Genomic DNA, 89,806 nt, shown 5'->3' on the forward strand with positions numbered 1-89,806 from the left:
ACGTAATGGCCGTGTTGGCTGGGAGAGATTGTGGGAAGGATGGTTTAAATTGCAAACCATCCTTGAAGGTTATGAGCTAGCCAAGTCTCTTGATCTAGAAATGTGATCAAGAGACAGGCATGTTGCGGCCTTTTTCATTGCAGCCTCTTTTTCTAAAAATCTGTCATTTATTTGTTGGCACTATTATTGCTTTTATTAGTTTAGATAATTTTATTAGTAAGGTTAGTGTTATGGACAAAATGCTCTATATCGCAATGTCGGGTGCAAAGCAAAGCTTGCGCGGCGTCGCTATAAAGGCCAATAACTTAGCCAATGCCAATACCACAGGCTTTAAAGCTGACTTTGCGCAAGCGCGTTCCATGCAAGCCTTTGGTGAAGGCTTGCCAACGCGTGTGTTTGCCATGCAAGAGCGCCCTGGTACGAATATGACAGCAGGCCCCATTGTTGAGACTGGTCGTGATCTGGATATATCCGTCTCACAGAAAACTTGGATCAGCGTTATGGACCAAGGTGGCAACGAGGCATATACCAAAGTAGGTACATTTAACATTCGTTCCGATGGTGCTTTAGTAACCAGTCACGGCCGTCAGGTTATTGGCGAGGGTGGGCCAATTATTTTGCCTATCCCAGTTGATAAGGTGGTATTTAGTGACGATGGCTCTATTCAAGTTCGCCCTCAAGGGGCGCCAGCGAACTTTATGGAAGTAGTCGATAGATTAAAAATTATCGAGGCAGACAACGGCCAGCTAGAAAAAGGCAATGATGGTTTGTTTCGACCAAGAGAAGAAGAGCTTGTGAATGGCTTATGTGGGTTTTGTGATATTTCTCCTACCGCTCGCATTATGAGCGGCACCTTGGAGCGTTCAAACGTGAACCCAGTGCATGAAATGGTTGACATGATTAATCATCAGCGTCAATTCGAAATGCAAATGAAATTAATGAAGACCGCAGAAGAGATAGACGAACGTCATGTATCTTTACTGCGTATCGTCTAACCGAGTGAGGTAATAGTTATGAACCCAGCATTGTGGATCAGTAAAACAGGCTTAGATGCTCAACAAACAGATATTGCTGTTATTTCCAATAACCTAGCGAACGCCAGTACTGTTGGATATAAAAAGAGTCGTGCGATTTTTGAAGATTTGCTATATCAAAACATCAATCAACCAGGTGGTCGCTCATCGCAAGATACAGAACTTCCTTCTGGTTTAATGCTTGGCGCAGGTTCTAAGGTTGTAGCAAACCAAAAGAATTTTTCGCAAGGCAACATGCTTAGCACAGAAAATACATTAGATTGGATGATCCAAGGCCCTGGCTTTTTTGAAATCCAAATGCCCGATGGCACAACGGCATACACTCGCAACGGTCAGTTTACCACTGATGAAGAAGGGCGAATTGTAACCTCAGGTGCTGGCTTCCCGCTGCAACCACAGATGAACGTTCCAGATGACGCAAAGTCAATTACCATTTCACAAGATGGTGAAGTGTCAGTGTCGATATCTGGTCAAGCGGAAAATGTAGTCATTGGTCAATTGGTCATCAGTGACTTTATAAATCCATCGGGCTTAGAGCCAATGGGACAAAACTTGTACACTGAAACTGCAGTTAGTGGTGCGCCGGTTCAAGGTAATCCAAGTGTTGATGGATTGGGACTGATAGTTCAAGGTGCATTAGAAACATCAAATGTGAATGTAACGGAAGAGTTGGTGAATTTGATTGAAACGCAACGCGTTTATGAAATGAATTCCAAAGTGATTTCATCGGTTGATGAAATGCTTAGTTACATTAACCAACAGTTATAATTTTTAGGGGGCGGTATGCGTGATTTTAGCTTAGCCATTGTGGTAGTTACTTTGCTTGCAGGGTGTGTTTCTACTCAAAATAATGATGTGGTGCGCGATGATCCGTACTATGCGCCAATGTACCCTGAACAAGACGCTGAACCAATTGTAGCAACGGGTTCTCTTTTCAGTCAGCATTTGTCTAACGACCTATACTCAGACAAAAAAGCTTTAAGAACAGGTGACATTATTACGGTTGTTTTACGAGAAACGACAGCAGCGTCTAAAGCGGCTAACAACCAAACTGATAAAGAAACGGATGCAAAACTTAGTCCTATCACAGGGTTGGGTGGTTCAGCCATTAACATCGGCAAAGAAAGTATTCAGTTTGGCTTAGAGTCAGAATCATCTTTTAAAGGTGACTCGCAAGCAAATCAGTCAAATAGCTTATTCGGTAATATTTCAGTAAACGTGATGCGAGTGCTACCAAACGGTAACCTAGTGATCCGTGGTGAAAAGTGGCTAACTCTAAATACGGGTGAAGAATTTATCCGTTTAGAGGGCTTAGTAAGGGCGCAAGATGTCACAGCCGACAATACGGTGGAGTCTAATCGAATTGCCAATGCTAGGATCCAATATTCAGGTAAGGGTCAACATCAAGAGACACAAAGCCCTGGTTGGCTTGCACGTTTCTTTATGAGCACGTTATTCCCATTCTAATAAGGTCAAGATGATGAAAATATTTATTACAGCGTGCATGTTACTTGGGAGCCTTTTCTCCGCAGCAGCTACCGCTGAGCGTATAAAAGACGTCAGTATGATCGAAGGCGTTCGCTCGAATCAGCTTGTTGGCTATGGTTTAGTAGTGGGATTGCCAGGCACTGGAGAGCAAAGCCGTTTCACAGAGCAGAGCTTTAAAGCCATGCTAAGTAGCTTCGGTATTACCATGCCAACTAGTTTGAAGCCAAAAATCAAAAATGTGGCGGCTGTAGCGGTTCATGCTGATCTACCTCCTTTTGTAAAGCCGGGTCAGAAAATCGATATCACAGTGTCTTCTATCGGAAGCGCGGGTAGCTTGAGAGGCGGCACATTGTTACAAACATTCTTAAAAGGTGTTGATGGAAATGTTTATGCCATAGCGCAGGGAAGCCTAATTGTTGGTGGTCTCGGTGCTGAGGGTTTAGATGGCAGCAGAGTTGTGATTAATACCCCAACTGTTGGTAGAGTGCCCAACGGTGCTACAGTAGAACGTGCGGTTAAAAGCCCGTTTACGCAAGGGGATCATATTACCTTCAATCTGAACAGTCCTGATTTTACAACCGCCAAGCGCCTTGCTGACACCATTAATGCCTTGGTTGGTCCAAATAGTGCGAAACCAATGGACGCAGCTTCAGTACGGGTTATCGCACCAAGAGACCCTTCACAACGAGTTGCTTATTTATCAACGCTTGAAAACTTAGAGTTTAAGCCTGCGGATACAAATGCCAAAATCATAGTCAATTCGCGCACAGGCACCATCGTGATTGGTAAGAATGTTAAACTGCAGCCTGCGGCTATTACCCATGGTGGTCTAACCGTCACAATTGCAGAGCAGCAAAACGTATCTCAACCGCAAGCTCTGGGTGGAGGTGATACTGCCATTACACAGCAAAGCATCATCGATATAGACTCAGACGACTCTCGCGCTTTTGTGTTTGACCCAGGTGTAAGTCTTGATGATTTAGTCAGAGCAATAAACCAAGTTGGCGCGGCACCGGGCGACTTAATGGCTATTTTAGAAGCCTTAAAAGAAGCTGGGGCAATCAATGGTCAATTAGTCGTCATTTGAAGTTTTATTTTTAATCAAACAGTTAGCCCCGAAATGTCGGGGCTTTTTTTTGGCTCGCTTTTTGCATTTATATCAATATGAATTTTTACAGTGTGTCGTTGAGCAGATGAATACTAATCCGTTAGACAATCAGAACTTTTTTGACTTAGGAGATCTTAACTCTCTACGTCAAGACGCCTTGAAAAGCGGCACTGATCAGCAAGCGTCCAATGAAGCGCTAAAAAAAGCTGCGCAGCAATTTGAATCTATTTTTACTCAGATGCTGCTCAAAAGCATGCGTAAAGCCAATGAGGCGATGGAAGATAAAGATAGTCCGTTTAACTCAAGTAGCGTGAAGTTCTTTGAAGAAATGCATGATCAACAATTATCAGTGGAGCTTGCTAGCAAAGGTAACTTGGGTCTAGCCGAACTGATAGTTCAACAACTTGCGCCTAACGGCGAGGGTTATACGCCGGCATCAGTATTACGCACAAATGCGGACTTACAAAGTGACAGGTTAGTTAACGATAAAGTATCTGTTAAAGGAAAAGAAGCTGCAGTGAATTCATCACAGCAAAGTAGTAGTTTTGAGGATCCTGAGTCATTTGTCGGTGCCTTATGGGATCACGCAAAAGAAGCGGCACAAAAGATTGGTTTGAATCCTGCGGTAATGATAGCGCAAGCGGCTTTAGAGACAGGCTGGGGAAAGCATGTTGTTACCAAAGCTGACGGTTCAAGCAGTCATAATCTATTCAACATTAAGTCTGATAAGTCGTGGCAGGGTGAAAGTGCCAAAAAGCTGACATTAGAATTTGAGCAAGGTCTTCCTGTGAAGAAACAAGCACACTTTAGAGCCTATGACTCTATTAAAGAAAGTATTAGCGACTATGTGGATTTCTTGCAAAGCAATCCAAGGTATGAGCAAGCACTGAAAAAAGTGAAAGAACCGGCCCAATATTTAGACGCCTTGCAAGAGGCAGGCTATGCGACTGATCCTAATTATGCGCAAAAAATTAAAGGCGTACTTCAGCGTGGCGAGTTTAAGCAAATGTTGACGTCACTTATTCGTCAAGGAGTAAATTAAGATGTCTTTTGATCTTATGCAAATTGGTACCAGTGGCGTTCGAGCAAGCTCTGAATTGTTGCAAACAACCAGTAGAAATATCTCCAACTTAAATACCAAAGGCTATATTCGAGAGCGCACCGAGCATGCAACAACGGTTGGAAATATGGTTGGCCGCCCAGAAACTGTCCGATTGATTAATGATTTTGCGGCTAAGCAGCTAAATCGTGATATCTCAAATAAAGCCTATTACGATCAGTTTGTTACCGAGTCTTCTCGTATTGATACGCTTTTTGCTGAAGAGTCAAACAGCTTGAGTACCAGCATAAATACTATGTTTAATAGTCTGCAAGAGGCAATGAACCAACCGGCGTCAACAGTATCGCGTTCATTATTTATGAATTCTGCACAGGGCTTAGTTGAGCAGATGCATCGTTTATCAAATATTGTATTTGACCAAAAAAGCGTTGTTAATGAACAGCTCAGTCTCTATACAGATGAAGCAAATAGCCTAATTGAAAAAATCAGCCAGTTGAATAACAAAGTAGCATCTACCTATACGAGCGATGACCACACAGTTGCACTGTCGGTTCTAAATGAACGAGACCAAGCAATCCGAGATCTGTCTGCATTAGTTGATATTGAAACCCTTGATGGTTCTAATGGTGAAAAGCTGGTGTTTCTTGGCAGTGGTCAAGCCTTAGTAATGGAAAATGGGACATTCAATGCTTTTGCGTTAGATGGCGATCCAGATCCTAACGTTAAAGATTTAAAATTGGATGTTCGCAGTGGTAAAGCCATTGCGCTGGATGTTGATTTGGGCTCACTAAAAGGGAAAATAGGTGGGTTGATGGCATTTCGTGACGATATCCTACAACCGGCACAAAACCAGCTAGGCCAGATAGGCATCGCCATTGCGGATGCTTTTAACCAGCAAAATGCTTTAGGGATGAATTTAGATGGCAATTTGGGTGGAAATATTTTTAGTATTCCAACTGTGCAGGGCTATGCGTTTCAAAACAATACTGGTACGGGTGTCGTAAATGCGACATTAGAAACGGGCCTTGGTAGATCTTTGCCTGCCACTGATTTTCAGGTGACATTTTTAACTGCAACAACGGTTGAAATTTCTGCAATCGATAGTGAAGGAAACGTGATAGGTACGCCGTCAACTGCGAATGTCACGGCTGGTGCCATCAACTCTGGTACGATTACATCTGGTGAATCATTTGGTTTAGATATGACAGTGACAGGAGCGGCTGCCGCAGGGGATAGTTTTGTCGTGAAGCTTAACTCGATTGCTGCAGGTTCATTGGAGCTTGCAACACAAAGACCAGAACATTTGGCCTTAGCTTCCCCTATTCGAACCGAAGTGAGTGCGAACAATATAAGTACCGCAAGCATCTCGGCCGGAGTTGTGAGCAATACTAGTAATATCAATGCGGGCCCCCCAATTGCGTTGGCACAAGGTGATATCACGATTACTAAAACAGCTGTTGCTAACCAATATCAAATTGTGGATGGCAGCGGCACAAATTTAGTAACGATTACACCGCCCGCAAACAGTTTCTTGAATGCTGCCGGCGCTCCTTATAATGCTTACGGTTTTGATTTTAATATTGAAGGACAGCCTGCTACGGGTGATGTTTTCACCATAAAAGTAAATAGCAATGGTTTTGATGATAACCGTAATGGCTTAGCACTTAGTCAGCTAAAAGATGATGAGCTAGTAAGGCAAGGCGTTGTAGCAAGCGCGGATAACTTTAAAACATTTAACGAATCATATGCTGGTTTAGTGACAGAAGTTGGGGTGATTGCGAATCAAGCCAAAACCAATGGTGCAGCTTTTGACGCTTTGGCAACGCAATCAGAGACATGGTTTGAGTCGATTTCTGGTGTAAACTTGGATGAAGAAGCTGCCAATTTATTACGTTTTCAGCAGTCTTACTCAGCTTCAGCACAGATCATTTCGGCTGCACGTACTATATTTGACACCTTATTGAGCGCGGCGAGGTAACAGTTATGCGATTATCCAATAATTTAATGTTTAGAAATAACCTAAATACCATTTTGAGTAATCAAGAAGAAGTTAACCGAGCTCAGCAGCAAGTTAATACGCAAAAGCGTGTACTTACAGCATCAGATGACCCATCAGCGATCGCTAACTCAATGCTTTATACCGACAAAATTCAATCTAATGAGCAGTATGCCAAAAGCTCTTCGATGCTAAGTAGCCGCTTAGAGATGGAAGAAAGTGTGCTTGAAAATATTAAAGGTGCGATTTCTAAGGCGCAGGTTCTAACGATTCAAGCCGGTAATGGTGCGCTTTCTGATTCGGATAGAGAGGGGTTATCAGCTGAAATAAACTCACTCAAAGAGTCTATTTTTGAACTGATGAACTCAAAGTCAGAGGATGGTGGATACATATTTGCCGGTTACCAAGATAGCAAACAAGCGTTTGTGTATGATAGTGGCGCTGGAAAATATGTGTACCAGGGTGACCAAGGCCAGCATAGTATCAAGGTAGCTGAAGGAATAAGTATTAAGTCTAGCGATAATGGCTTTAACGTATTTGAAAAAGCCAGTAAGCGTTTAGATGTTGATAAAACTACGATAGTACCTGCTACAAGTAAGGTTTATGTGCAGCAGCAAGGTGCTTTTGATAACTTTCACAAGGCTAACTACAACGCTGATCCAACAGCGCCTGCGAATGCTAATACGGTAACAATCAATTTTACCTCAGCTACCACATATGACTTACAAGTAGGTGGAACGACGATTCAGTCGGGTACTTATCAAGGTAATAAAGTCAGCGTAAATGGCATGGATATTACTTTTACAGGCACACCTGCGAGTATTGACTTTGACTTAGAAGCACCTGCAAAACAAAACGTACTGAATACTTTGGATGATTTAGTTGCCATACTCAATACTCCAAATTTGGATCAAAATGACTATAAGCAAGCACTTGCAGATGCAAATGTCGGTTTAGATAATGCGAAGAATTTGGTATCTCAAACACAATCGGTATTGGGTGGCAGACTTAACACCACAAAGCGCATTGAAGCGGCAAACTCAGATCTTGATATCAACAATAAGTTGTCTAAAGCGAACCTAGTAGAGTTAGATATGGCAGAGGCCATCACTGAACTCACTAAACATGAAACAGCACTTCAGGCCTCACAAGCAACGTTTGGCCGTTTATCTAGCTTGTCCTTACTAGATTACATCAGATAATTGTTTGCTGCCAAAATTCTGGCAGCATTCACCTTTTTACATCAACTTTTTAAGACTTTTCTATATTAGTAATTGTTTTAATTAGTGAAAAACACTCATCTTTTAAAAGTAACTATTCCTGAATGCGTTCAAAGGTATATATATAACATTTTGATTTTTTCCATAAAAAACAAGGGATTAGTATTTTTTTTAAAAAAATACTAAAGGATTTTTTTTGCTGCCCGATAACTTAAGTAACCAAGCTGGAGAATAAAAACGAATTCGAAGGCTTAAAGTTTAAAGTTTAAAGTTTGAGAGTAAACACAAAGTTTACATTGGGAGAACTATCATGGCACTTTATGTAAATACTAACGTAAGTTCATTGAACGCACAAAGACAATTAATGAATTCTGGTAACGCATTAGATACATCATTTAAACGTTTATCTTCTGGTTTTCGTATCAACAGCGCAGCTGACGACGCGGCAGGCCTACAAATTACAGACCGCTTGAGCTCACAAATCAATGGTCTAAATCAAGGTAACCGCAACGCAAACGACGGTATTTCTCTTGCACAGACTGCTGAAGGTGCGATGGATGAAGTAACTTCAATGTTCCAACGTGTTCGTACTTTAGCACAACAAGCAGCGAACGGTTCTAACACTGATGAAGACCGTTTAGCGATTCAAGAAGAAATTCGCTCACTAGCGGCAGAAGTTAACCGTGTTGCAGCTGACACAACGTTTGGTGGTCAAAACTTACTAGACGGTTCGTATCAAGCCAGTTTCCAAGTAGGTGCTGATGCTGTACAAACAATCGGTTTCAGTATGAAAAATGTTGGCAGTACTGCTGCAGCAAATGGTATCTCAGCTAATAATGGTTTCACATTATCAGGTATCGCAGGTATCGCTAGTGCAGTAACGAGCAAAGGTTTAACAACGCTTGCGGCAGGTGTGTCTGATATCTCAAATGCAGCAATTGCGGCAACAGATGACTTCCAGACAAGATTCAGAGAAACTAGTATCAGTGTATCTTCACAAGCTAATGCTCAGTTCATTCTTGCTGGTATGGACGCGATGATTGCGGTAGTTGACAAAAAACGTGCTGAGCTCGGTGCGGTTCAAAACCGATTCCAGTCTACGATCCGTAACCAAGCTAACGTTTCGGAAAACTTATCAGCAGCAAAATCTCGTATCAAAGATACAGACTTTGCAACAGAAACTGCAAACTTAACTAAAATGCAGATTCTACAACAGGCAAGTCAGACTATCTTAAGTCAGGCTAACCAACGTCCTCAGGCTGCTTTAAGTCTTCTAGGATAATAAATAGGAAAGGTGGTGTCCGTACTTGATGGGGTATTAGCACGGACACCGAATTGGATGATAAAGCGGAGGAGCTTACAATCCAATAAGTTCATCAATTCAATGAACACATATTTACTAGCATAGACCGTGCCAATATCTATGCTAGTTTATTGACACTTACTCTCAAATTTCAATATAAGGGGCCGAAAGGCCCCTTTTTTTGTATTCCAAACTTTCTATTTCCTATGAATATTAAATTGGCCCGCCTTTTGCATTTACCTCCAGTAAGAAAACAAAATATGGTGCAAGTGGCAATTTTTTGCCCCGTCGCAAAATAATATGGCGACAAAAATAGCCGCTTTGTATTGAGTAATTTAAAGTCGAAGAAATTTGGCTTTAGCTTGAAATAGAGAGAAATAGTTATGGCTTTATTTGTAAATACTAACGTAAGCGCTCTAAACGCTCAGCGTCAATTAACGAATTCAGGTAACGACTTAGATACGTCATTTAAACGTCTATCTTCAGGTTTACGAATCAATAGTGCGGCAGATGATGCGGCAGGTCTACAAATTACCGACCGTTTGCAATCTCAGATCTTGGGTTTAGAACAAGGTAACCGAAATGCGAACGATGGTATTTCTTTAGCACAAACCGCTGAAGGTGCTATGGATGAGATGACATCTATGTTCCAACGTATTAGAACGTTGGCACAGCAGGCAGCAAACGGCTCGAATACTGATGAAGACCGACTTGCTCTGCAAGAAGAGGTACGTCAACTTGCTGCTGAAGTAAACCGTGTGGCAAGTGATACCACATTTGGTGGACAAAACTTACTTAATGGTTCATATGCAGCAAACTTCCAAGTAGGTGCGGATGCAATACAGACTATCGGCTTTAGTATGAAATATGTTGGTGGCACTGCAGCCGTAAATGGCTTGTCGGCAAATAATGGTTTTACCTTATCTGGTATCGCTGGTATTGCAAGTGCAGTAGGTAGTAAAGGTTTGACTACGCTAGCTGCTGGTATATCTGATATTTCTGGTGTAGCAATCGCAGCTACAGATGACTTTGCGACTAAGTTTAGAGAAACCAGTATTAGTTTATCTTCACAAGCCAATGCTCAGTTTGTATTTGCGGGTATGGATGCAATGATCGCTGTGGTTGATAAGAAACGTGCTGAACTCGGTGCGGTTCAAAACCGATTCCAGTCTACAATTCGTAACCAAGCTAACGTTTCAGAAAACTTAGCATCAGCAAAATCGCGAATTAAAGATGCAGACTTTGCATTAGAAACAGCGAAGCTGACGAAAAACCAAATTTTGCAACAAGCTAGCCAAACCATTTTAGGTCAAGCAAATCAAAGACCTCAAGCGGCGTTAAGCTTGCTTCAGGGATAAAATTAAAAAAAATTAAAATTTTTTATAAATAAAGCTAAAGCTTTCGCTTTATCAGACGATAAACGAGTTAGAGAACTATAAATCTAGGACTCTAACCATGAGTGGTTACAGGGTAGGGGTATCCCGTAACAACTCACTATAAATGATAAAGCGGAGGCTGTTATGGCTATTTATGTAAATACTAATGTGAGTTCTTTGAACGCACAGCGCCAGTTAGATAGATCTGGTAGTGCTTTGGATACTTCTTTCCAAAGATTATCTTCAGGTCTTAGGATCAACAGCGCAAAAGATGATGCTGCGGGTATGCAGATCACAAACCGTTTGACCGGTCAGGTTAATGGTTTAAATCAAGGTAACCGTAATGCGAACGATGGTATTTCTCTTGCGCAAACTGCTGAAGGTGCACTTGATGAGGTTACCTCAATGTTCCAGCGTGTTCGTACGTTGGCACAACAAGCGGCAAACGGCTCTAACACAGATGAAGACCGTTTAGCGTTGCAAGAAGAAATCCGCTCATTAGCGTCAGAAGTGAACCGCGTAGCGGAAGATACTACTTTTGGTGGCCAAAACTTGTTAGACGGTTCATATAAAGCAAGTTTCCAAATTGGTGCTGATGCAGTACAAACAATCGGTTTTAGCATGAAGAATGTTGGTAGTACTGCTGCAACGAACGGTATCTCAGCTAATAATGGTTTCACATTATCAGGTATCGCGGGTATTGCCAGTGCGGTAGGCGCTAAAGGTCTAACGACTCTAGCCGCTGGTGTATCTGATATTTCAGGTGTAGCTATTGCAGCAACTGATGACTTTGCAACCAAATTCAGAGAAACCAGTATCAGTGTATCATCTCAGGCGAATGCTCAATTTGTGCTTGCAGGTATGGATGCAATGATTGCTGTAGTGGATAAGAAACGTGCAGAGCTTGGTGCGGTTCAAAACCGTTTCCAATCAGCTATCCGTAACCAAGCAAATATCTCAGAGAACCTTGCAGCAGCGCGTTCTCGTATTCAAGATACTGACTTTGCAACAGAAACCGCAAACTTAACTAAAATGCAGATCTTGCAACAGGCAAGTAGCTCTATCTTGAGTCAGGCTAATCAGCGTCCTCAGGTAGCGTTGTCATTACTAGGTTAAGATGGTAATGCATTGCGTTAGGCTCAGATGTTACGCGTCTGAGTTTAACGTATGCTATATTTAAGGTAGTATCTGGAGGTCTATCATGAGCGATTTTGACGTTTCAAAAAGTAGTGTCGGCATTTTGACGCCCGCTATTGCAAAAGACAAAGATGCCAGTTCTGTAGCTTTTCAGCGTCCAGTGGAAAACACGGCTAAGCTGGCTAAACAGCAGCAAGAGTCATCTGAAAATTTAACACAAGAGCGTCAAGCGCTTTTGGATGACGTGAAGAAAAACTTAGATAAGTTGAATGAAGTATTGCCAATTACTTCAACTAATTTATCGTTTGAATTTGATGAGACAGGTAGCCCACCATTTATTCGTGTTATTGACCGTGGAAATGATGAGGTTATTCGAGAGATCCCATCAGAAGAGTTCCGTGAAGTAGCTAAAGCTTTGGACGAGTTTGCCGATAAACTAGCTAACAAGGGCTTTTTATTTAATGAAACGGCTTAGATTGCAGTAAGTTTGGAGGTAACTCATGCCATTAATCACACAAGCGGGTATCGGTTCAGGTTTAGACCTTGAAAGTATAATTCAAGCGTCTGTACAGGCCGAGAGTGCTCCTAAGCTTCAAGCCTTCCAAAAACGGCAAGACTCGCTAAAGGTTGAGTTATCAGCAATTGGAGAGGTTAAATCTGCAATTTCTAAACTTAAAGATAGCATTGAAAAACTTGCTGATCCCAAGAACTTCGGTAAGCGTGTTGCAAACATCACACAGCCTACATCGGGCGACATTATTAGTGTTACACCGACTAGCGATATTTCTGTCGGGACATTTGATATTGCGGTGACGCAGCTGGCTATGGGCAGTAGGTTAAACTCTACCGATGGTGCGTTTAGTGCTACAACTGATGTTGTAACGGCTTCTGGCGGTACGCTCACATTTGGTGCGGGAACAGGCAATAATTTTAGCGTGACACTTAATGCGGGCGCAACGCTTGCAGATTTGCGTGATGCTATCAACAGCTCAGAAACTAACTTTGGCGTAACAGCAAATATCGTGAACACAGGTGTTGTAGGTGTCGGCTCAAAGTTAGTCCTCACTTCAAATGTTACGGGTAACGGTAATGGACTTACAGTCACTTCTGACACGGCTGAATTAGATTCAGTGAGTACGTCGCCATTTGCGGGAGGGACCGCAGGGATGACTGAAACACAAGCGGCCCAAGATGCAATTATTACGGTAGACGGCTTAACAGTAAACAGCAGTACAAATACGTTTAAAGATGCTGTTCAAGATATGACGATTAAAGCGTTAAAGAAAAGTGAAGATGATGGCACGGGTAGTCCACAAAAAGCGAAACTTAATGTTGAATATGACAGAGAATCCGTAACCAAACTAGTCGATGATTTAGTCAGTACATATAACAACTTAATTGGCAACATTGGCTTTCAAACACGGATTGGTAAGCCGCTAAATGGTGATTCCACAATGCGAGGCCTGCGTGACCAGCTAATTAACACGCTTGGTAGAGAGATTACAGGAGCAGGCCCATTTAAATCGATCTTTGATATTGGGTTGACGGTCGATAATGATGGCTATTTAGAAAAGTCTTCATTGGTTCGAAGCCTTAATGAAGCGATGGACAATAATTTTGATGATATTGGCAAGGCTTTTGCAGGAGATAATGGTGTAGCTAAAGACTTAAAGACATTGCTTGGTAACTACATTGATTCAGGTGGTATTGTTAAACAGCGAGAAACTACGCTAAATGGTCAATTAGATGAACTGAAAGATGATGTAGATAGTTTCCAATACCGAATGAAGTCTTTCGAAGAAGGTCTTCGTAAAAAATATGCAGGCTTAGATGTATTGTTAGCACAAATGCGATCAACGCAGTCATATTTAGGTGCTCAGTTGGCGAGTTTACCAGGATTTACTAAATCTAAGTCTTAACGTTTTGGCAATTGTAAGATAACAGACGAATTTAAAGGTGAGTTATGTATAACGCTAAAGTAAAAAACTACCGCAAAGAAGCACTGAAAACACGTGTAGCTGGTGCGGATCGTTTTGAAATTATCCAAATGCTAATGGCGGGGGCTGTTGAAAAAATGGTGCTTGCAAAAGTTGCGATTGAAAAAAAACACCTTGAAGCAAAAAGCGAACACTTGTCTAAAGCGTCTGCGATCATATCAGCATTACGTGGTTGCTTGGATTTTGAAGTAGGTGGTGAAGTAACTGAAAACCTTTATGCACTATATAGCTACATGCTAGATAGACTACTTGATGCCAGTCTAGAGAATAATCCTGAAATTATTGACGAAGTCTGTGTGTTGTTAAAAGAAATTAAATCTGCTTGGGATGCGATTCCTCACGATATTCGAGAACAAACGCTTCGCGAAAATGGTGCTGATGCACATGTTGGCTAAGCAGCTTTCAGATCTTGAAGAGCAGCTTAATATGCTAAAGTTGCTTTTGCAAGATAATGATTTGGAAGGTTGCGCAAAGGCGTATAGTCAATTAGACAAAGACGTTCGTCGTGTGTTTCATGGCAAGCGAGACTTTTCAGAGTCTGATCTAGAGGCTTGTCAGCAATTTTACGATAATTTCACTCAAATCACTTCTACGATTGTTGAACAAAAAAAATCGTTGGCCAAAGATATCGGGGCGCATTTGAGCACCCAAAAGAAGTTGAACGTATATAAAAGCATGAAGTAGGTAATTAATGACCAACAACAATTCCGTCGAAGAACAGCTCGAATCGCTATCATCGAAGTTAGAAGAGACTGCCCTGCAGCAACGACGAGAACAAGAGTTCGCAGATGAGGCAAATCTAAAGTTTGAAGAAAACCTACTTGCCTTTAAAAAGTATTTTCCAGAAATTTTTGAAAAATATCTGCACTACGTGCCAAGCGAAAAGTTTCAGTTTATTCTCAATGATAACGGTACGGTAAATATCATCGATTACGATACTGGCGTACCAATGTATTCAGATGATCCTCTCACACAAGTTAGAGATCAAATAGAACAAAACCTTAAAAAGCCCACCTTAGGCAAAACAGATCATTCATCTGTCGCTAATTTAGAAAATGAGATTGGTTTTTCTCACATAGACTTGATGAAGAACATGGGCAAAGTTTTTGCTGATGTTAAAGGCAAGCTTGCCTCTAATGAACGATTGGATGAAACCCTCCCTAGCTGTATGCTCTTTGGCGTTGGCTTGGGGTACCATTTGGTCGAAATTTTCGAAAATAGAAAAGTTAGTTTTATCAGTATTTTAGAACCAAATGAAGACTATTTTTTTGCAAGCCTTTTTGTGGCAGATTGGAAACTAGTACTAGAGAAAATTGATGAAGACGGTAGTTTTCTTTACCTAGGGATCGGTAAAACCGAAGAGGAAATTTTTCGAGATATCTATGATAGAAGTCGAAACATCGGCATTGCATCTGTAAGTTACACTTGGTTTTATCAGCACTATCCATCTTCAAAAATGGCAAATTGGATTGAAGAGTTCAAGACTAATTTTCATCAGTTTTTTACCGGTTTTGGTTTTTTTGATGATGCCATTATGGGTATCGCACATACGCTAGGTAATCTTGATAATAACTTTAACCTCCTGGACAATAGGCAACCAATGGATAAATCCGTTGCAGATTTTCCAGTGTTTATTGTTGCAAATGGTCCATCCCTTGATCAAGAAATAGAGTTTATTAAAAGCGTACAAGATCAGGTCGTTGTTGTGTCGTGTAATTCTGCTTCTACGGCACTTGTTAAGCATGGAATTATTCCGGATTTCCATGTTGCTTTAGAAAGAACTGAGATGACTCACGACTTTTTACGGGATTTCTTGAGTGAAGAAGCTCGTAGCAAGATGAACTTGTTGATCACCAATGTTATGCACCCGTCTGTACAGAGTTTGTTTCCTTGGACTGGTTTTGGGTTGAAAGGAAACGAGTCATCGACTCAGCTGATACATTTAGCAGAGTTTTTAGATGGTAAATCAATTACTGAGGTTTTGTCGTATTGCAACCCCTTGGTAGGTAATACCGCACTCAGTTATGCCTGTCACTTAGGTTTTAAAAACATCTACTTGTTTGGTGTTGATAATGGTTATGTTGATGAAGAACATCACCATTCGAAATCGAGTTTTTACTATAAGAGTACCGGTGAAGTAGCTCATAAGCCGCTTAAGATAGGGAAGCAGATATCATTGCCAGGTAATTTCGCGCCATCAGTTCTTACTGACGAGTTCATGTGTGTTGGAAATATACAAATGGGCAAGTTGCTTAGTTATTTTAAACGCAAAGGTGTTCAGGTATTTAACTGTAGTAACGGTGCAAGAATTGAAGGAACTTTACCGCTACCCTCCGATTTATTGGTTTTAAACTCTACAAAGTTAGCAAAACAACAAGTTGTTGAATATGTTAAAAATGAGCGTTTTGTTGCGAGAGATTACAGTGAGAAAGTCGAGCCTTTACTACACTTTGATGAGTTTGCTCAGTTTTGCCAAACATTCGCAAATATTTTGCGAGAGCCTGCAAACGTTCGTTCAGAGGCGTTGGAAAATATGCTTAAGAGTATTCGCTATCTATACTCATTCAAGCACTCCGTTAATTATTTAAACCTATTCTTACTGCTTGAAGGTGAAGCGCTTTATACCACCTCACTACTCATCTCACTACTTTATAACTATGGTGATAAGCAAGAAATCATGCCGTTTTATAATCAAGCGTTAGGGTATTGGATTGAGTTTGTAGAAAATGCGCCAGATTTTTATCGCGATAACGTGAGAGTCTGTAAGTAACAATAAACTAAAACGAGATGGCAATCTCTTCGTTACCGCTTTGTACTAGATAGGCTGTTTTTAAAAAAGCGGTGAATTACAAAGCGGTCAATTCAACACTTTAACTTTTCTACAAAAATTATTGGCCAGTTATATATAATTATAAAGAGCGGTATGCTATTTGCTGTTAAATAGCATTGTGTGCTTGAGTTATACCGTTAAACAAAGGTATTTCAGCACAGTAAATAGCTATTTATTTTTATCAAAACTCCTTAAGCGAAGATTTAAGTATGACGTCAAAAAAACTATCTAAGAGCATTTCGCTTCAACACAAAGCAAAGTCTATTATTCCTGGTTTGACCCAATTATTGTCTAAAAGGCCTGATATGTTTAGTACGGATGTTTGGCCCGGTTATTTTTCAAAAGCAAAAGGTGCAAAAGTCTGGGATTTAGATGGCAGCGAATATCTTGATATGTCAATTTCTGGAATTGGCGCAAATATTTTGGGTTATGCAGTTGATGACATTGATAATGAAGTTATTGCCAATATTCGAAATGGCGTTAGCTCGAGCCTAAACTGTCCTGAGGACGTTGCGCTAGCTGACAAGCTAATAGAACTGCATCCTTGGGCCGAAGAAGTTAGGTATACACGCTGTGGCGGTGAGGCGATGGCTGTGGCCATAAGAATAGCGAGAGCATCGACTGGTAAAGATAAAATCGCGTTTAGCGGCTACCATGGTTGGCACGATTGGTACTTGTCTGCAAACGTCACCAGTGAAAGCAACTTAAATGACCATTTGATCCCCGGTTTATCCCCTAATGGCGTGCCAAAAGCGTTGGCGGGTACTGCATTACCTTTTGCTTTTAACGATATAAATGCGCTCGAAGAATTGGTGCAAAAGCACGGTTCTGAGCTTGGCGCAATCGTGATGGAGCCAATGCGTAATTTCAAAGCACCCGATGAGTATTGGCAGCAAGTGGAAGCGATCGCAAAACGGTTAGACATTCCTTTGATTATTGATGAAATATCAATGGGTTTTCGTATTAATTGCGGAGGTTCTCATTTAGCTTTAGGGATAAATCCGGATATCGCCGTTTTTTCGAAAGCGTTTGCTAATGGCTACGCAATGGCTGCTATTATTGGCAAATCAAAATGGATGGATGCGGCCCAAGTTAGTTTTATCTCAAGTACAATGTGGACGGAAAGAGTTGGACCTACAGCTGCTTTAGCAACAATAAATTACTATCAAAATAATAAAGTACATGAACACCTTGCTCATATCGGCAAACAGATAAAACAAGGGTGGCAACAATTGGCCGATAAGCATGGCCTGAAGATCCACATTTCAGGTATCGATGCGTTATGTCACTTTAACTTAGAATACGATAATTTCTTAACGCTTAAATCTTACTTTATAGAACAAATGCTTAAGCAAGGTGTGTTAGCAACGAATATGTTTTATTGCATGTATGCCCATAAAGATGAGCATGTTGGCCAATATTTAAGTGCAGTTGATAATGCATTTGCTGCATTGGCTATTGCACTTGAACAGCCAAGTGTTATGGCACATATCATTCCGTCAACATCAGGTTTTAAAAGGTTGAATTGATATGAAGACTCTCACATCTGAGCGATTCTTAATGCGATTTCTGACTCAAGATGATGCTACTGAGCAATATATCGGTTGGTTAACGTCACCCGTTAGTGAGTTTATAATTAACAAGCCTGTGTCAATTGCTGAGCTTAGACAATATATAAGCGAGCAAGAAGCTGATAGCAATGTGTATTTCTACGGAATTTTTACGTTAAATGACAGCAAACACATTGGTAATATCAAGTTCATTGTAAAAGAGGGCCTGTCACCGAGCTTTGAAATGGGCATATTAATAGGTGAGTTAGATTGGCATGGTAAAGGCGTGGCTAAAGAGGTGATTGAGTGTTTTGCAGCACATGCAAAAAAACGGCTTGGTATATCTAAAATGACGCTCGGAGTAGATCAAGCCAATAAATCTGCGGTTGTTGCGTATGAGAAAATTGGCTTTACCGCAGTAGATGATGGACGAACAGATAATGGTTTGACAATGAGCTGGGAGTTTTGATGAACAAAGTAACGGAGCCCAATAGCCTTATTAGTGCTTTGATGAAAAAAGACTTTTATATAATTATTCAAGCTAGAATGACATCAACACGATTGCCAAAGAAAGTAATGCTGCCGCTTGCAAAGCAAAGTATTTTAGAAGTTATGTTAGAACGCTTAGACGTTTTTAAAGAACGCATAGTGATTGCTACGACAAATGATGGTAGCCAGCAACCGATTGTAGATTTGTGTAAGCAACTTGGCATTAAATACGTTGAGGGAGACACGAATAATGTTTTGAGTCGTTACTTTTTGGCAGCTCAGTCTGTGAACGCAAAACCAAATACTGTGCTGGTAAGATGTACCAGTGATTGTCCGCTCATTGATAAAATAGAGTCTGCACGAGTCATAGCGCATTTTTTTGAGGTGATGTCTGAATACGACTATATTTCTGCCGGGCCTCACTGTGGTCTTCCGAATGGGTTTGATACGGAAGTGTTCACCTTTAGTGCCTTACAAACTGCGTATGAAAATGCTACGGAAGACTTTGAAAAAGAGCATGTTACCCAATATATCTGTCGTAATTTACGTGTTGCCCCGTACTCTAGAGAGCCAGATCTGAGCCATTGGCGCTTAACACTAGACGAACCGGCAGATTATCAAATGATAAATGAAATTTATAAACAATTTGAGTATAGAACCGACTTTGGCTTTGATGAATTAAAAGAAATGTTAGCCAAACATCCTGATATACTTAAAATAAATGAACACGTAGAACAAATTCAAGTTGGGTAACATGTTTAAAAAAGAGTTTAAGATTGATAATACGTGGGTGGGACATGATCATCCTAGTTATATCATCGCCGAAATGTCTGCAAATCATGGGCAGTCTTTAAGCCGAGCAAAGGAGTTAGTGTATGCAGCAAAAGAGGCAGGCGCTAATGCGATCAAGTTGCAGACTTATACAGCAGACACTTTGACCATGGACTGTGCCCTCGCGCATTTCGAGGCAACAGGGCCTTGGAAAGGCCAATACTTGTACGATTTATATAAACATGCATACATGCCTTGGGATTTTCATGCGGAGTTGTTTGAATTAGCAGAAAAAATTGGAATTACCTGTTTTTCATCTCCATTTGATAAAAGCGCTGTTGATCTACTTTCTCAGTTAAATGCGCCTGCGTACAAGATTGCGTCGCCAGAGTTAATCGATCATCAGCTGATCCGTGATGTTGCAGCAACCGGTAAGCCCGTCATTTTGTCAACAGGGGGGGCGACACTGGCGGAAATAGCGGAGTCTGTCAAAGTTGCTCAAGATGCAGGTATTACTGAACTATGTTTGCTCAAATGTACAAGTACCTACCCAGCGCCTGCTGAGTCTATCAATTTAAAGACTATCCCACATCTCAAAGAGGCTTTTCATGTTCCTGTTGGTTTGTCTGATCACACACTAGGGAACGATGTACCACTTGCGTCAATTGCTGTGGGGGGATGCATGATTGAAAAGCATTTTGTTATGGACAAGAAAGATAACACCGCAGACAGCTTTTTTTCGATGACTCCGGATGAACTAAAGGCGCTCGTACACGGTGTTAGACAAATTGAGCTAGCATTAGGTACCGTTCACTATCCCAGTGAGCCTTCAAAAGCGAGACGCTGTGTTTATGCGGCAAAAGATATCAAAGCGGGAGAAGTGTTAACAGAGTCTCATTTAGTGCAAAAGCGCCCAGGAGGTGGTGAGTTAATGCCCAAAGATCTGCCTTTAGTAATTGGGCGTACAGCTAAAAACTCGCTTCCAAGAGGAACGCAGCTAAGTTGGAAGGATTTATTGTAAATGAGTACACAAGCTCTCTATTGTTTCTTTCAAGATTTTTTTGAAACCAGAGGGGTAATATTGCCCGCTGAGATTGACGGTTATAACTTTATTACTAGTGGCGTATTAGACTCATTTGAAGTGTTGTCATTGATAATGCAGATTGAATTAGAGTTTTCGGTGTCTTTTTCACCAGAGGAATTACTTGATGAAAAAAATGCCACTATTGGTGGTTTGATCAGTAGTATTCAGGCGAAACTTTGATGTTTGCATTTCGAATTAATAGCAAGCAAGGCATCGGCCATTTTATGCGCTGTAAGTGGCTTGCGCTTGAATTACAGCATCGAGGTTATGAGATAATTTTTTTCTTGGATAATAATCCAGCAATAGAAGTGTTAGCTGAACAACTTCCTTGGCCTGTTTTATATTTACCTGCTTTATCCCAAAAAGAAGATGCACAAATGCTATTGTCGGCTTTGTCAGCAAACGCTGAGCAGTTTAGGATTGTAGTTGATAACTACGAACTTGGGGTCGAATGGGAAAAGGTCATAAAAGCGAGCAATGCAGAACTTATTGTAATTGATGATCTTGCGCGAGAGCACGTCTGTGATTGCTTAATAGATCAAAAATATACGACAGAGATGCACACTCGCTATCAAAATAAGGTGCCAGCTAATTGTAAATTGATACTCGGGCCTGAATATGCGTTACTTGCCCCCCAGTATCAGAATGTGGAATCTAAGCAAGCGTTAGCAAATAAGAATATTATGTTCTCACTTGGTGGAGGAGGAGATTGGTTGTTGCTGTCGGCTCTGATAGAGCAACTAGCCATGTCATTGGATAATACAGTTGAAATAACAGTAGTATTCGGTCCTCAAGCCATTAATAAAAATAGTGTATTGCGTCTTGTTGATCGGTTTACACAACTCAAGGTGGTTGACTCGCCAAATAGTTTTTTGCCATTTTACAAAAAAACACAGTTATTCGTAGGAGCATTAGGAACATCATTGTATGAACTAATGGCAACACGTACTCCTGCATTAACCTTCGCAATTGCAAACAATCAACAGAACATGAGCGAAGATTTAGAGCAGTTAGGGCACTATTTTCATCTTGAGCATTTGCTTAGTTTACCCGTTGAACGCCAGATCAAGTTGATAGAGACATTGTTAAGCAATCATAAGCGTATAGAAAAGCTAACGAGCAATGCATCTTTTAAAATAGATGGTTTGGGCGTTGAGCGCGTGGTTGATAAATTACTAGGCACTCATGATGTGAAAGAGGATGAGCACCATGCAAAAGCTGCCAGCTCAAATCAACAAATCATCATTGCTCACGATTTATCGTATAGGCCTGTGCAGGACATCGATATAATGGCCTATTTACGTGCGAGAAATAAGCCAAACAATGCTTCTAAAATGACAATTAGTAATGCAATTGAAGTTGATGAGCATATTTGCTGGTGGTTTAATAATCGTCGCCAGTCTTATGTTATCTATAAAGCGGCACAACCAATCGTATTTATTTGGCATCAAGAGTTAGAGCTGCAACAGCAGCAATATATAATCGGCGGCTGGTTTACAATTGACGAGGATGTTTCATTTCCTGAAGCTCTAATGATTTTGAAATGGCAGCTAGAATATACTCAAAAAGTGGCACCTGAAGCCAGATGGGTTGCAGTCATACATAAAGAAAACAAGTTTGTTAGGTTACTCAATCAATATATGGGCTTCGAAGATGTCTCTCCCCAAAGTGCAAGCTACAAAGCGATTGAGTTTGCTTTTCCCCATGCTACGCCACAATATTTTTACTACATTGACCGTGCACCTCATAAACAGGTGAAATAATATGAATAATATTTTCCAATTGGTTTATCAACAAAGTATAGAGCATCCAGACAAAGTAGCGATCATCTATGAAGATGAACAAATAACCTATCATGAATTGATAGAGAAGGTGCTTATATTAAGTGCTTACTTTAAGTCAAAAGGGTTGACTGCAGGGCAGAGAATCTCACTCTTTGCACCAAATGGGCCGCAATACGCAATAGTATTATTAAGTGCTGCAAAGTTAGGGTTGGCTGTGGTGCCTTTGCCTATCACATTAAAAGGGCATGCACTTGAAAACGCTATGAAGTCGATACCCGTAGCCGTAACAGTTGCCTGGTCAAGTGTGTCTCAACAATTGCTTGGAGCAGGGCTGGCGCAACCTGAAAATCTCATTACACTCAACCGTTGCATTAGTAGGGAAGCTCTATGGGATGACGTTATCGAAAGTAATATAAAGGATGATGAGCGCGTTGTTGTTGATACAACTGAGCTACCATTCATTTTAACTATGACATCTGGCTCTACTGGCTCACCAAAGCCGATTATTTTAACACAAGAGTGTAAAATAAAGCGCGCGTTTGACGCGACTATCAATTATTACAAGCTTACGAAAGATGAAGTGGTGCTTGTGTCTACCCCTCTTTATCATTCTCTTGCGCAAAGAGGCTTGCTAATGCCACTAATAATGGGAGCTACATCGGTAATTTTGCCAAAATTCAATGTTGCGAAGTGGTTTGACGTAATAGAAAAATATCGAGTTTCGTTTCTATTTGCCGTTTCTAGCCAGTTAGATATGTTGGTAGATAACATTGAATTAGCAAAAGATATGTCGAGTTTGAATTGTGTGGTTAGCTCATCGGCTGTGTTGGCTTTAGATACAAAAGAAAAACTGGTTAAACACTTTAATTGCCGATTACATGAGTGTTACGGCGCATCTGAAGTCGGTGTAGTGACAGACTTTTGTTTAAATTCACATAGAGATAAGCAAGGGAGTGTTGGTAAAGCGTTACCTTTTGTAAAACTAAAAATAATTGACGAGAAGAGTCGGTTGGTAGGCGTAGGTGAGGTAGGGCAGATTATGTGTCAATCAAAGACTGAGTTTGCAGGCTACCTCAAAATGCCCGAAAAAACAAAGTTAGCCTACGATGAGCAAGGTTATTTTGCAACTGGAGACTTGGGCTACCTCGATGAAGATGGCTTTTTATACTACGTTGGTCGTAATAACGATGTGATTTCATCGGGAGGGATCAATGTCTATCCACAAGATATCGAAAGTACTATCAAAATGCATCCTGATGTGGAGGACTGTGTAGCATTTGCGTATCCAGATAAGCAGTTTGGAGAGGTTATCAAAGTAGTATATACCACAGTGTCAGACACTTTAGATGTAAATGAGTTAAAAAAGCTTTGTCTTCATGAGCTTACAGATTATCAGCAGCCTCGTTATTTTGAACGCGTAGACTCGTTAGCTAAAAGTAGTCTTGGAAAAATACTAAGGCAATCAGTGAAAAGTCTATTTGGTGGTAAAGGGTAACTTTATCACCTTTAAAAACGAAGTATCTTCCATTTTGACGGCATAAACTGCACATTGAGAAGAGGTATCGTATTAATTAGAAATGAAATAATTAATAAAACATCGAAAATTCTTCAGTTTAAACTATACTTAACGAAAAAGTAACGTAAATGTAGGCTGGGGTAGATATGGACGAGAAGTTTTGGCAATGTTTTAAAGCTGTTGATGCGCAGCGCTATATCTTTGGTACAACTGCGGAAGCTCAGGTTCTAATAGATATATTTAAAGATCAAAACATTGCGCTAGAAGCGGTTGTCGACAACTTTTATAGTTCAGATTCATTCCACGGCCTACCTTGTATCAAACTCATTGATGTTCCAGATAACGCAGTTGTTATCAGCGCCGTAACTAACAGCCGCCCTATTGATGTTAATCAATTACTAAAAAATAAAGGCCTAACTTATTGTGATTACTTCTCTTTTTATAGAGAGTCTGGATTTGATTGTCCAAAGATTGATTTTTGGGAAGGTGCTAACAGTCACTGGGAATCAAATCAACGGGACTATGAAAAAGTTAAAAGCTGGCTGGCAGACGATGAATCCAAGCATACTTTTGATGCTGTTGTTGGTTTTAGGAATAACTATGACCTGACGTTTATGGATGGATTTAAGTTTGATATTACCAATATGTATATTGAACCATTTATCCTGCCTTTTGAAGAAGGTTCCATATTCTTTGACTTAGGTGCATATGATGGCAGTGATTCTGAGCGTTTTCTGAGACATGTAAATAAAGGGTGTGCTTATCTTTTTGAACCAATCCCAGAGCAGGTTGAAGTTTTACAAAAAAAATATCAAAGATCTAACTCGGTACAAGTTGTAGCTGCTGCGGTTGGAAGCTCTGAGAAAACTGTTTATTTTAATGTTTCTGGTACGTCTTCAAAAGTGGTTGAAAGCGGTGATGAACAGGGGGCAGTTGCTGTACAACAAACCTATTTAGATAAGTTTTGTAAGCAAAACGAATTACAGCCTGACTTTATCAAGATGGATGTAGAAGGTTTCGAAGTTGAAGTTCTAAAAGGTATGGAGAAGTTAATTCAACAACATAGACCAAAACTGGCGGTCAGTGTTTATCACCGTGTTGAGCATTTAACCCAAGTGCCTATCATGTTAAAAGCTCTGTGCCCTGAGTATAAATTTTATTTAAGACATTATACTCAGGGGTATAGCGAAACCGTTTTGTTCGCTGTTTAGTTAACAGGAATGGCGTAAAGAATAATTTCTAACCCAAAATCACCATGGCAATGTAGTCTAAACTTATAGTTGGGATTGAGCTCGTGTATTTGTTTAGCTATCTGCCATAAATGATCTGGTTTGTGGTAAACAGAAATTGCCAACAAAGGCGCCGAGGTTTGAATTATTTGCTTTGCGCCATCAATAGCTTGTGGTTCAGTGCCTTCAATATCCATTTTTATGAAATTCACTTTTGAACCGATACAAGTTTGATCAAGTGCAACCACTGGTAAAGATTTACCCAACTCAAGAATATTTTTAGTGTAGTCAAATTTCCCCTGAGATTGGCATGCATCAAAACTTAAAATTGTATTACTGTGCCAGACACCACATGGAAATAAGTATGTGCTGAAGGGTTTATCTCTGAGTTCGTAAGCTTTGTTCTGTAAGCTTGAGTAATTAGCCGGATCGGGTTCAAAACAAAGGATAGAGTTGATCTTAATATTCGCTTTGTCTAATGTTGCTACAACACTATCGAGTGTATCACCAATATATGCCCCACAATCAACAAAACTAATACCATCTTTCCAAAGTGGTAGTTCAAGCAACCAAGGCGGGAAGTACTGTATCAGCCAATCATTTTTTACATAATACTCACTGTTCAAAGAACGTCGATAAGCAAGAATATCATCCAAGCAACGCTTGCTTGGCTCATCGTCCAAAATTGATCTCAACCAAGCTAGTTCCTTGGCATCTTTTTCAACGCTTGAACTGAGTTTTTGTTTATCACTTAGACGTAAAAACTCATCTAGTACATAGGGATAATGTTCAATTATTTCATTCATGTTCATACAAGATTCAACCCCTTTTTGGAGCAGATCTTGTTTGATGGTTTCACTTATACATGAAACAGACACAAGCGTGAGTACTGATTTATCAGGGATTGCGCTTGGCCTATATATTGGGCATCCATCAAAGTCGCTTGCTTCACTGTATAGATCTATAAAAAACGCGACATTTATATTTTTTTGCTTAAGTGCACGGTAAACTTTCTGTCCGTTGCCACCGGCACCATATATAGCGACCTGTTGATTATCTTTCATGTAGCTCTCCCACTTTCTTATATTGTGACGTACTTGTTATTTTGAGATAACTTCCCACTGCTCCGACTCCACTGAGGCTTTTGCAGCACTAAACAAGTTTAACCCATCACTGGATTGATCGACGCCAAACACATAGCTGCTCTTTTCATCAGAATTAGACAAAAACTGAAGAAGTTCAGTGTGAATGTCACTATAAAGATTTGAAAAGGCCTCGACAAAGCCAGTTGGATGTCCTGGCTTCATACGGTTATACCTGAATTGGTTTGCGTATTGGCATTGACCAGCTCTGTCTAAAATTTCACGGCGGCCGTCATTGTAGTTCAACTCTAGTTCATCAGGGTTTAACTGTACCCAACAAGCACTACCTTGGTCGCCATAAACTCTTACTTTAAGGCCATTTCTATGACCGATTGCAGTTTTGGACATCCACATACTACCACGAATATTATTTGGGTATTTGAGCAGTAGGTATGCATCATCGACTAAATTTGGATACTGTGAGTGATTGGTAAACTGCGCAATTGTATGTGTGGGTTCAAGTTCCAATAAATAACTAGAAAGGTGGTGTAAATGTACCCCGAGATCCAAGCAGATGGTTGGAACTTCACAGTCTTTTAAGCGCCAAGCTTGCGGCATTGCGGGTTTTCCTGCAATGTCAGGCGGACGTCGAAACCCTTCTTGTGGCATTTCCAAATGGATTTTTTGGATAACACCTAATGTTCCTTTTTGTATCAGATGCTTAAGCTCTCTCACCATGGCGTAGCCACTATAATTGTAAGTGACGGCAAGGAAGTGCTTGGAACGGTTGTAGCACGACTGAACCCTTTTTATCTCACTTGGTCCAGTTACTAATGCCTTTTCACAAATAATGGGGATATCGGCTTGCAGGAGAGCTTCAAGTACTTCGATATGGTGTGGTGTTGGTGTGAGGACGACCATTGCATCTACATGGTTCTTTTCTGCTTTTATTAAATCTCGCCAACAATCGTATATACGTTCTGAAGATATACTCCATCGTTGTCCAGTGGCCTGATTTTCTTTGTGATCTCTAGAAAATGCGCCTGCTACAACTTCAAACTTGTTATCTAGCTGGCTGGCTGCGAAGTGGACATAACCAACCGCAGAGTTATTACCCCCTCCTATAAAAGCGAGTTTTAATCTTGTATTTTCTTTTTCGAGCATTGTTAGGGCCTTATCTAGGTATACTGGTTGTTATCGGCAGCTTGCTTAAAATGATAAGTAGATTTATTAGTTCCAAAGAGCTGGGTTGGTCAACTTCGGGTCATCAACAGCCATATTTATTAGTTCCTTTGGGTCTATAGTTGTTGCTTTTTGATATGCTTCAAGTATTTCGATGAGCTCTTGTTCTGAGTTTACACCTACTAGAATTTGTTTTATTTCAGGCTCTTTTACCACGTAAGCTAAACATAACGTCAGTAAAGAAACATTATGATGTTTGGCTTGTTTATGAAACATTTCCAGCTGCGCCAACCAAGGATGAAAGTAGGGTGTGAGTTGCTCAATTGGCATAAGTAGCAAGCCTTGTAAAAAACACGAGCGGGAGTGAATCTCCACGCCATGACTGGCCAATGCTTTCAGAGCTCCTGCCTTTTTAAAGTAGTCATCAAATACGTTAAAAGGCAACTGTACTAAGTTGATGAAATTCGATTCAAAAAAGAGAGAGATTGGTGTGCCAGAATAAATGGAAACGCCAAGCTTTTCTATCCGACATTTTTGTTGCTGCTTTACTAGGTAGTCGATCAATGGCTTTACACCTAGCTTAAAAGCGTCAGATGCTTGGTGAAAAAGCAGTGCCTTTAACGATGAGCATTTTAGATCTGAAAAACACTGCTCAACGTAACGAATATATAGCTCAACATCGGCTTGAGTAAACATATTTGCTTGCAAAGGTGGCAACTTAGTTACAATACTAAATTGGCTGTGAAGAGGCTGGTATTTTGCTAGTGATTGATGGCTTTCACCATAACCTAATGCCGTATCTAGCAGTTTAATATTTTCGGTATTTGCTAAGCGTAATATACGCTCAACCTCTGAAAGCGATGGTCGCCCGCTTTTGTTGCTAATACCGTAGTCCAGTCCGAACTGAACTGTTCCTAGAGCTAATCGCATAATGCTGTTTTGATAGTTTCGATGACAGTTTGCTGTTCATTCTGTGTTAGGTCAGGATAGAGTGGAATAGTCATCGCTTGTTGATAGTATTTTTCTGCATTTGGAAAGTCACCAACACGAAATCCAAGCTGTTGATAATATGGCTGAAGATGTATAGGTATATAGTGTAAATGACTCGTAATGCCTTGCTGTCTTAGTGTTGATATCAGCTTTGCATGCTGTTGTTTGTTATCAGATAGCAATCGAACAATAAACAAATGATAGCTAGAGTAACAGTTTGGATTTTGCTGTAAGTGCTCTATTGGGAGAGCTGTTAAAGCTGAAATATAGCTTTGTGCGAGTTGATTGCGTTTAGTCGTGAATTGGTCGAGTCTCGCAAATTGGCTTATACCAAGCGCGGCATGAAGCTCGGTCATTCGATAGTTATAGCCAAGTTCAATTTGCTGATAATACCATGGACCATGACTTGGTTCAGTCATTTCAACGGGGTCATTAGTTATACCATGGCTTCTAAGACGCTTCATTCGTTTGGCTAACAGAGCATCATTACAAGTGGCCATGCCGCCTTCTGCTGAGGTTATTATTTTCACAGGATGAAAGCTAAAAACCGTAATATCAGAGTATTTACAACAACCAACAGGGTTATTCTGATATTTTGCTCCAATTGCATGAGATGCATCTTCAATTATTTTAATTTGATATTGTTGTGTAAGCGCAAAAATGCGCTCCATATCACATGATTGGCCAGCTAAATGAACGGGAATAATAACTTTCGGAAGCATATTGTTTTGCTTTGCATGCTCAAGTTTAGCTGCTAGTTTTTCAACAGACAAATTACCCGTTGCTATGTCTATATCAACAAAATCAACTCGCGCGCCGCAGTAGACTGCACAATTGGCTGAGGCCACAAATGAGATTGGTGACGTCCAGACAATGTCATCCTTGCCCACATCCAATGCAAGGCAAGCTAGATGTAGCGCAGACGTAGCACTGTTGGTAGCACAGGCATATTTGGCGTTACAATAATTGGCTATGGCTACCTCGAATTCAGGCACCTTCGGACCTTGGGTCAACCAATCAGAACGCAATACATCTACAACTGCAGAAATGTCTTGCTCTGAAATATTTTGTTTTCCGTAGGGGATCATAGTCGGTAGTCTTTTTTATGGTAACGCTTTGTGATTAAACTCTTTAATTTCCTCAACACTTAAAAAATGAGGATTAGTTAAAGAATTATATTCAAAGCCCTGTGCGACTTTTTTGCCTTTTTCTCCTAACGCATTGACAGTGAAATCATTGCTTCGGCTACTAAATTTTATTCCCGGTGCGATAACAAAGTGATCATTGTACTCATAGGTCTCAAAGCATAAATCCGCAGGACACATAACTTCATGAAGCTTCTCGCCAGGGCGAATACCAATAATTTTAACAGGCAAATCAGGTGCCATAGCCTTTGCTAAATCGGTTATTTTAATCGAAGGAATTTTGGGAACAAAGATTTCCCCACCGAGCATTCTTGCAAAGTTAGTTAGTACAAAATCAACGCCTTGCTGTAAGCTTATCCAAAATCGAGTCATTTCATCGTGAGTGACAGGGATGTGGTCCCTCCCTTCATCGATAAACTTTTGAAATACAGGTACTACAGAGCCGCGAGAACACACCACGTTACCGTATCTGACAACCGAAAATGTAGTTCGACAGCCACCTGCCATATTATTTGCTGCAACGAATAATTTATCAGAAGCGAGTTTGGTCGCACCATATAAGTTTATTGGGTTTGCCGCTTTGTCTGTTGATAAGGCAATTACCTTTTCAACATTAGTATCTAACGCTGCCTCTATGACGTTTTCAGCACCGTTGATATTAGTTTTAATACACTCCATTGGGTTGTATTCTGCAGCTGGGACCTGTTTAAGAGCTGCAGCATGAATAACAAAATCAACGCCTTGCATGGCTCTGCGAAGTCTGCTCTTATCCCTAACATCACCAATGAAGTAACGCATGCATTTGTCGTTAAAGTCCTGCTGCATTTCAAACTGTTTTAGCTCATCTCGAGAAAAAACGATGATTTTTTTGGGTTTATACTTTTCTAATAAAGTTTTGACGTACTTTTTCCCGAAGGAGCCAGTTCCACCTGTTATTAGGATAGTTTTATTGTTGAACATACTTGCCTACCTTGAGGTGCAATTAAATCTTTACAGTTTCTTTTAAAGGAAATTTGCTTGCCTCTGTCAGAACCCATAAATCGAATACTAGTCAATACTTTATATCAGTTTTCTAGTTTTTGCAGTATTTATGCTTCGCACAGAGGAATTATTGATGTTTAGGTGACTTTTTGTGTAGAAAAGAGTATGGTTAAAACTAGTACCACTTGATGGGGGTAGGTATGAAAATCCAACCACAAAGTAGTATTTTTAATAAAATTGAAAATACTACTAACAAACTTAACCAACAGTTAGCATCGGGTAAGCGCGTTAATTCAGCCGCAGATGACGCAGCTGCATTGCAAATAATAGATCGCTTAACTTCGCAACAAGATGGCTACAGTCAGGCGATTCGTAACGCGAATGATGGCATTTCTTATGCTCAGACGGCAGATTCAGCGTTATCAGGTGTCAATGATGCGGTTTCTCGGATTAGAGAGCTGTCAATTCAATCTGGCAATGGTGCGTTAACAGACTCTGACCGTGCAGCACTTCAAGAGGAAGTGACACAACTGCAAACGCAAATTACAGAAACTTTCGAAAACTCAACATTTGGTGGCGCGAAGCTTTTCAATGGTGAGGATACGAGTTTTCAGGTTGGGCCAGACGCGCTTACTACGCAAACTTTGACTCAAACAGATGGTAGTTTTGCAAATCCAATCTTAAGCGTCGATATCTCGACTGCTGCGGGGGCTCAAGCAGCAATTGATGTGGCGGATACCGTCGCGCAAGATTTGAATTCGCAACGTACTCAGTTAGGTGCGTTTGAAAATGCCATATCAAGCACAATAAGAAGTGCTGATAATCAAAGAGAAAATATCGCTGCTAGTCAAAGTCGTATTCAAGATACTGATTATGCAAAGGCGGTTTCAGAGCAAACTGCAAACGATATTCTTTCACAAGCATCCATTGCTCTGCGAGGGCAGGCTAATCAGTCTGCATCCGCGGTACTTGGATTGTTATAAAATTGATACGAAAGTATTGACTTAAGTCATTGCTGGTGGCATTTTTTTGGCGAAAGTGTCAAAAACTTGCCACCAAGGTATTGCATCCCTTCTCAACTACCTTACAATCATAATATATTCACGCCAAAAGTAGTTGGACTCTTAAGATGATTTTGATCTTAGACAATAATAATAATAGAGCGAGTAGTCTTTGTAGTGCTTTGACATTTGTTGGTCAAAGGGCTGAGGTGATAGATGAGTCTGATATAAATGAGCAATACACCTTTTCAAAAGAATCCATTATCGTTTTAGGCGCATTGTCTGAGCTTGATCATGAGCAGTTCATCAAATCGACACCAGCCTCACCATTTCTATTAATTGGTGAAACTCTAAAACCATTGTTGAGTTTAGCAAACGTTGTTGGACTTATTTCAGAGCCTTTCAGTCATGATGTGACTATGCAGCTATTGCATGACTGTCAACAGTATCAGCGTATGTTGCCTGGTAAGGCAAATAAACAAGATAGTAAAACTTTTGACGGTTTGGTGGGAGAAACAGAGGCGGTCAAACAAGTGCGCTTTTTGATCTCTCAAGTGGCAAGTACTGATGCAAATGTGCTGATCTTAGGCGAATCGGGAACGGGTAAAGAAGTCGTCGCTCGAAATGTGCATCTGCTATCAAAACGTTGCCAAGGACCATTTGTACCGGTTAACTGCGGGGCTATCCCTGGAGAGCTGCTAGAGAGTGAACTCTTTGGACATGAAAAGGGCGCATTCACTGGTGCTATTTCTGCTCGTAAAGGGCGCTTTGAATTGGCTCAAGGCGGGACGCTATTTTTGGATGAAATCGGTGACATGCCATTGCAGATGCAAGTGAAGTTATTGCGTGTTTTACAAGAGCGTAGCTATGAGAGAGTAGGTGGCACCAAACCTATTCAAGCTGATGTAAGGATCATTGCAGCAACGCACCGCAATTTAGAATCTATGATAGATTCAGGTAAGTTTCGAGAAGATTTATTTTATCGCTTAAATGTATTTCCTATCGAGAACCCCTCACTTAATGAGCGTGCCGATGATATTCCTCTTTTGTTAAAAGAGCTTATGCGTCGTGTCAATGAACAAAGTGGTAGCACGGCTAAATTTACAGAGCGCGCTATAGAAAGTTTAAAAGCACATGACTGGCCTGGTAATATTCGAGAATTGGCAAACTTAGTGGAACGTATGGTAATAATGTTTCCCGATAAAGTCGTCGATGTCACAGATTTACCAAACAAGTATCGTTATATTGAAGTGGATGCTTACGAGCCAGAATATCCGGAAGAATTACTAGAAAAAGACGCTTTCAACGAATTGTTTAGTGGTGGTTTTAGTGACTTTGATGATGAAGAAGAAAACGCTATGACATCGAGTATGAATGGTGCGCCACATGGCTTGTTACCTGATGAGGGTATTGAGCTCAAAGAGTATTTGGCCGATTTAGAGGTTAGCTTGATAACGCAAGCTTTAGAGCGTTATGACTATGTTGTGGCACGTGCAGCCGAAGTACTTGGCGTAAGACGTACCACGCTTGTTGAGAAGATGAAAAAGTACAACCTTAATCGCGATTAGTGAGCATTGACGCAATATCTAGGCCCGCGTATTGCTCTATGATTTGAGACTTTCTAAAACACTGATTATCATGGTCATTTACCATTCCACATGCTTGCATATGAGCGTACACCGTGGTCGGGCCCAAAAATTTAAATCCTTTTTTCTTTAAATCTTTAGCGAACGCGACACTTATTTCACTTTGAGAAGGGTAATCAGCTTTGCTGTTTATTTGATTGACGATAGGGGAGTAATTTACAAACTGCCATTGATAATTAGCAAAACTACCATAGGTATTTTGTATTTCAATAAATGCGATTGCGTTATTGATAGTAGCCCAGATCTTTTTTTCATTGCGCACAATTGTCGGATCGCTCATTAAACGCTTAACATCTTGCTCTCCCATGGCAGCAACTTTTTGCACATCAAATTGGGCAAATGCCGCTTTATATCCTTCTCGTTTTTTTAAAATAGTGTACCAACTAAGGCCTGCTTGTGCTGACTCGAGCGTTATAAACTCGAACAAAGTTTGGTCGTCTATAACGGGTATACCCCATTCCTTGTCGTGATATTGGACGTAGTCGTCTTTAGTTTGGTCAAGCCATAAGCAGCGTGTACACATCGAGAATATCCTTTTTTAATATAATCTCATTGATTTTACATTAAACTGTATAAAAATACAGTGTCAAAATTGTGTCAGCTGTAAATTGGATTCAAAGTGTTGATATTAAAGTATTTTAATTTTGGCCCAAATCCTGCATTTATCACTGTAGAGTTTTATTTAGAGAGCTATGTTATGGCATTAGCACATGTTTTGAATCCACAATTCGTGCCATCGGCACCATTTAGTCCAGGCCTTCTGCAAGAAGCATATGTAGGTGAACTGAGTGAGCTGAGACAGCAAGCAAGTTGGTTAAGCCATCTTGTACATACGATGCCTGCAGGGGTAATTGTGCTTGATGGGCAAGGCATGATTGCAAAAGCAAATCAAATAGCCATTGATATGCTTGGGGAGCCACTTGAAGGTGAGAAATGGTTTAATATCATCCAGCGCTCCTTCAATCCTCAACAAGATGATGGTCATGAGATCTCTCTTAAAGACGGTCGCTTAATCAAGCTTGATATTACAGCGCTCGCGCCAGAGCCAGGACAATTGATCTTAATGACAGACTTGACTGAAACGCGTCGTTTACAATCTCGCGTCGCACATATGCAGCGCTTAAGCGCGCTTGGAAAAATGGTGGCATCACTGGCGCACCAAGTACGTACGCCTCTATCCGCGGCGATGCTTTATGCCGCCAATTTGGGCTGCTCTGGATTACCTAAAGCATCTCACTTGCGATTTCATGAAAAGCTGATGTCGAGACTTAAAGATCTCGAATCACAAGTGAATGACATGCTGCTATTTGCAAAAAGTGGTGAGCAACAGGTTGTTGAAACGGTTTCAATGCAGCAATTACTGAATGAAGTGAAGGCTGGCTCAGATGCCTTGGTTGCGATGAACGACAGCTTTTTAGAAGTGCTGTTGCCGGAGCCAGACATTGCGGTAATAGGTAACAAAACAGCGCTTGCAAGTGCGATACAAAACCTAATTCACAATAGTATCCAAGTTATTGGTGCTGGCGCTGAAATTACGGTAACTGCAGTGCGCGAACACGACAAAGTACGTATTTCAGTATGTGATAATGGGCCTGGCGTAGACCCGCAAATGATAGACAAAATATTTGAGCCATTTTTTACGACAAAGAGCCAAGGCACAGGCCTTGGGCTTGCTGTTGTTAGTTCTGTGGCGAATTCTCACAAAGGTCAAGCTCAAGTGAAGAATCTGCCAAGTGGCGGCGCATGTTTTAGCTTACTTTTACCAATTTCATTCAATACCGAACAATTGGAGGTTGTATGAGTCATTCTATTTTAGTGGTGGAAGATGATGCAGGGCTAAGAGAAGCTCTGATTGACACCTTACAGTTATCAGGGTTTGATTGTGTTGAGGCATCAAGCGCAGAACAGGCAGTGGTTTTGTTAAAACAACAGAGTTTTTCTTTGGTTGTAAGTGATGTACAAATGGGTGCCATGAGTGGTATTGATTTGCTCAAAACTATCAAACTGAATTATCCGGATCTACCTGTATTAATGATGACGGCTTATGCAACGATAGATGATGCTGTTGAGGCAATGCGACTCGGTGCGATTGATTATATGGCTAAACCTTTCGCGCCAGAAGTGTTGCTGAACATGGTTAGTCGCTATATGCCGCCAAAAGATAAAGAGACGGAGGGTCCGGTTGTTAAGGATCCTAAAAGCTTAAAGCTACTTGAACTTGCCGCTAAGGTGGCTAAATCTGATGCTAGTGTGATGGTGCTCGGTCCAAGTGGCTCAGGTAAAGAAGTACTTGCAAGATATATCCACGATAAATCAGATCGCTCCGAGGAAGTATTTGTTGCAATAAATTGCGCTGCTATCCCAGAAAATATGCTTGAAGCTACCTTATTCGGTTACGAAAAAGGTGCATTTACTGGGGCGATACAAGCCTGCCCAGGTAAGTTTGAACAAGCCCAAAAAGGTACTATTTTACTCGATGAAATAACCGAGATGGACTTAGGATTGCAAGCTAAGTTACTGAGGGTTCTGCAGGAGCGTGAAGTTGAAAGACTTGGTGGTCGCAAAACGATTGAGCTTGATGTACGAGTACTCGCTACGAGCAACCGCGATCTTAAAGAAGCAGTTGCTGCCGGTAAATTCAGAGAAGATTTGTATTATCGACTCAATGTATTTCCTTTGACATGGTTGCCACTGTGCGAGCGTCCTGGAGATATTGAGGTACTCGCTGAACACTTGATTTCAAGGCATTGTGTGAAAGCTGGCAAGCCAGTTCCAACACTTACAAGTGAAGCTAAGCAGAAGCTGCTCTCTCATCAATGGCCTGGCAACGTTCGAGAATTGGATAATGTTGTACAAAGAGCGCTTATCCTTCAACAAGGTGGGCAGGTTTCTGCAGACGATATTTTCATAGAAAGTTATCAGCCAACGCAGTCAAAAACTGACGCAAGTACGCAGCACCATGTTGAAGTTGAACTGACCACTTTGTGTGATGTATCAGACAGTGGAGAAAATCAGAGTTACAAAGCTGAGCTGCAAGATAAGGAACACCAAATGATTTTGGATACCCTATCTCGATATCAAGGAAAGCGTAAAGAAGTTGCAGAGGTGTTAGGGATGAGTCCAAGAACCTTGCGATATAAATTGGCGAAAATGCGTGATATGGGGATCCCGCTACCTGCTTAACCTTCCAAAACAAAATAAGCCAGTTTCATACTGGCTTATCCTTGTCAAAATCATGACAGTTAAAAATTCATCATAAGTGGCTGTTTTAGATGGTATTTATTTTGGCATGCATCGTGCATTATCTATGTATCTTTAGTTACAAGGGTGAGCACTATGAACATTCAACCCAATGCCTTATATCAAGAAATGCAATCGCTGGCGCTCGAAGCAACGCGCAATAAGCCGCAAGATAGCTTGCCTGTGCAGTCATCGGCAAATTCTTCTGCGCAATTCGGACAGATGCTATCAGATGCCATCAATACTGTTAATGGCTTGCAAAAAGAGGCAAAATCAAAAGTAACGGCGTTAGAAATGGGAGACCGCAGCGTGTCACTGGCGGAAGTCATGATAGCCTCTCAAAAATCTTCAGTCGCATTTGAAGCAACGGTACAAGTTAGAAATAAGCTTGTAGAGTCTTATAAAGAAATTATGAGCATGCCTGTTTAAGCTTAGGTAGTGGAGAGTAACTGTGGCAACGAATCAATCAACAGAACTTGCTTTATCAGACGGCGTCTCAGGCGTTGATGTTGATGAGCAACAAGAGCAAAAATCAGGTTATCTGAGTGCGCTAAGTGGCGTTGATATGCTACGCCAAGTTACTTTAGTAATTGCCTTAGCCATTTGTTTAGCGATAGCAGTATTTATCATCATTTGGGCTCGTCAGCCAGATATGCGTCCACTTGGACAATATCCTACGGAAGAGTTAGTGCAAACACTGGACTTCTTAGATGCTCAAAAAATTGACTATGAGTTAGATGGTAACACCATCATGGTGGCAGAAAGCGACTATCAAACAATAAAGTTGCAGATGGCCAGAGACGGTTTTACGCAGGCGCCAAGTTCAGGTACTGACATTTTAATGCAGGACATGGGCTTTGGGGTGAGCCAAAGATTAGAGCGTGAACGTCTCAAGCATAGCCGAGAGCAGCAGTTAGCACGTACCATCGAAGAGTTAGACGATGTTAGTCGTGCCAAGGTGTTACTGGCTATTCCTAAAGAAAACGTATTTGCTCGACGCGAGAAAAAGCCTTCAGCAACAGTGGTGCTTACCCTAAAGCGTGGCAGAACGCTAGATGGCGAAGAAGTAGACTCTATTGTTGATATCATCGCATCAGCTGTTCAAGGGTTGGAGCCTGCAAGAGTCACGGTTACAGATCAGAATGGTCGTTTATTGAATTCTGGTTCTCAAGACTCTCTCGCTGCTCGCTCTCGCAAAGAGTACGAAATTGAGCGTAAGAGAGAGCAAGAATACTTAGAGAAAATTGACAGTATCCTTATTCCTGTCGTTGGTCTGGGTAAATTTACCGCGCAAGTTGATTTAACCATGGATTTTAGTGCCGTTGAAGAAACTCAGAAGCGTTATAACCCTGACTTACCAGCAGTACGCAGTGAAACAACTTTTGAAGAGAGTAATATAGGCGGAATAGCCGCAGGCATCCCAGGGGCATTGACCAACCAGCCGCCATTAAATTCGAATATTCCAGAAGTTGCTGGTAATGGTAGTGCTGGTAGTGCTAGCAATCCAAGTCGTTCGCAAAAAGAAGCAACGCGAAACTATGAATTAGACACTACAATTAGTCATAAGCGTCAACAAACGGGTGTTATCCGTCGTATCAGTGTGTCAGTGGCCGTAGACTACTTGCCTAAGGCCGATGCAGAAGGCAAGGTAACATTAGAGCCTCGCACCCAAGAAGAGCTGTCTAACATTCGTCGTTTATTACAAGGTGGTGTTGGCTTTGATATGCAACGTGGTGATGCGTTAGAAGTGGTTACCGTGCCGTTTGTTCGCGAGGATTTAACCGAAGTTGCAGAAGTGCCACTTTGGGAGCAAGAGTGGTTTATGAAAACGACTCGATTAGCATTGGGCGCCTTGGTGATTATCGTACTTATCTTGGCGGTAGTAAGACCAATGTTGAAACGTCTAATCTATCCAGATGATACGTTAGAAGAGTTTGATGAAGATTCACTAACTGCGGGTGTTGATTTGGGAGACAGTACATTAGATATGCTAAGTCATGAGTTTGATTCATCAGCTGTTGGCTTCTCATCAGATGGTACTTTACAATTACCAGACTTACATGGTGACGAAGATTTACTTAAAGCAGTGCGTGCACTGGTTGCCAATGAACCTGAATTATCATCACAAGTAGTGAAAGCGTGGTTAACTGAAGATGACTGATGAACAACAAAAAAAATTACCCGCTGCGTATGACGTAAATAAATTAGATGGCGTCGATAAAGCCGCCATCTTATTGTTAAGTTTATCCGAAGAAGATGCCGCGCAAATTTTAAAACATTTAGAGCCTAAGCAAGTGCAACGTGTAGGTATGGCTATGGCGGCGCTAGATGATTTATCGCAAGCAAAAATTAGCGCGGTTCATAACTTATTTATCGAGCAAATCCAAAGCTTTAGTACAATAGGTTTCCAATCTGAAGATTTCATCAAAAAAGCGCTTACCGCTGCACTTGGTGAAGATAAAGCAGCAAGTCTTATTGATCAGATTGTTATGGGTTCTGGTGCGAAAGGATTGGATTCACTTAAGTGGATGGACTCAAAACAGGTTGCCAATATTATTCGCAACGAGCACCCTCAGATCCAAACCATTGTTTTGTCTTATTTAGAGCCTGAGCAATCCGCGGAAATTTTATCTCAGTTCCCAGAAAAAGTGAGACTAGATTTGACGATGCGTATTGCTAACTTAGAAGAAGTTCAACCGGCTGCACTGCAAGAACTTAATGAAATTATGGAGAAACAGTTTGCCGGTCAAGCGGGTGCACAAGCCGCGAAGATGGGTGGTCTCAAAGCTGCTGCAGACATCATGAACTACTTAGATACCAATATCGAAGGTCAGCTTATGGATTCAATTCGTGAGCATGACGAAGAGATGTCTCAACAAATTCAAGACCTTATGTTTGTATTTGAAAACCTACTGGATGTTGATGATAGGGGTATTCAAACTATCTTACGCGAGGTTCAACAAGATGTGCTTATGAAAGCCATCAAAGGTACAGATGACGCGCTTAAAGAGAAAATTCTCAGCAACATGTCAAAACGTGCTGCCGAAATGTTGGCTGATGACCTCGAAGCAATGCCACCGGTGCGTATTAGTGAAGTTGAAGCGGCGCAAAAAGAGATCCTATCTACAGCCCGTCGCCTCGCTGATTCAGGTGAGATTATGCTTGGCGGTGGTGGTGGTGAGGAGTTCCTATAACCTATGAGCGATACCAAGTTTTATAAAGGTCGCCCTGTTGAGGGCGAAGCGCTTGACGAGCTTTTGAAGAATTGGCCGATCCCAGATGTAGCCGAAGATCCTCGCAAGTATTCTGGTCGCTCGACCGCTTTTGGTAAGCCTTTGGAACAGTTATATCAAAAACCTGCACAAAGAAAGCAAGAGCAAGAGGAGCAAGAGCCAGAATTTCCAACACTGACGTTAGAAGAGCTTGAGCAGATCCGCCAAGATGCTTACGATGAAGGCATTAAGCAAGGTCATGAACAAGGTTATATTGATGGCTTTGATAAAGGGGTTACGGAAGGAAAAGAAGCGGGTTACAAAGAAGGTATAGAGATTGGTAAACAGCAAGGACATGATGAGGCCAAGCCGCTGATTGAAGAAAAGCTCCAAGCATTAACCCTCATTATTAATGAATTACATGAGCCTTTACGTTTGGTTGACGAACAATGTGAAAAGCAATTGGTTCAGCTTGCCAATTTATTGGCGCAAGCAGTTATTTTTAAAGAAGTAGAGCAAGACCAAAAGCTTGTTTTATTAGCGCTCAAAAAAGCAATGGATGCACTGCCCATTGCAGAACAAACAGTTAAAATTCACTTGCATCCTGATGACTTAGAAGTAGTGAAAGATGCATATGGAGAAGGGCAACTCAGTGCGCAGCATTGGCACTTGTTACCTGAACCCACCTTGGATAGAGGCAGCGTTGAAGTTAAAACGGCGCAATCCTCCATCGATATGACGCTTAAAACGCGTATGAAAGAAATCTTGGACGAATTTTTGCATAACAGTGGTATCGAGTCGTAATTTTTGGCTACACAATGAGTGTTGAAAGTCCGCTAACCGAGCGTTTGTCAAAATATAAAAAGCATATAAGAGAGTTTTCTGTGCCTGTTGCTGGTAGCTTGACCCGTGTTGTTGGGTTGACGCTTGAAGCAAAAGGTCTTAGTGCACCGATAGGTAGCCAATGTAAAATCGAAACCATCAGAGGGCTGGTGGATGCTGAAGTGGTTGGCTTTAATGACGACACTCTGTATCTAATGCCTAATGACCATATTTCGGGTGTATTACCAGGCGCTCGCGTCATTCCACAATTAAAAGAAACGGGTTTGCCTGTAGGCATGAGTTTGCTGGGGCGAGTGGTGGATGGTCTAGGTAGACCATTAGATGGACTTGGACCTATTCATGCCGAGCATAAGCTCAAGTTTGCGCAGAATCCTATTAACCCGCTTGCAAGAAGGCCCATTAGTCAGCCTCTTGATGTGGGAGTACGAGCGATAAATTCGGTGATAACCGTAGGCCAAGGCCAGCGTATGGGTCTATTTGCCGGCAGTGGCGTTGGTAAGTCAGTATTGCTTGGCATGATGACGCGAGGTAGTGAAGCGGATGTTATTGTTGTAGGCCTTGTTGGTGAGCGTGGTCGAGAGGTTAAAGAGTTTATTGATGAAATTCTTGGTGCCGAAGGTCGTAAGCGCTCCGTTGTGGTTGCAGCCCCCGCTGATGCCTCACCGCTAATGCGACTTAAAGGCTGCGAAAGTGCAGTAACCATTGCCGAGTATTTTAGAGATCAAGGTCTGAACGTATTGTTGTTGCTAGACTCCGTCACTCGATATGCCATGGCGCAGCGTGAGATAGCACTTGCCGTTGGTGAGCCGCCCGCGACGAAAGGCTATCCACCGTCGGTATTTGCCAAGCTACCTGCGTTGGTTGAACGAGCGGGTAATGGTGGCTATGGGCAAGGTTCAATCACAGCGTTTTTTACCGTACTCAGTGAAGGGGATGATATGCAAGACCCGATTGCTGATTCGGCGCGAGCGATACTTGATGGTCACATTGTTCTTTCAAGAGATTTGGCAGACAGTGGTCATTACCCTGCAATTGATATAGAAAAATCAATCAGTCGTGTTATGCCGCAAGTTATCTCCGAGCGACACCTTCAGCAAGCGCGTGTTCTTAAACAAGTTTACTCAATGTATCAACAAAATAAGGACATGATCACGTTGGGCGCTTATCAAAGGGGGAGTGATCCTATGCTTGATCAAGCAATCAAGATGATGCCCTCAATAAACGCGTTTTTACAGCAAGGGATGAAAGAAGTGCTCAATTATGACCAATGCCTGCAAGAGCTTGCACAATTATTAGGACAAGAATAATGGCTGCTAACAAACTTGACTTACTTTACAAATTAGAAGCTGACAAAGAAGAATCTTTGCGTGTTAATTATATGCAGGCGCAGCATCACCTTAATGACAATCAACAAAAGCTGTCTGGACTCAATAACTTTCGCCTTGAGTATAGTCAACAGCTTCACCTCAAAGCAAAGCAAGGTTTATCCAGTAGTGGTTTTACCCAGTATCATGCGTTTATTAAGAAAATTGAAGAAGCAATCCAACAGCAAGCACGAACAGTGAATACGGCAAAGCAGGTTGTTGAGCAGCGAAAAAGACTGTGGCTTGCTCAGCAAGTCAAAGCAAAAGCTATTGCTAAACTGATTGAAAAGCAACAGCTTGAGCGCCAAAAACGCTTGGATAAAGCTGAGCAAAAGATGCTTGATGAATTTGCTACAAACCAATTTATGCGTCGTCGGGCTTGAAGCTGAACTTAATGTGGCCTGATTTTTGCTGACAACTTCATAGTGATGTAATTGCGGCTCTAAATTGCCGCTTCGGCAGGTAACTATATGCTAAATGTAACGTTTAATAATACAAAAGTCTCAGGTAGTGACGCGAGTGCTTTTGAGTCAATGAATACCCAAAGTGAAGGCGCTTCAGGTGAGCCGAATAGCTTTTTACTTGCCTTGCAGCAGCTCACGGAACAAGCCCAAGCAGAGGAGCAAAAAGCCGCATCTGATACACTCATCACTAACTTAGATGAACAGTCATCGCAAGATCAGATTGATCAAGAGCAAGTACAACAAACGCTTGCAAATGAGCAGTCCTTAGCAACTTCCAAGTCTGAAGAAAGCACTGAGAATGCTCAGCAAGCAAATTCTGAGTTAGGTGATGAGGCGCAGGCGTCTACACCAAAAGCGGCAGATGATTTACTGGCACAGATTAATGCGTCAAATCAACAAAAAACCACAGTAACTGTTCACGGTAGTGCTGATTCAAGCGGACAAGGTTTGACTTATACTAGTGCATTACAAGCGTTAAATAAGATGAATGGCAAGAGCACCACCTCTGAAAATGATGCTCAAATGACTGACTCTTCGAAAAAACAAAATAACAAACTCAATGCTGGAGAGATATCAACGGATAGCACTGCTGATTTAGATGCTAAAAATGCTGACAAGGAAGAGGTCACAAAAGCAAAATTAACCGAGCAGCCATTGAATGAAGAAAAATCAAAGCAGCTGACGCAGGCTGCGCAACAAGATAAAGCGGATGTGCTCAAAGGTAAGTTAAGTCAACTTGCTGATAACAAAGAAGGTAAGGTTGAAACAACTCAATCGAAATCTCCATTGACCTCTGAATGGGGGAATTTGAATGAACCGCAAGAAAGCTCAGTGGACGATACCTCTTTACACGGTGACAAAACCACCAAAACAGCACAAGACCAAGGCGTAGTTGGTAAACAAAATGAATTAGCCAAGCAAATAAGCGAGCTGGTTAAGCAGGCTGAGTCACGTTCTGCAAAAGAAAGTATTGGCGCTGGGTTTACTGATGAACAAACCACAGAACAGGTATTACAGCAAAAGTTGACGTCATTAACGCCCAGTGAAAGAAGTGCTTTACAGCAAGGGCTACAGCAGCTTGTGAATGAAGGCAAAGCGACCCCAATGGCTGAGCGAGCGTTAGAGCAACTAAAAGCACTAGAACAAAAGCAAGCCTATATAGATAAACCACAGTCGATTAACGTTGATACTGCTACCGCAAGCGCATCGGTAGTTGTAAACAAAACTGCCACTTATAACAGCACAAAAGTTGATAAAGATGCTTTAAAAAGTGATGTAAAAGAGAGTCTTAAAGCAGTAAACCTTGGTGATGCAGAAAAGGCAATTGGTGCACACACCAAGCAAGACGGGGCCAATTCAGTTGCTAGTTTGGCGCAAAGCATGCCAACTCCTCAGGTTGAACAACTATTCAAAGCGATTGTGACGCCTCAAGTAAGCGCGAATTCACCTCAGTCTCAAGCTAGTGAATTTGTTCAATACATGCAGCAGTTAGAAGAAGCACCTCAAAGCATACAGCATCAACAAAGTCATGCTTCGACGCAAAAAGTGCAAGTAGATGCGCAGATGCTGCAAGCGGTAAATATTGCCAGAAATGACGCGGCAAAAATGCTACAAGAAAAAGTATCAATGATGCTTAATTTAAATAACCAAGAAGCAGAGATCCGTTTAGACCCAAGAGAGCTTGGTATGATGCAAATACGCATCCGTACTGATGCTGAGCAGGCCCAAGTTAATTTTGTGGTACAGAACCAACAGGCCAAAGACCTGCTTGAACAATCTATGCCCAAGTTAAGAGAAATGTTGGCTGAGCAAGGCATTGAACTTGGACAGAGTAACATTGAGCATGGCGATGGCTCTCAAAGTGAACAGGGTTTTGGTTCTAAGCAGCATGGCGCAAAATCTGAATTGACTGCCCAAGTAGAGGATGAGCAAAATTCTCCTAATACAACACAACGAGTTGTAAACGATGGTTCTTCAATAGATTATTACGCCTAACTACTGCTATTATATAGAAATAGGCCCTTAGCTTTGTAGCTTAAACAAGGATTAATATGGCAGAAGAAACCGATTTAGAAATTGAAGAAGCAGGTGGTAATAAAAAGAAAATTATCATCGCGGCTGCTGTAGCAGTGGTGTTGGTAGTAGTTGGAGTATTGTTCTTGAGCTCTTCTGATGAAGCCCCTGTAGAAACGTTGGCGGAGGAAGAAACTGCTACTGAAGCTTTACAATCTACTAGTGCATCTGCCAAAACAGGTAGCGCACTTTATGTAGCAATGCCAAGGCCATTTGTATTTAATGTACCAGGTGCTAGCCGCGATCGTATTGTCCAAATCAAGGTGCAGCTACTCGTAAGAGGGGATATAAATGAAGAGATTGCCAAAAAACATATTCCCCTTATCGAAGGCACTTTGTTAAGCGTATTTTCAACTACAACAGCGGATGAGCTAAGTACCAGTGCTGGTAAAGAAACTTTGCGTTTGTCAGCTGTTGACAAAGTTCAAGCCGCAATGGAAGGGGTTGAAGGCAGTAAAGTCATTGAACGTGTGCTATTCACCGGCTTTGTAATGCAGTGAGGTCTTAAGTGAGTGATTTATTATCCCAAGACGAAATCGATGCGCTATTGCATGGTGTTGATGAAGTCGATGAGGAAGACATCAATGATGGTGATGACGGTGACTCCACCGCGCTGCAATATGACTTTTCTTCGCAAGATCGTATTGTTCGTGGTCGGATGCCGACCCTGGAAATTGTAAACGAACGTTTTGCACGACATATGCGTATCAGCTTGTTTAACATGATGCGCCGCACGGCCGAGGTTTCAATCAACGGTGTGCAAATGTTGAAGTTTGGCGAATATATTCACACCTTATTTGTACCAACAAGTTTAAATATGGTGCGCTTTAGGCCACTAAAAGGTACTGGTTTAATCACCATGGAAGCGCGACTGGTATTTATTCTCGTTGATAATTTCTTCGGTGGCGATGGTCGATATCACGCGAAAATCGAAGGACGTGAATTTACACCAACCGAACGCCGTATTGTGCAGATGCTTCTAAAAATAATTTTCGAAGATTATAAAGAAGCTTGGGCACCCGTTATGGATGTGTCGTTTGAGTACTTAGACTCAGAAGTAAACCCCGCAATGGCCAATATCGTTAGTCCTACCGAAGTGGTCGTTATTAGCTCTTTCCATATTGAACTAGATGGCGGTGGCGGAGATTTTCATATTTCGTTGCCCTATTCCATGTTGGAGCCTATCAGGGAACTACTAGATGCCGGTGTACAATCTGACACTGAAGACACCGATTTACGCTGGAGTAAGGCTCTACGCGACGAAATAATGGATGTAGAAGTTGAGCTTTCAACGCAGTTGTTAGAAATTGATCTGACTTTGGCGCAGATTATGGAACTCAAAGCAGGCGATGTTATTCCTGTTGAAATGCCTGAATATATTACTGTGTTTATTGAAGAACTTCCTACTTTTAGAGCAAAAATGGGTCGTTCAAGAGATAATGTTGCGTTGCAAATTAGTGAGAAAATCAAGCGTCCGGAATCTGTTAAATCAGAACTACACGTGTTTACCAAAGGTGGTAAAAAGCTTGATTCGGATGCAGAGTTAGCTGAATTAGAAGAAGATCTACATCTGTCGGAAGGTGTGGATTTAGACTGGTAAAGATTGATTATATTAAGGTTTTGATAGTATGAGCGATGATCAAGATACAATGGACGAATGGGCTGCGGCATTGGCTGAAGCTGAAGAGTCTGAAGCGCCAAGCAGTGAACCAGAAGTAGCGGGGCTCGATGAGCTTAAAGATTCTACTGCCAATATATCTCCTGACGAAAAACGTAAGTTGGATACTATTTTAGATATACCAGTTACCATATCAATGGAAGTTGGGCGTTCTAAAATTAATATCCGTAATTTATTGCAATTAAACCAAGGCTCTGTTGTTGAATTAGATAGAGTTGCGGGTGAGCCGTTGGATGTATTAGTTAATGGCACCTTGATTGCGCATGGCGAGGTAGTTGTAGTGAATGATAAATTTGGTATTCGTTTGACCGACGTGATTAGCCAAGTTGAACGAATTAAAAAGCTACGATGAAAAAGATAATCACGGGGCTGCTGCTAAGTGCAGCCCTGCCTGCGCAAGCGGCACAAAATGTCCCTGGCTTCAGCTCAGAATTGTTGTCTATGGGCTTGTCACTGATGTTGGTCGTCTTGTTGGTGATAGGACTGGGTTTGTTGGTTAAAAAGCTCAATCCAAATATCGGCAATAGTAAAGACTTTAAGGTGATCCGTAGTTTACCGCTTGGAACTAAAGAGCGGTTGATGGTGGTTGAGATTGACAATAAACAGCATTTACTTGGTGTAACACCTAATAGTATCAACTATTTATATCTGCTTGAAAAGCCGCTTGAACAAGCGGATATACCTGTTTTTGCAAAAGAGTTAAGCAAATTTATGGGCAAGCAAAACAATAAGAACAATTAACATGATTAGATTACTGATATTACTCGTTGGTCTTGGTTTTTTCCCATATGCTGGCGCGCAAGGGATTGATGCTCTAAGCGTAACAACCAATCCTGATGGCTCGCAAGAGTACTCTGTAACACTGCAAGTACTCGCAATAATGACTGCGCTGAGCTTTATTCCTGCCGCTGTTATTATGATGACCAGCTTTACTCGAATCATTGTAGTGCTGGCTATTTTACGTCAAGCAATTGGTCTTCAGCAGTCCCCCTCAAATCAAATTCTTTTAGGTATGTCTCTGTTTTTAACTTTTTTTATTATGGCTCCCATCTTTAGCCAAATAAATGACAGGGCGGTACAGCCATATTTGAATGAACAGCTAACGTCAATGCAAGCACTGGAGCAAGCCAAGGAGCCGATGAAAGCTTTTATGCTCTCTCAAACGCGCATTAAGGACTTAGAAACCTTTGCCAAAATAGCAGGTTATGACAAATTGGATAAACCCGAGGATACGCCTTTTGTGGTGATTATCCCAGCTTTTGTGACCAGTGAACTACAAACGGCTTTTATCATAGGTTTTATGTTTTTTATTCCATTTCTTATCGTGGATTTAGTGGTTGCCAGTGTTTTGATGGCAATGGGTATGATGATGCTTTCGCCGATGATAGTTTCATTGCCATTTAAGATTATGCTCTTTGTACTCGTTGATGGTTGGGGGCTAGTTATGGGCACCTTGGCTCGCAGTTTTGGGTTAGGAGTCTAATATGGAGCCAGAAGTCTTTGTTGATATACTGAGCGATTCACTGTTTTTAGTGATCAAGCTAGTAGCAGCAATTGTACTCCCAGGCTTAATGGTCGGCTTAGTGGTGGCTGTGTTTCAAGCCGCAACGTCGATTAACGAACAAACGCTAAGCTTTTTACCAAGGTTAATTATTACTATTTTGGCTCTTATCGTTGGAGGTCATTGGTTCACTCAAGAGCTGATGGACTTTTTTACTGGGATTGTTCTGCGGATCCCTGAAATAGCGGGCTAGGCTATGGAGTTTCCAATAGCAATCATTATGCAATGGCTTAGCGATTTGCTATTGCCGTTGGTGCGTATCAGCTCAATGATAATGGTGATGGCTGGTCTGGGCGCACAAACGGTGCCAACTAGAATCAAACTAGCTTTGTCTGTGGTAGTCACGTTCGCTGTGATGCCAGCCCTACCTAAAGCGCAATTTGTTGAGCTATTCTCTTTCTCCATGTTGTATGTCGTTATTCAGCAAATGATAATCGGTATTGCGATAGGTTTTGCTTCTTTATTACTTTTAAATACCTTTATTATCGCGGGTCAAATTCTAGCGATGCAAACAGGTCTCGGTTTTGCCTCAGTAGTGGACCCTGCAAATGGCTTGAGTGTGCCTGCTGTTGGTCAGTTTTACTTAATATTGGCGACTTTACTATTTTTTGTATTTAATGGGCATCTTATGATGATGCACATGATTATTTATAGCTTCGATACTTTTCCAATCAACGGTCAATGGTGGGTCGTCGACAATTACTGGCAGATAATTAATTGGGGAGGATGGATGTTTAGTACTGCGCTGGCTCTGTCTTTAGCGCCATTAACCGCTATGCTGGTAATTAATATCTCGTTTGGTGTGATGACCCGAGCTGCGCCACAAATGAATATATTCTCAGTAGGATTTGCGTTTACCCTAGTTGCAGGATTGACCATTATTTGGGCAACGCTTGGCAACTTTGTTGTGCAATTTGAATTCCAATGGTTAAAGATGACAGAGCTGATGTGTAACTTAATAGGCTGTACGGTGTAGCTTATGGCAGAAGATTCTGGTCAAGAACGTACCGAAGAACCCACCGAGAAAAAAATCAGTGAGTCGCGTAAAAAAGGGCAGGTTGCGCGTTCCAAAGAACTTGGAACAACATTTGTACTTATTTTTTCTGCGATAGCACTACTTTTGTATGGGCCAGCGCTTGGCAAAGGGCTGTTTAATATCATGGGACGAGCGTTAAGTTTAAATCGCAATGAAACCTATGATACGACAAAGATGTTTGCTATTTGGGATATTGCATTTTCCGAGTTACTTTTCCCATTCGCGATGTTTGTGTTGATCATTGCCTTGGCAGGCATCATTGGAAATACGCTTTTGGGCGGATTCAATTTTAGTTGGGAAGCGGCGGCACCAAAGGCAAGTAAAATGTCACCAGCAAAGGGGTTGAAGCGCATGTTTGGTCCCCAAGCTGCTATCGAGCTATTTAAATCGATTCTGAAGTTTACCTTGGTGGCGGGGTTCGCTATTTTTTTGATCAGTGCTTTTTTCTATGAAATTCTTCACCTCAGTATAGAGTCTATTCCGAGTAGCGTGATACACGCATTGGAAATTTTAGCCTGGATGTTTCTAGGTATCAGTTGTACCACCATTGTTATTTCTGCCATTGATGCACCTTATCAAAGCTATAACCATCATAAGCAATTAAAAATGACGTTGCAGGAAATAAAAGATGAATACAAAAACTCAGAGGGTGATCCACAAATAAAAGCCCGTATTCGTCGTACGCAAAGAGAAATGTCGCAACGTAGAATGATGCAAGATGTACCAGATGCGGATGTCGTTGTGACTAACCCAACACATTATTCGGTAGCATTGAAATACGACACGGAGAGAGCGGGTGCACCGATTGTGATTGCAAAAGGCGTTGATGAATTGGCCATGCAAATTCGTAAAGTAGCCATTGGTAATGAAGTGCCAATTGTAGAGTCGCCTGCGTTAACTCGTTCTTTGTATCACACGACTGAAGTGGGCGAGCAAATCCCTGATCAGCTATTTACTGCAGTAGCACAAGTGTTGGCGTATGTATTTCAGCTAAAACGGTTCAATAAAGGTCGGGGACGCAGACCAACTTCTTTAGGTAAAGACCTACCCATACCTGATGATTTAAAGCACTAGAAGAGATTTTTGGCTCGTAACTTGCATTTTCTGCTTAGTGTCAATATTTTGCAGTTGTTAAGTTATGGAATTTAAAGCGCTTTTATCGCAATTAAATAAAGATAAGAAAGAATATGCTAAAGGTGTGGGTACTCCGTTATTAGTACTTGCGGCGTTAGGTATGGTTATTTTGCCACTGCCTCCTTTCTTATTAGATATTCTGTTTTCTTTCAACATTGCTTTGGCGTTAGTCGTTCTATTGGTGACTGTGTACACCATGAAGCCGCTAGAGTTTGGTATGTTTCCTGCTGTTTTGCTGATTGCAACTATCATGCGTTTGGCGCTCAACGTTGCAAGTACACGAGTTGTGCTTCTAGAAGGTCATAACGGTGGTGACGCCGCTGGTAAAGTTATCGAAGCATTTGGCTCTGTTGTTATTGGTGGCAACTATGCCGTTGGTCTGGTGGTTTTCCTTATCCTTATTATTATCAACTTTGTTGTAATCACAAAAGGCGCAGGCCGTATTTCAGAAGTATCTGCACGTTTTACGTTAGATGCTATGCCTGGTAAGCAAATGGCGATTGATGCGGATTTGAACGCAGGTTTCATTAGTGCAGAAGATGCTCGAGCTCGTCGTGAAGAAGTAACTCGTGAGGCGGACTTTTATGGTTCGATGGATGGTGCGAGTAAATTCGTTAAGGGTGATGCAATAGCGGGTATTGTAATTTTGGTTATCAACATTGTTGGTGGTTTGTTTGTAGGAATGATCCAACATGGTCTGTCTTTTAGCCGAGCGATGGAAGTTTATACCTTGCTAACTATTGGTGATGGTCTTGTTGCGCAGCTGCCTTCTCTGTTGCTATCAATTGGTACAGCAATCGTTGTTACACGTCAAAATGAATCCCATAACATGGGTGAGCAGTTCAAAACTCAGCTTGGTAATGAAAAATCGCTATTCATTGCTTCTGGGATCTTAATTGTGATGGGGCTTGTACCAGGTATGCCACATTTTGCATTTTTAAGTCTTGGCGCGTTACTTGGCTATTTAGCGTATTTTACTCAAAAACAGAAAAAAGAAGTTGCTGAAGCTGCCGCAGAAACAGCAGCGAAAGGTAGTGATGTTGCCACTAAGCAAGAGCAAAAAGAATTGGGCTGGGATGACGTACAACCAGTTGATGTGATTGGTTTAGAAGTGGGTTATCGCTTAATCCCATTGGTCGACCAATCTCAAGGTGGTGAGTTACTCAGCCGTATTAAAGGGGTGCGTAAAAAGTTATCTCAAGAACTTGGCTTTTTAATTCCACCTGTACATATTCGTGACAATTTAGAGCTAGACCCTAACGCATACAGCATTACGTTGATGGGCGTAGGCTCTGGTGAAGGTGAGCTTAAACATGGTGACGAGCTTGCTATAAACCCTGGTCAGGTGTTTGGTCCAATCAAAGGCATAGAAACGAAAGACCCTGCATTTGGCTTAGATGCTGTATGGATTAAGCCAGATCAGAAAGATGAGGCCCATTCTCTGGGTTATACCGTTGTTGATGCCGCGACGGTAGTCGCTACTCATATCAGTCAATTACTGACTAACAACGCTTCTCTTTTACTAGGTCATGAAGAAGTTCAGAACTTACTGGATATGTTAGCTAAGAGCCACCCTCGTTTAGTGGAAGGATTAGTACCGGATGTTCTTCCTCTTACTACGGTCGTGAAAGTACTACAGAATTTACTCAATGAAGGTGTGGCAATCAGAGACATGCGCTCTATTGTACAGACATTGGTAGAGTATGGTCCACGAAGCCAAGACCCAGATGTATTAACGGCTGCAGTGAGAATTTCACTGCGCAGATTGATAGTTCAAGATGCGGTTGGTAACGCAGATGAGATCCCTGTCATAACATTGGCGCCTGAGTTGGAACAGATGTTGCATAACTCACTTCAGAACGCAGGTGATGAAGGGGCAGGTATCGAACCTGGTCTTGCGGAAAGGCTTCAAAACTCATTGAGAGAAGCCCATCAAACGCAAGAAATGCTAGGCGACCCGTCCATTTTATTAACCTCAGGTATGTTAAGAAGTGTGCTTTCAAGATTTGTTAAACATACGATCCCCGGCCTTCGCGTGATGTCATATCAGGAAGTGCCAGATGAAAGACAAATTAAGATTGTGAGCTCAGTTGGACAGTAATAGGATTTAAGGGGTTGTAACATGAAAATTAAACGTTTTTTTGCCAAAGATATGCGCACTGCACTGAAAGAAGTGAAAGAAGAGTTAGGTGTAGATGCGGTTATTATGTCAAACAAAAAGTTGGCTGATGGCGTGGAAATTGTTGCTGCAATAGACAACGACCGTGCGCCTGCAACACCTAAATCAACTAATCAAGCGCAGGCAATGGAGCAATCTAAGCCTCGTTCTACAGGTCCACGCTTTGTTCGTCCTGAGCCACAAAGTGCACGTCCTGCACCACAAGCCCAAGTTGCGGATAGTTTAGAAGCCTTGCTTGAGCGTCAGGCTCCTCGTCCTCGTTCACCGCAATTAGCTTCAATGTTTTCACAATCAGGTATTGATACAGAACAAGTTTTCAAACAGCGTCATCACGACTCTGCTCCTACTGGCTTTGAGCACCACGAAAGAGCGCCACAAAAATTTACGTCTAGTAGTATGGATAGAATGGCGCGAGAGCAGCGCCAAACGCATTCAGATACCGATTGGCAATTTGATGATGAGTTAGAGTCTGGCTTTGGTGATGAGGTGCAACATAGTGCAACAGAGTCTAACGAAATGGCTTCAATGCGTGAAGAAATGAACGCGATTCGCCAGCTTTTAGAGCATCAAGTTTCTGGTCTTATGAAACAAGAAATGGCGCGCCGTGACCCAACGCGTGCATGTTTAATTGACCGCTTACAAGGCATGGGTATCGATGCTGAAGTTGCACAGCAAATGGCGTGTTTTATTCCTGATGATGTTTCTCGTAAAGAGGCATGGAATGCGTTATTGAATATGGTTATCAATCAGATGCATACAACCAACAACGATATTCTTCGTCAAGGTGGAGTATACGCGTTTGTAGGGCCAACAGGGGTGGGTAAAACAACAACTGTTGCTAAACTTGCTGCTCTAGGCGCGCAAAAATTCGGCGCGGATAAAGTGGCACTGATCACAACCGACACATACCGAATTGGCGCTTATGAACAGCTATCTACCTATGGTCGTATTATTGGGTGCCCAGTTAAGCAAGTGAAAGATGCAAATGAACTTGCCGAAGTTTTATATCACTTACGCAATAAACGTCTAATATTAATAGATACAGCGGGTATGAGCCAAAGAGATTTGCGCTTAACAGAACAACTTAATACGTTGATGAGAAGTACTCGAGTTGATATTCGTAGTTACCTAGTATTAAGCGCAACATCGCAAATGCATGTGTTGCAAGAAACTGTACGCCACTTCCAAAAAGTAAATTTAAGTGGCTGTATCTTTACTAAACTTGATGAATGTCTAAGTTTAGGCGAGATTATTAGCATAGCGATTCAAAATCGCTTGCCAATAGGGTATCTTACTAACGGACAGCGAGTTCCAGAGGATATTCGTGTTGCAAATGCTCAAAAGCTAGTCAAAAAGGCAGAGCAATTGTATTTAAAAAGAATAAAAGCACAACATTCGAGACCTGTAGCAGTAGCGTCTCAGACAGTAGGAATGTATGATTAACACAGTATTAGATCAAGCAAGTGGCCTGCGTAAAATGAGTCAAAATAATAATCACGGTGTTAAAGTTATCGCGGTAACTGGTGGTAAAGGCGGAGTGGGTAAAACCAATGTATCGTTAAATACAGCTATCGCACTAGGCCAGCTGGGAAACCGTGTATTGGTGCTAGATGCCGATTTGGGCTTGGCTAATTGTGATGTTATGTTAGGCCTAAGGGTCGAAAAAAACCTTTCACATGTGCTCTCTGGTGAATGTGAGTTGGACGAAATTTTGGTAGAGGGCCCTGCGGGAATAAGAATTGTACCTGCTACGTCTGGTTCACAAAGCATGGTTGAATTAACGCCTGCGGAACATGCGGGTCTTATCAGGGCATTCAGTGAACTTAATACTGAATTTGACATACTTATTGTGGATACAGCCGCAGGTATTTCAGATATGGTATTGAGTTTTTCTCGCGCCGCTCAGGATGTTGTCGTGGTAGTTTGTGACGAGCCTACCTCTATTACCGACGCCTATGCATTAATTAAGGTACTTAGCCGCGAGCATGGCGTTTATAAATTTAAAATTGTTGCTAATATGGTTCGCAGTTTACGCGAAGGGCAAGAATTATTTGCTAAACTCTCAAAGGTGACGGATAGATTTTTAGATGTAGCGCTGGAACTTGTAGCAACGATACCGTTTGACGAAAATATGAGGAAGTCTTCAAGACGTCAGAAAACGATTGTAGAGTTGTTCCCTAATTCACCTGCTGCTGTGGCATTTAGAGGTCTTGCAAGCAAAGCTGTAAAGTGGCCAATCCCGCACCAACCTTCGGGTCATTTAGAGTTTTTTATTGAACAACTTGTCAATGGTTAACTATGGCATCATCGGTGAGTAAAGCGATGGGGTATCAGACATCTGAAAATTTACATAAAGTGGTGGAACGTCATGCATCACTTGTCAAAAAAGTGGCGTGTCATCTATTGGCACGTCTACCTGCCAATATTCAGTTAGATGATCTGGTACAGTCCGGTATGATAGGACTAATCGAAGCAACTAAAAATTTCGATGCTTCTAAGGGTGCTAGTTTTGAAACGTTTGCTGGCATTCGCATACGCGGAGCCATGTTAGACGAAATTCGCAGAGGTGACTGGGCTCCTCGTTCTGTACACCGTAAAAGTAGAATGGTAGCTGAAGCCATTGCTGAGCTTGAATCCCTCCTCAATCGAGAACCAAAAGACACTGAAATTGCTGAAAAACTTGATATTACGCTAGATGAGTACCATCATATTCTAAGTGATGTTAATTGCAGTAAAGTCATAGGTATAGAGGATTTAGGTGTAGATGAGGATGTTATTTCGCCTGCTGACAACGATTTATCGCTAGACAAACCATTTAATAACGTTAAAAATGAACGCTTTAACGAGTCGTTAGTGGCAGCGATAAAATCTTTGCCGGAAAGAGACGCCCTAGTGTTGTCGCTTTATTACAACGATGAAATGAATTTAAAAGAAATCGGGCAAATACTAGATGTAAGTGAATCTCGTGTTAGCCAAATTCATGGGCAGGCAATGATAAGGCTAAGAGCCAAAATCAATGACTGGGTCAATTAGAGTAAAAATAATAGGTTCAAACCTCACTGGAGGATGTTTTGGATAAAAACATGAAAATTCTCGTGGTTGATGATTTTTCTACAATGAGGAGAATAATCAAAAACCTGCTTAGAGATTTAGGCTTTACCAATGTTCAAGAAGCCGATGATGGCAGTACTGCGCTTCCAATGTTACAAAACCAAGAGTTTGATTTTGTAGTAACAGATTGGAATATGCCTGGCATGCAAGGGATTGATTTGCTCCGTGCTATTAGAGCTGATGAAAACCTTAAGCACATTCCAGTGTTGATGGTAACGGCGGAAGCCAAAAAAGAGCAAATTGTAGCGGCTGCACAAGCTGGGGTTAACGGCTATATCGTTAAACCATTTACCGCAGGAACACTAAAAACTAAGTTAGAAAAAGTGTTTGAACGTTTAGGCTAAGAACTTAGAAGGAGAGGCTAATGTCAACGCCTTCTGTGCCTCAGATCAGCCTTGAGCAGGCAAAACAGCTTGTTGCATATTTGGAGCAAGGTGAACAAGAAAAAGCAGACCAATTAATTTTGGAAGCTGCCAATAAAGAGCAGTCTGAGTTATTTGCAGAGGTGGGTAAGTTAACTCGCCAACTGCATGAATCACTGAAAAATTTTGAACTCGACACGCGTCTTGCTGATTTGACGACTGAAGCCATTCCTGATGCAAAACAACGTTTAAATTATGTTATGGAAATGACGGAGAATGCCGCCAACAAAACGATGGATGCCGTAGAGGCAAGTTTGCCTCTAGCGCAACAGTTAGCGGATGATTTGTCAAACATAAAGCCGACTTGGGATCGCTTAATGCGACGTGATATACAGCTGGGTGAGTTTAAGTCTCTATGTCATGATTTAGACAAGTTTATGCAAGGGTCACAAACGCGCACGGATGAGTTACAAAGCTTGATGACCAATGTGCTAATGGCTCAAGACTATCAAGATTTAACAGGGCAAGTTATTCGTCGAGTTATAGAGCTGGTAAGAGAAGTTGAAGATAGCCTAATTAATTTGTTAACCGTATTTGGTACATCTGACGAGTTACCGAGCAAAAATAAAAAAGCTCAAAGAAAAGTTAGTTCGAAGAGTGTGGTTGACATTGACGTAAATGAAATCTCAGGACCTGAGGGGCCGATTATTGATGCAGACCAGCGGGACGATGTGGTGTCTGGTCAAGATGAAGTTGATGATTTACTGTCAAGTTTAGGCTTCTAATAGGAGAGTATGCATGAGCTTTGAAGTCGATGAAGATATCCTACAAGACTTTCTCGTAGAAGCCGGGGAGATCCTAGAGCTGCTGTCAGAGCAGCTTGTAGAATTGGAAAATAACCCAGAAGATAGAGACTTACTCAACGCTATTTTTAGGGGCTTCCATACCGTGAAAGGGGGCGCTGGCTTTTTGAGTATGACGGAGCTGGTTGATGCCTGTCACGGTGCTGAAAACGTGTTTGATGTTTTACGTCAGGGACAACGAAAAGTTACTTCAGAGTTGATGGATGTTATTCTCCAATCGCTTGACACTATCAATGAGATGTTCGGACATATACAGAATCGCGAACAGCCAGAGCCTGCAGATCCTGCCCTTCTTGAAACACTTCATCAGCTTAGTAAACCTCAATCTGAAGATGAATCTATCGAGTTACAGTCGACGCCTGAGGTGCCTGAAGTTGACTCTGCGTCTGACGAAGTTGAACAACCTAATATGGTAGAAGCAGATGATATTTTGTTTGATATTGATGCCGATAGTTCAGGAGGGAGTCAAGATGGAAGCATCGACGAAATAACCGAAGATGAATTCGAAAGTTTGCTCGATGAATTACATGGTACAGGTAAGGGTCCTGCTAAGAATACGAAAGAGGCGACATCGAGTACTTCGGATAGTGATGGTGATATTACGGACGATGAGTTTGACAGCCTTTTAGATGAGTTACACGGTGTTGGCAGTTTCGGTGCCATTAAGACAGACAGTTCAGCGTCAACGCCGCAAAGTGAAGCGTCTGCTCCATCAGTTACGGGGTCAGATGACGACGAAATTAATGATGATGAGTTTGAAGCGTTGCTGGATGAGTTACATGGCAAAGGCAGTGCGCCTCGCTCTGTAGAAGGCTCTGTTGATAAGCCAAAAGCTCCTCAGCCTCCTAGCGAGCCCGCAAAACCAGTTGAGTCCGTGAAACAAACGCCTACACCGGCTCCAAAAGCGCCAGCGCCAGAGCCGAAAGCAGCTGCTCCTGCTCCTGCTGCGGCAGCGGCGAAAAAAGCGCCAGCTCCCCAAGCTGAAACAACGGTACGGGTAGATACGAAACGTTTAGACCAAATCATGAATATGGTTGGTGAGCTTGTATTAGTGCGCAATAGATTAGTGAGCTTGGCCAATAACACAAATAGCGAAGCAATGGGCAAGGCTATTTCAAACCTTGACGTTGTTACAGCAGATTTGCAAGGTGCGGTGATGAAAACCCGCATGCAGCCAATTAAGAAGGTGTTTGGCCGTTTCCCACGAGTGGTGCGAGATTTGGCGAGAAGTCTGAAAAAAGACATCAACCTAATCTTGGAAGGGGAAGAGACGGATTTAGATAAAAACCTTGTGGAAGCCTTGGCAGATCCGCTGGTTCACCTTGTTCGAAACTCTGTGGATCATGGTATAGAGATGCCAGAGGTACGTGAAGCAGCAGGAAAAGTTCGTACTGGTACAGTCACTCTTGCGGCGTCGCAAGAAGGTGACCATATACTGCTTACCATCCGTGATGATGGTGCTGGTATGGATCCTGAAAAGCTCAAAAAGATAGCGATTAATAAGGGGGTTATTGACTCTGATCAGGCAAGTCGTTTATCCGATACCGAAGCTTACAACTTAATTTTCGCACCAGGCTTTTCGACCAAAGAGGAAATTTCTGATATTTCAGGCCGCGGTGTCGGTATGGATGTAGTGAAAACTAAAATCACTCAACTAAACGGCTCTGTCAATATTAAATCGGAGTTGGGTGTTGGTACTATATTAGAGATCAAAGTACCGCTTACGCTTGCGATACTGCCGACCTTAATGGTGGTAGTGGGCCAACAAACTTTCGCATTACCTCTTGCAGGTGTGAATGAGATTTTCCACTTAGATTTAACCAAAACCAACATTGTTGATGGACAGTTGACCATCATAGTGAGAGAAAAGGCGATACCGCTATTTTACTTAGAACATTGGTTGGTGAAAGGGGCTGATCGACGTAAACGAAAGGCCGAAGGCCATGTGGTTATTGTGCAAATTGGAACCAAGCAAGTGGGTTTTGTTGTTGATTCTTTGATTGGCCAAGAAGAGGTGGTTATTAAGCCTCTCGATGCGCTATTACAAGGAACGCCTGGTATGGCGGGAGCCACTATCACATCTGATGGTGGGATCGCCCTAATATTGGACGTACCCAACATGCTTAAGCACTATGCAGGTAAGTAGCGCTATTTGCTTAGCCTGTTAGACACAGTGGTGCCTTGCGCACCACTTTTTAGATCTGAATTTTGAATGAGCGTGCCAATGGCAGTTAAAGTGTTAGTAGTAGACGATTCAAGTTTTTTCCGACGCCGAGTCAGTGAAATCCTTGAATTAGACAGTGATATTAAAGTAATCGACTTTGCGGTGAATGGTAAAGAAGCTGTAGAGAAAGCGGCTGCGTTAAAACCGGACGTTATTACTATGGATGTTGAAATGCCTGTGCTGGATGGCATTAGTGCCGTAAAGCAAATCATGGCTTCCAATCCAACGCCTATATTGATGTTTTCATCTTTAACTAGAGAAGGCGCAAGTGCCACTCTAGATGCACTTGATGCAGGAGCTTTGGACTTTTTACCGAAAAAGTTTGAAGACATTGCCCGTAATAGCGATGAGGCGATAAAATCTTTACAGACTAAAGTAAAGGAAATTGGCCGCCGACGTTTATCTAGGTTTTCTACAAGTACGACTATTGGTCAGTCTACTAGACCTTCGGTGGGCACGAGTACAGGTATCAGCCAGCCAGACAGAACATTTCAACGCACAGGTATTGGTTCATCAAGCATCGCGGCTAAGGCATCGGGTAAAAAGTACCAGTTGGTTGCTATTGGCACATCGACAGGTGGCCCGGTTGCATTGCAAACTATTTTGACGCAGCTACCAGCTAACTTCCCATACCCTATTTTGCTTATTCAGCATATGCCAGCGGCATTTACACCCGCCTTTGCAAGTCGTTTAAATAGTCTTTGTAAGATAAGAGTAAAAGAAGCGCAGCAAGGTGATAGGCTAGAGCCGGGCGTTGCATATCTCGCTCCAGGTGGCCAACAGATGATGGTCGAATCTCGAGGAACGCTCAAAGTTTTTGAGGACGATAGCCCTAGAATTACGTATAAACCGAGTGTAGACGTCACTTTTGCTAGTGCAGCTAAGGCCTATCAGGGGGACGTACTGGCGGTTGTATTAACTGGTATGGGGGCTGATGGACGAGATGGCGCCCGTATGTTGAAACAAGCCGGTGCTACTATTTGGGCACAAGATGAAAAAACGTGTGTTGTGTACGGTATGCCACAGGCTGTTGCCAATGCAGGGCTTGCTAGTGAGCATATTGCACTGCAGGATGTCGCGGCTCGTATCACTAAAGAGGTCGGTTGTTAGCTGTTAGCACGAATTAGCCAAAGAACAATAATAACAACAAGCTCATAATTTGGAGAATGCATTAACTCGTGAAAATCTGGACAGTAGCAAACCAAAAAGGGGGAGTAGGGAAAACGACCACGACAGTGAGTCTTGGGGGTATTTTAGCTTTGCAAGGCAAACGAGTGTTGCTGATTGATACCGACCCCCATGCCTCGTTGACTTATTACTTTGGCATTGATTCAGAAGAGCTTGAGATTAGTGTCTATGATATTTTCGCGCGTGGTAGTGCCATGCAAAGTGAAGAAATTTTGCAAGCATTATGCCCGTCAACAATAGAAAACCTAGATATTTTGCCTGCCACAATGGCGATTGCGACTCTGGACCGAAGTATGGGCAATCGTGCAGGAATGGGGCTGGTGTTAAAAAAGGCGTTAGAAAAAATAAGCGAGCATTATGATTATGCCATTTTAGACTGCCCACCAGTGCTCGGTGTTTTGATGGTTAATGCGCTTGCTGCCAGTGAAAGAGTATTAATACCGGTGCAAACTGAATTTTTGGCTCTAAAAGGGTTAGATAGAATGATGCGAACGATGGAATTGATGCAAAGTTCGCAATCCAAGCAATATCAATATACCATAATACCTACAATGTATGATAAGCGCACCAAAGCGTCGTTAGAAGCATACAAAAGCTTATTGGCTAGTTATAAAGATTGCGTTTGGCCGGGGGTTATTCCGGTAGATACAAAGTTTCGAGATGCCAGTTTGGCGCAAAAAGTGCCTGTTGAGTACTGTCCTAAGTCAAGGGGAGTATTTGCCTATCGTGCACTACTTGATTATTTGATGCAGGTTAAATAGAGGTATAAATGAGTAAACATTTGTTTGCTAACGAAAAGGTGATGAAACAATATCTAGGGGCACTCCTTTCTGAAGAAGAACCTGAGAATACTTCATTGCTGCCTGTAGCCAAATTACTAGAACAAGTGCCTGATGTTTCAGAACTCAAACAAACAGAGCCAACAAAACAGCTCAAGGTGCAAGAGGTTGTAGAGGCTAAAACTCAAACGTTTATTGAGCAGGAAATCCCTGAAGAACAAACGAAAAATCTTGAGATACCAGAAAATAATACTATTATCAAAGAATCGGCTAAAGCTTCAAATCAAATAGTTAGCGCTAAAGAAGCTTATGGTGAACATGAATTTCAGGCCTTATTTTTTGAGGTGGCGGGACTGACGCTCGCAGTGCCTTTAAAGTCCCTTGGTGGTATTCATCAACTTGGAGATGTAAACCAGCTGTTTGGCAAGCCGAAGTGGTTCAAAGGCGTGATGTTAAATCGAGATGAAAAGTTAAATGTTGTTGATACTGCGCGCTGGGTGATGCCTGAAAAGTATACCCCAGAGTTGGAAGCGGGCCTAGATTACCAATATTTGATCACATTGGGTGATAGTCCATGGGGATTATTGGCGGAAAACTTGGTAAATAACATTACTTTACAACCCGATGATGTAAAATGGCGTACGGGTGATGGTAAGCGGCCGTGGCTTGCAGGCGTAATAAAAGAAAAAATGTGCGCTTTGATTGATGTAGAAAATTTAAACCGCTTGCTTGAGCAAGGCCTCGATAGTCGAGAGCTGTAAACAAGATCTTTTTGGAGTTAAACCATGAGCCAAGATAGACTACTTTCCGCAGACAAAAATGCCGATAGTAATGATGAAGTTCTTCAATGGGTGACCTATAAACTCGAGGATGAAACATACGGCATCAATGTAATGCAAGTGCAAGAAGTATTACGTTATACCGAAATTGCTCCTGTGCCTGGAGCACCTGCGTATGTGTTAGGTATTATAAACTTGCGCGGAAACGTTGTGACGGTGATAGATACTCGAGCGCGCTTTGGATTGGTCAGTGCTGAAGTAACAGACAATTCACGCATTGTGATCATTGAAGCTGAGAAACAGGTAATAGGTATTCTAGTCGACAGTGTTGCTGAAGTGGTTTATCTGCGTAGTTCTGAAATTGACAGTGCGCCAAATATTGGTACAGAGGAAAGCGCCAAGTTTATCCAAGGCGTATCTAACAGAGAAGGCGAGTTGCTTATCTTAGTCGATTTGAACAAGCTACTCAATGATGATGAGTGGGACGAGTTGAGTCATATATAAATTGTGGAAGTTGTAAACAATAATCTATTGCTATTGATACTCATTGCCTCAAGCCTACTAACGTTAGTATGTTTGGGGCTCATTTTGATGCTAAGTAAGCGTTTGGGGAGCAGTCAGCAAGAGCTTCATGTACTTAAGCACAGGATTAAAGATACCCATGATCAGGCTGCTATTTTACGTAGTGAAGTGGCTGAAGTTAGAAGTAGTCTGATGAATATTGGTAAACGTCTGGTTGCTTGTGAAAATTATGCGAAGGACTTAGCGCAACAACAAGCTGCTCAGAAATATGATGATCCAGATGCCAAAATATACTCTCGAGCAGTAAAAATGATAGAGCTTGGTGCTGATTTAGAAGAAATAATGCGCGAATGTGAAATTCCCAGAGCAGAGGCAGAGCTACTTATGTCACTGCATCAAAAGTCTTAATTACGCCTTGATATCTAATTTATTACTAAAACCTTGCCAACCAGGCGGGAACTTACCTCGTAAAACATATGAAAACGCAATGAGCTCTGCTATGACATAGTAGAGCTCTTTTGGGATCTCTTGGTGTAAATCTAGCTGGCTGAGAGTACTGGCCAATTGAGCATCTTCGTGGATCATGATGCCTTTTTCTTTCGCAAGTTCGATAATTTCTTCTGCTAACTCACCAAACCCCTTGCAGGCTACATGTGGTGAGCTGCCAGCTTCATATAACAATCCGATAGCGGTTTTTTGTTCCATGACTTCTCCTACACTTTTATATTTACGATAGCGTGTTGCTCGTAAAATGCGTATTGTTGCTCGGCATCTTCGGTCAGTACTATTTCATTAACTTGTAGCCCATGAGCGCATAATTTACGTCTTAATGCATCTAAATGAGGTTTTGCGAGATCACAAACCTGTTCGCTGTTGCCGATTATTTCACAATCAAGTGCTTTGTCCATAAGCTCTGCGTGTGCACTGAGCTTACCTAGATGTGCATAATCAAAATTTAAGCGCACAAACCACACAGTTTTCTCTGGCATCTTCGCTTTTGCTGGCTTCTTGTAGTTGCCAATCTGTAGTTCAGTTTGTTTGCACTCTGGTGGCACCTTCATAGGCATCAATAAATTAAGTAAAAGCTGTGTCTCACTATCTACTTTTTGGGTGCTTGTTTGTGTTACTTGTACACTAGATGAAAAGCTGTTTTGTAGTTGTGAAAGCTCCCCTAACAAGTTGCTATTTAGTTGCTGTAAGTGAGGTAATAATTGTTTCGCAGATACGCTTTTAGCATTGGGTAATAACGTTTCTAGTAAAGCCGTTAAACGCTGAGTCTGATCACTGCCCTCAAGTTTTGATGAGGTAGCGATTGCTTTGGGGGCGGCAAGTAAGGTGACGATCAACTTGTCTAGTACTTGCGTGAAGCTACTAGCCAATAAATTAGGCGTAATTGCTGAGTTGGTGTTAATTAAACCAGGCACCAGTGCATTTAGTTCGCTGGCGATTAAGTTGCCTGACACGTTATTTGCGTCGATCATACGACTAAAAGCCTGATGAACTAGCTTTGTCATATCAACGGATTGAGGGTGCTTATATTGACTCAACTGAGCTACTTTTTCGCTGAGGATCTGAGTATTTGATAACTTTGGTGTATCTACAGCCGTTTTGTTCAGCAGTTTGAGAAGTGGTTCTAACAAAGCTCGTTCAATGGGTAAGCTGGCTTTAAAAGCATTATTTGTTTGCACCAAATTAGGTAACGGCTTATCAGTTGCTCCTGAGCTGCCATTTGCTGCTTGATTTACGACTGCCGCTTGTATTGATTTGTCAACCGACTTAACTAGCCCTTGTGCGTTAGCCTGAGGTAAAGAGCCTTGAGAGCCGACAATTCTCGCTTTGCTTTGCGGTAGATTAGTGATAAGACTGTTTGAAAGGTTCTCAATTTGCGAGCTGGGCAAGATACTTTTCAATTGCGCCATTAATTTTACGAGAGGTGGCAGGTTTTGTGTTTCAATGCGCTGTAACATCAAGGGCGTGTCACTATATTTTGATAAGCTTTGTATGGCGCTTGGTGGTGCAGCAATCTGGCTACTATGAGAAGGGCTTACCTGCTTAAATGGTTTAGAGAGCCATTGGTTAAGGGCTTGCTCTACCGCTTTTTTTATATCTTGGAATGTTATCGAAAAAATGGGTTTAGGGTAATTTAACGTGTATGCGGTTTTCAAAGGATCGCTTGCTTGTTGTGGCGCTACAAACTGAGATACTTGGTCGAACTTACCCTTTATTGATTGTTTTAAATCAATGTTAAACTGCTCACTTAACGTTGCAATTTGTACACCTTGAATATTGCTTTGTAGTTTTGCATTTTGCCATTGCACTGGGCCTGCTTGAGGTTGAGTCGCTAAGTTGCCGATAGATACGGATAGCGGTTTTTGAGTGGCAGAAAACTTAATTTGTATGGCATGTTTATCAACTAATATTTGTGGACTTTTTCCAAGCAAAGTTAACTGCTCAGCAATTTTTTGCTTACTCAGTACGCTGCTAAATAGTAAGTCGGCAAACCCATTGAATAGTTTTAATTGTACTTTGCTCTCAGAGGCTTGTAGTTGTGCAACGAGTTTATGCTCTTCACTTAGGATCTTTGCAAGTGTTGGGTCAAGAGCCAATTTTATACCTATTTTTTCCAGTAACAGTTGCGGATTATTCCCAGATGAAATCTTTGCTTGTGTAGATAAGCTTGATTCTGCTACTCCGCCTTTTAGCAGCGTGAGTAGAGACAGTAGCTCATTGGCGGCTTTTATATTGATAACTTGGTCAGCACTTTTTATGGTCAAGGATTGACCGTTGTCGCTGAGTGTAATTTGAGCCTCATTTAATCGTAAGGTAGGCTGATTTGCCTCTTTTGTTGCTAAGCGTATCGTTTGCCAACGGCCATCTATTTCAACCTCCATCTGTAAAGAACCAGGTTTGATTTGCACATTACGTGCTGTAAATTGGCTTGGTTGTTTACTTAGTTCATTATTTGCGCGGCCTTCGTTTAAAGCTGCGTTTGCATCAGTTGTTGTCGAATATTGAATAGAAATCGGTGGCTTATTCATTATTTTAAATCAAATTTCCGCTAATCGGTCGCAAGGCGTTATTCGTATTACCATACCATTATGGTAGACTAACGCCCAATTTTGGGTAATGAGAATAACCAATTTGCTAGAGATTAAATCTGTTACTTGTACTAAACAAGAGCGTTGTCTGTTTGAATCGCTAAGCTTCTCGTTAGAAGCTGGGCAGATAATGCAAATTGAAGGCCCAAATGGTGCAGGAAAAACCTCACTACTTCGAATTATCGCGGGGTTTGCTCGCCCTGATGATGGCGAGATATTGTTTGACAACAAATCAATCAGTCAATACTACGACGAATTTGCAGCACAGCTGCTTTTCATCGGCCATAAAACAGGTGTAAATGGTCAGCTTAGTGCTTATGAAAATGTGTGTCATTGGCTACATGTTCATGGATGTAAAGTGGATGAGCAGGCGTATGACTTACTTGCTGATCTAGGTCTTGTCGGTTTGGAGGATGTGCCGGTTAGAACACTATCCGCAGGGCAGCAACGTAGGGTCGCGCTAGTCAGATTATGGCACAATAACGCTAAGCTTTGGATTTTGGATGAGCCATTTACTGCGTTGGACAAAAAAGGTGTAGCCTTGTTACAAGCTCAATTTAAAAAGCATCTTGCTCAAGGCGGGTCAATTTTATTGACAACCCACCAAGACTTAACCACCCATTTTGACGCGCTCAAAACACTTGTTCTGGAGTATCAATTTTGATGGCCCAACACTCCTATTGGCAATTATTTACTAGTGTGTATCGCAAAGATGTGACACTGGCTTTTCGCCAGCGCTCAGAGATAGTCAATCCGTTACTATTTTTTTTAATCGTTATCACTTTGTTTCCGTTGGCCATAGGGCCTGAGCCCGCTTTGTTGGCAAGAATGGCTCCAGGAATAATCTGGGTTGCGGCACTACTATCTACTATGCTTGGACTTGATAAGCTTTTTAGAGATGATTTTAATGATGGCTCGTTAGAGCAATTGATAGCCTCTCCTTATCCTTTGTCTTTATCTGTGCTTGCAAAAGTGAGTGCGCACTGGACAACGACGGGTTTACCTATGGTCATAATGGCACCCGTGTTCGCATTGTTAATGAATTTAGAAGCACAAGCGCTCGGTGCCACGGTACTAACATTACTAATTGGTACGCCTTTACTAAGTTTTATTGGCGCCATTGGCGCTGCGCTTACCGTGGGATTACAAAAAGGCGGGATCTTGATGAGCTTATTAGTATTACCCCTTTATATCCCCGTCCTGATTTTTGCGACGTCTGCCATTGATACAAGTAGTATGTCTTTAGCCTATGGCGGGCAATTAGCAATCCTCGGTGCAATGCTGGCAATCGCCTGTGTTTGTGCACCGATAGCGATATCTTCAGCTTTAAAAGTGAGTGTAAGTTAACATGTGGAAATGGTTACATCCCTATGCAAAAGCAGAGCGTGCATACCAACTATGCAACACGCTACTGCCTTATTTTGCCGTTATTACCGTTGTGTGTTTGGCCGTAGGCTGGGTTTGGGGGCTTGCGTATGCCCCCGCAGATTATCAGCAAAAAGACAGCTACCGAATCATATTTATTCATGTTCCATCCGCTATTTTGTCGATGGGTGCTTATTCGTCAATGGCAATAGCGGCAATTATTGCTTTGGTTTGGCAAATTCGAAATGCTGAACTTGCAGTGATCTCAATTGCTCCTGTCGGTGCAGCCATGACTGCCATTGCACTTATCACAGGTGCTGCATGGGGTAAACCTATGTGGGGAGCATGGTGGGTGTGGGATGCCAGATTAACCTCTGAACTGATTTTATTGTTCTTATACCTAGGGGTATTGTCTTTGTATCACGCCTTTGAAGATAAAAAGTCTGCGGGGCGCGCGGCCTGTATTTTAGCGGTCGTGGGGGTTATTAACCTGCCGATCATCCACTTCTCGGTAGAGTGGTGGAACACTTTACATCAAGGTGCGACCATTACTAAATTTGATACCTCTGCAATTGATCCATCGATGCTTTGGCCATTGCTTATAAACATTGCTGCGTTTGCTGGGTTTGTTGGGGTGGTTACATTGATCCGGTTGAAAAATGAAATCCTACAATGTGAAAAACACCGTCCGTGGGTGCGTGAATTGATTGGTCGAGGTGAATGATGCAGTTTGAATCATTAAGTGAATTTTTTGCTATGGGTGGCTACGGCTTTTATGTGTGGTTATCTTTTGGCAGCTGTAGCGCTATTTTACTTGCAGTATTTTTAAGTTCTCTACGAGATAGCAAGAAGCTTCGTAACGAAGTGCGCGCACAGATGCGCCGTGAAGAGCGTATTAAAAAGGCAAAGCAACAGGAGCAAGCATGAACCCAAGAAGAAAAAAACGTTTACTGACCGTGGTTGCCATTGTATTTGGTGTAGGCTCTGCAATTGGTTTGATGCTGTACGCGTTGCAAGAAAACATCAATTTGTTTTATACCCCAAGCGAGCTAATCGACGGTAAGGGCGAAAACAAAGATAAGCCAATTATCGGGCAAAAGCTGAGAATAGGCGGTATGGTGGTGCCAGGCTCTGTTGTTCGAGATGAAGATAACTTGGATGTCAGTTTTAAATTAATGGATACCGGGCCAACGGTGACTATTCGTTTCCATGGTATCTTGCCTGACTTGTTCCGAGAGGGGCAAGGCATCGTTGCTCAGGGCAAGTTAGTTGAGCCTGATGTGATAGAAGCATTTGAAGTATTGGCTAAACATGATGAAGAATATATGCCCCCAGAAGTTGCAGAGGCGATGAAAGGGATTAAACACGAGAAGCCAAAGTACAACTTAAATAACGAGAACTAATATGATCCCAGAGATTGGCTATTTTTCACTTGTGCTGGCAATGTCGTTGAGTTTACTGCTGTGTATATTCCCCTTGTGGGGAGCGCACACTGGCAATCTGCGCCTTATGCGTGCAGCACCTTCATTGGCGGTAGGTCAATGCGTTTTTGTCCTGTTTGCTTTTGCTATCCTGATTTATATTACTCTAACTGACGATTTTACCGTGGCTTATGTTGCTCACCATTCAAGTAGTACGCTGCCTTGGTATTATAAAGTAACCTCAACATGGGGTGGGCATGAAGGTGCTATTTTACTTTGGTTAGTGATGCAAACATTATGGACCGCTGTTGTGGCATTAATGTCTAATTCACTACCATGGATTTTAAGAGCACGAGTATTGGGCGTACTAGGCTTTTTGGGCGTAGGTTTTATGCTCTATACCCTTTGGATGTCTAGTCCGTTTGAGCGCCTTCTACCTTATTACCCTGTTGAAGGACGAGATCTTAATCCGTTACTGCAAGACCCTGGAATGATTATTCATCCACCGCTGCTTTACATGGGATATGTGGGTTTGTCAGTGTCATTTGCTTTTGCAATTGCAGCGCTATTAACTGGCAAACTTGATAACACGTGGGCAAAGTGGTCGCGTCCATGGACTATGGCTGCGTGGGGCTTTTTAACCTTGGGTATTACGATTGGTAGTTGGTGGGCTTATTCAGAGCTTGGCTGGGGCGGCTGGTGGTTCTGGGATCCAGTAGAAAATGCGTCATTAATGCCTTGGCTTGTGGCGACAGCGTTGCTGCACTCACTCTCTGTCACAGAAAAGCGTGGCGTATTTAAGTCTTGGACAGTACTGCTGGCTATTACTGCGTTTAGCTTGTGTTTGCTTGGTACTTTTATAGTGCGCTCAGGCATCATAGTGTCTGTTCATGCATTTGCCACTGATCCTGACCGAGGCTTGTACATTCTCATGTTTTTAGCTGTTGTAGTTGGCGGTAGCTTGGCCTTGTACGCAGCGCGTGTAGCACAGGTAAAAAGCGAGGGGCGTTATCAGTTCTTTTCACGAGAAGTCGCGCTGTGGATTAATAACATATTTTTAGTTGTGGCCATGTTGGTGGTCTTGCTTGGTACGTTATTACCAATGATCCATAAGGAACTCGGGCTAGGCTCAATTTCTATTGGTGTGCCATTTTTCAATCAAATGTTTGCTATTTTGATTGTGCCATTTGCTATTTTGCTTGGCTTAGCACCTATGTTGCGTTGGAAGCAAAACAAACTATCACCCTTAGTTAAAAAGTGGTTATTGCTAGGCGTTATTACGCTAGTAATTACCAGTGCATGGTTATTCGGTAACTATGAGGTTGTCGCACCTCTGACATTTATCGGTACTGCCTTAGCTGTTTGGATTGTATTACTGACACTGTTTGATCTTGTGCAAAAGGTAACAGTTCAAAATAGCGTATCTGAAGGGGTGAAACGTTTAGGTGTTAGCTATTGGGCAATGGTATCTGGCCATATTGGTATTGCCTTTGTGATAGCGGGCGTTACCTTAACATCTGCGTATTCGGTAGAGCGTTCAGTACGTATGTTACCGGGCGAAACGGCGACGTTAAACGAATATGTGTATCGCTTTGAAGGTGTTAAAGAAATTGTTGGACCTAACTATACTGGCCATGCAGGGGTTGTCACCGTTTTGAAAAATGACAAAGTGGTTACACAGTTACATGCCGAAAAACGTTTATACAATATTGGCATGCAGTTTATGACCGAAGCGGCTATTGATGATGGATTTTTCAGAGACCTGTATTTAGCCCTAGGAGAGCAATTAACACAAGGCGCTTGGTCTTTACGTATTTACCATAAACCTTACGTACGTTGGATGTGGTTAGGGGGCTTACTGATTGCGCTGGCCGGATTTATTGTAATTACAGACAAGCGTTACAGAAAAACATCAGCACCAAGTAATCAGCAAGGAGTAGGGGCATGAACCGAAAGTTACTGGGGTTAATTCCGTTTCTTATTTTTATTTTGCTTTGTGTGTTTTTATATCAGGGCTTGTTTGGTAATCCTAGAGAATTACAAACAGGCCGAATAGGTCACACAATGCCAAGCTTTACATTGCCAGATCTGATGGATGATAAAAAGCAATGGCAAGATACAGACCTGATTGGTGATGTGTATTTGCTCAACGTTTGGGGTACTTGGTGTCCTACTTGTATCGCCGAACTCAGTTATTTGACTGAACTGAAAGAGCAAGGGGTCAAAATCATCGGCTTGTATTATGAGCAAGCCTACGACCCTGATTTTGGCGATCAGTTTGATATCAACAAATTACGCGCTGAAGTACAAGCCATGCTAGCTAGAACAGGCAATCCTTATCAGTTCAATATTTTGGATTTAAATAGAACGCTTGCATTAGATTTAGGAGTATCCGGAGCCCCTGAAACGTTTTTAGTCGATAAGCAAGGTAAAATATTGCTACACCACACGGGTGATATAAACCAGCGTGTTTGGCGCTCTAAATTTGCACCTAAAATCATGGAGCTTACACAATGAAATTTGTAATGGTTTTGCTGCTCATTTTGTGTGGCTCAGCAACGGCTACCGAAGATAAGTATACGTTTGCTAACGAAGAGCGCGCTGCGACATTTAGAGAGTTAACCCATGAATTGCGCTGTCCAAAATGTCAGAACCAAAATATCGCTGACTCAGATGCCGTGGTGGCAAAAGATCTTAGAGATAAGGTGCTTAGTCTTGTTAATGACGGCAAAAGTAAGCAAGAAGTCATTGATTACATGATAGACAGGTACGGTTACTTTGTTCACTATCAGCCACCCGTTACACCTGCAACTATCATATTGTGGGTATTACCTGTGCTGATTGTTGTTATTGGCTTTGGTTTTATTGTCTTTAGGCAAAAAAAGGCATCACGCAAACAAACGTGGAGTAGCGACGATGAGCAAAAGCTTGCCAAACTAATCAAACAATATCAGCGTAGGGAGCAGTAACTATGTCAGGTATTATGCAAATGTGGGGCATGTTTGCGCTACTTACATTATTGGCGTTGCTATTTGTTGTTACGCCGTTTTTACGTCGAGAACGAGTGCTGCGAGTTGATAATGAAGCCAATGCGCAGCGTATTGATATTTACCAGCAGCGATTAGATGAGTTGCAGGTGGATTTAGCCAATCAGCGTATCGATGCACAAATGCACCAAGAGTCTGTGCTGGAATTAAAACGCAGATTACTCAATGAACTTGAGCCTGAAAAGCAGTTAAATAGCCGAGGTAACAACCGTATATTTGCACTAACAGGCTTGCTATTTACCTTGGCAGTGAGTGGCGTATTTTACTACTACATGGGTAGCCAGAAGCAAATAGCCAATTGGTATGAGGCAATTGATAAACTGCCTGAGTATGGCGAAAGGGCAGTATTGCAACAAGGTGAAGCTCTTTCCCCCAACGAATTGCAGGCTTTTGCTTTGGGCTTACGCACGAAACTAGCTAATAGTGGTGATGATATGGTTGCCTGGATGTTACTAGGGCGCATAGCAATGTCATTAAGTGATTTTGAAATGGCTAAGCAGGCTTTTGAAAAAGCGCTAAAGATGGAACCTAACAACCATAATGTGCTGATAAATTATAGCCAAGTATTGTTAGTTGAAGGCTCTGAACCGGCCATGAATAAAGCAGCTCGACTACTTGCTAAGGTTTTGAAAAGCAATCCAACGAATGTTGATGCCATTTCTCTATTGGCGTTAATTGCGTACGAAAAGCAAGATTGGATAGAAGCTAAAACTGCATTTGAAGTGTTGCTTGCAAATATGGAACAAAGCGATCCTCGCTATACAATGATTGAACAGCGTATCGCTGAGATTGCACAGAAAATATCTCCGACTCAATCAGCTGCGGCGGTAAGTTTAACCGTTAATGTCACATTGGATAAAAACTTACTATCTCAGGTTCCAAAGCAAGGCACACTGTTCGTTTTTGCTAAGGCTTCAAATGGCCCTGCTATGCCTTTGGCAGTCGCTAAGCTTACAAATTTTAACTTGCCTTTGGTGGTCACCCTAGATGATAGTATGGCGATGATGCCTGAGCTAAAATTGTCTAATTATCAAGAAGTCGTGATCACTGCTCGTATCTCAGTAGATAGCAGTGTGATGCCTCAGGCTGGAGAGTTGGAAGGGCAAAGCCAAGTTGTTTCTTTAGCACAAGAAAATAATGAAGTTGCTGTCGAAATTAATCGGATCATATCAGACACAGGAAAGTAAATGTTAAAGCCTATATTAGCTGCGCTCTCAGCCATTGTTATGAGTGGTTGCGTAAGCGTGCCCGCTGAAAAGCAAGATGAGCGTGACCCAATACAAGCACTTAATCGTCCTATATATGACTTCAATATGGATGTGTTAGATACCTATATTTTACGTCCTGTAACGGTCGGCTATGTTGAGGTGATGCCCCAGCCAGTGCGTACTGGGCTAGTTAACTTTACAACCAATTTGACGACGCCGACGGATGCAATCAACGCAGGTTTACAAGGTAAGCCTGCGAGTATGGGCGTGAACGTTGCGCGATTTTTAGTTAATTCTACCGTAGGTATTTTGGGTATATTCGACGTGGCGACTAGTTTGGGTCTTGGACATCAAGACGAAGACTTTGGACAAACGTTAGGTGTTTGGGGATTCGGTGATGGTGCCTATCTAATGCTGCCAGCAATGGGCCCTTCAACTGCAAGAAACTTAACTGGTGATATCGTCGATAATTACGTGTTACCTGAGATAGCCTTGAGCACGCCACAGACATTAGCGTTGTTTGCAATCAAAGCGGTTGAAGCTAGGGCTTCTTTGATGGCACAAGAGAAGTTGCTAAAAGAATCTTTAGACCCATATATTTTTGTGAAAGATGTTTATTTTCAACGTCAATTGTATGAACTATATGACGGAAATCCACCAATTAAGGAAGAACCAACGGATTTTGATGAGGACTTTTTAGAGAATTTGTAAAGAGTGTGGGGAGATAGGCTGGCGACGGGCAGTGCCAGCCTATTGAATGGGAGAGTAGGCTCCCACAAATTCGGTCTTAGTGAATTACACCTGTTTGCTTTTTGTAAAAGCCTAAACCGTTCAACTTCTCAATCAATAATGAAGGGTCATCTAGTCGAGACGGTGCAGACTCATCACGTAAAAAGTGGTCATCTGGCACATTGTGCAGATCTAACATTTTATTGAACAGAATACTGCGCATTGTCAACGCTGTCATTCCACTCTTTTGAATTTCATCAAGGCGATTTTGTAGCTCAGAAAATGGCCCAGATTGTACATCATCAACAACCGCAGCGAAGTGATTTACCTGTTTAGTTTTTAGCATTTTGGCCTTCTCCCGGAAAACATCCAATTGTCATAGTTAGCAACGTCCATCATATTTTTGTGTTAAAAATAGATACTTACCTCTTTCAAGATGAAAATAGTGTACTCTGTTTTTGGGGTGGATTACTAACTTCGATGTAAAGCTTTGTAAATCGAATAATGTGTCATTTAGGAATGGTTTATTTGAATAGTTTGGACATCTAGAAGTAAGATATTGATGATCAAATAAAAATAATTCTCAGTACCTTTTATGGTACTGAGAATAAGTGTGTAAATTAAGAAAATAAATTTTGTTTTACGTGCTCAGCAAAGCCACTACCTGCCTCTAAATAGAAGTTATAAGTAAAATTAACTCCCATTTCTTCAAGTTCTTTTTGCTGATCTGGGTAATTGGCGATAGCAGTCACTTGACCTTTAAAGCCAGAAGCTTTTAGCTGTTCAAGCGCATAAATGTTCTGCATGTGTTTTGGCATCGCAAGCATAACCATATCAACATGAGAGTGGTTTACACGCTGCCAGAAGTCAGGGTCGGTCGCATCGGCTAGTAATACTCGACGGCCTCTTTGTACGTGTTTGTCTACTACTTCAGGTTTTATATCAATACCTGCGATAGAACCTGGATGCGTTGCTTCAATGGTTTCGTATGCACCTGTGCCAATTCGACCCATACCAAATATCACAATGCGTGTGTCAGTTAAATTAACGGGGAGCTCTTCTTCTAGGCGTTTGCTGCTTTCAAACTTAAGCAAAAATGGCTCGAGTTTGACATAGATACCATTGGCGCGTTTGTTAAGTGGTGAGGCGAGTACGAAAGTGATCGATACGGCTATGGCAACCACAGCTAACCAATCTGCTGCTATAACGCCACTACTTGCTGCCACCGCGCATACAATCAGCCCAAACTCGCTGTAGTTGGCTAACGTGAAGGCGCTGAGCAATGAAGTCCTAGCACGTAGTCTGAATAAGTTAGTGAGTACATAGTAGAAACAAACTTTAATCGGTAGTACGAGTGTGAGTAAGCATGCAATAAGTAACGCATCGAGGCTCATACTTGCATTCAAGCCAATGTTTAAAAAGAATCCAACCAACAATACGTCTTTTAAGTTCATTAAAGACTTAGATAATTCCCCTGCTTTTTTATGTGGGGCAAAGAGCATACCAATAATGAGTGCGCCTAAATCCCCTTTTAGTCCCGCAAATTCAAATGCATGATAACCAACCACTAAAGCGAAGAAAAAGCCAAATAGAGGGAGTAACTCGCCGTGTTTTGAACGGTTGAGCACCCATAGCATAACAGGTCTAAATATCGGTAAAGCAACTAACAGTACGAGCGCCCAGATATTAGGCGCTTTACCTGTACTGATTGCTAAAAACACCACGGCAAAAATGTCTTGCATAACTAATATACCGATAGAAATTTTCCCGTGTAAACTGGCCATTTCACCTCGCTCTTCTAATACTTTTACCGCAAAGACGGTACTGGAAAAGCTAAATGCGAAACCAACTAATAGCGCGCTAGACATTGATAAATCGGTAAACAATGGAAGGCTCATTGAACCAAGTAGTAACAACAGCGCAGCAAAGAAAGTACTGCTTAATACAATGTGTAAGGTAGCGGGCGCCCATACTTGCGCCTTTACTAGGTTACCAACTTTCAGCTTAAGGCCGATGCTAAACAGTAATAAGGTTACACCTAAATCAGCCAGTTGGTTTAACAGCTCTGTGCTTCTATAACCCAGTAGGTTTAGAATGAACCCTGCCATCAAAAAGCCTATCAGCGGTGGCAGCTTTAATTGGTATACCGAAAAACCACACGCAAATGCGGCTGCAAAAAACAAAAGTTCCATAGCATATATGTATTGATTCTACCTAATTTCAGTGTATCAGAACTATCTGATTTATAAATTGAAAATTTATTCTTCAAGCGGTAAATGCAGTAGATTTTGAGACAATACGTCAATAATGTCGGCGATAAGGTAAATTTTCGCTGACAAGCTTCGAAAAATGTGGTTAAGATGCGCTAACGGAACATTCTTACAGGAGAAGTAATGTTTAAAAGAATTCTCGCATCTGTTGGTATCGGTGCGGCAAAAGTAGATACGGTATTAGAAACTGAACATTTGTATCCAGGACAGATATTTCAAGCCAAAATAATCATTCAAGGTGGCGACGTTAGTCAAGAGGTCATGGGCTTGGAAATGGCATTGATGACTCGTGTAAAAATGGAAAACGATGACGGTCATTATTTCGTGAACCACGTAATTGAAAAGTGGAAAATAGGTGAGCGGTTTGCGATTGATGCAAATCAAAGCAAAGTGATCCCATTTGAAGCGAGACTTCATTCAGAAACTCCCATTACAGAACTCAAAGCTGGTTATAATCACTGTCATGTGTGGCTTGAAACTGGATTAGACATAGATTTAGCACTCGACCCAACCGATCGCGATACGCTTCATATTTACCCAAATGATGCGATAAAAACATGCATGCTCGCGATGGAAAAACTGGGTTTTGGACTGGTTAAGTCCGACGTAGAAAGAGGTCACTTACGAGCGAGCAACTTTCATACCGTTTCAGGGTGTTATCAAGAGCTTGAATACAGGCCTTTGAGTAAATCGCTGTTTGGCATTCAAGAAGTAGAGCTTTCATTTGTCCCTGAAGCGCATCGAACGCATGTTTTGATTGAGTTAGACAGGTCTTTCAGAGGCGATGGATATGTTGACTTAACGATTGAACATGACCAAGTGAATTTATCGCAATTGTGTGATCAGTTAGAACGCTTGTTTGCCTAACCTAAACTAAACACATTCTTCATATGCCCAGATCTCTGGGCTTTTTTATCTTCGTATCCAAATACTTATACAGGAGCTATCTATGCAATGGGTGGTAAAAGCATTTTCTGATCTTGATACAAACATGTTATTTGAGTTGTTAAAAGCGCGCGTTGATATCTTTGTAGTTGAACAACAATGCCCTTATCCAGAATTAGACGAAACGGATAGGCAAAGTCAAACTAAACATCTTATTTTGATTGAACACAACGCGATCTGTGCTTATGCGCGTGTGTATGAAAAATCAGCCAGCGAATGTGCAATTGGTAGAGTGTTAATAGTCAAAAGTGAACGCGGCAGAGGTCTTGCTAAAGAGTTGATGTCAAAAGCGCTCGCTGTGTGTGAAGCGCACTTTTCAGATAGTGACATCGTCTTGTCAGCTCAAGTTTATCTAGTGCCGTTTTACCACTCACTAGGGTTTATTTGTGAAGGAGAAGAATATTTAGAAGATGGTATCCCTCATCAGGATATGAGATTAAAAAGAGCACTTGTTTAACCTACAAGTGCTCTTTTTTATTAAGTTATTGAGAGTGTATAAACACCAAAGCAATGGCTAGCGGGCATACAAACTTGATGTACCAAGGCCATATTTTCCAAAATAGGCTGTTTTCTGCGTCTTCATAGCCATTTTTTATTTCTATCAATAACTTATTTCTGCTCCAGATCCAACCCACAAATATACAGCACAACATGCCAATCAGCGGTTGCCCAAATTGGGTGGTTAAACTGACAATAAAGCCAAATAAGCTACTGAAATTGAATATAATAGTAAAGCTTATCAAAGAGATCAGCCCACCGATAATCCAAGTGGCTTGTAAACGTGATAAGGCAAATCGTTCGACTGCATATGATACAGGGGCTTCAAGCATTGAAATAGATGAGGTTAACGCAGCAATGCTCATTAGCGCGAAAAATGCAAAACCAACAAACAGACCTACATCGCCCATACTTTCAAATAAAGCCGGTAAGACCTGAAATACCAAAGTATCTTCTGAAAGCAATTGACCACTTGCACTAAATATTTCAACACCTTGAGCTTGCGCTACATACATAGCTGGAATAATGAGTAAACCAGCGACAAATGCGATAAATACATCGATCAAGGTCACATAGGCGCCTAATGAAACAAGATTTTCTTGTTTGCTAATGTAAGATCCATAAATGATCATGACACTGGTACCCAAAGACAACGAGAAAAATGCCTGACCTAATGCGCTTACGAGTAACTCAGGGTTTAAAATAGATGAAAAATCAGGCACTAAATATGCCTTCAAACCTTCACTGGCACCATCTTGCATTAGCACGTAAGCAATAAGTAGAAATAGGATCCCTAAAAGTGCGGGCATCAAACGTTTTGACCATTTTTCTATCCCGTTTTCTACCCCTTTACTGATGATTGAAATAGTCAAAAGGATAAATAAAGCAGTAAAAATCAGATCGCGTGCCAGCGATTGACTATTTAGCCATTTAGCAGTGTCAGACAAACTCGAAAATTGAGCTATTGGCTCTAGGGTTGCGCTAAACATCCACCCAGCGACAATTGCATAAAAGCTCAAAATTAAGCCAGCACATATAATACCGCCAAAACCAACAGCAAATGCAAAGCGTTTATTAAATGGATTATTGGATAATTTTTGTAATGAAGATACGGCATTAGCCTGACCGTACCGACCAATAACCAATTCAGCCATAAGTGCAGGGTAGGCTAAACAAAACGCAAGCACTAAATAAACGAATACAAAAGCTGCTCCGCCATTACTTGCTGTTTGGGTGGGAAAGCCCCAAATATTACCTAAACCTACAGCAGATCCAGCTGCTGCCATGATGAATCCAAAGCGAGAACTAAATTCTCCGCGCACACTGCTCATATTATTTATACTTCTCTATTTTTTTACGGCGGCTGACAATCTACTGTAAATAAAGGCAAATAAAAAGCGCTAATTGTCATTAGAATGCCATGATCTAGCGCAACTTTTTTGTTGTTAGTTGTTTGTAACTTAAACTCTCCAAAGCAACAAACCGGTGCTTAGAAGAACCTTATGTCTTTTCAGTAGATTAACGGCCGAGCATCAACTAAGTGTGAGTATTACTTTACGCTGCTCACCGTGCTTTACAAGGCAAAATTAACGTGAATTTAGCCCCGCCTAAAATCTCAGAGTGAGACACCGATGCCTTCCCGTGGTGCCAATCGACTACTTTGGCAACGATAGCAAGGCCCAAACCATAGCTTTTTTGCGCTCGATTGCGATGAGATTGCTCTTGAAAAAAAGGGCTAAACACTTTATGCCAGTTTTGCGGTGCGATACCTGGCCCGTCATCTTCTATGCGAATATGGATATTTTGCCCATCACTGTTGACTCTTACAAGCACGGTTAGGTTGGCAAAATCTGCGGCGTTACTGAGTAAGTTAGTGACTGCGCGCGCTAACCAGTGTAAATCTGCATGAATAAATAACGAAGGTTCTATTTCGTGCTCGATATTTATTTTTGCGCTTTGAAATTTAGGCGCAACTTGTTCAATTAATGCAGGGAAGTACTCGCTGGCTGATGCTTGTTCAAATTTGAGCAGATGAGACTTTTGTTCAAGCGTTGCAAAAGATAAGTAACTTGCCAGCATATCTTCCATCTGATCTAAGTCTTTTTCCATTCTAGTCAACAGATTGTGTACTTTACTTATATCTCCCTCATCTAATGCCGCGTCAAGGCCAAAGCGAAGGCAAGCCACAGGAGTACGTATATCGTGGGATAAACTAGAAGCCAATAGCTTATTTTCTGCGAGCAGTTTTTCGATTTGGCTAGCCATGCGATTAAAAGTCAGCTCTACATCTTTAATGTAGGTAAATTTGTCTGTTGCGATCCTTGCGCTGAAATTACCGCTGGCAAACTGTTTAGCAGCATCGGTAAGGATAGACAGTCGTTTAGCTAGTGGTGATAGAATAAACCACATAAATGTGCATACCCCAGCATAGAAAAGCAGCGTGAGTAGCGCATCGCTGTCTCTTTGCTCTGGGGGTTTGGCTAGACGGAGTTCTAAGTAGTCGGGGAGAAGGTCTTGATTGGTTTTCAATAAATAAAACCCTTGTTGGTCTTCTAATACCAGCCCCTTGTTAGTTAACATTTGAGCTTTAAGCTCGGAAGGAACCGCCAGCGTATCGCCTCTTTTGTAACTGATTTCTAGCTCATAGTCTGTACTTAAGGTCTCAATATAATCAGCTCTTTGCTCTAGAGCCTGTCTAGCTACTTGCTTTGCCGCTCCTCCAGCTAGTGTACTTTGCCAGCCAAAGTGATTATCAGTTTCTAGTGTTTGTTCGCTGAAAATATCTATGAGCCAACCAAGTACTACAATGGATACTAACGCACTAGTGAGTAAGTAAATATAGAGCTTTCTCACGCTAAGGCCTTTACCATGCGCTAGGAACCATTAGGTAACCTTTACCCCAGATAGTTTTAATCTTTTCTGGATGTTGAGGGTCATCATTAAATTTCTTTCTAAGCGCTGAGATCAACACGTCTACACTGCGGTCTAAACCATCGTACTCTCTGCCTTTTGTGGCTTTAAATACAGCATCGCGCGACACGACTTCTCCCGCATTGGAGGCTAAAAAATGTAGTAGCAAATACTCTGCACTGGAAATATTAACTTCTTCACCATGTAAAAGTACTTTGCGCGCTTGTGTATCAATGCTTAAGTTTCCAACTCGAATCGCATTATCGTCGGCATTATTGCTCGACATCGCTTCATTAGACGCTCTTAACATCGCTTTGATCCTTGCAAGTAGAGCTCTTGGTCTTACTGGCTTGATTACGTAATCACTTGCACCTACCTCTAAGCCAATAACCTCATCCATTTCTTCATCTTTTGCAGTGAGCATCACGATAGGCTTTTGATAAAATTGTCGCAGCTCACGACAAACACTTATCCCGTCTTGGCCTGGCAACATAACATCTAATAAGACAATATCAGGGGTGAGTGATTTAACCATTGCGACGACCCGATCGCCTCGCTCACACACGTGTGTTGTATAACCCTGATTATTTAAGTAATCGGCTACCCACTGTGAGAGAGATTCGTCATCTTCTACCAGTAAAATCGTGCCGTAATTATCCATATTTATCTCCAACTTATTGATGATTCTAGTAGCGATGATAGAGACCTTTGATTCTGCCTGAGTAATACATCACTGTCACTTATTATTAGGTAGGTCAATACCCTGTATTTATTTAGGTATATCGACCTTTTTTTAATTTTTGCTTAACCTGAATATACATTAAAAAACGTAGCGCACACCAAACTTGGCTTTGTGTTGGTGATTCTGACGAACAATGGGGCTGTGATAAATTTGATCAGAAAACCACGTTGACATCCACCCTGTTAAAAATACCCAGTCTTCATTGATTGGATACTCAGCATGGAATTCATAAACAACATTATTTGCACCTTGAGGACTGTAAACAGGGCGATTGTCTGCTTGTTCTTCTGGGGTAATGCCAAAATAATAATCGGTAAAATCATCTGAATATAGGTTAACGCCAATCGCACTTCTAAACTCCCAATTACGCCAAGGAATGATCTTGCTATAAAAAGCACTTATTATCCAACCGTTATGTGTACTGCTGATATCTTGCAAAAATTCAAATGACAATTGGCTGTTATTGCCGTAGCGTCTGCTTAAACGAAACCCAGCGGTTAAGTCAAACTTGCGTTCATTGATCCCCTTGAGTTCCGGAATATCGTTTGAGCTGTATAGATCAAAACCATTTTCACTAAAACCATCTTGCGCTTGAGTCAATACCAAGTCTACGCCCCAGCTATATTTATCAATCAGGCTGTATCCAATTATGAAGCCACCAGTGAGTTGGCTGTGATCTACGTCTAAGTACCAGTTACCATAAGTTGCTGATATGTTTATATTAAATAAATCGACACCATCTTGATAAGCGTCTGAGCCAACAAGGTAGGAATCATCAAAAGCGAGCCCAAATCCTAGGCTAACATCATAGTAAAACTCATCACTGGGTTGTAAAGCGTTGTCTGCGTATAGACGGTTACTTGCATACGATGGGACTGACAGAGAAAAATAGAGTAATGCAAGTAATATAACTCTCGACATAATATTCACCAACAAGACGGTTGGTGAATATTATATTGAGATTGTTTTTTTGAACTGTAAAAAAGTGTTGTATTAAAGTACGTTGATTTTATCTATTAATATTGAGCTTAGCTTTTGATGCATTGCGCTGCTCAGTGCACTCACTTCAGTTGCGCTACAAGCCCCTGAGGACTTTTCTGGTCCGCTGATAACATCTTCAACAATATATTGAGGAATTGTTACTGGCTCTTCAGCTCGTGCAATTCTAGCTTGTTCACTATTTTGCTCCACAATAAAAGCCAGCACATCATGCTCATTTGTAATTTTTTGCTCTTTGGTATAGCTAAACTGTAAAGGAATACCTTGGAAGCTAGCACTATCGATAGACGATTTTGCAAACCAAATTACATCGGATGATGCAATATGAGTTAAACGCATACTCACGCTTGCTACGATATTACTGCATTGATAACTAGGCGCCTTTTGCGTCACTAATTTGTAAAGTGCATGGGATGATTTAGGCTGATTTAACACATAGGTTTTGTCTGGCCCAAAGGTTAAATCTAGCTGATGTATATTAAGAACGTAATCTGCACCATGCTTTTCAACGACCTTTAAGCCTTGCTTTTGCAAAGCTTGCTCTAAATGAGATTTCAAGGTGTCGGTCATCGCAACTTTGTCTGCAACAATACGTACGGTATTATTTTTCTCTATTGGGTGAGCTGGCAATTGAACTGACTTGATTCTGGCTGAATCTAGTTCTGTACTATAGCTAAGTTGGTAGATTTCTTTACTTAATATTGGCTTTGATGGCACATTAAGTTTAGGTGCCATCTTTGGTGTTAACGAACAACCAAAAGATAAAGCCATTGTGAAAAATATAAGTAAAAAACGCATCCAAGTACCTCAAATTGTAATTAAAGTATTAATTGGCAATACAAACGACCCTAAACTTCGTGATAAACTTCAATGAATTCGAGTTTATAGAGTAATTATGAAGTATTTAGTTGTTGTTGTATTTTGGCTATTTACGACAAAAGTCCATGCATTAGAAGACGCAAAGCAGCAGTGGCACCAATTTTTGAACAGCTATTCTAAGCAAGTTGAGCGAAAACTAAAAGAAAAATCAATTCCAGGCGCGGCTTTAAGTATTGTACATGCTGATTTCGGCGACTTAGCTACGGGTATTGGTAAAACTCAGGTACATAAAGGACTAAGTGTAAACAAAAATACCCGCTTTCGTTTAGCTTCAGTATCGAAGACATTCGCTGGCTCATTGACTGCAAAGTTGGCAAGTCAAGATTACTTTCATGTTGATGATTATGTAAGTAAATATCTGCCGTACGTTGCAAACACCGATTATCAATCGTTAAAAATTTATCATTTACTGAGTCATTCGAGTGGCTTAGTTCCAAATGCTTACGATAATCTCATTGAATCTAGAATGCCTTATGATGAAATCATTGAACGTTTGATTCAAGTAGACAGAATATGTACACCTGGGCAATGTTATGGCTACCAAAACGCCATGTTTAGTCTGATATCTGATGTGATCCTAAATGCCACCGGAATGCCCTATGAGCGTTGGTTGGTTGAGTTTATATTCAAACCATTAAGTATGAGAGATGGGGGCGTAGGTATAGACAACATGCAAAGAGATGACAATTATGCTTTGCCGCACGTGCTCGGGCGGAAACGTTGGCATACCGCTAAACTTAAACCTCATTATTATAAGGTCGCACCAGCAGCTGGTATTAACGCAAGCGCGGCAGATATGGTGCAATGGTTAAAAGCTCAACTAGGCGTTTATCCAGATGTGTTGTCACTTGACGCTTTGACGATTCAAAGTCGTCCATATACTCATACAAAGCGAGAGCTGCGTCGCAGGATATGGCGAGAACACTTAAATGAAGCATTTTATGGTTTAGGTTGGCGTATCTACGACTATGACGGTGAACATTTAATGTATCACAGTGGTTGGGTACAAGGATATCGAACAGATGTCGTTGTGATCCCAGCCTTAAATGTTGGTTTTAGTCTGTTATTGAATGCGGAAAGTGGCGTAATAAACGAGTTGACGACTGATTTTATTTCACAAGTCATTGAAATGTACAGAGCGGCGCCACCACAGCAAAGCAATGGCGCAAACAAAGAAAGTTAAGAACGTGGTAGTTGGATCTTTTTCTCTTCGCTTTGACGGTACAGAACTATGGTATGACCGATAGTTTGAACTTTGTGAGCGCCAGTTTCGCGTACGATTGCGTCAAAAATAAGCTGTTTTGTTTCACGATCGTTAGTTGGCACTTTTACTTTAATAAGTTCATGGATGTCTAAACATTGAACAATTTCAACTAAAACACCTTCGGTTAAACCATTTGCACCGAGTAAAACTACTGGTTTAAGTGGATGTGCTAATCCTTTAAGATACTGCTTTTGTTTATTTGATAAAGTCATATTGGTACAATTTACTAAATGTGGGCTTGAATTCTAGTATTCTACCGCCATCTAGACAATATTACTAATGAGTTGCAGTTAATATGGCAAATAAAAAGCACTCAGCGAGCTCAAAACGCTGGTTAAAGGAACATGTAGACGATCCATACGTCCATGAGGCACAAAAACGCGGATTCCGCTCTCGAGCAATTTTTAAGTTGGAAGAAATTCAACAGCGTGACAAGTTAATTAAACCAGGCATGAGTGTGGTTGATTTGGGCGCGGCACCAGGAAGTTGGTCACAGTATTTAGCTGAACAAGTAGGGGATAATGGGCAAGTTATCGCTTGTGATATTTTACCTATGGACTCCCTAGCGGGGGTGGATTTTTTACAAGGTGACTTCCGTGAAGAAGCGGTGCTTAACGCGTTGCTTCAGCGTATTGGTGGCAAAACCATTGATGTTGTTTTTTCAGACATGGCACCAAACATGAGCGGCAATATGTCTACCGACCAAGCTGGTAGTATGTACTTAGTAGAGTTGGCGCTAGAGATGTGCCATCAAGTACTGAGTAAAAATGGTGCATTTACAGTTAAAGTTTTCCAAGGGGAGGGGTTTGATCAGTTTGTGCAAGAAGTTCGTAAATGTTTTAACGTGGTTAAAATTAGAAAGCCAAAAGCGTCTCGACCACGCTCCCGTGAAGTATATATAGTGGCGACAGGTTACAAACTGTAGTACAGTTGAAAGGCATTAAAGTCGATTTTAAATAATTTTGGATACAAGAGGTTAACTCCTTGAGCGATATGGCGAAGAATTTAATACTCTGGTTAGTTATAGCTGTTGTGCTTATGACTGTTTTTCAGAGCTTCAATAGTGGCGATCTTTCAGATCGTCAAACCAGTTACACGCAATTTGTAAAAGATGTGCGCAGCGGGGCGGTGAGAGATGTTAATATCGATCGTTCCTCAGGCACTATTACTGGTATGAAAGGAAATGGTGAGCGTTTTCAAACTATCATGCCTATGTATGATGAAGACCTAATCAATGATTTGTTAAAGAATGATGTGAACGTTAAAGGTGTTGCACCTGAAGAACAGTCTTTCTTAGCAAACATATTCATTTCTTGGTTCCCAATGCTACTGCTAATTGGTGTGTGGATTTTCTTCATGCGTCAAATGCAAGGCGGTGGCGGCAAAGGCGCAATGTCTTTTGGTAAAAGTAAAGCGCGCCTGATGAGTGAAGACCAAGTTAAAACTACATTCGCTGATGTTGCTGGATGTGACGAAGCTAAAGAAGACGTAACTGAATTGGTTGACTTCTTACGTGAACCGTCTAAGTTCCAAAAATTGGGTGGTAGTATTCCCAAAGGCGTTCTTATGGTTGGTCCTCCAGGTACTGGTAAAACGTTGCTAGCGAAAGCGGTTGCTGGTGAAGCCAAAGTTCCGTTCTTTACAATATCAGGTTCTGACTTTGTTGAAATGTTTGTTGGTGTGGGTGCTTCGCGAGTTCGTGATATGTTCGAGCAAGCTAAAAAAGCTGCACCTTGTATCATCTTTATTGATGAGATTGACGCCGTAGGCCGAAAACGTGGTGCTGGGATGGGCGGTGGTCACGACGAACGTGAGCAAACGCTTAACCAAATGCTTGTTGAAATGGACGGTTTTGAAGGCAATGAAGGTATCATTGTGATTGCAGCAACGAACCGCCCAGATGTATTAGACCCTGCCTTACTGCGTCCTGGTCGTTTTGACCGTCAAGTGGTAGTTGGTTTACCGGACATTCGTGGTCGTGAGCAGATTCTAAATGTTCATATGCGCAAGGTACCGCTTGATGATAATGTTGAGCCTTCGGTGATTGCACGTGGTACACCAGGATTTTCTGGTGCAGACTTAGCTAACCTTGTCAACGAAGCAGCATTATTTGCGGCGCGTGGTAACAAACGCAAAGTGAGCATGGCTGAATTTGACGCAGCTAAAGATAAAATAATGATGGGCGCAGAGCGCAAGTCAATGGTGATGAGTGAGCATGAAAAAGAAATGACCGCTTATCACGAAGCGGGGCATGCAATTGTTGGTCGTTTGGTTCCTGAGCATGACCCAGTTTATAAAGTGTCAATTATTCCTCGTGGTCGGGCTTTAGGTGTCACTATGTATCTACCTGAGCAAGACCGTGTTAGCCACTCAAAAGAGCATTTAGAGTCAATGCTATCGAGTTTGTATGGTGGTCGTATCGCCGAAGCCCTTATTTATGGCGAAGATAAAGTAACTACCGGTGCAAGCAATGATATTGAGCGTGCAACAGACATTGCGAAGAAGATGGTCATGCAGTGGGGTCTAAGCAGCAAGTTAGGACCACAAATGTATCTTGAAGAACATGGCGAAATGTACATGGGTGGCGGCTCGCATCGTATGGCTGGTATGTCAGATGAAACAGCTAAGCTGATAGATGCCGAGATCAAAGACTTTATTACTCGTAACTATCAGCGCGCAGAGCAAATATTGAAAGACAACATGGATATTTTGCACAGCATGAAAGATGCGTTAATGAAGTACGAAACGATTGATGCTGGCCAGATTGATGATTTGATGGCGCGTACAGAAGTTCGTCCACCGCGTGACGCACACGATAGAAAGCCAGAGAACAAAGAGCCAAAGCAGGAAAAATCGGCGCCTATTAGCGAAGAAAAGCCTGTAGATAAGCCACAAAGTCCTTCTGAGCTTGATGATAGACCCGAATAACGGTTAAAATAGTCTATAATTTCAAAGCCCCGCTAAGACGGGGCTTTTTCTTATCCTAATTACGTTGCTGCCAGTGGTTGGGATGATGTAAATACGCCAATCAGATTAGTTTGGCGCTTGCTAGTATTACTCTAAGTTGAGTAAAAACAATGAAGACCAAAATTCGTTTACCTCGAGACAGAGCACTATGTCTCGATAAACCCCAGATAATGGGGATAGTTAATGTCACTCCTGACTCTTTTTCAGATGGTGGAAATTATTATCGAACTGACAACGCTGTCAGTCAGGCCTTATCTTTACTAGAGCAAGGCGCAACGATATTAGATGTGGGTGGAGAATCAACTCGCCCAGGCGCGCCTGATGTCGCGTGTCAAGAGGAACTCAAGCGTGTTATTCCGGTAATTGAAGAAATTCGCCGCAACAGCGACTGCGTAATTTCGGTTGATACCAGCAAGGCTGAGGTTATGCGCCAAGCGGTTGAAGCGGGTGCAGATATTATTAATGACGTTAGAGCTTTGCAAGAACCTGGCGCATTACAAGTCGCTGCAGATTACCCCGATGTGGCTATATGCCTGATGCATATGCAAGGGCAGCCCAGAACGATGCAGAAAAATCCCACATATAATGACTTAATTTCAGATATTAAGGCATTTTTCACAATGCGATTGCTAGCATGCGAAAAGCATGGAATAGATGCGCAGCGCATAATTCTAGACCCCGGCTTTGGTTTTGGTAAAAGCCTAGTACATAATTACGAATTGCTTGGTAATTTCGAAAGTTTTCAATCCCTTGGTTTACCACTTTTAGCCGGGTTATCGCGTAAGTCGATGTTTGGAAATTTACTAAATAGAGAAACTAATGAACGCCTTGCTGCAAGCCTTGCAGGGGCTTTGATATGTGCTCAAAAAGGTGCACATATCATACGTGTTCATGACGTACAACAAACTGCTGATGTGCTAAATGTATGGCATGCAGCGTGTAATGGAGTAACCATATGACAACGAGAAAGTATTTTGGCACAGATGGAGTTCGAGGGTTGGTTGGACAATTTCCAATTACGCCTGAGTTTGCGCTGAAATTAGGTTGGGCTGCAGGTAAAGTTTTATCTAAAACTGGCACCAAAAAGGTAATTATTGGTAAAGATACACGGATATCTGGTTACTTGTTAGAAACTTCTTTAGAAGCAGGCTTAATTGCCGCTGGTATTGATGTCGTTCTGCTTGGGCCGATGCCAACGCCTGCCGTAGCGTATTTAACGCAAACGTTCAGAGCTGAAGCTGGAATTGTGATCAGTGCCTCTCACAACCCATACCATGATAATGGTATCAAATTTTTTAGTGGTAATGGTCTTAAGCTCGCCGACAGTGTTGAGCTTGAAATTGAAGCTATGATGGATGAAGAGATGACCTGCGTGCCTTCTGAAAAGTTAGGTAAAGCAAGACGTCTTGAAAATGCAGACGGTCGCTATATCGAGTTTTGTAAGAGCCAATTCCCAAAAGAATTATCACTTGAAGGCTTAAAAATAGTGCTTGATTGCGCCAATGGTGCAACTTATCACATAGCGCCTGCAGTAATGCGTGAACTTGGCGCGACGGTTATTTGTCATGCTTGTGAACCAAATGGCTTAAACATTAATAATGAATGTGGTGCAACACATGTTGATAGTTTAAAGCGTCAGGTACTAGAGCATAAAGCAGATGTTGGTATCGCTTATGATGGTGATGGCGATCGCGTCATGATGGTTGATCACAAAGGTCATGTTTTTGATGGTGATGATATTGTTTATATCATTGCTTGTTTAGCGCATGCAAATGGCACCCTTAAAGGTGGGGTTGTCGGTACTGTTATGTCAAACATGGGGTTAGAAAACGCATTACTTGCTAAAGGTATTCAGTTTGCTCGCAGTAAAGTGGGTGATCGCTATGTTATGGAGTTGCTCAGCCAAAAAGGTTGGACAATTGGTGGCGAAAGTTCTGGTCATGTGCTCAATTTAGATCTGATCTGTACTGGAGACGGTATTATTTCAAGCTTACAAGTTCTTGCTGCCATGGTTTCTCAAAACAAAACATTACAGGACTTAGGTAGTGGTTTTACTAAATACCCAATGAAAATGATCAATGTTCGTTATACGACCAGTGATGACCCAACCGAGCAAGAAATTGTTAAGCAGGTTGTTTCACACGTAGAGCAGCAACTAGCAGGTAAAGGTCGTGTGTTACTGAGAAAATCAGGCACTGAACCTGTGATCAGAGTCATGGTTGAAGCAGAACAAGAGAAGCAAGTGATCGATTTTGCAACTAAGATTGCTGAAGTTGTTGAATCTGTGAGCAATTAGTCTGCTTTTTTATTTTATTTCTTGTAAATCAGGGTGAGTCAAGTTAGTATCTCACCCGCTTCTGATGCGGAGTATCGTATGGCGCAGCGTAAGCCAATAGTTGCAGGTAATTGGAAAATGAATGGCTCATTAGAGCTGGTTTCTGAGATCTGTAACGAAGCTAAAAAGTATAATGACCTGAACATAGATGTAATAGTCTTCCCACCTGCTTTGTTACTTAGTGAAGTAGTAAAACATGGTGTTGCCTCCGGCACTCAAACTATCTCTGAGTTTGATTCAGGCGCATATACTGGTGAAATTCACGCACAGCTTGCACACGAATTAGGTGCAACATTTACTTTAGTTGGGCACTCTGAAAGACGTAGTATCTTCAACGAATCAGACCAACAAGTTGCTGAGAAGTTTGCTAAAGCACAGCAGTTTGGCTTAACACCAATTTTATGTGTGGGCGAAACTGAAGCAGAGCGTGACGCTGGCGAAACTGAACAAGTCGTCGCTAGACAAATAAATGCTGTTATTAACAAATTAGGTATAGCAGCACTAAATAATTCTGTGATAGCATACGAACCCGTTTGGGCTATAGGGACTGGTAAAACAGCCACACCTGAGCAAGCACAGGCGGTACACAAGTTTATTCGTGACATGCTCAAAGATTATGATGAGCAGGTCGCAAGCTCGCTACGCATCCTATATGGTGGTAGTGTAAATGAAAAAAATAGTGAATCATTATTTGCACAAGCAGATATCGACGGCGGATTGATCGGCGGCGCGAGTCTTAAAAAAGATGCTTTTATTAGTGTCTGCAATAGTGCAGTAGGGAACGTATAAAATGTACGAAATATTATTAGTTGTTTACTTAATTGTTGCTCTAGCACTGATTGGTATGGTGTTAATTCAACAAGGTAAAGGCGCAGATATGGGCTCATCGTTTGGTGCAGGTGCATCAGCAACGGTATTTGGCTCATCTGGCGCTGGTAACTTTATGACAAAAACTACCACGATTTTGGCGACGGTATTTTTTGTATTGAGCATCGTGCTTGGTAATCTAACTGCAGGTCAAATCAAAAAGACCGACGAGTGGGAAAACCTTGAAGCACCAGCAGCGGCGACAGTTGCACCTGCAGCTTCAGATGTGCCAGCATCATCTGAAGATAATAAAAGCTCTGACGTACCAAATTAATAGAATAGTAACCTTAAGTTACTCGGTAGTTTGATTCCTCAATCAAACATATTGCCGGAAAAATGCGGATGTGGTGGAATTGGTAGACACGCCATCTTGAGGGGGTGGTGGCTTCGGCCGTGGGGGTTCAAGTCCCCCCATCCGCACCAACTTTAAAAAAAACCAGCCTTTTGGCTGGTTTTTTTATGCTTGATGATCATCAATGATGGTGAGCTATGCGAGTAGCGCTTGAGTGAGTTCTATAGCAGTCCACTTAACTAACCTGAGCTGCGCATAAGAAAATGAACTAAAAGCCCTTGTGGTGATCAGATCTTTCGACCAAGAAACATAAGATTACCAAGGACAAGGGCATGAATAACTTAGACGCAATTTTCGTA

General features: G+C 41.8%; 89 protein-coding genes and 1 tRNA gene. 74 read left to right on the forward strand and 16 right to left on the reverse strand.

Features of this window, described 5'->3' with window-relative positions:
• The first annotated feature begins 230 nt into the window (after positions 1-230).
• From HC733_RS07840 to HC733_RS07950, 23 genes are all read left to right on the forward strand, one after another.
• On the forward strand, positions 231-995 hold the full coding sequence (locus HC733_RS07840; RefSeq protein WP_171625844.1) for a flagellar basal body rod protein FlgF: 765 nt from the start codon (positions 231-233) through the stop codon (positions 993-995).
• Between the two features lie 18 nt (positions 996-1,013).
• Complete coding sequence (gene flgG / locus HC733_RS07845; protein WP_190364501.1) at positions 1,014-1,802, forward strand: flagellar basal-body rod protein FlgG; 789 nt, start codon at positions 1,014-1,016, stop codon at positions 1,800-1,802.
• Positions 1,803-1,817: 15 nt separating this feature from the next.
• On the forward strand, positions 1,818-2,501 hold the full coding sequence (gene flgH / locus HC733_RS07850) for a flagellar basal body L-ring protein FlgH (protein ID WP_190364502.1): 684 nt from the start codon (positions 1,818-1,820) through the stop codon (positions 2,499-2,501).
• Between the two features lie 13 nt (positions 2,502-2,514).
• Positions 2,515-3,609 carry a flagellar basal body P-ring protein FlgI gene (locus HC733_RS07855; RefSeq protein ID WP_190364503.1) on the forward strand — a complete coding sequence of 365 codons (1,095 nt, stop codon included), beginning with the start codon at positions 2,515-2,517 and terminating at the stop codon, positions 3,607-3,609.
• Positions 3,610-3,715: 106 nt separating this feature from the next.
• Complete coding sequence (flgJ, locus tag HC733_RS07860) at positions 3,716-4,672, forward strand: flagellar assembly peptidoglycan hydrolase FlgJ (RefSeq protein ID WP_190364581.1); 957 nt, start codon at positions 3,716-3,718, stop codon at positions 4,670-4,672.
• 1 nt (position 4,673) lies between these two features.
• Positions 4,674-6,668 carry a flagellar hook-associated protein FlgK gene (gene flgK / locus HC733_RS07865; RefSeq protein WP_190364504.1) on the forward strand — a complete coding sequence of 665 codons (1,995 nt, stop codon included), beginning with the start codon at positions 4,674-4,676 and terminating at the stop codon, positions 6,666-6,668.
• A 5-nt stretch (positions 6,669-6,673) separates the two neighbouring features.
• Complete coding sequence (gene flgL / locus HC733_RS07870) at positions 6,674-7,888, forward strand: flagellar hook-associated protein FlgL (RefSeq protein WP_190364505.1); 1,215 nt, start codon at positions 6,674-6,676, stop codon at positions 7,886-7,888.
• Positions 7,889-8,216: 328 nt separating this feature from the next.
• Positions 8,217-9,188 (forward strand): flagellin N-terminal helical domain-containing protein, encoded by a 972-nt coding sequence (locus HC733_RS07875; RefSeq protein WP_190364506.1) that lies wholly within the window; start codon positions 8,217-8,219, stop codon positions 9,186-9,188.
• 404 nt (positions 9,189-9,592) lie between these two features.
• Positions 9,593-10,567 (forward strand): flagellin N-terminal helical domain-containing protein, encoded by a 975-nt coding sequence (locus HC733_RS07880; protein ID WP_190364507.1) that lies wholly within the window; start codon positions 9,593-9,595, stop codon positions 10,565-10,567.
• A gap of 162 nt (positions 10,568-10,729) precedes the next feature.
• Positions 10,730-11,701 carry a flagellin N-terminal helical domain-containing protein gene (locus HC733_RS07885; protein ID WP_190364508.1) on the forward strand — a complete coding sequence of 324 codons (972 nt, stop codon included), beginning with the start codon at positions 10,730-10,732 and terminating at the stop codon, positions 11,699-11,701.
• An 85-nt stretch (positions 11,702-11,786) separates the two neighbouring features.
• Entirely contained in the window at positions 11,787-12,197 is a 411-nt protein-coding gene (locus tag HC733_RS07890; protein ID WP_190364509.1) for a flagellar protein FlaG, read from the forward strand.
• Between the two features lie 25 nt (positions 12,198-12,222).
• Positions 12,223-13,641 (forward strand): flagellar filament capping protein FliD, encoded by a 1,419-nt coding sequence (fliD, locus tag HC733_RS07895; RefSeq protein ID WP_190364510.1) that lies wholly within the window; start codon positions 12,223-12,225, stop codon positions 13,639-13,641.
• Between the two features lie 44 nt (positions 13,642-13,685).
• Positions 13,686-14,114: a flagellar export chaperone FliS gene (gene fliS, locus HC733_RS07900; RefSeq protein ID WP_190364511.1), complete on the forward strand. Its 429-nt coding sequence runs from the start codon at positions 13,686-13,688 to the stop codon at positions 14,112-14,114.
• Positions 14,104-14,403 carry a hypothetical protein gene (locus HC733_RS07905; protein WP_190364512.1) on the forward strand — a complete coding sequence of 100 codons (300 nt, stop codon included), beginning with the start codon at positions 14,104-14,106 and terminating at the stop codon, positions 14,401-14,403. The genes fliS and HC733_RS07905 overlap by 11 nt, the downstream gene beginning before the upstream one ends.
• 7 nt (positions 14,404-14,410) lie before the next feature.
• Complete coding sequence (locus tag HC733_RS07910) at positions 14,411-16,489, forward strand: motility associated factor glycosyltransferase family protein (protein ID WP_190364513.1); 2,079 nt, start codon at positions 14,411-14,413, stop codon at positions 16,487-16,489.
• Positions 16,490-16,758: 269 nt separating this feature from the next.
• Entirely contained in the window at positions 16,759-18,078 is a 1,320-nt protein-coding gene (locus HC733_RS07915; RefSeq protein ID WP_190364514.1) for an aminotransferase class III-fold pyridoxal phosphate-dependent enzyme, read from the forward strand.
• Between the two features lies 1 nt (position 18,079).
• Entirely contained in the window at positions 18,080-18,568 is a 489-nt protein-coding gene (locus tag HC733_RS07920) for a GNAT family N-acetyltransferase (protein ID WP_190364515.1), read from the forward strand.
• Complete coding sequence (locus HC733_RS07925; RefSeq protein ID WP_238937498.1) at positions 18,568-19,341, forward strand: glycosyltransferase family protein; 774 nt, start codon at positions 18,568-18,570, stop codon at positions 19,339-19,341. Before HC733_RS07920 ends, HC733_RS07925 begins: the two co-directional genes overlap by 1 nt.
• A gap of 1 nt (position 19,342) precedes the next feature.
• Positions 19,343-20,380, forward strand: a complete 1,038-nt coding sequence (gene pseI / locus HC733_RS07930; protein WP_190364516.1) for a pseudaminic acid synthase — start codon at positions 19,343-19,345, stop codon at positions 20,378-20,380.
• A complete protein-coding gene (locus HC733_RS07935) occupies positions 20,381-20,623 on the forward strand; it encodes an acyl carrier protein (protein ID WP_190364517.1) in 243 nt (80 codons plus the stop codon). It abuts the gene before it with no gap.
• Positions 20,623-22,206, forward strand: coding sequence for a UDP-2,4-diacetamido-2,4,6-trideoxy-beta-L-altropyranose hydrolase (gene pseG, locus HC733_RS07940; RefSeq protein ID WP_190364518.1), 1,584 nt, complete (start codon positions 20,623-20,625; stop codon positions 22,204-22,206). Before HC733_RS07935 ends, pseG begins: the two co-directional genes overlap by 1 nt.
• A 1-nt stretch (position 22,207) precedes the next feature.
• Positions 22,208-23,722 carry a class I adenylate-forming enzyme family protein gene (locus HC733_RS07945; protein ID WP_190364519.1) on the forward strand — a complete coding sequence of 505 codons (1,515 nt, stop codon included), beginning with the start codon at positions 22,208-22,210 and terminating at the stop codon, positions 23,720-23,722.
• Positions 23,723-23,889: 167 nt separating this feature from the next.
• Positions 23,890-24,954 carry an FkbM family methyltransferase gene (locus HC733_RS07950; protein ID WP_190364520.1) on the forward strand — a complete coding sequence of 355 codons (1,065 nt, stop codon included), beginning with the start codon at positions 23,890-23,892 and terminating at the stop codon, positions 24,952-24,954.
• Here the strand turns inward: HC733_RS07950 and HC733_RS07955 are convergent.
• The 5 genes from HC733_RS07955 to pseB form a co-directional block, all read right to left on the reverse strand.
• A complete protein-coding gene (locus HC733_RS07955; protein WP_190364521.1) occupies positions 24,951-26,036 on the reverse strand; it encodes an FkbM family methyltransferase in 1,086 nt (361 codons plus the stop codon). The two genes, HC733_RS07950 and HC733_RS07955, sit on opposite strands and share 4 nt — an antisense overlap.
• 36 nt (positions 26,037-26,072) lie before the next feature.
• Complete coding sequence (locus HC733_RS07960) at positions 26,073-27,218, reverse strand: Gfo/Idh/MocA family protein (RefSeq protein ID WP_190364522.1); 1,146 nt, start codon at positions 27,216-27,218, stop codon at positions 26,073-26,075.
• A gap of 66 nt (positions 27,219-27,284) precedes the next feature.
• Positions 27,285-28,166, reverse strand: a complete 882-nt coding sequence (locus tag HC733_RS07965; protein ID WP_190364523.1) for an aldo/keto reductase — start codon at positions 28,164-28,166, stop codon at positions 27,285-27,287.
• Entirely contained in the window at positions 28,157-29,314 is a 1,158-nt protein-coding gene (gene pseC / locus HC733_RS07970) for a UDP-4-amino-4,6-dideoxy-N-acetyl-beta-L-altrosamine transaminase (protein ID WP_190364524.1), read from the reverse strand. The genes HC733_RS07965 and pseC overlap by 10 nt, the downstream gene beginning before the upstream one ends.
• A gap of 15 nt (positions 29,315-29,329) precedes the next feature.
• Positions 29,330-30,331, reverse strand: a complete 1,002-nt coding sequence (gene pseB / locus HC733_RS07975) for a UDP-N-acetylglucosamine 4,6-dehydratase (inverting) (protein WP_190364525.1) — start codon at positions 30,329-30,331, stop codon at positions 29,330-29,332.
• A gap of 221 nt (positions 30,332-30,552) precedes the next feature.
• Between pseB and HC733_RS07980 the strand changes: the two genes are divergently transcribed.
• A complete protein-coding gene (locus HC733_RS07980) occupies positions 30,553-31,335 on the forward strand; it encodes a flagellin N-terminal helical domain-containing protein (RefSeq protein WP_190364526.1) in 783 nt (260 codons plus the stop codon).
• Between the two features lie 146 nt (positions 31,336-31,481).
• Entirely contained in the window at positions 31,482-32,921 is a 1,440-nt protein-coding gene (locus tag HC733_RS07985; RefSeq protein WP_190364527.1) for a sigma-54 dependent transcriptional regulator, read from the forward strand.
• Here HC733_RS07985 and HC733_RS07990 read toward each other — a convergent pair.
• Positions 32,908-33,522 (reverse strand): DNA-3-methyladenine glycosylase I, encoded by a 615-nt coding sequence (locus HC733_RS07990; protein WP_190364528.1) that lies wholly within the window; start codon positions 33,520-33,522, stop codon positions 32,908-32,910. The two genes, HC733_RS07985 and HC733_RS07990, sit on opposite strands and share 14 nt — an antisense overlap.
• Before the next feature lie 174 nt (positions 33,523-33,696).
• Between HC733_RS07990 and HC733_RS07995 the strand changes: the two genes are divergently transcribed.
• The 29 genes from HC733_RS07995 (at position 33,697) to HC733_RS08135 (ending at position 62,019) form a co-directional block, all read left to right on the forward strand.
• Positions 33,697-34,800 (forward strand): sensor histidine kinase, encoded by a 1,104-nt coding sequence (locus tag HC733_RS07995; RefSeq protein WP_190364529.1) that lies wholly within the window; start codon positions 33,697-33,699, stop codon positions 34,798-34,800.
• The gene (locus HC733_RS08000; RefSeq protein ID WP_190364530.1) at positions 34,797-36,182 is read left to right on the forward strand and encodes a sigma-54-dependent transcriptional regulator; all 1,386 of its coding nucleotides are present in this window, start codon (positions 34,797-34,799) and stop codon (positions 36,180-36,182) included. The genes HC733_RS07995 and HC733_RS08000 overlap by 4 nt, the downstream gene beginning before the upstream one ends.
• 153 nt (positions 36,183-36,335) lie before the next feature.
• Positions 36,336-36,668 carry a flagellar hook-basal body complex protein FliE gene (gene fliE, locus HC733_RS08005; RefSeq protein ID WP_190364531.1) on the forward strand — a complete coding sequence of 111 codons (333 nt, stop codon included), beginning with the start codon at positions 36,336-36,338 and terminating at the stop codon, positions 36,666-36,668.
• A gap of 22 nt (positions 36,669-36,690) precedes the next feature.
• The gene (fliF, locus tag HC733_RS08010; protein ID WP_190364532.1) at positions 36,691-38,400 is read left to right on the forward strand and encodes a flagellar basal-body MS-ring/collar protein FliF; all 1,710 of its coding nucleotides are present in this window, start codon (positions 36,691-36,693) and stop codon (positions 38,398-38,400) included.
• A complete protein-coding gene (gene fliG / locus HC733_RS08015) occupies positions 38,393-39,433 on the forward strand; it encodes a flagellar motor switch protein FliG (protein WP_190364533.1) in 1,041 nt (346 codons plus the stop codon). Before fliF ends, fliG begins: the two co-directional genes overlap by 8 nt.
• Positions 39,434-39,436: 3 nt before the next feature.
• Positions 39,437-40,255: a flagellar assembly protein FliH gene (gene fliH / locus HC733_RS08020; RefSeq protein ID WP_190364534.1), complete on the forward strand. Its 819-nt coding sequence runs from the start codon at positions 39,437-39,439 to the stop codon at positions 40,253-40,255.
• Between the two features lie 14 nt (positions 40,256-40,269).
• On the forward strand, positions 40,270-41,601 hold the full coding sequence (fliI, locus tag HC733_RS08025) for a flagellar protein export ATPase FliI (RefSeq protein ID WP_190364535.1): 1,332 nt from the start codon (positions 40,270-40,272) through the stop codon (positions 41,599-41,601).
• On the forward strand, positions 41,601-42,041 hold the full coding sequence (fliJ, locus tag HC733_RS08030) for a flagellar export protein FliJ (protein ID WP_190364536.1): 441 nt from the start codon (positions 41,601-41,603) through the stop codon (positions 42,039-42,041). The genes fliI and fliJ overlap by 1 nt, the downstream gene beginning before the upstream one ends.
• 87 nt (positions 42,042-42,128) lie before the next feature.
• Positions 42,129-44,117 (forward strand): flagellar hook-length control protein FliK, encoded by a 1,989-nt coding sequence (locus tag HC733_RS08035; RefSeq protein ID WP_190364537.1) that lies wholly within the window; start codon positions 42,129-42,131, stop codon positions 44,115-44,117.
• A 56-nt stretch (positions 44,118-44,173) separates the two neighbouring features.
• Positions 44,174-44,695 carry a flagellar basal body-associated protein FliL gene (fliL, locus tag HC733_RS08040; protein WP_190364538.1) on the forward strand — a complete coding sequence of 174 codons (522 nt, stop codon included), beginning with the start codon at positions 44,174-44,176 and terminating at the stop codon, positions 44,693-44,695.
• An 8-nt stretch (positions 44,696-44,703) separates the two neighbouring features.
• The gene (fliM, locus tag HC733_RS08045; RefSeq protein ID WP_190364539.1) at positions 44,704-45,795 is read left to right on the forward strand and encodes a flagellar motor switch protein FliM; all 1,092 of its coding nucleotides are present in this window, start codon (positions 44,704-44,706) and stop codon (positions 45,793-45,795) included.
• Positions 45,796-45,823: 28 nt separating this feature from the next.
• Positions 45,824-46,225 (forward strand): flagellar motor switch protein FliN, encoded by a 402-nt coding sequence (fliN, locus tag HC733_RS08050; protein ID WP_190364540.1) that lies wholly within the window; start codon positions 45,824-45,826, stop codon positions 46,223-46,225.
• The gene (fliO, locus tag HC733_RS08055; protein ID WP_190364541.1) at positions 46,222-46,614 is read left to right on the forward strand and encodes a flagellar biosynthetic protein FliO; all 393 of its coding nucleotides are present in this window, start codon (positions 46,222-46,224) and stop codon (positions 46,612-46,614) included. Before fliN ends, fliO begins: the two co-directional genes overlap by 4 nt.
• 1 nt (position 46,615) lies before the next feature.
• Positions 46,616-47,356, forward strand: a complete 741-nt coding sequence (gene fliP / locus HC733_RS08060; RefSeq protein WP_190364542.1) for a flagellar type III secretion system pore protein FliP — start codon at positions 46,616-46,618, stop codon at positions 47,354-47,356.
• A 1-nt stretch (position 47,357) separates the two neighbouring features.
• Positions 47,358-47,627: a flagellar biosynthesis protein FliQ gene (fliQ, locus tag HC733_RS08065; RefSeq protein ID WP_190364543.1), complete on the forward strand. Its 270-nt coding sequence runs from the start codon at positions 47,358-47,360 to the stop codon at positions 47,625-47,627.
• A gap of 3 nt (positions 47,628-47,630) precedes the next feature.
• Complete coding sequence (gene fliR, locus HC733_RS08070; protein ID WP_190364544.1) at positions 47,631-48,410, forward strand: flagellar biosynthetic protein FliR; 780 nt, start codon at positions 47,631-47,633, stop codon at positions 48,408-48,410.
• 3 nt (positions 48,411-48,413) lie between these two features.
• Positions 48,414-49,544, forward strand: a complete 1,131-nt coding sequence (flhB, locus tag HC733_RS08075; RefSeq protein ID WP_190364545.1) for a flagellar biosynthesis protein FlhB — start codon at positions 48,414-48,416, stop codon at positions 49,542-49,544.
• A 64-nt stretch (positions 49,545-49,608) separates the two neighbouring features.
• Entirely contained in the window at positions 49,609-51,705 is a 2,097-nt protein-coding gene (gene flhA, locus HC733_RS08080) for a flagellar biosynthesis protein FlhA (protein ID WP_190364546.1), read from the forward strand.
• Positions 51,706-51,726: 21 nt separating this feature from the next.
• Positions 51,727-53,226, forward strand: a complete 1,500-nt coding sequence (gene flhF / locus HC733_RS08085) for a flagellar biosynthesis protein FlhF (RefSeq protein ID WP_190364547.1) — start codon at positions 51,727-51,729, stop codon at positions 53,224-53,226.
• A complete protein-coding gene (locus tag HC733_RS08090) occupies positions 53,219-54,079 on the forward strand; it encodes a MinD/ParA family protein (RefSeq protein ID WP_190364548.1) in 861 nt (286 codons plus the stop codon). Before flhF ends, HC733_RS08090 begins: the two co-directional genes overlap by 8 nt.
• 26 nt (positions 54,080-54,105) lie before the next feature.
• Complete coding sequence (locus HC733_RS08095; RefSeq protein WP_190364583.1) at positions 54,106-54,816, forward strand: RNA polymerase sigma factor FliA; 711 nt, start codon at positions 54,106-54,108, stop codon at positions 54,814-54,816.
• A 38-nt stretch (positions 54,817-54,854) separates the two neighbouring features.
• Positions 54,855-55,238 (forward strand): chemotaxis response regulator CheY, encoded by a 384-nt coding sequence (cheY, locus tag HC733_RS08100; RefSeq protein WP_070991394.1) that lies wholly within the window; start codon positions 54,855-54,857, stop codon positions 55,236-55,238.
• A 20-nt stretch (positions 55,239-55,258) separates the two neighbouring features.
• Complete coding sequence (locus HC733_RS08105) at positions 55,259-56,041, forward strand: protein phosphatase CheZ (RefSeq protein ID WP_190364549.1); 783 nt, start codon at positions 55,259-55,261, stop codon at positions 56,039-56,041.
• Between the two features lie 13 nt (positions 56,042-56,054).
• Positions 56,055-58,265 (forward strand): chemotaxis protein CheA, encoded by a 2,211-nt coding sequence (locus tag HC733_RS08110; RefSeq protein WP_190364550.1) that lies wholly within the window; start codon positions 56,055-56,057, stop codon positions 58,263-58,265.
• 78 nt (positions 58,266-58,343) lie between these two features.
• A complete protein-coding gene (locus HC733_RS08115; protein ID WP_190364551.1) occupies positions 58,344-59,453 on the forward strand; it encodes a protein-glutamate methylesterase/protein-glutamine glutaminase in 1,110 nt (369 codons plus the stop codon).
• A gap of 68 nt (positions 59,454-59,521) precedes the next feature.
• Positions 59,522-60,292, forward strand: coding sequence for an AAA family ATPase (locus tag HC733_RS08120; RefSeq protein WP_190364552.1), 771 nt, complete (start codon positions 59,522-59,524; stop codon positions 60,290-60,292).
• 8 nt (positions 60,293-60,300) lie between these two features.
• Positions 60,301-61,071 carry a chemotaxis protein CheW gene (locus HC733_RS08125; RefSeq protein WP_190364553.1) on the forward strand — a complete coding sequence of 257 codons (771 nt, stop codon included), beginning with the start codon at positions 60,301-60,303 and terminating at the stop codon, positions 61,069-61,071.
• A 24-nt stretch (positions 61,072-61,095) separates the two neighbouring features.
• Positions 61,096-61,593, forward strand: coding sequence for a chemotaxis protein CheW (locus tag HC733_RS08130; protein ID WP_190364554.1), 498 nt, complete (start codon positions 61,096-61,098; stop codon positions 61,591-61,593).
• An 87-nt stretch (positions 61,594-61,680) separates the two neighbouring features.
• Complete coding sequence (locus tag HC733_RS08135) at positions 61,681-62,019, forward strand: DUF2802 domain-containing protein (protein ID WP_190364555.1); 339 nt, start codon at positions 61,681-61,683, stop codon at positions 62,017-62,019.
• On the opposite strand, the gene HC733_RS08140 is transcribed toward HC733_RS08135, so the two are convergent.
• Both HC733_RS08140 and fliK read right to left on the reverse strand, forming a co-directional pair.
• Complete coding sequence (locus HC733_RS08140; RefSeq protein ID WP_190364556.1) at positions 62,020-62,316, reverse strand: EscU/YscU/HrcU family type III secretion system export apparatus switch protein; 297 nt, start codon at positions 62,314-62,316, stop codon at positions 62,020-62,022.
• Positions 62,317-62,324: 8 nt separating this feature from the next.
• Positions 62,325-64,649 (reverse strand): flagellar hook-length control protein FliK, encoded by a 2,325-nt coding sequence (gene fliK, locus HC733_RS08145; RefSeq protein WP_190364557.1) that lies wholly within the window; start codon positions 64,647-64,649, stop codon positions 62,325-62,327.
• An 88-nt stretch (positions 64,650-64,737) separates the two neighbouring features.
• Between fliK and ccmA the strand changes: the two genes are divergently transcribed.
• The 10 genes from ccmA to HC733_RS08195 are packed head-to-tail and all read left to right on the forward strand — an operon-like array spanning position 64,738 to position 72,461.
• A complete protein-coding gene (gene ccmA, locus HC733_RS08150) occupies positions 64,738-65,373 on the forward strand; it encodes a cytochrome c biogenesis heme-transporting ATPase CcmA (RefSeq protein ID WP_446727624.1) in 636 nt (211 codons plus the stop codon).
• Positions 65,370-66,056: a heme exporter protein CcmB gene (gene ccmB / locus HC733_RS08155; RefSeq protein ID WP_190364558.1), complete on the forward strand. Its 687-nt coding sequence runs from the start codon at positions 65,370-65,372 to the stop codon at positions 66,054-66,056. The genes ccmA and ccmB overlap by 4 nt, the downstream gene beginning before the upstream one ends.
• 1 nt (position 66,057) lies before the next feature.
• Positions 66,058-66,798 carry a heme ABC transporter permease gene (locus HC733_RS08160; protein ID WP_190364559.1) on the forward strand — a complete coding sequence of 247 codons (741 nt, stop codon included), beginning with the start codon at positions 66,058-66,060 and terminating at the stop codon, positions 66,796-66,798.
• Positions 66,798-67,001, forward strand: a complete 204-nt coding sequence (gene ccmD / locus HC733_RS08165) for a heme exporter protein CcmD (protein WP_190364585.1) — start codon at positions 66,798-66,800, stop codon at positions 66,999-67,001. Before HC733_RS08160 ends, ccmD begins: the two co-directional genes overlap by 1 nt.
• Complete coding sequence (ccmE, locus tag HC733_RS08170) at positions 66,998-67,477, forward strand: cytochrome c maturation protein CcmE (protein WP_190364560.1); 480 nt, start codon at positions 66,998-67,000, stop codon at positions 67,475-67,477. The genes ccmD and ccmE overlap by 4 nt, the downstream gene beginning before the upstream one ends.
• 1 nt (position 67,478) lies before the next feature.
• Positions 67,479-69,443, forward strand: coding sequence for a heme lyase CcmF/NrfE family subunit (locus HC733_RS08175; RefSeq protein ID WP_190364561.1), 1,965 nt, complete (start codon positions 67,479-67,481; stop codon positions 69,441-69,443).
• Positions 69,440-70,012 (forward strand): redoxin family protein, encoded by a 573-nt coding sequence (locus HC733_RS08180; protein WP_190364562.1) that lies wholly within the window; start codon positions 69,440-69,442, stop codon positions 70,010-70,012. Before HC733_RS08175 ends, HC733_RS08180 begins: the two co-directional genes overlap by 4 nt.
• The gene (locus tag HC733_RS08185) at positions 70,009-70,464 is read left to right on the forward strand and encodes a cytochrome c-type biogenesis protein (RefSeq protein WP_190364563.1); all 456 of its coding nucleotides are present in this window, start codon (positions 70,009-70,011) and stop codon (positions 70,462-70,464) included. Before HC733_RS08180 ends, HC733_RS08185 begins: the two co-directional genes overlap by 4 nt.
• A gap of 2 nt (positions 70,465-70,466) precedes the next feature.
• Positions 70,467-71,729, forward strand: coding sequence for a c-type cytochrome biogenesis protein CcmI (gene ccmI, locus HC733_RS08190; protein WP_194710015.1), 1,263 nt, complete (start codon positions 70,467-70,469; stop codon positions 71,727-71,729).
• Positions 71,730-72,461, forward strand: coding sequence for an MlaA family lipoprotein (locus HC733_RS08195; protein WP_190364564.1), 732 nt, complete (start codon positions 71,730-71,732; stop codon positions 72,459-72,461).
• Between the two features lie 76 nt (positions 72,462-72,537).
• On the opposite strand, the gene HC733_RS08200 is transcribed toward HC733_RS08195, so the two are convergent.
• Both HC733_RS08200 and HC733_RS08205 read right to left on the reverse strand, forming a co-directional pair.
• Entirely contained in the window at positions 72,538-72,825 is a 288-nt protein-coding gene (locus tag HC733_RS08200; RefSeq protein ID WP_190364565.1) for a hypothetical protein, read from the reverse strand.
• A gap of 274 nt (positions 72,826-73,099) precedes the next feature.
• Positions 73,100-74,671: a cation:proton antiporter family protein gene (locus HC733_RS08205; protein WP_190364566.1), complete on the reverse strand. Its 1,572-nt coding sequence runs from the start codon at positions 74,669-74,671 to the stop codon at positions 73,100-73,102.
• 201 nt (positions 74,672-74,872) lie between these two features.
• On the opposite strand from HC733_RS08205, the gene HC733_RS08210 reads away from it, so the two are divergent.
• The gene (locus HC733_RS08210; protein WP_190364567.1) at positions 74,873-75,616 is read left to right on the forward strand and encodes a sporulation protein; all 744 of its coding nucleotides are present in this window, start codon (positions 74,873-74,875) and stop codon (positions 75,614-75,616) included.
• Between the two features lie 82 nt (positions 75,617-75,698).
• Entirely contained in the window at positions 75,699-76,151 is a 453-nt protein-coding gene (locus HC733_RS08215; protein WP_190364568.1) for a GNAT family N-acetyltransferase, read from the forward strand.
• 25 nt (positions 76,152-76,176) lie between these two features.
• Here HC733_RS08215 and HC733_RS08220 read toward each other — a convergent pair whose 3' ends face one another.
• The 5 genes from HC733_RS08220 to HC733_RS08240 form a co-directional block, all read right to left on the reverse strand.
• Positions 76,177-77,523, reverse strand: a complete 1,347-nt coding sequence (locus HC733_RS08220; RefSeq protein ID WP_190364569.1) for a sodium-dependent transporter — start codon at positions 77,521-77,523, stop codon at positions 76,177-76,179.
• 232 nt (positions 77,524-77,755) lie between these two features.
• On the reverse strand, positions 77,756-79,045 hold the full coding sequence (locus tag HC733_RS08225; protein ID WP_190364570.1) for an ATP-binding protein: 1,290 nt from the start codon (positions 79,043-79,045) through the stop codon (positions 77,756-77,758).
• Between the two features lie 10 nt (positions 79,046-79,055).
• Complete coding sequence (locus HC733_RS08230) at positions 79,056-79,763, reverse strand: response regulator (RefSeq protein ID WP_190364571.1); 708 nt, start codon at positions 79,761-79,763, stop codon at positions 79,056-79,058.
• A 159-nt stretch (positions 79,764-79,922) separates the two neighbouring features.
• A complete protein-coding gene (locus HC733_RS08235) occupies positions 79,923-80,765 on the reverse strand; it encodes a MipA/OmpV family protein (RefSeq protein WP_190364572.1) in 843 nt (280 codons plus the stop codon).
• Positions 80,766-80,837: 72 nt separating this feature from the next.
• Positions 80,838-81,641, reverse strand: coding sequence for a hypothetical protein (locus HC733_RS08240; protein ID WP_190364573.1), 804 nt, complete (start codon positions 81,639-81,641; stop codon positions 80,838-80,840).
• Positions 81,642-81,738: 97 nt separating this feature from the next.
• Between HC733_RS08240 and HC733_RS08245 the strand changes: the two genes are divergently transcribed.
• On the forward strand, positions 81,739-82,905 hold the full coding sequence (locus tag HC733_RS08245) for a serine hydrolase domain-containing protein (RefSeq protein WP_190364574.1): 1,167 nt from the start codon (positions 81,739-81,741) through the stop codon (positions 82,903-82,905).
• On the opposite strand, the gene yhbY is transcribed toward HC733_RS08245, so the two are convergent.
• Complete coding sequence (gene yhbY, locus HC733_RS08250; protein WP_190364575.1) at positions 82,902-83,198, reverse strand: ribosome assembly RNA-binding protein YhbY; 297 nt, start codon at positions 83,196-83,198, stop codon at positions 82,902-82,904. The two genes, HC733_RS08245 and yhbY, sit on opposite strands and share 4 nt — an antisense overlap.
• An 83-nt stretch (positions 83,199-83,281) precedes the next feature.
• Between yhbY and rlmE the strand changes: the two genes are divergently transcribed.
• From rlmE to HC733_RS08285, 7 genes are all read left to right on the forward strand, one after another.
• On the forward strand, positions 83,282-83,911 hold the full coding sequence (gene rlmE, locus HC733_RS08255) for a 23S rRNA (uridine(2552)-2'-O)-methyltransferase RlmE (RefSeq protein ID WP_190364576.1): 630 nt from the start codon (positions 83,282-83,284) through the stop codon (positions 83,909-83,911).
• Between the two features lie 68 nt (positions 83,912-83,979).
• Positions 83,980-85,914, forward strand: a complete 1,935-nt coding sequence (gene ftsH, locus HC733_RS08260; protein ID WP_190364577.1) for an ATP-dependent zinc metalloprotease FtsH — start codon at positions 83,980-83,982, stop codon at positions 85,912-85,914.
• Positions 85,915-86,063: 149 nt separating this feature from the next.
• The gene (folP, locus tag HC733_RS08265; RefSeq protein WP_190364578.1) at positions 86,064-86,912 is read left to right on the forward strand and encodes a dihydropteroate synthase; all 849 of its coding nucleotides are present in this window, start codon (positions 86,064-86,066) and stop codon (positions 86,910-86,912) included.
• Positions 86,909-88,249 (forward strand): phosphoglucosamine mutase, encoded by a 1,341-nt coding sequence (gene glmM, locus HC733_RS08270; RefSeq protein ID WP_190364579.1) that lies wholly within the window; start codon positions 86,909-86,911, stop codon positions 88,247-88,249. Before folP ends, glmM begins: the two co-directional genes overlap by 4 nt.
• 78 nt (positions 88,250-88,327) lie before the next feature.
• On the forward strand, positions 88,328-89,077 hold the full coding sequence (gene tpiA / locus HC733_RS08275) for a triose-phosphate isomerase (protein WP_190364587.1): 750 nt from the start codon (positions 88,328-88,330) through the stop codon (positions 89,075-89,077).
• A gap of 1 nt (position 89,078) precedes the next feature.
• Complete coding sequence (secG, locus tag HC733_RS08280) at positions 89,079-89,429, forward strand: preprotein translocase subunit SecG (RefSeq protein WP_190364580.1); 351 nt, start codon at positions 89,079-89,081, stop codon at positions 89,427-89,429.
• Between the two features lie 64 nt (positions 89,430-89,493).
• Positions 89,494-89,578 (forward strand) — tRNA-Leu (locus HC733_RS08285).
• Positions 89,579-89,806 lie beyond the last annotated feature (228 nt).

It is taken from the genome of Pseudoalteromonas sp. S16_S37, assembly GCF_014694405.1.
Taxonomy (GTDB): domain Bacteria; phylum Pseudomonadota; class Gammaproteobacteria; order Enterobacterales; family Alteromonadaceae; genus Pseudoalteromonas.

Coding starts and splice junctions, on each gene's coding strand:
- HC733_RS07840 (WP_171625844.1), top strand. CDS start 231: ATGGACAAAATGCTCTATATCGCAATGTCGGGTGCAAAGCAAAGCTTG.
- flgG (WP_190364501.1), top strand. CDS start 1,014: ATGAACCCAGCATTGTGGATCAGTAAAACAGGCTTAGATGCTCAACAA.
- flgH (WP_190364502.1), top strand. CDS start 1,818: ATGCGTGATTTTAGCTTAGCCATTGTGGTAGTTACTTTGCTTGCAGGG.
- HC733_RS07855 (WP_190364503.1), top strand. CDS start 2,515: ATGAAAATATTTATTACAGCGTGCATGTTACTTGGGAGCCTTTTCTCC.
- flgJ (WP_190364581.1), top strand. CDS start 3,716: ATGAATACTAATCCGTTAGACAATCAGAACTTTTTTGACTTAGGAGAT.
- flgK (WP_190364504.1), top strand. CDS start 4,674: ATGTCTTTTGATCTTATGCAAATTGGTACCAGTGGCGTTCGAGCAAGC.
- flgL (WP_190364505.1), top strand. CDS start 6,674: ATGCGATTATCCAATAATTTAATGTTTAGAAATAACCTAAATACCATT.
- HC733_RS07875 (WP_190364506.1), top strand. CDS start 8,217: ATGGCACTTTATGTAAATACTAACGTAAGTTCATTGAACGCACAAAGA.
- HC733_RS07880 (WP_190364507.1), top strand. CDS start 9,593: ATGGCTTTATTTGTAAATACTAACGTAAGCGCTCTAAACGCTCAGCGT.
- HC733_RS07885 (WP_190364508.1), top strand. CDS start 10,730: ATGGCTATTTATGTAAATACTAATGTGAGTTCTTTGAACGCACAGCGC.
- HC733_RS07890 (WP_190364509.1), top strand. CDS start 11,787: ATGAGCGATTTTGACGTTTCAAAAAGTAGTGTCGGCATTTTGACGCCC.
- fliD (WP_190364510.1), top strand. CDS start 12,223: ATGCCATTAATCACACAAGCGGGTATCGGTTCAGGTTTAGACCTTGAA.
- fliS (WP_190364511.1), top strand. CDS start 13,686: ATGTATAACGCTAAAGTAAAAAACTACCGCAAAGAAGCACTGAAAACA.
- HC733_RS07905 (WP_190364512.1), top strand. CDS start 14,104: ATGTTGGCTAAGCAGCTTTCAGATCTTGAAGAGCAGCTTAATATGCTA.
- HC733_RS07910 (WP_190364513.1), top strand. CDS start 14,411: ATGACCAACAACAATTCCGTCGAAGAACAGCTCGAATCGCTATCATCG.
- HC733_RS07915 (WP_190364514.1), top strand. CDS start 16,759: ATGACGTCAAAAAAACTATCTAAGAGCATTTCGCTTCAACACAAAGCA.
- HC733_RS07920 (WP_190364515.1), top strand. CDS start 18,080: ATGAAGACTCTCACATCTGAGCGATTCTTAATGCGATTTCTGACTCAA.
- HC733_RS07925 (WP_238937498.1), top strand. CDS start 18,568: ATGAACAAAGTAACGGAGCCCAATAGCCTTATTAGTGCTTTGATGAAA.
- pseI (WP_190364516.1), top strand. CDS start 19,343: ATGTTTAAAAAAGAGTTTAAGATTGATAATACGTGGGTGGGACATGAT.
- HC733_RS07935 (WP_190364517.1), top strand. CDS start 20,381: ATGAGTACACAAGCTCTCTATTGTTTCTTTCAAGATTTTTTTGAAACC.
- pseG (WP_190364518.1), top strand. CDS start 20,623: ATGTTTGCATTTCGAATTAATAGCAAGCAAGGCATCGGCCATTTTATG.
- HC733_RS07945 (WP_190364519.1), top strand. CDS start 22,208: ATGAATAATATTTTCCAATTGGTTTATCAACAAAGTATAGAGCATCCA.
- HC733_RS07950 (WP_190364520.1), top strand. CDS start 23,890: ATGGACGAGAAGTTTTGGCAATGTTTTAAAGCTGTTGATGCGCAGCGC.
- HC733_RS07955 (WP_190364521.1), bottom strand. CDS start 26,036: ATGAAAGATAATCAACAGGTCGCTATATATGGTGCCGGTGGCAACGGA.
- HC733_RS07960 (WP_190364522.1), bottom strand. CDS start 27,218: ATGCTCGAAAAAGAAAATACAAGATTAAAACTCGCTTTTATAGGAGGG.
- HC733_RS07965 (WP_190364523.1), bottom strand. CDS start 28,166: ATGCGATTAGCTCTAGGAACAGTTCAGTTCGGACTGGACTACGGTATT.
- pseC (WP_190364524.1), bottom strand. CDS start 29,314: ATGATCCCCTACGGAAAACAAAATATTTCAGAGCAAGACATTTCTGCA.
- pseB (WP_190364525.1), bottom strand. CDS start 30,331: ATGTTCAACAATAAAACTATCCTAATAACAGGTGGAACTGGCTCCTTC.
- HC733_RS07980 (WP_190364526.1), top strand. CDS start 30,553: ATGAAAATCCAACCACAAAGTAGTATTTTTAATAAAATTGAAAATACT.
- HC733_RS07985 (WP_190364527.1), top strand. CDS start 31,482: ATGATTTTGATCTTAGACAATAATAATAATAGAGCGAGTAGTCTTTGT.
- HC733_RS07990 (WP_190364528.1), bottom strand. CDS start 33,522: ATGTGTACACGCTGCTTATGGCTTGACCAAACTAAAGACGACTACGTC.
- HC733_RS07995 (WP_190364529.1), top strand. CDS start 33,697: ATGGCATTAGCACATGTTTTGAATCCACAATTCGTGCCATCGGCACCA.
- HC733_RS08000 (WP_190364530.1), top strand. CDS start 34,797: ATGAGTCATTCTATTTTAGTGGTGGAAGATGATGCAGGGCTAAGAGAA.
- fliE (WP_190364531.1), top strand. CDS start 36,336: ATGAACATTCAACCCAATGCCTTATATCAAGAAATGCAATCGCTGGCG.
- fliG (WP_190364533.1), top strand. CDS start 38,393: ATGACTGATGAACAACAAAAAAAATTACCCGCTGCGTATGACGTAAAT.
- fliH (WP_190364534.1), top strand. CDS start 39,437: ATGAGCGATACCAAGTTTTATAAAGGTCGCCCTGTTGAGGGCGAAGCG.
- fliI (WP_190364535.1), top strand. CDS start 40,270: ATGAGTGTTGAAAGTCCGCTAACCGAGCGTTTGTCAAAATATAAAAAG.
- fliJ (WP_190364536.1), top strand. CDS start 41,601: ATGGCTGCTAACAAACTTGACTTACTTTACAAATTAGAAGCTGACAAA.
- HC733_RS08035 (WP_190364537.1), top strand. CDS start 42,129: ATGCTAAATGTAACGTTTAATAATACAAAAGTCTCAGGTAGTGACGCG.
- fliL (WP_190364538.1), top strand. CDS start 44,174: ATGGCAGAAGAAACCGATTTAGAAATTGAAGAAGCAGGTGGTAATAAA.
- fliN (WP_190364540.1), top strand. CDS start 45,824: ATGAGCGATGATCAAGATACAATGGACGAATGGGCTGCGGCATTGGCT.
- fliO (WP_190364541.1), top strand. CDS start 46,222: ATGAAAAAGATAATCACGGGGCTGCTGCTAAGTGCAGCCCTGCCTGCG.
- fliP (WP_190364542.1), top strand. CDS start 46,616: ATGATTAGATTACTGATATTACTCGTTGGTCTTGGTTTTTTCCCATAT.
- fliQ (WP_190364543.1), top strand. CDS start 47,358: ATGGAGCCAGAAGTCTTTGTTGATATACTGAGCGATTCACTGTTTTTA.
- fliR (WP_190364544.1), top strand. CDS start 47,631: ATGGAGTTTCCAATAGCAATCATTATGCAATGGCTTAGCGATTTGCTA.
- flhB (WP_190364545.1), top strand. CDS start 48,414: ATGGCAGAAGATTCTGGTCAAGAACGTACCGAAGAACCCACCGAGAAA.
- flhA (WP_190364546.1), top strand. CDS start 49,609: ATGGAATTTAAAGCGCTTTTATCGCAATTAAATAAAGATAAGAAAGAA.
- flhF (WP_190364547.1), top strand. CDS start 51,727: ATGAAAATTAAACGTTTTTTTGCCAAAGATATGCGCACTGCACTGAAA.
- HC733_RS08090 (WP_190364548.1), top strand. CDS start 53,219: ATGATTAACACAGTATTAGATCAAGCAAGTGGCCTGCGTAAAATGAGT.
- HC733_RS08095 (WP_190364583.1), top strand. CDS start 54,106: ATGGGGTATCAGACATCTGAAAATTTACATAAAGTGGTGGAACGTCAT.
- HC733_RS08105 (WP_190364549.1), top strand. CDS start 55,259: ATGTCAACGCCTTCTGTGCCTCAGATCAGCCTTGAGCAGGCAAAACAG.
- HC733_RS08110 (WP_190364550.1), top strand. CDS start 56,055: ATGAGCTTTGAAGTCGATGAAGATATCCTACAAGACTTTCTCGTAGAA.
- HC733_RS08115 (WP_190364551.1), top strand. CDS start 58,344: ATGGCAGTTAAAGTGTTAGTAGTAGACGATTCAAGTTTTTTCCGACGC.
- HC733_RS08125 (WP_190364553.1), top strand. CDS start 60,301: ATGAGTAAACATTTGTTTGCTAACGAAAAGGTGATGAAACAATATCTA.
- HC733_RS08130 (WP_190364554.1), top strand. CDS start 61,096: ATGAGCCAAGATAGACTACTTTCCGCAGACAAAAATGCCGATAGTAAT.
- HC733_RS08135 (WP_190364555.1), top strand. CDS start 61,681: ATGCTAAGTAAGCGTTTGGGGAGCAGTCAGCAAGAGCTTCATGTACTT.
- HC733_RS08140 (WP_190364556.1), bottom strand. CDS start 62,316: ATGGAACAAAAAACCGCTATCGGATTGTTATATGAAGCTGGCAGCTCA.
- fliK (WP_190364557.1), bottom strand. CDS start 64,649: ATGAATAAGCCACCGATTTCTATTCAATATTCGACAACAACTGATGCA.
- ccmA (WP_446727624.1), top strand. CDS start 64,738: ATGAGAATAACCAATTTGCTAGAGATTAAATCTGTTACTTGTACTAAA.
- HC733_RS08160 (WP_190364559.1), top strand. CDS start 66,058: ATGTGGAAATGGTTACATCCCTATGCAAAAGCAGAGCGTGCATACCAA.
- ccmD (WP_190364585.1), top strand. CDS start 66,798: ATGCAGTTTGAATCATTAAGTGAATTTTTTGCTATGGGTGGCTACGGC.
- ccmE (WP_190364560.1), top strand. CDS start 66,998: ATGAACCCAAGAAGAAAAAAACGTTTACTGACCGTGGTTGCCATTGTA.
- HC733_RS08175 (WP_190364561.1), top strand. CDS start 67,479: ATGATCCCAGAGATTGGCTATTTTTCACTTGTGCTGGCAATGTCGTTG.
- HC733_RS08180 (WP_190364562.1), top strand. CDS start 69,440: ATGAACCGAAAGTTACTGGGGTTAATTCCGTTTCTTATTTTTATTTTG.
- HC733_RS08185 (WP_190364563.1), top strand. CDS start 70,009: ATGAAATTTGTAATGGTTTTGCTGCTCATTTTGTGTGGCTCAGCAACG.
- ccmI (WP_194710015.1), top strand. CDS start 70,467: ATGTCAGGTATTATGCAAATGTGGGGCATGTTTGCGCTACTTACATTA.
- HC733_RS08195 (WP_190364564.1), top strand. CDS start 71,730: ATGTTAAAGCCTATATTAGCTGCGCTCTCAGCCATTGTTATGAGTGGT.
- HC733_RS08200 (WP_190364565.1), bottom strand. CDS start 72,825: ATGCTAAAAACTAAACAGGTAAATCACTTCGCTGCGGTTGTTGATGAT.
- HC733_RS08205 (WP_190364566.1), bottom strand. CDS start 74,671: ATGGAACTTTTGTTTTTTGCAGCCGCATTTGCGTGTGGTTTTTCGGTA.
- HC733_RS08210 (WP_190364567.1), top strand. CDS start 74,873: ATGTTTAAAAGAATTCTCGCATCTGTTGGTATCGGTGCGGCAAAAGTA.
- HC733_RS08215 (WP_190364568.1), top strand. CDS start 75,699: ATGCAATGGGTGGTAAAAGCATTTTCTGATCTTGATACAAACATGTTA.
- HC733_RS08220 (WP_190364569.1), bottom strand. CDS start 77,523: ATGAGCAGTGTGCGCGGAGAATTTAGTTCTCGCTTTGGATTCATCATG.
- HC733_RS08230 (WP_190364571.1), bottom strand. CDS start 79,763: ATGGATAATTACGGCACGATTTTACTGGTAGAAGATGACGAATCTCTC.
- HC733_RS08235 (WP_190364572.1), bottom strand. CDS start 80,765: ATGTCGAGAGTTATATTACTTGCATTACTCTATTTTTCTCTGTCAGTC.
- HC733_RS08240 (WP_190364573.1), bottom strand. CDS start 81,641: ATGCGTTTTTTACTTATATTTTTCACAATGGCTTTATCTTTTGGTTGT.
- HC733_RS08245 (WP_190364574.1), top strand. CDS start 81,739: ATGAAGTATTTAGTTGTTGTTGTATTTTGGCTATTTACGACAAAAGTC.
- yhbY (WP_190364575.1), bottom strand. CDS start 83,198: ATGACTTTATCAAATAAACAAAAGCAGTATCTTAAAGGATTAGCACAT.
- rlmE (WP_190364576.1), top strand. CDS start 83,282: ATGGCAAATAAAAAGCACTCAGCGAGCTCAAAACGCTGGTTAAAGGAA.
- ftsH (WP_190364577.1), top strand. CDS start 83,980: ATGGCGAAGAATTTAATACTCTGGTTAGTTATAGCTGTTGTGCTTATG.
- folP (WP_190364578.1), top strand. CDS start 86,064: ATGAAGACCAAAATTCGTTTACCTCGAGACAGAGCACTATGTCTCGAT.
- glmM (WP_190364579.1), top strand. CDS start 86,909: ATGACAACGAGAAAGTATTTTGGCACAGATGGAGTTCGAGGGTTGGTT.
- tpiA (WP_190364587.1), top strand. CDS start 88,328: ATGGCGCAGCGTAAGCCAATAGTTGCAGGTAATTGGAAAATGAATGGC.
- secG (WP_190364580.1), top strand. CDS start 89,079: ATGTACGAAATATTATTAGTTGTTTACTTAATTGTTGCTCTAGCACTG.